Origin of the sequence: Streptomyces sp. NPDC090445 (assembly GCF_044769385.1) — a bacterium.
Classification (GTDB): Bacteria; Actinomycetota; Actinomycetes; order Streptomycetales; family Streptomycetaceae; genus Streptomyces.
The window spans coordinates 168,067-264,528 of record NZ_JBIVXV010000008.1; the positions used below are offsets into that span (position 1 = coordinate 168,067).

The window sequence follows — 96,462 nt, forward strand, 5'->3', positions numbered from 1 at the left end:
TGCCCGGTCGGCCGGGGTGGCGGGCCGGCTCGTGCCCGGCACCCAGGACCGGCCGTTCCAGTACCGGACGTAGCCGGGGATGGACGGATCGGGGTAGTAGCCCTCGCGGGCGTGCTCGCCGTCACCAGGGGAGGCCGTCATGTCCCCAACTCCGATCGTGGGTTTGAGGCTTGTGCAAGGGAGGACCATAGCCAAGAACCGCCCCCCGGGAGGTCCGGTAACGGGAGAATCCAAGCCTTCGGGCGAACATCCCTCCGTAGGGTTGTTTTCGGCCATCAAAAGATTCACGCCATAGTGCGATCCGGTGCGCGAAGTCGCGTCATACCCGGGCGCACCGGCGCTCTCTGCGGGTGTGGGGCGACAACCCGGCCCCGCGCACCGAACCGAAGCGAGGCCGCCATGCAGCAGCACCCCGTCGTCGAACGCGAGCTGGAAGTCAGGCTCGTCCTGTCCCCCGAGCGCAGCGTCCCGGTCCCCGCGCGGCTGGTCTACCTCGCGGACGACCCGTACGCCGTCCACATCACCTTCCACACCGGTTCCAGCACCCCGGTCAACTGGACTTTCGCCCGCGAGTTGCTGGTCGAGGGGGTGTTCCGCCCGTGCGGGCACGGGGACGTCCGGATCTGGCCGGCCAAGCCGGAGGACCGGGCGGTGATCTGCCTGGCGCTCACCTCGCCCGACGGCGACGCCCTGCTCCAGGCCCCGGCCGGCTCGGTGTCGGCGTGGCTGGAGCGCACGCTGCGGGTGGTCCCGCCCGGCACCGAGGCCGAGCTGCTGGGCCTGGACGCCGCGCTGGCCGAGCTGCTCGCCCCGACCCCGGCCGACGACCTGTGGATGCGCGATGCGTGGCCGTCGGACGAGGCTGCGGACGGTGACCTGTGATGCGGGACGGGCGGGACGGCCGGGGCGGCCGGGACGATCGGGGCGGCCGCGGACCGCACCGCCGCGGGCCGGGTCGGGGGAAGCGGTCAGAAGAGCTTGCCGGGGTTGAGCAGGCCCAGCGGGTCGAAGGCGTGCTTGACCGCCCGCTGCACCTCCAGCCCCACCGGTCCGAGTTCGCGGGCGAGCCATTCCTTCTTCAGGACGCCGACCCCGTGCTCCCCGGTGATGGTCCCGCCCAGGCTCAGCCCGAGGGCCATGATCTCGTCGAAGGAGGCGCGCGCCCGCCGCGTCTCTTCCTCGTCCGCGGGGTCGAAGCAGACGACGGGGTGGGTGTTGCCGTCGCCGGCGTGGGCGCAGACCCCGACGACGAGGCCGTGGGTCCGGGCGATGCGGGCGGTCCCGTCGATCATCTCGGCGAGGCGCGAGCGCGGTACGCAAACGTCGTCGATCATCGTGGCCGGGCGCAGGGTGTCCAGGGCGGTCAGCGCCATCCGGCGGGCCTTGAGCAGAAGTTCCGACTCCGCCTCATCGTCGGCGGGCACGACGGCGGTGGCGCCGGCGGCCGTGCACAGGGCGGCGACGGCCGCGAGGTCGTCGGGCGCGTGCGGGGTGTCGAACGCGGCGAGCAGCAGGGCCTCGGTGGTCTCGGGCAGCCCCATCCTCCCGAGCGCGTTGACGGCGCGCACGGTGGTACGGTCCATCAGCTCCAGCAGCGAAGGCGTCAGCCCGGCCTCCATGACGGCGCAGACGGCGGCGCAGGCGGCCGCGGCGGACGGGAACTCGGCGGCCAGCGCGAGCTGCCGGGGCGGGGCCGGGCGCAGGGCGAGGACGGCCTGGACGACGACGCCGAGGCTGCCCTCGGAGCCGACGAAGAGCCGGGTGAGGTCGTATCCGGCGACGCCCTTGGCGGTGCGCCGGCCGGTGCGCAGGAGTCGGCCGTCGGCGAGGACCACGTCGAGGCCGAGCACGTACTCGGCGGTGACCCCGTACTTGACGCAGCACAGGCCGCCGGAGCCGGTGCCGATGTTGCCGCCGATGGTGCACTGCTCCCAGCTGGAGGGGTCGGGCGGGTAGTACAGGCCCTGTTCGGCGACGGCCCGCGAGAGCACGGCGTTGACGACGCCCGGTTCGACGACGGCGGTCCGGTCGACGGTGTTGATCTCCAGGATGCGGTCCATCCTGACGAGGGAGAGCAGGATGCAGCCGTCCGTGGCGTTGGCCGCGCCGGACAGTCCGGTGCGGGCGCCCTGCGGGACGACGGGGACCCGTAGGGCGTGGGCGGTGCGCAGCACGTGCCGGACCTGCTCCACGGTGCGGGGCAGGACCACGGCCGCGGGGCTGCCGGCGGGGCAGAAGTTCGCCATGTCGGTGGCGTAGGAGGCGGTCACCTGGGGGTCGGTGAGGAGGGCCTCGGCGGGGAGCCCTTCGAGGAGGCGCGTGCGCAGCCGTGCGGTGAGCTCGTCGTCCTTGAGTTCCATGGGCCCAGCGTGGCACCGGGGGCCATCGGTGTGAACACGGCCGCGGCGGGCTTCGGACACTGCTGCGGCCCATTCATATTGACGCACAGTGATCGCATGGACCGTATCGACAAGGAAGCGCAGGACGCTGCGCCGCCCGTGACGTTCACCGGCCGCAAGACGCTCGTGGCGGCCGCGGTCGCGGTGGTCCTGATCGCCGGGGCGCTGGTGATCCGGCCGGCCCGCGCGGGCGACGACGCCCGGCCCCCGGGGCCGACGGAGCGGGCCGCGACGGCGGTCGGGATGGGGGCGCCGGCGTCGGTGGTGGACCTGTCGGCGCTGATCGCGGACCGGGAGAAGTGGGTGGCGGCCCATCCGCGGGACGAGGCGGCGTGGGCGGTGCTGGGGTCGGCGTACCTGGAGCAGGCGCGGCGCCGCGCGGACCCGGTCTGGTACCCGAAGGCGGAGAAGGCGCTGAAGCGGTCGCTGGAGCTCCGCCCGGCGGAGAAGGGCAACCTCGACGCGATGACGGGGATGGGCGCGCTCGCCAACGCCCGCGGGGACTACGGGACCGGGCGGAAGTGGGGCGAGCTCGTACGGGCGCAGGCGCCGCGGCAGTGGACGGCGTACCCGGTGCTGGTGGACGCGTACTCCGGGCTGGGGGACTATCCGGCGGCCGAGAAGGCGGTGGAGCGGCTGGCCCGGGTCCGGCCCGGGCTGACGGCGTACCTGAAGACCTCGCAGGTGTACCGGGACCGCGGCTGGCGCGAGGACGCCGCGGTGGCGCTGGAGCACGCGGCGGCCGCGGCGAAGTCCCCGGCGGAGAAGGCGTACGTGCTGTACCGGCGCGGGGAGCTGCTGTGGGAGCGGGGCGAGTCCGGGGAGGCGCTGCGCCAGTACGAGGGGGCGCTGCGGGCGGACCCGGCGCAGGCGGAGGCCCTGGGCGGCCGGGCGCGGGCGCTGGCGGGGCTGGGGCGGGGCGGGGAGGCGGTACGGGACTACCGGCTGGCGCTGGGGCGGGCGCAGTCGCCGGGGCTGGCGCTGGAGCTGGGCGAGCTGCTGGAGTCTCTGGGGCGGGGGGACGAGGCGAAGGCGCCGCTCGACCTGCTGCGGGCGGCGGCCGCGCACGGGCGGGGCGGGGTGAACGAGTCGGTGGTGCTGGGCCTGTTCGAGGCGGACCACGGGGATCCGGGGGCGGCGGTGCGGCGGCTGACGGAGGAGTGGGCGCGGCACAAGAACGTGCAGGTGGCCGATGCGCTGGGGTGGGCGCTGCACCGGCTGGGCGATGACGCGGCGGCGCTGGAGTACGCGCGGAAGGCGGCGGACCGGGGGCTGCGGAGCGCGGACTTCGCCTACCACCGCGGGGTGATCGAGTGGGCGCTGGGCGACCACGCGTCGGCGCGGCGGCACCTTCAGGAGGCGGTGCGGACGAACCCGCGGTTCTCGCCGGTGCGGGGCCCGCTGGCCGCGCAGGCGCTGGAGGCGATCGGCCAGCCGCCGCCGGGCGGGCCGGAGAACGTGCAGCCGGCCGTGCCGTGGGTGCCGCCGGAGCTGCCGAAGCCGTCGCCATCGCCATCGCCGAAGCCGAAGCCGAAACCGAAGCCGGCGCCGAAGCGGGAGCCCGCCAAGCCGGCGGAGCCGGGCAAGACTGCGGAACCGCGGGAACCTGCGGAGCCCCGCGAGCCCGCGGAACCCCGGGAGCCCGCGGAGCCCCGGGAGCCCGCGGAGCCCGGCAAGCCCGGGCCGGCGAAGCCCGAGCCCGAGCCGGCCCCCGAGCCCGCGCGGCCGAAGCCGACCGCCCTGGCGGCGGGCTGACCCGGCCCCGGATGCGGGACGGGCCCCCCGCCCGAGGGCGGGGGGCCTGCCGTGTGCGGAACCGGGTCGGGACCGCGCCCCGCAGGGGTGTGGGGAACCGCGCGACCAGCCCCCACCGGCCCGCGGTGTCACAACCGGACCACCGGCGGAGCCTAGAGGTTGCCGCGCTTCTCCTGCTCGCGCTCGATCGCCTCGAACAGGGCCTTGAAGTTGCCCTTGCCGAAGCCCATCGAGCCGTGGCGCTCGATGATCTCGAAGAAGACGGTCGGGCGGTCCTGCACCGGCTTGGTGAAGATCTGGAGCAGGTAGCCGTCCTCGTCGCGGTCGGCGAGGATCTTCAGCTCGCGCAGGGTGTCGATCGGCACGCGGGTCTCGCCGACCCACTCGCCGAGGGTGTCGTAGTACGAGTCCGGGGTGTCGAGGAACTGCACGCCCGCGGCCCGCATCGAGCGGACGGTCGCGACGATGTCGTTCGAGGCGAGCGCGATGTGCTGGACGCCGGCGCCGCCGTAGAACTCCAGGTACTCGTCGATCTGCGACTTCTTCTTCGCGATCGCCGGCTCGTTGATCGGGAACTTCACCTTGAGGGTGCCGTCCGCGACGACCTTCGACATCAGCGCCGAGTACTCGGTCGCGATGTCGTCGCCCACGAACTCCTTCATGTTCGTGAAGCCCATGACCTTGTTGTAGAAGCCGACCCACTCGTCCATCCGGCCGAGCTCGACGTTGCCGACGCAGTGGTCGATGGCCTGGAAGGTGCGCTTGGCCGGCGGCTCGACCATCGGGGCGACGGCGACGAAGCCGGGCAGGTAGGGGCCGGTGTAGTTCTTGCGCTCGACCAGGGTGTGGCGGGTCTGGCCGTAGGTGGCGATGGCGGCGAGGACGACCGTGCCGTGCTCGTCGGACACCTCGTACGGCTCGTCGAGGCCGCGGGCGCCCTGCTCGACGGCGTACGCGTACGCGGCGCGGACGTCCGGGACCTCGATGGCGAGGTCGATGACGCCGTCGCCGTGCGCGGCGACGTGCTCGGCGAGGAAGCGGCCGTGGTCCGTGCTCGCCTTGATGACCGAGGTCATGACGAAGCGGGCGGAGCCGTTGGTCAGGACGTAGCTCGCCGTCTCGCGGACGCCGTTCTCCGGGCCGGAGTAGGCCACCAGCTTCATGCCGAACGCGGTCGAGTAGTAGTGCGCGGCCTGCTTGGCGTTGCCGACGGCGAAGACGACCGCGTCCATGCCCTTCACCGGGAAGGGGTCGGCCTCACGCGCGGTGTGGGGGATGGTTTCGAGGTTCGTCAAAGACTCAGTCATGAGCGCAGAGTCCCGCCGATCCACAAGCTGCGCAATAGTTTCCTGTTCTGCTGTACATACTGCCCAGGACGGCGGCAGCATTGCTGAAACATCTGTGCAGTATGACCACCCGTGAGCAGCCTGGAGCCACAGCTATGGGAATCGACGAACTCGACGGTCGCCTCATCGTCCTGCTCGCCCGCGAACCGCGGATAGGGGTCCTGGAGGCCTCGCGCCGGCTCGGGGTGGCCCGCGGCACCGTGCAGGCGCGGCTGGACCGGCTGCAGTCGAACGGGGTGATCCGCGGTTTCGGGCCGCAGGTGGACCCGGCCGCGCTCGGGTATCCGGTGACCGCGTTCGCCACGCTGGAGATCAAGCAGGGCCAGGGCGCGGACGTACGGGCGCACCTGAGCGGGGTGCCGGAGGTGCTGGAGCTGCACACGACGACCGGGCACGGCGACATGCTGTGCCGGCTGGTGGCGCGCTCCAACGCCGATCTGCAGCGGGTGATCGACCGGGTCGTCGGGTTCGACGGGATCGTGCGGGCCTCGACGGCGATCGTGATGGAGAACCCGGTGCCGCTGCGGGTCATCCCGCTCGTGGAGCAGGCGGCGCAGGAGGGCTGAGCCACTGAGCCGGCGGCCGGATCCGGAGGCAGGAGTTCCAAAGAAGGCGTTGCAAAGAAACCCTTGCACAGGTTTCTTTGCACGCCTACGGTTGAGGCATGCCCGAGAAGCCGGAAGCCCCGGAATCCCCGGAATCCCCGGAACGCAAGAACCGCACCCTCGACGCCCGCTCCCTGCGGGGCCTCGCCCACCCCCTGCGCATCCGCCTGCTGGGCGCCCTGCGCCAGGACGGCCCGGCCACCGCGTCGCAGCTCGCGGAGCGGTTCGGCGAGTCCAGCGGCGCCACCAGCTACCACCTGCGCCAGCTCGCCGCGCACGGGTTCGTCGAGGACGCGCCGGGGCACGGCAAGGGCCGCGAGCGCTGGTGGAAGGCCGCGCACGACGGCACGGTCTTCGACGAGCAGCTCATGTACGACGAGGACCCCACCACCCGCGACGCGGCCGACCTCTTCCTGCACGAGATCGCGACGATCCACACGCAGGAGCTGAACACCTGGCTCGGCAACGCCCACGCCTGGTCCCAGGAGTGGCGGCGCGGCTCGGACATCAGCGACTTCAGCCTGAGCCTGACCCCCGAGCAGAGCCTCGACCTCATCCGCCGGGTCCACGACCTGATCAACAGCTACTGCGACGCGCCGCAGGACGAGACGTCCGAGACGGTCCGCTTCCACGTCCACGCCTTCCCGCGCCGCAACGGCGGCGGCAGCAGCAGCGCGTAGCCGCCACCGAGCACCCCCGCACAACAGCACAGCACGCAGCACTCCCCGAACCGCGCACCGCTCACCGCGCACCTGTAAACGGCAGGTCGCGCGCCGGTCAGCCATGCCTTCCACCGCCTCCCTCACGCAGAAGGAGAGTCCTGCCATGCACGCCTTCACCCCTGCCGACATACAGGCCGGGACCGCCCTGCCGGCCCATGCCGCCCGTACCGCCGAGCTGGCCGCCGAGGCCTCCGCCGAGCACCTGGCCCGCGAGGCCGCCCCCTCCCCCGCCCCGGTCCGCGCCCTGCGCAACCTGCTGGGCGAGGCCCTGGTCCACGCCGGGAACCGGCTGCTGCAGCCCGGCCCCGCCCACGGCCACGTCCGGGCCGCCGGATGAGCCGCCGCCCCTTCGCCGCCGTCCTCGCCGCCAACACCATCTCCACGGCGGGCAGTGCCCTCACCCTCATCGCTGTCCCGTGGTTCGTGCTCCAGACCACCGGCAGCGCCGGCCGGGCCGGGGTCGTCGCCTTCTGCGCCACCCTGCCCGTCATCGTCGCGGCCCTCGTCGGCGGCCCGGTCATCGACCGGATCGGCCGGCGCCGGGTCTCCGCGGCCTCCGACGCCGTCTGTGCGCTCGCCGTCGGCGCGATCCCGCTGCTGCACTACGCGGGCCTGCTGGAGTTCTGGATGCTGTGCGCGCTGATGGCCGTCAGCGGCCTCGTGCACACCCCGGGCCTGACCGCCCGCCACGTCCTGCTGCCCGACCTCGCCGCGCACGCCGGCACCACCGTGGCCCGGGCCGCGAGCCTGTACGACGCGGTCCACCGCGGGGCCAGGATGATCGGGGCCGCGGTGGCCGGCGTCCTCATCGCGGTGGTCGGCGCCGAGGCCGCCCTGCTGGTGGACGCGGCCAGCTTCGCGGCCTCCGCCCTGCTGGTCGCCGTGTTTCTCCGGGGCATCCCGGCGGCCGAGCCGCAGCCGCGCCCGGAGAAGGCCTCGTTCGCCCGCTACCGGGCCGAACTGGCCGAAGGCTGGGCCTTCCTGGCCGGTTCGCGGTTGCTGCTGGGCGTCACCGTGATGGTGATGATGACCAACGGCCTGGACCAGGGCTGGTCCGCAGTGCTGCTGCCCGTCCACGGCCGCGACGCCCTCGGCGGGGCCACCGCGATCGGCCTGCTGGTCTCCCTCTTCGGCGGCTTCGCACTGCTCGGCGCCCTGCTGTACGGGGCGTGGGGCGAGCGGTTCCCGCGCCGGGCGGTGTTCGCGGCCGCCTTCCTGCTCTGCGGGGCGCCCCGCTACGTCGTCGCCGCCTTCACCGACACCACCCTGCCGCTCGCGGTGACGATGGCCCTGTCCGGACTGGGCGCGGGCGTGCTCAACCCGATCCTGACCACCATGATCTACGAGAAGGTCCCCGACGCGCTGCGCAGCCGGGTCGCGGGCGTGACCACCGCCGGCTGCGAGCTGACGATGCCGCTGGGCGGGCTCGCCGCGGGCCTGCTCGTCGACGGTTTCGGGGCGGTCCCGGCGCTGCTGGTGTTCGGCGGGACCTACCTGCTGACGACGCTCTCCCCGCTGGTCTTCCCGTCCTGGCGGTCGATGGAGCGGGAGCCGGTCAGCAGGACGGAGCCGGCTCCCCCCGGTTCAGCGCGCGCAGCGCGTTCACCGCGTCCGACAAAGAGCTGACCGGGATCAGCTGCAGCCCCTCGGGCAGCTCGGACGCCGCGTCCGAGCACTCCGCCGACGGGACGAGGAACACGCTCGCCCCGTCGCGGTGGGCGGCCTGCGTCTTCAGGGCCACCCCGCCGACCGCGCCGACCTTGCCGTCCTCGGTGATGGTGCCGGTGCCGGCGACGGTGCGGCCGCCGGTGAGGTCGCCGCCGCTGCCGTCGCCGTCGAGCTTGTCGACGATGCCGAGGGAGAACAGCAGGCCGGCGCTGGGGCCGCCGACGTCGGCGAGGTTGAGGTCGACCTTGACGTCCTTCGGGTCCTTCTTCAGGAAGCCGAGGGCGGCCCGGGTGGCGTCCTCCTGCGATGCGGCCATCTGCTTCAGGTTGTGCTTCTCGATCTCCTCGTCGCTGCCGCCGGAGGGGTAGACGGCCTCCTTGGGCATGACCGAGCGGCTGCTGTCGAACCAGTCGTCGAGGAGCTGCGGCAGGCGCACGGTCGTCGACGGCCCGGTGGCCTCGATCGTGGTCATGCGCAGCTGGCCCTTGGTCGGCAGGGTCGGGGCGCCGCTGATGACGATGACCGGCTTGCCCTCGTGGGCGCCGAGCACATCCGCGGTGAGCCCCGGCTGGGCGATCACGAAGGGCAGCGGTGCGAAGGCCGCCACGGCGAACAGGCCGAGCACGGGCACGGCGCAGACGGCCAGGGCGGCGGGACGCGACAGACGTGAGAGGCGAGAGAGCACACGGCCAATCTATCGGGCTGCCCGGCCGCGGCCGCGCCCCGGCAGCCGGGACGCGGCCGCCCGGGGCACCGTACGCGGCCTGCGGCAGGCTTCGTACGGGGCCTGCGGCGCGGGTCAGCGCAGGGCGTCGGCGACCTCGCGGGCGGCGTCCACGACCCGCGGCCCGACCCGCTCGGGCACGGCGTCGGACAGCATGACCACGCCGACGCTGCCCTCCAGCCCGCTGATCCCGACGAGCGGGGCGGCGGCGCCGCTGGCACCGGCTTCGAGTTCGCCGTGGGTCAGCGTGTACCCGGGCTCGATCAGGGTGCCCTGGCGGGAGGCGAGGATGGCCCGGCCGGCGGCCCCGCGGTCCAGCGGGTGGCGGAACCCGGCCCGGTAGGCCACGTGGTAGTCGGTCCAGGTGGGCTCCACGACGGCCACGGCGAGCGCCTCCGTCCCGTCGACGAGCGTCAGGTGCGCGGTGGCTCCTATGTCCTCGGCGAGGGCGCGCAGCGCGGGCAGCGCCGCCTCGCGCACCAGCGGGTGCACCTGCCGGCCCAGCCGCAGGACGCCGAGCCCGACGCGGGCCCGGCCGCCGAGGTCGCGGCGGACCAGGGCGTGCTGCTCCAGGGTGGCCAACAGGCGGTAGACCACGGTGCGGTTGACGCCGAGACGGTTGGAGAGCTCGGTGACGGTCAGACCGTGGTCGGTGTCGGCGAGCAGCTTGAGGACTCTGAGACCTCGGTCGAGAGTCTGTGAGGTTTCCGCGGTCACGAAGCCTCTCCCTCGTGGTGAGCGGCGGTGACTCTCGGGGTGGAGCGGCGCCGGTCCCACGGCGACACGCACGGAGAGGCCGCCGGTAGCGGCCATGGCACCGGCTGCGCTCCCGCGGCGGCGCTGCCACGGGGCGTTCGATGCGGGGACAGTAGCGAGCAGGTCCGCTCAGCGGAAGTCCTCGTCCAGAATCCGGGCGCGGACGGGCCTTTTATGCCGTTTCATGAGCGCGGAACGCGCCGTTTCGCGCTCCCGTGCGCCCCAATACGCCTGTGCCGTCACACGAGGAGCGCGGGGGCGGCGGCGGTCGCCCCCGCCCAGCGGAACCGTCAATTCCGAAGCAGGGCGGGCCCGTACGATGCTCCACACCGCGGACCCGCCCTGCACATCACCCCGACACGTCACCCACACGGCGCCTGCACCGCACCTGCACCGCGCCTGCACGTCGCCTGCACCGTGCCTGCACCGCGCCTGCACGTCGTCGTCGCCGTCAGCGCATGCGGGTGGCCCACTCCTGGACCTTCTTGATCCGCTCCTGCAGCTGCCCCGCCGTCGCCTCCGCGCTCGGCGGCCCGCCGCACACCCGGCGCAGCTCGGTGTGGATCACCCCGTGCGGCTTGCCGCTCTGGTGGACGTACGCGCCCACCATCGTGTTCAGCGACCGGCGCAGCTCCAGCAGTTCCTTGTGCGAGACCACCGGGCGGCGCTCGGCCGGGAGCTCCAGCAGGTCGGCCTCCGTGTCCGGCTTGCGCCGGCTGTGCGCGATCTGCCGCGACTGCCGCTTCTGCAGCAGCAGCTGCACCTGGTCCGGCTCCAGCAGGCCCGGGATGCCGAGGTAGTCCTGCTCCTCCTCGCTGCCGGGGTGCGCCTGCATGCCGAACTCGGCGCCGTCGTACAGCACCCGGTCGAAGACGGCGTCGGACTCCAGCGCCTCGAAGGACATCTGCTCGTCCTCGCCGGTGTCCTCGTCCTCCTGCCGGTTCGCCTCCTCCATCTCCTTCTCGGACTGGGCGTACGGGTCGTCGTCCTCGCCCGCCTTCTTCGGCCGGTCCAGGACGTGGTCGCGCTCGACCTCCATCTCGTTGGCGAAGCCGAGCAGGTACGGGATCGTCGGAAGGAACACGGAGGCGGTCTCGCCGCGCCTGCGCGAACGCACGAAACGGCCGACGGCCTGCGCGAAGAACAGCGGCGTCGAGATCGTCGTCGCGTACACGCCCACCGCGAGGCGGGGCACGTCGACGCCCTCCGACACCATGCGGACCGCGACCATCCACCGGTCGGTGTTCCCGCTGAAGGTGTCGATGTGCTTCGAGGCGCCCGCGTCGTCGGAGAGCACGACGGTGGCCTTGGTGCCGGTGATCTCGCGGATCAGCTTGGCGTACGCCCGGGCCGAGTCCTGGTCGGCGGCGATGACGAGGCCGCCCGCGTCCGGGATGCCCTTGCGGACCTCGGTCAGCCGCTGGTCGGCGGCGCGCAGCACGTTCGGCATCCAGTCGCCGCGCGGGTCGAGCGCGGTCCGCCAGGCCTGGCTGATCGCGTCCTTGGTCATCGGCTCGCCGAGCCTGGCGGCGATCTCGTCGCCGGCCTTGGTGCGCCAGCGCATGTTGCCGCTGTAGGAGAGGAAGATGACCGGCCGGACGACGCCGTCGCCGAGCGCGTTGCCGTAGCCGTACGTGTAGTCCGCGGACGAGCGGCGGATCCCGTCGTTGCCCTCCTCGTACGTGACGAAGGGGATCGGGTTGGTGTCGGACCGGAACGGGGTGCCGGTCAGGGCCAGGCGGCGGGTCGCCGGGTCGAAGGCCTCCAGGCAGGCGTCGCCCCAGGACCGGGAGTCGCCGGCGTGGTGGATCTCGTCGAGGATGACGAGGGTCTTGCGCTGCTCGCAGCGGTTGCGGTGCAGCATCGGGCGGACGCCGACACCGGCATAGGTGACGGCGACCCCGTGGTACTCGCGGCTCAGCGGGCCCGCCGAATACTCGGGGTCCAGCCGGATGCCTATGCGGGCGGCGGCCTCCGCCCACTGCTTCTTCAGGTGCTCGGTCGGCGCGACCACGGTCACCTGCTGCACCACGTGGTGGTGCAGCAGCCAGGAGGCGAGGGTCAGCGCGAAGGTGGTCTTGCCGGCGCCGGGGGTGGCGACGGCGAGGAAGTCACGCGGCTGGGTCTGGATGTACTTGTCCAGCGCGCCCTGCTGCCAGGCACGCAGTTTGCTGGCGGTACCCCACGGCGCACGGCCGGGGAAGGCGGGTGAGAGGTGGTGGGAGGCGGTAGTAGTCACGGTCTCCGGTTCGGGCTCTCGGCGGCGGTCGTTCGAAAGACAACCGGGCCACCCTACCGGGGCCGGCCCGCCCCTCGCGGAGGGACAGGCCTGTGACCTCGGGCGGTGCGGCGAGTGTCACACCGGCAGCAACTCCCGCAGCCGGGAAGCGATCACCGCCACCTCGGCCTCTGCCCCGGACGCCACGTCGACGACCAGGCCGTACGCGGCGTCCTGGTCGGCGGCCGCCGGGTCGATGCCGTTCACGGCGAGGAACGTCGCGGCCGCGAGCCAGGCGGTGCGCTTGTTCCCGTCGACCAGGGGATGGTTCGTCGCGATGCCGTGGAGCAGCGCGGCGGCCTGCTCGTACGGGTCCGTGTACGCCGACGCCCCAAGCATGCGGGCCCGCGGCCGGTGCACGGCGGACTCCAGCAGGCCGGGGGCGCGCAGCTCGACGGGCTGGTCCTGGGCCAGGCAGGCGTGCCGGGCCAGGTCGAGCACCTCGGCGAGGGTGAGGTGCCGCACGGGGGCGGTGGTGGTGTGGGCCGCGGTCATGCGCCGAGCCGCTTCAGGAGCGGGGCGTGCTGCCGGGCCAGCCGGGCCGCCGCAGCGCCGACCTGCTCGCGCTCCCGGCGCAGGTGCTCCCGTACGGCCGCGGCGGCGTGCTCCTCGGGCGTGGAGCCGGTGGCGTCGGCGAGGTCGGCGAGCTCCGCGCACTCGGCGGCGGAGAGCCGGATGATCAGCTCGTTCATGCACGCAGCGTAGCGACGCGGCGTCGGCCGATCAGCCGATTTCCGTGGCCGGGCGCTCGTACAGGCGGGTGGCGACCCAGGCGCCGACCAGCGCGACCGCGGCCATCGGCAGGAAGACGACGACGAAGGCCGCGGGATGCGAGGCGGCGGCGCCGGCCGTCTCCCCGGCCGCGTGGACGGCGGCCCCCACCGCGCCCCCGCCCAGCGCGGCGAACGCGGCCCCGCCCGCGGCCAGCAACACCACGTTCGCCAGGGCGTCGGAGATCTGCAGCGCGGCGGAGTTCGCCCCCGCCTCCTCCGGTGCCGACAGCTTCAGCAGCAGCACGCTCGTCGAACCGATCACCAGCCCCATGCCGAGACAGCCGATGCCCCAGGTCACGGCCAGCGACCACACCGGCACCCACGGCAGCAGCACCGCCGGAGCCGCCGCGATCGCAAAGGCCACCAGCACCATCCCGAACACCATCAGCCGCTCCCGGTACGGCGCCACCCGGCCCGTGGACTGGATCCACGAGCCGCCCGCCCAGGTCAGCCCGCCCAGCGCCAGCGAGAACCCGGCCAGCGTCGGGCTCAGCCCCCGCTGCGTGACCAGCATCAGCGGCACGAAGCTCTCGGCCGCGATGAACGAGCCCGCCGCGACCCCGCGCAGCAGGACCACCGACGGCAGCCCGCGCCGCGCCAGGTACGTCCCGCGCGGCAGCAGCCCCAGCACGGCGGGCACCAGCAGGCCCGCCCCCACGGCCCCCGGCAGCAGCGACCACCACCGCAGGTCCTGGGCGGCGTACTGGAGCAGCCCCGCCCCGAGGGAGATCCCGAACGCCAGCCGGATCCTGCGCCGGTCGAACGCGACGGGCGGCGCATCCGGATCGACCGGCCCGGACGCGGTCCGCCGTATCGCGGGCAGCGCGACCGCGAGCGGCACCACCACCAGCACCGGAATCCCGAGGAACACCCACCGCCAGCCGAGGTGCTCGGTCACCGTCCCCGCAGCCAGCGGCCCGACGATCGACGGGACCACCCAGCTCGCGGCGAAAGCAGCCATGATCGCGGGCCGCAGCCGCTCCTCGTAGGCCCGGCTCACCACCACGTACAGGGCGACGATGACGAGCCCGCCGCCGAAGCCCTGCACCGCCCGGCCCAGCACGAACACCCACATGGCCGTCGCGGTCCCGGCCAGGACCAGCCCGGCGGCGAACGCCCCGATCCCCGCCGTCAGCGCCCGCAGCGGCCCGCGCCGGTCACACCACTGCCCGGACAGCACCATCCCGAACAGACTGGTGGTGAAGTAAGCAGAAAACGCAAAGGCATAGACCCCGATCCCATCGAGCTCGCGAGCGGCGACGGGCATGGCGGTGCCGACGGCGGTGGCCTCGAAGGCGATCAGGAAGATGCAGGAGATCATCCCGATGCTGAGCGTCCGGTACGCAGACCCGAGAATCCCGCCCTGTTCAGGAGGCGGGACGGGGGTCGCACTGGTCTGCGAGAGACGGGGCTCAAGGGCGCTCATCGCTTCAGCGTAAGCGGCACACCCCGGTTTCGCCCCTGTCCGTTCGACGGAACCTCCCTCAGCCGCAAGACCTAGGCCGGGGGTGCGGAATCCGCGGCCTGTGAACACAGCATGGCGGCCTCATTGCACACCCCGGGAATCCCTTCCCGGGGCGAGCCCGACCCCCATACGGTCGTATCCGAAGCCAACAAGGCCGTGTGCCCGAGTGGTTGAGGGACTCGACTGCAAATCGAGTAACGCCGGTTCGATTCCGGTCACGGCTTCTGAAGCTGGTCCGACCAGCAGATCCCTCTGACACGGCCGGACCGGCCGGTCAGTACCGGAACAGCACTCCGCGCCAGGTCCATCCCGACTTGAGGACCATGGTGCGCAGGGGATCTCTCACGTCCCGCGTGTCGAAGCGCAACGTCTCGACCTTGCGCCGACGGCCGTCGGCACCACGCTGGAACTCCCACTGCCGGTACACCTTGTGGCCCCCACGGCCGTACTGCTGACCGGATTCGTGCGACGGCTCCCACCGCTCCTCCAGGACGAGCACCTCGTGCTTCGCCGGCACCAGGCGCATGCGGGTCTTGAGCGTCAGCTTCGCCTTCGGGATCTTGCACTCCGCCACCAGGTCGGCCTTCTCCTTGGGAAGGGCATGGCGCACGGTGAACGGTACGTTTCGGCCGTTGAGCGCGAGCAGCGCTTCCCGGAGCTCCATGGCGGGCAGAGGGCTGACACCGATGTCAGGGTGCTTAGTGCCGGTCCACTTGTCCCAGAGGCGCCCCATCGTCAGACCCCCGCCCCGGTGTCGGTCAGAGCCAGTCGGATCATCACTCGCCTGTGCGGGTCCTCTGCACGCTCCACATCTCCCCCTGTCGGCTGCTGATCATATGCATGGCAACCGCACCCGGATCAACCGTTTTGGGCGCAATCCGAGGTCTCTCGTGCGCGAGGCTGCGGACGGGCGAGGTGCTTTTGAGCTTGAGCCCCTGGCGCGCTTGCCGGGGGCTCTTCGCCTGATCCCTCGGGTGCGGAGAGCAGCCGTTCACAGGCTCATCCCGGACAGGCGAGTCAGCCGGGTGAGCTTGTCGTTACTCCGGCGGTGCAGGGACGCCAGCACCCGCAGGACTTCCCGCCCCATGGGGTGAATGCGTGCCATCTGAGGGGCGGCGCCGAACGCAAGCGTGAGGTTGTCCAGGGCTGCATCCCAGTTCCCTACGTCCAGCTGCGCACGGGCCGCGTTGATGTAGGTGGGCGCCACCCGGGTGGGGGGAAGCCCAGCCAGGGCACCCGCGAGATCGTCTGTGAGGGCAAGCGCGTCATGGGGTCTGCCGAGATCCACGTTCGTTGCCAGGACGTGCGTGAACGTGTTCTGCGGGCCCACTGTCAGCCCGTGCACCTTCAGCTCGCCGGGCAGGCCGTCCGAGATCGCCATCGCCGATCGGATGTGCCGCTGGGCTTCTCGCTTGGCTTCCCGTTTATCGCGGAGCCGGCCGGCCAGCGTCATTCCCCGCAGGTTCAGGATGCAGACGGCGATGTCCCTCTCTTCGCCGGACAGGCTTGCTTGTGCCTGCCCGACGGCCCGGTCGACGAGGGTGAGGCCGCGCTCCACGTCCCCGAAGTTCAGGTAGGTGCCCGCCCTGTCCCGAGCGGCCACGGCCACCCCGAGAGGGTTGGCCTTCTGTTCCACCGCCCACCGCTGGCGCGTCACGGCCAGTTCCGCCATGTCCATCCAACGATGCCGTGCCGCGAGCCAGTAGACAGAGCTGTAGACGTCGGCCAGCCGCATCCAAGCCTGGGGGGTGTTGGTCGCGTGCGCGTGCTCCGTGGCGTCCCTGAGCAGCCCGGGGAGCGCCGTGAGCAGCTTGTCGACCTTGACCTCTTCGCGGAGTCTCTGCGCAGCATCCATGGCGGCCGTGAACGCGCCCTCCACGATCCGTCGGCCTTCTGGCAGGTCGTAGTCCCTGATCGCGTCCCGTAGCTCGGACAGGCTCGCCTCGGTCGCCCGCCCAGCAGGCGCCTCCCCGAACACCTGCGCCATGGTCAGGCCCATGGCCCTGCCCAGCTCTGCCGCAACGGCCGGACTGAGAGCTCGATCACCCACTTCGATCTTCGACAGCAGCGAGACAGAGATGTTCGCTTGGCGTGCCAACTGCGCTTGAGACAGACCGCGCGCCTTCCGCAGCATGGCCAGGTGTGCGCCGGGGGGAAGCTCAGTCGCGCCCATGGGCCCATCTTCCCGAGAACGGCCCTGGCCGTTCCCTCTGTTCGCAACGTCCACGCTCATGGTCACACGCCCTGCACGCGACCGCACACACAGTGTGCAAGTTCGTTCGCCTGCCGAGGAGTTGTCTAGTAGCAGAACAACGGCGCTTCGAGAGACGGTGAGCATCGATGGCACCACCGCAGAAGGACACCTTCGAGTACGTGACGTACACGAAGAAGCGGGAGACGTGCCCCGCATGCCTGAAGCCCATCCGGCTTGACCGCCCGGCCCGCCGGGAGATGCTCGGGCGGGCGGACGGGGACCCGATCGTCGCCTACTGGCACATGGCCTGTGCCCCTGAGGGGGCACGACGGTGATCGGCGCTGCCGACGTGGGCCAGAGGGTGGTCGACTCCTGGGGCCGGTCGGGCGTCCTGGCCGCCTACGACCCCGTATGGGAGAACCCTGCCGACAAGCCGGCCAACCGGCGGCCCGTCGCCGTGGCGTTCATCCGCCCCGACACCGGAAGCCGCGAACTCATCGTCCATGCCGGTGAGGTGAGGCAGGAGTGAACAACCACATGGGTTTGGTCAGCTGGCTTGCCTTCGCCGCATGGGTGGCCCTGGTGGCCGCTCTCGCAGCCCGAGGCAAGAGAGCTGCGCAGCTTGATTGAACGGCGGCCCGGCAACGTTGATCCGGCAACGTGCAACCAGTGCGCTTCCCTCCGGGACAAAGGGCAGGCGGCAATCGCTCGACCAGCGCAGCCGCGCCGATCTGTTGGCAGTGGCTGAGGACATGCTGATCCACAAGCGGTACGGGCACCCCGAGGACTTGACGCGGCTGCCCGACGAGCCCCTGTAGAGGGCCACGGACCCCCGCCCCTCACGGGACGTGTTGTACGACGGTACGGGGACCGCTTCCCCGGAATCACGTCGAAGGGATCAAGCATCATGAGCAAAGTCCTCGGAACCGAGTTCGAGTTCCGTACGTCCAGCGCCTGCCAGTACGAGAACAACAACCCCCGCTGTGTCGAGGTGGCCACCAACATCCCGGGCGTGGTCGCCGTCCGGAACAGCGTCACTGGCGGGGCCGTCGATTTCACCGCGGACGAGTGGACCGCGTTCCTCGCCGGTGCCAAGCTGGGCGAGTTCGACCTGTCGGCCTAGGAGGCGCCTTGCAGGAGTGCCCACGCTGTGGCGGTGACCCAACACCCGACCCGGAACACTCACGGGTGAGATGGTGCCTGTCCTGCTGGCACTCCTGGGCCGTCCCGCAGCAGCACCCCTGTCCGGGCTACCTGCCCCGCTTCATGCCCGCCCTGCGGGCCCTGGGGAACCACCGTCCCTAGCCCCTCGGGCCCTCGGCCCCGCCTGTCTGCCGTTCCCCCTGGCGGATGGGCGGGGCTTCCCCATGCGGTCTCGGAAACGGCGAACGCCCCGCGCCCAAAGGACACGGGGGGGGGGATCGCCTGCAAAGCGAGTCACGCCGGTTCGATTCCGGTCACGGCTTCCCCCGAAGGCCGTCCAGGGCAGGCGCACCCCGGACGGCCTTCGGCATCAGCTGCTCCGGCGCCGCACCACCACGGCCACGACGGCGCCGCCGACGAGCACGCACGCGCCGAGCCCGAGCGCGATCCAGGTCATGTTGCTGCCGCCGCTTCCCTTGGCCTCGGCCTGCGGCGCGGACGCACCGGACTGCGGCTTCTTGCCGTCACCACCGGCCGACGGGGCAGGCGAGTTCTTCGCATCCGCGGCAGCCAGGTCCGGCAGCGGGAAGACATCCGCGGGGCCAGGATCGCCGGGGGTAGGCAGCGCGATCTTCGGGCGGACGATGCCGTAGCCCAGGTAGTCGTTGCGCTCCTTGCCGTCATCACCCTTGCCGGCGGTGTTCAGGAGGACACGAAGCACCTGGTTGTTGGTCCACTCCGGATGGGCAGACCAAAGCAGCGCCGCCGAGGCGGAGGTCAGAGCAGTGGCGTCACTGGTGCCATGGTTCTTGCACAGTCCGGTCTTGCCGGCGCACGCCGTCAGGATGTCTATGCCGGGGGCAGACATGTCGACCTGTGGACCGTGCTGCGACTCCTTGGTCGCGACGCCGTCCGGCCCCACAGCGCCGACACCCACCACACCAGGGGTCGCCGCGGGGTACATGACCGTGTTCAAAGTGTCGCCGTCGTTACCCACGGAGGCAAAGATCAGCTTCCCCCTGGACAGAGCGTACTTCACTGCATCAAGCCGCCCAGGATCATCTTGTTCCGCACCCATGGAGATGTTGATGATCTTGGCTTCAGAGTCCGCCGCGAACCGGATCGCCTCAGTCCAGATCGGGCTCGTCTTGTTGAACTCGTGCGGCACACGAATCGGCAGAATCTTGGCACCCGGAGCAAGACCGAATGCCCCATCGCCGCTCGGATGCTTCCCAGAGCCGGCAATCAGCGCAGCCATGGTGGTGCCGTGCTTGTCGTAGTCCGAGCGCTCGTCCCCCGAGTATTCCGTCGCAAAGTCCTTACCTGGAAGGACTTGGCCCTCAAGCTCAGGGATGCGGTCGACGCCACTGTCGATGACAGCAACGGTGACACCCTTGCCCGTGCTGATTTTCCAAATGTCGTCGGCCTTCATGGCGTCGAGATGCCATTGCCTGGACCGGATGGTCTCCGCATGAGCCGGGGTCGCGGCGACCCCGGCCAGCAGGAGACCCACCAGGGCCGCGGTCGCCTTACGCGTGTGCATCCCGTACAACATCCGTTCTGCTCAGTCGATCACCGGCGGGACAACACGGCCGTTGCTCCGCCAGGTCTCTTCGTCCTCGGCCAGGTAGTCCGGGCGCTCGCCGGCCTGCTGGTCACGCCGGTTACCCGGAGCGTGCGCACCCGCACCAGGGTGACCCACCGCGCCGCGAGCCGAACCAGCCCCAGCCTCGTTGCGGACAAGACCCGCACCGCCCTGCGTGAACGGCTGTCCTCCGGTCTGGGTTCGGCCGATCATGCCAGGCTGGCGCCCACCGACAACACCGCCCGGCTCCATGGCCAGTCGGCGCCCCATCGCGGAACCGCCCGGTGTACCGACGTGAGGGCCACCCACGCCGGGGGGCATGCCGCCGGCGCGGCCGCCGCCCATCGGGCCTTCCGTGCCGATGACCGTTCCGCGCGGGATACCCGGCGTGGGGCCGCCCGCGGTTACCTGACGGCCGCCGACGATGCCGGTGTCACGCGGCAGCAGCGGAGGAAGCCCCCCGAGCTTGCCACCAGAAGTCGGCGGAGAGGGGATGGACGGGACCTTGCTGATGGGGCCACCGCCACCGGGCAGATTCGGCCCCCCGCCAAGGGGCGGGAGTCCGACCGGCGGCATGGGCACGACCGGGTTGGGACCGTTGGGGCCGGGAGCCGGGAGATTGGGCAGGCTGGTGACCGGCGGGACAGTCTTGTCCGGTAGGACTGCGACATGGTCGAGGTCCACGTCCACGTCCTTGTCCGGCAGCGGCACCGGCGCAGGCCCGGTCGTCGGCGGCAGACTGACATCCGGTCGACTCGGGCCTCCGTCGAAGTCGCCGGACGGGCCACTGCCACGCGGCGACGACGGCGTGAACGCGGCACCAGCCGAACCTGAGGCACCCCCGTATCCACCTCCAGAGCGGTCGGCATCCTGCCTTCCGTCCAGGCCCTTCGGCTGGAAATCAGCCGGCGGTGGCGGGAACGTCGGGATCTCGGTGTTGCCGATCTGCGTCGACGACTGCTCGTACGCCCCGGCCAGCTTCGTCAGCTGGTCGACGGCCTTCTTGTGGTCGCCGCTCAGCTTGGACCAGGCCTCCTGGCCCATCTTCTGGGCGTCCGGGTCGTTGCGGTATTCCTTGGAAGTCTTAAGGTTCTCGGCCGCCGACGCGTCGTACGCCGGCATGTTGACCTTGACCTCGTGCATGATCTGGGCGGCCTCGCTCATCCACCTGCCGCCTGCGGCGCTGAGCTCGCCCAGTCGCAGCGTGGCGCTGCCGGCCTGGCTCGCCCAGTCCGCGAAGTGAGTGGCGGCCTCGCCCTCCCAACCCGTGACCTTGGTGTTCTTGAGGGCGTTGCCGATCTCCTTGATCGTGTCGGCCGCCCCGGTCAGCAGTGTGGCACGGGACTCCACCGTCGTGTGGTCAAGGGAGGCAACCATCGCGAGCAGCTGCTGGTGGGTGAAACCCTCGAAGTTCGTCGCCATCAGATCTTGCCCTTCGGCTTGTTCGCCTCGCCAGCCGCGCCGTGCTGGGCGTCCTGCTGCTTCACGAGCGGGTCTCGCTCCCGAACGTAGTCCTCCTTCGCCTGGACGACGATGGAGTGCATACGGCGCTTCGTCTCCTCGTCGACGCCGGCAAAGCCCTTGCCGGACGTGAGGATCGCGATGCCCAGTCCCTCGATCTGCGCGGCCAGGCCCTTGGAGAGGTTCTCGAGCTGCGTCTGGACCGTGTTGTACGTCTTGAAGAGCGCTTCCGCCTCGGCAAAGCCCTTGCCGAGGGTGCCCTCGGGGAGGGTGCCGTCCGCCAGCTTCTTGTCGTACGCCTCCGAGCCCTTCAGCTTCGCCAGAAGCTCGTCGACCTTCTTCTTGTAGCCGGACAGCGTCTCGTAGTCGACCGCAAGGGCTTGGGCCTGTGCGCGAAGCGCCGCCGCTGTCTCGTTGGCTGCACCGCCCCCGAGCACCCAGTCCAACGCGTTCTCTGCCACGGCGGCCTCCCCGTTTCCCCGTTTTCCCCGTTCGGTTCGCGGCCGGCACCGCCGCTCCCCGTTCCCCGTTCGCTTGCGTTCACGCGCGCGCGGGATCAGTCCTACTCGATCACTCTAGCGATCGGCAAGGACAGTCCCAACCTCGGGGTTGCACGTGCAATGCGCGTCACACGGCTACGAGTTGGCGGCCGCCACCGCCGCGGAGGGCCTGATCGGGAGTCGGTTCACGGGGCGGCCGGTGGCCGCCCTGACCGCCGAGGCCACGGCTGCCGGGGCCGTGACGACCGGGACCGCGCTGGCCGCCTTCGCGCCGAACGGGGCCACGACGTCGCGTTCTTCGACCAGCTTGACGATGCGGACCGACGGGGCGTCCAGCGACGTCGGCAGGGCATAGCCCGTCAGGTCGGGGTGGCGGACCAGGCCGGACACCGTGCGGAGGTTCTCCGTCAGGGCCGCGCCCACGCCCTGCGTGACGCCCGCCTCGATACGGGCCGCCAGCTGGGCCGGGTTGAGGATCCGGCCGACGTCCTGGGCGACCGCCAGCTCGACCACGCGGACCGTGCCGAGCTCGATGTCCACGTCCACCACCGCGCGGATCGCACAGAAGGCGAGGCCGACGAACGCGTCGCCCTGGCCGTCGGCGTTCAGCGGCTCCGTGGGGTGGGGGCGGCACTGGGCCGTGGCCCAGAGTTCCTTGCCCATCATCGCCTCGACCACCGGCATCGAGAAGGCGCCGTCGTAGGACGTGATCCGGCCGTCCTGGATCTGGAGCAGTTCCGTGGACATGCCGAGGTTGTGGGCCATCGGCTGGAGGAGCTGGGTGCGGACCATCTTCGCCGCGCGCTCCACCGCGCCGCCCGACACCCACGTGTGCCGGCCGTGTGCCGACGGGCCCGCCGGCGGCTGGTCCGTGTCGACCGGGGCGGTGATCACCTCGTCCACGCCCAGGACTTCCTGGACGATCTGGCGGGCGAGCGTGGCGAAGCCCTGGCCGGTGTCGACGGCCGCGCAGATCACCGTCGCCACGCCGTTGACGACCTTCACCGTGGCCGTGGAGACCTCGTCGGCGCCTTCCGCGCCGAGCATGTGGACCATGCCGATGCCGTACCCGACGCCGCGCCGCACCGCGCCCGGCTCGCCCGCGCCGTCCGGGCCGCCCGGCAGCAGCCACTCCTCCTCCGGGGTGTCCTTCGGGAGGGAGGGGAGTTCGAAGTCGCGGACCGCACGGAGGAGTTCCGCGACGGGAGCCGGGCAGGTCACCGTCTGGCCGGTGGGCAGCAGGTCGCCGGTGGCCAGGACGTTGCGCATGCGCAGTTCCGCGCCGTCGATGCCGAGGGCCGCGGCCAGCTTGTCCATCTGGCCCTCGTACGCGGCGCAGACCTGCATGGCGCCCTCGCCGCGCACGTGGCCCGACGGGGGGTTGTTCGTGCGGACCGCCCAGCCCTCCACGAAGGCGTGCGGGACCACGTACGGGCCGCAGGCGAACGCCACGGCCGCCGCGAGGGACTCGGCGGAGGCGTCCGCGTACGCGCCGGCGTCCATCAGGATCTGGGCCTCGACCTTGACGAGGCGGCCCTCCGCGTCGGCGTGGTGCCGGTAGCGGAGCAGCGTCGGGTGGCGGTGGGTGTGGCCGAGGAAGGACTCCTCGCGGGTGGCGGCCAGCTTGACCGGGCAGCCCGTGCGCAGGGCCAGCAGGCCGAGGGGGAGCTGGAAGGCGGCGTCCTCGCGGTCGGCGGTCGCGCCGGGCACGCCGGTGACGACGACGCGGACGCGGTCCGGTTCGAGGCCGAAGCAGGCGGCGGCCAGGTCGCGGTCGAGGTGCGGGTCGGTGGAGGCGGTGTACAGCTCCACGCCGCCGTCGGGGCGGGGGACGGCGAGTCCGGCCTCGGCGCCGATGGGCGCCGGGTCCTGCCGGCCGATCCGGTAGAGGCCCTCGACGACGACGTCGCCCGTGGCTTCCGGGTCGCCGTAGCGGAGCGGGATGTGCCGGATCAGGTTGCCGTCGGGGTGCAGGGGCGGGGCGCCGAAGGCCTGCTCGGGGTCGGTGACCGCGTCGAGGAGCTCGTACTCGACGGTGATGGCGGCGGCCGCGAGGCGCGCCGTGTCGGGGTGGTCGGCGGCGACGGCGGCGATCGGCTCGCCGTGGTGCCGTACGACGTCGTGCGCGAACACGGGCCGGTCGGCGATCCGGCGGCCGTGTGTGGTCGCGCCGGGGACGTCGGCGTGCGTGACGACGGCGCGGACGCCGGGCATCTCGCGGGCGGCCGAGGTGTCGATGGACAGGATGCGGGCGTGCGCGTGCGGGGACCGGAGCACGGCGGCCCACAGCAACCCCTCGGCCCACAGGTCGGCGGCGTACGGGAAGGTGCCCTCGGTCTTGGCGCGCGCGTCGGCGGCGGGCACGGAGGCCCCGATACCGCGCGGAACTGCTGGTTCCGTCGGCTCGGCCGGGCCGCCGGCCGAGCCCGCGGCGCCGGCCGCAACGCTCGTGGTGAACGTCACGGTCGTCGTCGTCGTGGCCGTGGCCGCGTCCTGCCCGCTCACGCCATGCCTCCGTTCTGGTGGAACCCGCCCTCGCCGGGCAGTGCCTGGTGCGGGATGCGCGGAGCTTCGGCCGCGCCGCCGCCGTCGGCCACGCCCGACGCGCCTGACGCGCCTGCCCCTGTCGCTTCGGCCTCCGCGCGCTCGGCGACGACCTCGCGGACCGCCTCCAGGACGCCCTTGTAGCCGGAGCAGCGGCACAGGTTCCCGCACAGCGCCTGGCGGGTCTCCAGGTCGCTGGGGGCGTGGTTGCCCTCCAGCAGGTCGTGGATGGTCATGGCCATCCCCGGCACGCAGAACCCGCACTGCACCGCACCCGACCTGCACAACGCCTGCTGCACGTCGGAGAGTTCCCCGCCGGTCGCGAGCCCCTCGACCGTCCGGACCTCGCTGCCCGCGGCCGTCGCGGCCGGGACCAGGCAGGACGCCACGAGCCGCCCGTCGACCTGCACCGCGCAGGCCCCGCACTCGCCCTGCGAGCAGCCGTCCTTGGCGCCGGCCAGGCCGAGGCGCTCACGCAGCACGTACAGCAGGGACTCGCCGATCCACGCACCGGTGACCGGCCGGTCGGCGCCGTTGACGCGCAGCACGTACGAAGCCAGCGGGTGCTCGTGATGGGCGACGGCCGCGGCGGCCGCCTGCCCTTCCTCGTACGAGGGCCCCGCCAGGGGGATCCCTTCCCCGATGCTCGCGTCCGGCGGTGACACGGCACGGTCCGCGGCGTCCGCACCCGGCACCACCCCGCCCGCGGCTCCGCCCGGGGCCCCGGCGGCGGCTTCGGCGAAGCCGTGCCCGTCCGCCGACCCGGTCGGCGCCTGGCCGGGCTCCTGCCCGGGCTCGTGTCCGGCCTCCGCCGGCGTGCCGTGGCCGTGGCCGTGTTCGTGGCCCATCGCCGGGCCCGAATCCGGAGCGGGCTGCGGCCGCGACTGCGGCTCCGGAGCGGGCTGGGGCTCCGGGGCGGCGCCGTGGGCGGATGCCGGGAAGCCGTGGCCGCTCGCCTCCGCCTGCTCGGCCGGGCCGGCAGGACCGCCGGCGAGGGCGTACTCCACCGGCGTGCCGGCCGGCTGCGCCCCGGACGGCTGTGCTTCCGCCGGGGCCTCGGCCGGCGCCGCGTGGTGGATCCCGTGCTCGGCGCCCGCGTGCCGCCCGGGGGCCTCGGCGGGCATGCCGGCAGGCGCGTCGGGGTGCACGGCGGCGTGCTGCGCCTGCTCGTGCTGTGCCTGCTCGTACTGGCCGAGGCCGTGCCCGTCCGCGAGGGCGATGCCGCGCCCGTGCGTGTGCCCGGGACCGTCCCCGAGCGCGATCCCGTGGCCGTGCGTGTGGCCGTGGCCGTGCCCGTGCCCGTGCTCGGTCTCGGTCTCGGTCTCGTAGCCGACGTGGCCGTACTGGCCTTGCCCGTGCTGCCCGTGCTGGCCGTGCTGGCCGTGCTGGCCGTGCTCCTGCTGCCGGCCGTGGTCGTGCTGCTCGTACTCGTGCGCGCGCGCGTAGGCGTCCGGGGGCGTGTGCAGGCCGGCCGCGGCCGCCGCGGGGCCGTGCGCGGCCTCGATGTCGTACGGGGCGGCGTGCGCGGGCTCGCCCTCCGGCAGCGGGGTGCCCACACCGGGCCCGCCCAGCACGCGCGGGGGCCGGCCGGGGGCGCCGACGCCGGGGCCGCCGAGGGGCCGCTGGCCGGCGCCGGACGTGCCCGGGCCGCCGCTGCCCGACTGCGCGTCGGGCAGGACGCCCGAGCTCAGCGGGGCGTCCGGGCCCAGCGGTGCGTCCCCGTGCTGGGTCTCGAAGCCCGGGTGCGTCGCCCACGGGGCGGGGGCGCCGCCCGGCAGGGTCGCCGGGGGCTGGCTCCAGTCGCCGGCCGGCCCGCTGCCGGTCCGGAACTCGCCGCTCTGGTCGTGGAGTTCCGGCAGGGTCCACTGGCCGGTGGTCACCGGCTCGTCCGCCCGCAGCGCGTCGGGGAAGTGCCACTCCGCCGTCTCGCCGGGGTCCTCGCCGTCCTGGGGGCCGGCCTGCTCCTGCCCCGGCACGGCGTCGGCGAACTCCGCCGCGACCGCCGCCGGGATCGGGATCGACGCCGGGATCGGCCCGCCGACCGGGGCCGCCGGGGCCCCGCCGACCGCACCGGCCGCCGCACCCGCAGCCGCCGGGCCCGCCTCGGCCGGGTGGCCGCCCGCGTCCGGCCACTGCTCCGGGATCGCCCACGTCCCCGTGGCCGACGGATCCGTACCGGCGGACCCCAGCGGAACGATCATCGGCGGCGGGACGTACCCGTGCCCGGGCGCCGCCAGCGGCTCCCCCTTCGCGAGGGCGTCCAGCATGCCCGGGGGCAGGCTCACGAACGCCGTCGCGTCGGCGGCGTCGTTGAACTCGCCGCTCTGCGGCACCGGCTGCCAGCCCCATGCCGGGGCGGTCTGGCCGCCCGTGTCCCCCGTCGTTCCGCTCACGTTCTCGTTCTCACTCATGAGGTCAGCGCCCTCCCCAGGGCCCTCCGTGCCAGTACGGCCACCGTCCGCCGCAGATGCAGTACACCGGGAGCAACCGGTTCCCCCTGGTCGGGGACGCAGGCGGCCGCGACGTAGTCGCCGAAGGCCTCCAGCGCCTCGGGGGCCAGGCTCCGCTCCCCGTCCCAGTCGATCAGTGAGGCCACCCACTGCTCGGCCTCCAGCGGCCGCAGCGGCATCGGGGCGACCGCGCCGATCGCACAGCGCACACCCCGGCGCGCCGGGTCCAGTACGAGCCCCACGGACGCCACGGCGCGGCCCGGGCCCGTACGCCCGGTGGCCTTCAGGAACACCTGCGGGGCGTGCAGCAGCGGCACCCGCACGAAGCCGATCAGCTCGCCGGGCCGCAGCATTTCGCGGCCGGCGAGCAGGTACGACACCGGGATCTCGCGCTGCCCGATCGGGCCGACGATGACGAGGGTGGCCTCCAGCGCGGCCAGTACGGGCAGTGCGTCGCCCGTCGGCGCGGCGCTGGCGATGTTCCCGCCGAGGGTGCCGGCGTTGCGGATCTGCGGCGGCCCGGCGGCCCGCGCGGCGGCGGCCAGCCCCGGCATCAGCGCGGCGAAGTCGGGGCGGCCCATCCGGGCGTGGGTGAGGCCCGCGCCGAGCAGGGCGTGGCCGTCCTCCTGGTACTGCCAGCCGCGGATCTCGTTGATCCGGCCGAGGCTCACCAGGCCGGCCGGCCGCAGCAGCCCGGCATTGACGGCCGCCATGAGGTCGGTGCCGCCGGCCACGGGCACGGCTGCGGGCATGGCGGCGAGTGCCGCCACGGCCTCCTCGAGCGAGGCCGGCAGCATCACGGACTGCGCCGCCTGCGGTGTGTGCGGTGCGTGCGTGGTCAACCCAGCTGCCCCTTCCCGATGTCCCGGTAACAGCGCTCACGCCTGTCCGCCGTACGGTACGTGCTCACTGCCGGGACGTGGCAACTCTGGCACATCTTCCCCACCGCCCGGCGCGAGGGTCCGCCGGGCGCCCCTTCGAGCTCCCGACCGTCCGGTATCCCCCGTATCCCCCGTATCGACCGACTCGCCCGCATCAGGCGAATCAACCGAATCCAGTCCCGCACGGCGTTTCGTACCGGTGCGCATCGCTTCACACCGGTGCGCACCCCATAAGCCTGGATCGAGCAAGAGTTCCCGACAACCCCCAAGCACGTAGGACGCCCCGGAATCCCCAGGAGTTCCAGAGATCGCCGGAGAATTCCCAAGGGTCCGGAGACGCCCCGGGGCGCACTGGGGTGCTCCGGAACGCCCCGGGGAACCCGCTCCGGACCGGCCCCGTACGGCCCCGCGCGCGCCCCGCGCACCCCGCGGGCACAGGGGCGCGCGGCGGGCGGCAGCCGGGCCCGTGCGCCCCGTCCGCCGCCCCGGGTCACACGTTCGGCGGCTCCCCTTCGATCGGACGTCCGAGCACCCCCGGGCGCCGCTGCCACGGCAACGGCCCGCCGGGCGGCCGGTGCTCGACGCCCAGCACGTCAAGGCGGCGCCGGTGTCCGGCCATCCGGGCCTCGAAGCCGGCGTGGTCCCGTTCGCCCGGTTCGGGCAGGTCCGACCACACCACCTCCGCGAACGCCGCGAGCCGCGGGAACACCTGGTAGTCGATGCGGCCCTGGTCCTCCGTCACCTCGGTCCACATGTTGGCCTGCGCGCCGAGGACCCGCTGCGCGGCCGCCCCCGACAGCTTCGGCGGCACCGGCTCGAACCGGTACACGTCCTCCGATGTGCGGACGTACCCGATCGGTACCGGCTCGTCGGGGCCCGCGGCCTGACGGTGGTCCAGGTACACGTGCTGCTCGGGGCACATCACGACGTCGTGTCCGGCCTCGGCGGCGGCGATCCCGCCCGCGTAGCCGCGCCACGAGGAGACCGCCGCCCCGGGTGCGAGCCCGCCGTCCAGGATCTCGTCCCAGCCGATCAGCCGGCGCCCGCGCCGGGCCAGCCAGCCGTCGAAGTGCCGGATGAACCAGGACTGCAGCCCGTCCTCGCCGTCCACGCCCAGCTCGCGGATCCGCTGCTGCGCGGCCGGCGAGGCCCGCCACTGCGCCTTGGGGCACTCGTCGCCGCCCACGTGCACGAACGGGGAGACCTCCGCGGGGAACAGCTCCAGCAGCTCCTCGAACACGCCCTCGTAGAAGCGCAGCACGGCCTCGGTCGGCGCGAGGACGTTCTCGCTGATCCCCCAGTCGTCCCACACGCCCAGCGCGGCGGTGTCGACGACGTCGGTGTTCCCCAGTTCGGGGTAGGCGGCGATGGCGGCCTGCGAATGGCCCGGCACGTCGATCTCCGGGACCACCCGGATGTGCCGTTCGGCGGCGTAGGCGACGATCTCGCGGATGTCGTCCTGCGTGTAGAAGCCGCCGTGGGGAGTGTCGTTCCACAGCGGCGAGGCACGGTGGCCCCGACGGCTGCGCGGGCGCCAGGCGCCGGTCCCGGTGAGGCGCGGGTGGCGCTTGATCTCGATGCGCCAGCCCTGGTCGTCCGTCAGGTGCAGGTGCAGCACGTTGAGCTTGTGGGCGGCCAGCAGGTCCAGCCAGCGCAGGACGCCGCTCTTCGGCGTGAAGTGCCGGGCCACGTCCAGCAGCATGCCGCGCCACCCGAAGCGGGGGCCGTCCTCGACGGTCCCCCGGGGCAGGCTCCACACCCGCCCGGCGCCGGCGGGCGGCGCGGCCCGCCGGTACGCGTCCGGGCCGAGCAGCTGGCGCAGGGTCTGGGCGGCCCAGAAGACGCCGGCCGGGGAGGCGCCGGCGAGGTCCGCGCCCGCGGCGCCGACGGTGAGGAAGTAGCCCTCGGGCCCCAGGTGCGCGGCGAGCCCCTCGTCGAGGCGCAGCCGGATGCCGTCCGCCCCGCCGCCCGGGGCCGCCTCGCCGCCCGGGCCCGTCCCGACGCCGGGGCCTCCTCCGCCCCCGTCCGGGGCCGCCGGCGGCAGGTCCCAGCCGGTGGCGGCGCCCAGTTCGCGGCGCAGCCAGCGGGCCGTGCCCTCGGTGCCGGTTCCGGCGTCCAGGACGGGCCGGGGCCCGAACACGTACGGGGGCGCGTCCTCGCGCAGGTCGGCGGTACGGGGTGCGGGGATCAGGTCCATGCGGCGGCCCTTCGCGGCGGCGCGGCGGGGCGCCCTGCGCGGCACACGGGGCGCGGGGCGCTCGTGACGCAGCCGACCCTAGTACGCGCGAAGGCCCCCGGGATACGCATGCGCGCGCATCCCGGGGGCCCCGGTTCCGCGGAGCGCTCCGGGCCCGTCCCGGCCCCTCGGGGCCAGGCGGGCGGCCGGGCGGCAGCGGCAGCGGCAGCGGCAGCGGCAGCGGCAGCGGCCGACGGTGCCGGCCGGCGGCGGCTACTTGTCCTTGCCGCCCTTGTCCTTGTCCCCGCCGGAGCCCATGGAGTCGTAGATTTCCTTGCACATGGGGCAGACCGGGTACTTCTTCGGGTCCCGGCCCGGCACCCACACCTTGCCGCAGAGCGCCACGACGGGGGTCCCGTCGAGGGCGCTCGCCATGATCTTGTCCTTCTGGACGTAGTGGGCGAAGCGCTCGTGGTCGCCGTCGCCGTGGGACACCTGCGGCGTCGGCTCTACGAGGGTCCCCGTACCAGTCCCGCGCTCGGGCTCAAGAGTGCTCATGCAAGCCAGGGTACCGATCCCGGCGCGGGTCAGTTCAGCGACGGGTCGTCGGGGTACGTGGCGACCATCGCGAGCTCGCTGCGCTGCCGGCGCAGCACCGCCCGCCACAGCCGGGCCGGGTCGGGGAAGGAGATGTCGCCCGGCTCCGACTCCACGACGTACCAGGCGCCCTCGCCGAGCTCCTCCTCCAGCTGGCCGGGGCCCCAGCCGGAGTAGCCGGCGAAGATCCGCAGCGATCCGAGCGCGGAGGCCAGCAGCTCCGGCGGCGCCTCCAGGTCGACCAGGCCGATCGCCCCGTGCACCCGGCGCCACCCGAGCGGCCCCTCGTCGCCCGGGATGACCGCCACGCCGAGCGCCGAGTCCAGGCCGACCGGGCCGCCCTGGAAGACGACCCCGGGATCGCCGGCCAGGGCCGCCCAGGGCAGGAGGATGTCGCCGACCACCACGGGGGTGGGCCGGTTGAGGACCACGCCGAGCGAGCCCTGCTCGTCGTGGTCGAGCAGCAGCACCACCGCGCGGTCGAAGTTCGGATCCGCGAGGGCGGGGGTGGCCACGAGCAGCCGCCCTGTGAGGGAGGACACCTCGGTCATGCCGACATGATCCCTCACATTCGCCCTTCGGGGGGAGCCGGAGCCGCAATCGGGTCCCGGCAGCCCGGGCGCACGGCAGCAGGAAGGAGCGCGCACCGGACCCCGGCCCCGGGCCGGGTTCCGGAAGCCAGCGGAATGCGACGCTCCGCCAGCGGGCGGGCACGGAGGGTGTTGTGGCCGTTTCATGACGCTTTTCCGGCCGCGTCGGCCTTACGAAGCGGGGGGCAGTGCCCCTTACCCTTTTCCCTGGCCCCTGCCCACCTCCCCCCGGCCCTGCCGGGCGGACACCTTCCGGAACGCGAGATTCATGACCGGCACAGACGATGTCCTGCTTGTCCACGGCGGTACCCCGCTCGAGGGCGAGATCCGTGTCCGCGGTGCGAAGAACCTCGTGCCCAAGGCCATGGTCGCCGCTCTGCTCGGCAGCGAGCCCAGCCGGCTCCGCAACGTTCCCGACATCCGCGACGTGCGGGTCGTCCGCGGCCTGCTCCAGCTCCACGGGGTGACCGTTCGCCCCGGCGAGGAGCCCGGCGAGCTGGTGCTCGACCCGACGCATGTCGAGAGCGCGAACGTCGCCGACATCGACGCCCACGCGGGCTCGTCCCGCATCCCGATCCTCTTCTGCGGCCCGCTGCTGCACCGCCTCGGCCACGCCTTCATCCCGGGCCTGGGCGGCTGCGACATCGGCGGCCGGCCGATCGACTTCCACTTCGACGTGCTCCGCCAGTTCGGCGCGACCATCGAGAAGCGCGAGGGCGGCCAGTACCTGGAGGCCCCGCAGCGGCTGCGCGGCTGCAAGATCCGCCTGCCGTACCCCTCGGTCGGCTCGACCGAGCAGGTGCTGCTGACGGCCGTCCTGGCCGAGGGTGTCACCGAGCTGGCCAACGCCGCGGTCGAGCCCGAGATCGAGGACCTCATCTGCGTCCTGCAGAAGATGGGCGCGATCATCTCCGTCGACACCGACCGGACCATCCGGATCACCGGTGTCGACCGCCTCGGCGGCTACAACCACAAGGCGCTCCCGGACCGCCTGGAGGCCGCCTCGTGGGCCTCCGCGGCCCTGGCGACCGGCGGCAACATCTACGTGCGCGGCGCCCAGCAGCGCTCGATGATGACCTTCCTGAACACGTACCGGAAGGTCGGCGGCGCCTTCGAGATCGACGACGAGGGCATCCGCTTCTGGCACCCGGGCGGCCCGCTCAAGGCGATCGCCCTGGAGACGGACGTGCACCCCGGCTTCCAGACCGACTGGCAGCAGCCGCTGGTGGTGGCCCTGACCCAGGCCACGGGCCTGTCGATCGTCCACGAGACGGTCTACGAGTCCCGCCTCGGGTTCACCTCGGCCCTCAACCAGATGGGCGCGCACATCCAGCTGTACCGCGAGTGCCTGGGCGGCTCCGCCTGCCGCTTCGGCCAGCGCAACTTCCTGCACTCGGCGGTCGTCTCCGGCCCCACCAAGCTGCAGGGCGCCGACCTGGTCATCCCCGACCTGCGCGGCGGGTTCTCGTACCTGATCGCGGCGCTGGCGGCCGAGGGCACCTCGCGGGTCCACGGCATCGACCTCATCAACCGCGGCTACGAGAACTTCATGGAGAAGCTCGTCGAGCTGGGGGCCAAGGTCGAGCTCCCCGGCGGCGACCTCGTCTGAGTCCGACCTCTCCCGCCGGGGCCCGTGTGGCCCCTGGGGCCCCTGAGGGGCCCTCAGGGGCCCCGTACGGGGCGCGGACAAGCCGAAGGGCGGCCACCCACCGGGTGGCCGCCCTCCTGCTTTTGTACGTGCTGCGTACTCCTGCCGTCCCGGGGGCCTGTGCGGCCCTCGGCACAAGGGCGGGACTTACTTGCCCTTGGCGGCTTCCTTGAGCTTGGAGCCCGCGGAGACCTTCACGCTGTAGCCGGCCGGGATCTGGATCGGGTCGCCGGTCTGCGGGTTGCGAGCGGTGCGAGCGGCACGGTGGGTGCGCTCGAAGGTCAGGAAGCCGGGGATGGTGACCTTCTCGTCGCCCTTGGCGACGACCTCGCCGATGGTCTCGGCGAGGGCGGCCAGAACGGCGTCGGCGTCCTTGCGGGTCACCTCGGCGCGCTCGGACAGAGCGGCCACCAGCTCACTGCGGTTCATGTTGTACTCCCGTGTTCAACTTGCCTTGGAGGCGTGAGATCGAAGCCGATGCTGCCAGGGCCCTCGGACAGTGCCCGGACCCGGGTCTGAAGCGTCAGACCCTCGCGCCCGGTTACGCATCCTGCCCCCACCAGCGGCGGGAAAGCCAATCCGGCACCCGCCAGGGTCACACGAAAAGCGCCACAGTCACGCCTCGGTGACGCTCCGTCCGCACCGGCGGGAAGGGCGTCCCGGTCCTCGTGGGCATTCCCCGCAACACTAGAGGCGGGCCGCCCGGCCCGCATCCCGCGACGCGCCGGGATCCGGCTCAGGCGGACGTGGGCGTCGTCACAGCGACGGCGGTGGCGGCCTTGCGGACGGCGCCGGCGACCGCGCCCGCGACCTTGTCGTTGAAGACGGACGGAATGATGTAGTTCGCGTTCAGCTCGTCCGCGCCGACGACGTCCGCCAGGGCGGTCGCGGCGGCCAGCATCATGTCGGTGTTCACCGTGCGGGACTGGGCGTCCAGCAGGCCGCGGAAGACGCCCGGGAAGACCAGCACGTTGTTGATCTGGTTCGGGAAGTCGGAGCGGCCGGTGGCGACGACGGCCGCGGTCTGGCGGGCGATCGCCGGGTCCACCTCGGGGTCCGGGTTCGCGAGCGCGAACACGATCGCGCCCTCCGCCATGGCGGCGACGTCCTCGCCGGACAGCACGTTCGGGGCCGAGACGCCGATGAACACGTCGGCGCCGACGACGGCCTCCTTCAACGTGCCCGTGTAGCCCTCGGGGTTGGTGTTGTCGGCGATCCAGCGCAGCGGCGAGTCCTCGGCGGCGTCGACCAGGTCGGGCCGGCCGGCGTGCACGACGCCGTGGATGTCGGCGCTCACGACGTTCTTCACGCCGGCCGCGAGGAGCAGCTTGAGGATGGCCGTGCCGGCCGCGCCGGCGCCCGACATGACAACCTTGACGTCGCCAACTGCCTTGCCCACGACGCGAAGTGCGTTGGTGAGGGCGGCGAGTACGACGATCGCGGTGCCGTGCTGGTCGTCGTGGAAGACGGGGATGTCGAGGGCCTCGCGCAGCCGGGCCTCGATCTCGAAGCAGCGCGGCGCGGAGATGTCCTCCAGGTTGATGCCGGCGAAGCCGGGGGCGATCGCCTTGACGATCTCGACGATGGCGTCGGTGTCCTGGGTGTCCAGGCAGATGGGCCACGCGTCGATGCCGGCGAACCGCTTGAAGAGGGCGGCCTTGCCCTCCATGACGGGCAGGGCGGCCTTCGGGCCGATGTTGCCGAGGCCCAGCACGGCGGAGCCGTCCGTCACGACTGCGACGGAGTTGCGCTTGATGGTGAGGCGGCGGGCGTCCTCGGGGTTCTCGGCGATCGCCATGCACACGCGGGCCACGCCCGGGGTGTAGATCATCGAGAGGTCGTCGCGGTTGCGGATGGGGTGCTTGGACGCCATCTCGATCTTGCCGCCGAGGTGCATGAGGAACGTGCGGTCGGAGACCTTGCCGAGGCTGACGCCCTCGATGCCGCGGAGCTTGTCGACGATCTCGTCCGCGTGCGCGGTCGAGGTCGCGGCGATGGTGACGTCGATCCGGAGCTTCTCGTGGCCGGATGCGGTCACATCGAGGCCGGTGACCGAGCCACCGGAGGACTCCACGGCGGTGGTGAGCTGGGAGACCGCGGTTCCGCTCGCGGGCACTTCCAGGCGGACCGTCATCGAGTACGAGACGCTGGGCGCCGTTGCCATGGCCGTGTTTCCTCTTCTGTCCCTGTTTTTCGTGTACGTACAGGGCCCCGCAGCACGTCGGTGCAGCAGGACCTGTTGTCCGATCGTCCCACCTACCGGCCGGTAGCAGGTAACCAGCTCCGAATTTCGGAAAGACTCTTCCACCATGCGAGATGAACAGGGGTGGCGGGGAAGCAGGTGCGGGCACGCAAAAGGTCCGCGCCCCTCGGCTTCGAGAGGCGCGGACCTGGTGCAACCTGTGACAAACCCATGACACCGACCCGCCATGCTCGCCTCGCGGCAAGTGGTCGCTCTAGGCGACGAAGGTTGGGCCCGGGGGCTTGGATCGAGCCGGTGTCGTACCCAGGCTAACAAAGGATCCGGGCGACCGGTCCCCCGCGCGGGACTCCGCCCCGCCCCACCACGCGTCCGGCCGCGGGCCATCCGTGACGGCGGCCCGCGGCGGAGCCGCCGTCACGGCCGCAGCAGGGACGGCAGGCCGTCCGCGTCCGGTTCGTCCCGCTCGGTGGAGATCACCGTCAGCTGCTGCGTCGCACGCGTCAGCGCCACGTACAGCACGCGCAGGCCCGCCGGGAACTCGCCCGCCTCGACCTCCTCGCGGGTGGTGCCGCCGGCGATCTCCGCCGGGGAGACGACCACCGTGGCGTCGTACTCCAGGCCCTTGGCCTCCAGGCTGCCCAGCGCGACCGCCCGCTCGCCGAGGTCGGCCAGCCAGCCGGCGGCCTCCTCACGCCGCTCCATGGAGACGACCACGCCGACCGTGCCGTCGACCTGCTCCAGCAGCCGCCGGGTCTCCTCCCGCACCGCGGCCCCCAGATCGCCGTCGGCGGCCGCGAACCGCGGCTCCAGGCCGGTGGAGCGGACCGCGGTCGGCGGCTCCATCCCCGGCATCGCCAGCTTCAGCACCCGCGCGGCGATCTCGGCGACCTCGGCCGGGTTGCGGTAGTTCACCGTCAGGGTGAACCGCCGGCGCGGCCGGCTGCCCAGGGCCTCGTCGCGGGCGGCGGCCGCCTCCTCCAGGTCGATCCACGAGGACTGCGCCGGGTCGCCGACCACCGTCCACGTGCCGTGCCGGCCGCGGCGCCCGACCATCCGCCACTGCATGGGCGTCAGGTCCTGCGCCTCGTCCACGATCACGTGCGCGTACTCGGTGCGCTCCGCCGCGATCCGCTCCGCGCGCTCCCACTGGCTCTCCTCGCGGACCGGCATCAGCTCCTGCAGCCCGGTCAGCTGGTCCAGCGGGTCCGCCTCCCGCTTCCGCTTCGGCCGCGCCGGGGCGCCGAGCAGCTGCTGGAGCTCGTCCAGCAGCGCCACGTCGTGCACCGACAGCGGGCCGCTGCCGTCCGGTCCGACGCGGCGCAGCGAGCGGGCCGCCCGGCGGACCTCGCGCGGGGTCAGCACCCGCCGCGACCAGCGGCCGAGACGCCGCTCGTCGCCGAGCGCGCCGAGCACGCCGCGCGGGGTCAGCTCGGGCCACCAGGCGTTCAGGAACTCGATGAACGAGTCCTCGGTGGCGACGTCCTCGTCGAAGGCCGAGCGGAGCTCCGCCGCGAGCTCCGGGTCGCTGTGCCGGCCGGCCGCGCCCGTCTTCGCGTACAGGGCGTCGAGGAGCAGCTTGCGGGCGCGCGGGCGCAGCAGGTTGACCGGGGCGGTGCCGCCGAGGACGTTCTGCCGGATCCGGTTCAGCTCGTCGGCCTCCAGCTCCACGCGGCGGGAGAAGGCCACCACGCGCAGCCGCTCCGGGGCGTCGCCGAGTTCGAGCGCGCCGCGGACGGCCTTGCGCAGGACCTTCAGCATCCGGGAGGAGCCCTTGATCCGGGCGACGGCCGCCTCGTCGTACGCGGTGGCCTCGGCGCCGTCGACCAGCGAGCCCAGTGCCCGGATGGCGACCTGGCCCTCCTCGCCGAGCGAGGGCAGCACGCCCTCGGTGTACGCGACGAGCAGCGGGGTCGGGGAGACGATCAGGATGCCGCCGGCGTAGCGGCGCCGGTCCTGGTACAGCAGGTAGGCGGCGCGGTGCAGGGCGACGGCGGTCTTGCCGGTGCCCGGGCCGCCCGCGACCTCGGCGACGGACGCGGCGGGGGCGCGGATCACCAGGTCCTGCTCGGCCTGGATGGACGAGACGATGTCGCGCATGGAGTGCGTACGGGCCCGGCCGAGGGCGGCCATGAGGGCGCCGTCGCCGATGGCGGGCAGTTCGCGGCCGTCGAGGAAGGCGGTGACCTCGGGGCGCATCAGGTCGTCCTCGACGCCGAGGACCTTGCGGCCCTTGGAGCGGATCACACGCCGCCGCACGACCCGGCCGGGGTCCTTGGGCGTGGACCGGTAGAACGGCGCGGCGGCCGGCGCCCGCCAGTCGATGACCAGCGGGGAGTAGTCGGCGTCGAGGACGCCGATCCGGCCGATGTGGAGGGTCTCGGCGATGTCGGCGACCGGGCCGGCCCCGCCGGCCCCGCGGATCGCGTCGTCGGCGGGCTCGACGGAGGTGTACGCGCCGTCCGGACCGCGCGCGCCGTCCTTGCCGAGCACCAGGTCGATGCGGCCGAAGAGGAAGTCCTCGAACTCGTTGTTCAACCGGTTGAGGTGGATCCCCGCCCGGAAGACCTGCGCGTCGCGCTCGGCCAGCGCGCCGGGCGTGCCGACTTGGCCGCGCTTGGCCGCGTCGTTCATCAGGAACTCGGCCTCGTCGATCTTCTCCTCGAGGCGGCGGTACACCTGGTCCAGATGATTCTGCTCGATCGCGATCTCCCGATCGCGGACGGAATCCGCCGTGCTGTCGACAGCGGCATCCTGCGCGGCCACCAATGGCCCCCTTCTGACGTGCATGGGCGACCGTCAACCGTACGCGAAGCCGTGCCCGGTCCGCACGCCCGTTCCGGCGGCGGCCGCCCGGATCACCTGGCCGGGCGGGCGGCGAGGGCGCGGCGGCGGTGGCGGGCGACGCGCTCGCGGTTGCCGCACACCTCGCTGGAGCACCAGCGGCGCCGGTGGCCGCGGGAGGTGTCCAGGTAGACGCGGGTGCAGCCGTCCGCCGCGCAGGAGCGCAGCAGGGCCCGGTCGCCGGGGTCGGTGAGGAGTTCCACGGCGTCCCGGGCGACGGCGGCGAGCAGCGCGCCGCACTCCACCCCGCCGCACAGCTCCCGTACGAGGTGCCCTTCCTGGTCCCGGACGGCGCACAGGCCGGGGGGTGGTCCGGCGGCCAGCGCGTTGACCCGGGCGAGCGCGCCCTCGTCGGGGCCGGCGCCGGCGAGCTCGGCGCGGACGAGGCTGCCGACGTCGGCGCGCAGGGTCCGGAAGGCCGCGACCCAGTCGGGGCCGACGCGGGTGAGGGGGGTCCGGTCGGGGACGAGCCCGGCGCCGGCGAGCCACAGCCGCAGCCCGTCGCCGTCGCGGAGCTCCTCGGTCCGCCCGTCGGCCGCGCCGCCGGATCCTGTGGCGGGCCCGGCGGCGGCGCCGGTGGATCCTGCGGCGCCGGTGGTTCCTGCGGCGGGCCCGGCGGACCGTGCGGCGGCGGGGGCCGCGGAGGTGGCCAGCAGGTCCAGGCACACCCGCCCGGAGTCGAACCACATGCCCGTCACCGCCTCTTGTCCAGGGACGCGCTTTCAGAGTGCCGCGCCCCGGGGCGATGCGGAACCCCCCGTACGGGCGGGCGGGGGAGGTTCGCGGACCCGGTCCTACGGCGGCGGGTCGTCGTGCAGCAGCCGCTGGAAGAGGACGTGGTCGCGCCAGGCGCCGTTGATGTGCAGGTAGCCGGGGGCGAGGCCGATCCGGGCGAAGCCGGCCTTGGCCAGGACCCGCTGGGAGGCAGTGTTGTCGACGAGGGTCGACGCCTCCACCCGGTGCAGCCCGAGTTCGTCGCGGGCGATCCGGCACACCTCCTCCAGGGCGGCGGTGGCCACGCCCCGGCCCGCCCAGGCCAGGTCGACCCAGTAGCCGACGCCGCCGCTGCGGAACGGGCCGAGCGCGACGGAGCCGAGGTTGATCCCCCCGATGGGCGTGTCCGTGGCCGTCTCGACGAGCACGTACGGGAAGAGGCGCCCGCCGTCGTGTTCGGCGAGCAGGCCCGCGATCCGGGCCCGCTGGCCGGCCTCGGTGTAGAACACCTCGGACCGCCACGGCTCGAAGGGCGCCATGTACGCCCGGTTGCGCGCCAGTACGTCGGCCAGCCCGGCGGCGTCGCCGGGCTCGACACACCGCATCCCCACCCCGTCGATGATCACCCGGGCACGTTAGCCGACCCCACCCGCCGCATCCAGGGGTTGCGGCCGATGGGCGCCGGGCTGCTGGCCGAGGCGATGCGGCTCTCGGGAGCCCGCACCAAGAAGGAGACCGTCAACCGCGCCTTGCGTGAATACGTCGAGCGCCGGCGTCGCACGGAGGCCCGGCTGCGCCACTTCCAGGCCGCGCAGGACGGGGGCGAGGAGGGGTTTCCCCGTCAGCACCGAGCCGAGAAGGGGCTCGGTGCTGACGTGCTTCGCTGGTGATCGAGTCGAGTGGACGGCGGTTCGGCAGTGCCCCGAAGGGGCGCGGGGAACTGCGCGATCAGCCACAACCGGGCCGCGGACGACCGCCGGACCATGGCCGGACCGTCGCGGCACCTCCCGCGGAGCGCTCAGGCGTCGGCGTACTTGGCGTCGACCCCCGCGTCCAGCGCCAGCCGGTAGCCCCGCTTGACCACGGTCTGGATGAGGTTCGGCACCCCCAGTGCCCCGCGCAGCCGGGCCATGGCCGTCTCCACGGCGTGTTCGTCGCGGCCCGACCCCGGCAGTGCCCGCAGCAGGTCCGCGCGGGCCACGACCCAGCCGGGCCGCCGGGCCAGCGCCCGCAGCAGGGCCATCCCGGCCGGCGGTACGGGCCGCAGCCCGTCGTCCACGAGCGCGGCCTGGCCGCGGATCTCCAGCCGGTGTCCGGCGACCGGCAGCACCTTGGCCCGGCCGGGCAGTTCCCGGCACAGCAGCTGCACCAGCGGGCCCAGGCGGAACCGCTCCGGCTGCACGGTGTCCACGCCGTGCGCCTGCAGCGGGACCGCCGTCACCGGGCCCACGCACGCCGCGAGGACGCTGCCGCGCAGGGCGGCCAGCACCGGTTCCGCGAGCCCCCGCTCCTCGGCGCGGGACAGCAGCGAGGCGGCCGCCGGGGCGGAGGTGAAGCTCACCGCGTCGACCCCGCCGCAGACGACGGCGTCCAGCAGCCGGTCCAGCGGTCCGAGGTCCTCGGGGGCCATCCACCGGTACACCGGTACGCCGATGACGTCGGCCCCGCCGGCCCGCAGGGCCTCGACGAACCCGGGCAGCGGTTCGCCGTGCAGCTGGATCGCGATGCGCCGCCCGGCGACCCCGCCGGCGAGCAGCCGGTCGAGGACCTCGGCGAGGGATTCCGACTCCGGGGACCAGTCCTCGACGAGCCCGGCGGCGCGGACGGCGCCCTTCACCTTCGGCCCGCGGGCGAGGAGTTCGGCGGCGCGCAGCCGTCCGAGGAGTTCCTCGCCGATGCCCCAGCCGTCGGCGGCCTCGATCCAGCCGCGGAAGCCGATGGCGGTGGTGGCGACGACCGCGTCGGGCGGGCTGGCGAGGAGTTCCCGTGTGGCGGCGAGGAGTTCGCTGTCGTCGGCCAGCGGCACGATCCGCAGTGCGGGGGCGTGCAGGACGGTGGCCCCGCGCCGGCGCAGCAGGGCGATCAGCTCGTCCGCCCGCCGGGCGGCGGTGACCCCCACGGTGAATCCGGCCAGCGGGGCGACCGCTGTCGCTGTAGCTGTCGCTGTGACTGCCGCCGCAACGCCGGCGGCGGGAGCGGTGGCGGTTGCGGTTGCGGTGGCGGTGCGCGTCGGGGTGTCGTCGTCCATGGTGACCTGCCTTGCCCAGTGGGTCGGTATCACGTTCGCGACCACGTGTCGCGCGACGGGCACCGAGCCTGTCAAGTCTGCGTGTCAGGCCCGGTTCCGTCGTATTTCGTGGCCGTAAATCGCTGTTACACCGACGTGAGCTGCGGCTTCGCCTCGACCCCGGCGTCCGGCCGGGCCGGGTCGGCGGGCCGGCGAAGGTATACCGCCCAGGTGACCGTGCAGCAGACGGCGTAGCAGGCGAGGAAGGCGACGAAGGCGGCGGTCCCGGATCCCGAGGTCCGGAAGGCCTCCCGGAAGGCCAGGTTGATGCCGAGTCCGCCGAGCGCGCCCACGGCCCCGATGAGGCCCATGGAGGCGCCGGAGAGGCGCCGCCCGTAGGCGGCTGCGGCCTCGCCGCTCATGCCGCGGGCGAGGGCCTGGGCCTGGAAGATGCCGGGGATCATCTTGTACGTGGATCCGTTGCCGATCCCGGTGAGCACGAACAGCCCGACGAATCCGACGAGGAAGAGGGCCAGCGACTCCTGCAGCGAGGCGTAGACGACCACGCCGGTCGCGGCGGCCATCGCCGCGAAGGCGCCGAGGGTGATGCGGGCCCCGCCGAACCGGTCCGCGAGAGCACCGCCCACGGGACGGATCAGTGATCCGAGCAGCGGTCCGACGAAGGTGAACGAGGCGGCCTGCAGCGGGGTCCGGCCGAACTGCGTCTGCAGCACCAGCCCGAAGGCGAAGCTGTAGCCGATGAAGGAGCCGAAGCTGCCGACGTACAGCAGCGCCATGATCCAGGTGTGCCGTTCGCGGACCGCCTCGCGGACGGCGCCCCCGTCGTTGCGTACGGGCGCCAGGTTGTCCATCCGCAGCAGCGCCATCACGGCCGCGGCCACGATCAGCGGCAGGTAGGCGGCCAGGAGCAGCCTCGGCTGCCCGGCTCCGGCGGTGGCGATGACGAGCAGGGCGGCCAACTGCACCACCGGGACGCCGATGTTGCCGCCGCCCGCGTTCAGGCCGAGCGCCCAGCCCTTCTTGCGCAGCGGGAAGAAGGCGTTGATGTTCGTCATCGAGGAGGCGAAGTTCCCGCCGCCGACGCCGGTGAGGGCCGCCACCGCGAGAAAGGTCCCGTACGGGGTGCCGGGCTCCATGACGAACAGCGCGGCCACGGTCGGCGCGAGCAGCAGCAGGGCGCTGACGACGGTCCAGTTCCGGCCGCCGAACCGGGCGACGGCGAAGGTGTAGGGGATGCGGACGAGGGCGCCCACGGTGGTGGCCGTCGCGATGAGGAAGAACTTGCCGGCCGGGTCGATCCCGTACTCGGGGCCCATGAAGAGCACCATCACCGACCACAGGGACCAGATGGAGAAGCCGATGTGCTCGCTGACCACGGACCACAGCAGGTTGCGGCGGGCGATCCGCTCCCCGGACTCCTTCCAGAAGGCCTCGTCCTCCGGGTCCCACCGCTCGATCCAGCGGCCTCCCCTGCGCGGTGCGGTCGTACCGGTCATCACACGCCTCCACGTTCCTCGGTCCGTGGTTCGACGGTAGGAACGGCGCGTTTCGGCCCCGGTCCCCGCCGGATGACCGGCGGGAAACCTTGCACTCACCCGCCGCCGGGCAGGCCTGTGAGCGCGGCGTCCGGCAGCCAGCTGCCGGCGGGGACGTCCAGCCAGCCGCGGCCGGCGGCGAGGTGCGCCGCGGCCCGGCGCAGCGCGTCGAGGCCGGGGTGCCGGAAGCCCTTGCGCCACACCATCGACAGCGGCGACAGCGGCACGGGGTCGGTCAGCGGGCGCTTCACGCACCCGGGCATGTCGACGAAGTCCACGGTGGCCAGGACCGGGTTGCGGGTCTTCGCCATCACCCGGCGGAACTCGTCCTTGCCCACGGCCACGGGCGCGGGCGGCGCCAGCGCGATCCCGCGGCCCTCGAACAGCTCGCGCGCCAGCCGCGTCCACTCCAGCGTCCGCGGATTCCCGTCCCCGGCGTACACCCGCTCCCCGGCGAGCGCGCCGACGGGCAGCGGCAGGCCGCCCGGATCGCAGGACCCGGCTGCCAGCGGGTGCCCGTCGGGCAGCAGCACGGCGAGCGGCTCGTACCGTACGGGCATGTGGTCGAGGCGGGCCCGCAGCGCCGGCTCCAGCCCTCCCACGTACCCGAACGCCACGTCCAGCCGCCCGGCGGCGACCTCGGCCGCGGCGTGCGTCAGCCCGCTCTCGAAGCGGGCCATCAGCTCGCAGTCCGGGGCGAGTTCGCGGGCCCGCTCCAGCACGGTGCGGGCGGTGCTCGGCCCGTCGGTGTTCAGGTCGACCAGCAGCGGGCGGGGGCCGGTGAAGGCGGCGGACAGCTCCTCGTACGCGGCCAGCACCCGCCGGGCCGGCGCCAGCAGCCGCTCCCCGTCGGCGGTGAGTTCGACGGTACGGGTGGTCCGGACGAACAGGGCTGCGCCCAAGGCCTCTTCCAGGCGGCGCACGTCGCGGCTGAGGGCCTGCTGGGCGATGTACAGCCGGGCGGCGGCACGGGTGAAGTGCAGTTCCTCGGCCACCGCGAGGAAGGCGCGCAGCAGCCGGGGTTCCAGGTCACGGGCATTCACCCGCCGAGACTAACAACCAGAACCGGTGAATCGGCAGGGGACAGGTGTTGGACGCCGCGGCCCCCGGCCCGGATCTTGGATGTCATGCCGCACACCGCCACCCGCCCCCCGACCCGCATGACCGTGACCGGCGCCACCCTGGTGATCGCCCCGCCCCCGGCCGCCTCGACCCCGGCCGCCTCGAACCCCCACCGGAAGCCGGCCCCTCCCCGCCGCGCCCCGGGCCCGTACCGGCGCCTGTTCGCCCTCCCCGGCACCCGCGCCTTCACCGCCGGGAACCTGCTGGCCCGGCTCCCCATGGGCATGTTCGGCATCAGCGCGGTCATGATGATCGCCGGCCAGCGCGGCTCGTACGCCCTCGCCGGCGCGGTCACGGCCACCGGCCTCGCGGCCACCGCCGTGGTCGCACCCTGGACCGCCCGCCTGGTCGACCGGTACGGGCAGGCGCGGATCGCCGTCCCGGCCACGCTGATCGCGGTCCTCGGCTCGCTCTCCCTCATCCTGTGCATCCGCTCCGGCGCCCCCGCCTGGACCCTCTTCGCCAGCTACGCGGCCACGGCCACCACACCCAACATCGGCGGCATGTCCCGGGCCCGCTGGACCCACCTGCTGCGCGACTCCCGCTCCGCGCACCACACGGCCATGGCCTTCGAGCAGGCCGCCGACGAGCTGTGCTTCATGCTCGGCCCGGTGGTCGCCGCCGCCCTGTGCTCGGCCGTGTTCCCGGAGGCGGGCACCCTCACCGGAGCCGTCCTCCTCCTCACCGGCATGCTGATCTTCACCTCGCAGCGCTCCACGGAACCGCCGCCGTCCCGGGCCGCCCGCGGCGGGGCCCCGCTCCGCTCCCTCCGCCCCCTCCTCGCGCTCTTCCTCCCCCTCGGCGTGATGTTCGGCGCGATGGAGGTCACCTCCATCGCGTACCTCGACGCCCACGGCCTCGGCGCCGCCTCCGGCCCGGTCCTGGCCCTCCAGGCAGCCGGCTCCTGCGCGGCGGGCCTCCTCTACGGCACGCTCCGCCCCCGCACCCTCCCCGCCTGCCTCGCCGCCCTCACCGCCGCCATGGCCCTCCCCTGGGCCGCCGCCGCAACCGGCTCGCTGCTCCTCCTGGGCGGCGCCCTCCTCCTGGCGGGCATGGCCACCGCCCCGACCATGGTCACCGCGATGTCCCGCGTCCACGCCGCGACCCCGCCGGCCCGCCTCAACGAGGGCATGACCCTGGCCGTCACCGCGATCCTCGCGGGCATCGCCGCCGGCTCGGCCACCGCAGGCTGGCTGGTCGACCACTGGGGCACGACCGCGCCCTACGCCCTCCCGACCGCAGCCGCCCTCCTGGCCCTGACCCTCGGGGCAACCGCCATACGCCGCCATCCTGTACCGTGATGCGGTACAAGGTCAGTACCATTTCCGGGTACCACTCCTGCGGTACCCGGCACGATTGGGGTGCGGAAAATGCCCATAAGCGCCAGCGAAGCCCGCAAGACCCTGTTTCCGCTCATCGAGCGCGTCAACAACGACCACACCCCGGTGCGCATCAGCTCCAAGAGCGGGGATGCGGTTCTCATGTCCGCCGAGGACTACGACTCCTGGCAGGAGACCGTCTACCTCCTGCGCTCGCCGGCGAACGCCCGTCGACTCATGGAAGCCGTCGCCCGCGACCGGGAAGGCGCGGCGGCAGTCACCAAGACCATGGAGGAACTCCAGGCATTGGCCGGTGACGAGTGAGGAGCGTCCACTTCGACCCGGCCGCCTGGGAGGATTTCCTGTTCTGGCTCGGCGCGGACAGGAAGATGGCCAGGCGGATCACCCGCCTCATCGGCGAGATCCAGCGATCTCCCTTCGCGGGCATCGGCAAGCCCGAACCACTCAAGGGTGACCTGACGGGATACTGGTCGCGCAGGATCGACGACGAGCACCGCCTCGTCTACCGCGCCGACGACAAGGAAGTGAAGATCGTCAAGGCGCGCTACCACTACTCCGACTGACCCCACCGCAGCATGACGAAGGCCCCGCGACCGATCGGCTGCGGGATCTTCGCCCACAGGGATGCACACATCAGGCGGCCTTGCGCTGGGCGACGTCCGCGGCGCGGGCGAGGAGGTCCGCGACACCGGGCACGCGCCGGTAGCCGGCCATCCCCTTCCGCAGGGTCTTCAGGTGCTCGTCCCCCCGGGTGGACGACAAGGTGGTGTGGAGGTCCAGGAACTCCGTCCACGTCTGCGCGGCGGCCTCGGTGTGTCGCATCTGCATCTGGCGGTCCGCGATCACCCCCAGGGCGTGCAGCCGCCCCTGCCGCTCCTGGGGGGAGCGGGCGTGGTTGGAGCGGCGCAGGGCGTGGACCGAGCCTTCGCGGTCCCCGAGCCACCACATGACGTGGGCCTCGTGGAAGTGGAAGGCCGCCTGGTCGTAGCCCCCGACCGCGTCTCGGCGGTCGTCCGCCCGGGACAGGGCGGTCTCGGTCTCCCGAAGCCGGGCCAGCGCCGTCCGCCGGTCGCCGGTCATGGACGCTGCCGCGGCCTGCTGCCCGCGCAGGAACGCCACCAGGCGCAGACGAGAGGCAGGTACGCAGCCATGACCAGCAGGACCGACCAGTCCGTCCCCCACCCGCCCGTCCCCGCCGACGCCCTCTCGGCCGCCACTCTCGCCCGAGCCGAGAAGGGCCTGAACCCGTTTCGTCCGACAGTGGCAGGCCCGCGGGCAGGCGATCCGGCACGACCGCACCGGCGACGCACAGGAAGGACGGTGACCATGGCGTCGTCCCGCCGCGCCCCCTACTCCGTCGGCGACCTCGTCACCGGCGTGACCCATGTACCGCCCGAGCGGCGCGGCCGGGAGCTGCCGATGCAGGTCAGCGGCCGGATCGTCCAGGTCGGCTCCGGCTGGGCCGGCGTGGACGCCGACAAGGCGTACGTCTGGATCCGGCTCGCCTCGGGCCGCGAGGCACTCGCACTCGCCAAGGACATCCGAAAGCTGCCGGAACGGGACGCGAGGTACCGCAGACTGCAGAATGACTGCGTTGACGATAAAATGCAGTCATGACGGCATTCACGATCCGAGAAGTCCCCGACGACGTCGCCCGCCGCATAAAGGTTCGCGCCGCCGAGGCCGGGCAGTCCCTTCAGACGTACCTGCTCGGCCTCGTCACCCGCGATGCCGCCCAGCCCACGCTCGCCGAGATGGCCGACCGCGCCGAGCGCTACGCCACCGAGGACATCGACATCCAGGACGTCCTCGGCGCCATCGACGCGGGCAGGGCCGGCCGTTGATCGTTGTGGACTCGTCCGCCCTGGTCCTGTTCCTCACCGACGGGGGCTCCCGGGGCGCCGCCGCCCGCCGGCGTATCGGTGAGGAAGACACTCTCGCCGCTCCCTACCTGCTGGACACCGAGATCGCTTCCGCCCTTCTGGGCCTGGCACGCGGCGCCAAGATCGACCCCAAGAGCCTCGACGAGCACTTCAAGACCTACCAGGGGCTGCGCATGCAGCGGCACGAGACAGGCGTTCTGCTCCCCCGGATCCGAAAGCTGTACGCCAATCTCTCCGCTCACGACGCCACCTACGTCGCTCTCGCCGAGGCGCTGGGCATCCCCCTGCTGACCGCAGACGCACGCATCGAACGAGGTGTTCAGAAGCCTCGCTGCCGAATCGAGGTCATCACGGCCGACAGCCATCAGCCATGACAAAGGCCCCGCAGTCCGGAGACGGCGGGGCCTTCGCCCACATGGGATGAGTGGAGATGGCGGGAATCGAACCCGCGTCCAACGGTGCAGAAGGAGGGCTTCTCCGAGCGCAGTCCGCTGCGCGTTTCTCAGCCCCGGAGATCACACGGACAAGTCTCCGACGGGCTCAGTCACTGTTTGATTTCCCTCAGGCCCCCGTGACCGGGGCTAGAGGTTTAGATCCCTAGTCGACGCCAGGATCCGGACCGGGACCACTTCCGGGCTGACGCTCCTCACAGAGGCTTCAGCTCACTGCTATCAGGCAGCGAGGGCGAAGCGGGAGTTATCGCTCTTGGAGTTGGCGATTATTTTTTTGCGACATGTGGTTAGCGAGATCATTGCCGCTTCCTCGGCTCGCTTCCCCTACATCGACATCCGCTGTCGAAACCGATCATCCCCATGTTGATTTTTCAAACAGCAACCGCCCCTTGGGGTGGTGCTGAGTCCATGGTACGCGACGTGGACCGTCGGGTGCCAGGAGATTAACGCTCGCCGCGCTGGCGGCGGCGGGCCGCCGCGATGGCGCGGCTCGTCTCGCGCGTGTCCTGCTTCTCGCGGAGCGTCTGCCGCTTGTCGTACTCCTTCTTGCCCTTCGCCAGGGCGATCTCGACCTTGGCCCGGCCGTCCTTGAAGTACAGGGACAGGGGCACGACCGTGTGGCCGGTCTCCTGCGCCTTCGACTCCAGCTTGTCGATCTCCTCGCGGTGCATGAGGAGCTTCCGCTTGCGCCGGGCGCTGTGGTTGGTCCAGGTGCCCTGGCTGTACTCCGGCACGTGCACGTTGTACATCCAGGCCTCGCGGCCCTCCACCGACACGAAGCCGTCGACGAGCGAGGCCCGGCCCTGGCGCAGCGACTTGACCTCGGTGCCCGTGAGCACGATGCCGCACTCGTAGGTGTCGAGGATCGTGTAGTCGTGCCGCGCCTTCTTGTTCTGGGCGATCAGCTTGCGCCCTTTTTCCTTTGCCATAGTGCGGTCATTTTCGCACTACGACCCCGCCCCGAGGCCACCCAATACCGCGCGGGCCCGCTCCTCGACGGCTGTGCCCGCCGCCAGGTCCGGGGTGATGCCCTTGCCGTCGAGACTGCGCCCCGCCGGGGTGCGGTACGTGCCCACGGTCAGCTCGGCGACCGAGCCGCCGGGGAGCTGCGTCGGCATCTGCACCGAGCCCTTGCCAAAGGTCCGGGTGCCGACGGCGACGGCCCGGCCGCGGTCCTGGAGGGCGCCCGTGACGAGTTCCGCCGCGCTCATGGTGCCGCCGTCGACGAGGGCGACCAGGGGCCGGGCGGTGTCCCCGCCGGGGGCGGCGTACAGGGCGCGCTCGTCACCGCGGACGTCGTACGTGGCGACGAGGCCCCCGTCGAGGAACGCGGAGGCGGCGGTGACGGCCTCGGTGACGAGCCCGCCCGGGTTGCCGCGCAGGTCGAGCATGACGCCGGCGCCGGGCGGGGCGGCGCGGACGGCGGCCTTGACGCGGTCGCCGGAGCCGCGGCTGAAGGAGGCGACCTTGATGACGGTGATCCCGCCGGGCAGTTCCCGTACGGTCACGGGCTCGGTGCGCAGCTGCTCGCGGCGGAGGGTCTCGGTGAGGTCCGGGGCGCCGTCGCGGCCGTAGCGGACGACCACGGGGCTGCCGGCCTCGCCGCGCAGGAGGGCGACGACCTCGGAGACGCGCAGGCCGGTGACGATGCGGCCGTCGACGTCGAGCAGCCGGTCCCCGGCGCGCAGGCCGGCGCGGGCGGCGGGGCTGCCGGGCTGGACCTTGTCGATCTCGATGCGGCCGTCGGCGCGGCGCTCGGGCCACAGGCCGACGCCGGTCCAGCGGCCGTCGAGGTCGTCGGCGAGGGCGGCGTACTCGCCCTGGTCGTAGACGACGCCCCAGCGGTCGCCGCTGCGGCTGACCACTTCCTGGGCGGCCTTCTTGCCGGACTTGCCCTCGGCGACGGCCTCGGCGGCGGCGCGGGCGACGGCCTCCCGGTCGGCGGTGCCGGCGGGCGGGCCGGACGGTCCGGGGGCGGGAGGGGCGGTGTCGGCGGCCGTTAACCCGGCGTCGGCACGGCTCGCGGCGCCGGCGCCGTCCCAGCAGCCCAGGCCCGCGGCGGCGGTAACGGCCGCGGCGAAGGCCAGCGTCAAAGCGGCCCCGCGACGGTGGTCGCGGGGCCGAAGACAGAAGGCGGGCAGACCCTGCATGGCGCCGAGTCTAGGACAAGGTCCGTACGGGCACTCCGGGTTGGGCGGAGCTCACACGGGGCGCTTGTCACACCTTCAGGTACTTGCGCAAAGCCAGGAAGGCCGCCAGGGAGGGCATCAACACGCCGATGGCGAGCACCAGCGGCAGCTTCGTCAGGACGGAGTCCCAGCCGATGAAGTTGATCAGCTCCATCTTGGCGCGCAGCGCGGCCCCGTGGTCGATGACGAAGTACTGGCCGGCGCCGAGCATGAGGCAGGCGAACACGGCGCCGATGAGGCCGGCGAACGCGGCCTCCATGATGAACGGCACCTGGATGTAGAAGCTGGAGGCGCCGACCAGCCGCATGATCCCGGTCTCCCGCCGACGGCTGAAGGCCGAGACGCGCACCGTGTTGACGATCAGCAGCAGGGCCACGATCAGCATGATCAGCATGATGCCGAGGGCGGCCCAGTTGAGGTAGTTGAGCATCTGGAAGAGGTTGTCCAGCTCGCGGTGCTGGTCCTCCACCGACTGCACACCGTCGCGGCCGGCGAACGCGGTGGTGATGACCTGGTACTTCTCCGGCTGTTCCAGCTTCACGCGGAAGGACTCGGGCATCTGGTCGGGGGTGACCACCGAGGCGAGCGCGGTGTGCCCGAAGCGCTCCTTGTAGTGCTTGTAGGCCTCGTCGGCGGACTCGTAGTGGACCGTCTGGACGAGGTCCATCTTCTTCAGATCGGTCTCGATCTGCTGCTTCTGCTCGGGGGTGACCGCGCCCTTGGCGCAGGCCTTGCTCCCGGTCTCGCTGTTCTCCGCGTCGCTCTTGTTGCACAGGTAGATCGAGACGTTGACCTTGTCGTACCAGTAGCCCTTCATCTGGCTGACCTGGTCGCGCATGAGCAGGGAGCCGCCGAAGAGGGCCAGCGACAAGGCCACGGAGATGATGACCGCGAAGGTCATGGTGAGATTGCGGCGGAGACCGACGCCGATCTCCGACATGACGAACTGGGCGCGCATGACGTCTGGGTGGGCCCTTTCAGTGCTGGTAGCCGTAGACGCCGCGCGACTGGTCGCGTACGAGACGGCCCTGTTCGAGTTCGATGACGCGCTTGCGCATCTGGTCCACGATCTGCTGGTCGTGCGTGGCCATGATGACGGTGGTGCCGGTGCGGTTGATCCGGTCGAGCAGCTTCATGATCCCGACGGAGGTCTGCGGGTCGAGGTTGCCGGTGGGCTCGTCCGCGATCAGCAGGGAGGGGCGGTTGACGAAGGCGCGGGCGATGGCCACGCGCTGCTGCTCACCGCCGGAGAGCTCGCCGGGCATGCGGCCCTCCTTGCCGCCGAGGCCCACCAGCTCCAGGACCTGTGGGACGGCCTTGCGGATCTCGCCGCGCGGCTTGCCGATGACCTCCTGCGCGAAGGCGACGTTCTCCGCCACCGTCTTGTTGGGCAGCAGGCGGAAGTCCTGGAAGACGGTCCCCAGCTGGCGCCGCATCTGCGGGACCTTCCAGTTGGAGAGCTTGGCGAGGTCCTTGCCCAGGACGTGGACCTGGCCGTGGCTGGCCCGCTCCTCGCGGAGGATCAGCCGCAGGAAAGTGGACTTGCCGGAGCCGGAGGAGCCGACCAGGAAGACGAACTCGCCCTTCGCGATCTCCAGGGAGACATCTCTGAGTGCGGGGCGGTTCTGCTTCGGGTAGGACTTGGAGACGTTGTCGAATCGGATCACGGGTGCACCACGGTCGCCGGGAGTAGGTGTGCGAGACCATACGCGAACGGGCACCGGGTGGGGACCCGCCGCTCATAGTTGCCCGATATATCCCCTGGTCGGGGAGGGCAGCGTTCGCGATTGCCCGGACGGGCCGCGCCGAATGTCGCCGGAGCTGGCACAGTGGTAGGGGGAACGGCAGCGTTCCCGCACGCGTTGTTCAAGGGGACGAGAGGAGGAGAGCGCATGACATTTGACCGGCTCGTGTGCGCGAACTGCGCCGCGCCCGTCAGTCAGGGCCGCTGCCCGGTGTGCCGGGCGAACCGGGAGCGCCTCCGGCAGGAGGGCCCCTTCGCAGGCCTGAACCCCATGGCGCTCATCGCGCTCCTGGTGGTCCTGGTCGCGGCAGCCTTGGCCCTGGTGGCCCAGCAGACGGCCTAGGCGCTCCGCCTGATCCGGTCATGACGGTCATGACACCGCGGGCCGGTGGGGGCCGGTCGCGCAGTTCCCCGCGCCTCCCTCTTACGGGGCGCGGTACCGCATCGGAAGCCGAACGCGGCGGGGCCCGGACACCCGAAGGTGTCCGGGCCCCGCCCGCGTCGCGTCACGTACCGATCTTCAGGCCGATCAGGCGTCCTGACCCTGCTCCTGCTGCTTGCGCCAGCGGATGCCGGCCTCCAGGAAGCCGTCGATCTCACCGTCCAGCACCGACTGCGGGTTGCCGACCTCGAACTCCGTCCGCAGGTCCTTGACCATCTGGTACGGGTGCAGGACGTAGGAGCGCATCTGGTTGCCCCAGGAGCTGCCGCCGTCGCCCTTGAGGGCGTCCATCTTGGCGCGCTCCTCCTGGCGCTGGCGCTCCAGGAGCTTCGCCTGGAGGACGTTCATCGCGCTCGCCTTGTTCTGGATCTGCGACCGCTCGTTCTGGCAGGACACCACGATGCCGGTCGGGATGTGCGTGATGCGCACCGCCGAGTCGGTCGTGTTGACGCCCTGGCCGCCGGGGCCGGAGGCGCGGTAGACGTCCACGCGCAGCTCGGACTCGTCGATCTCCACGTGGTCGGACTGCTCGACGACCGGCAGCACCTCGACGCCCGCGAAGGAGGTCTGGCGGCGGCCCTGGTTGTCGAAGGGCGAGATGCGCACCAGGCGGTGCGTGCCCTGCTCGACGGAGAGGGTGCCGTAGGCGTACGGGGACTTGACGACGAAGGTGGTCGACTTGATGCCGGCCTCTTCCGCGTACGAGGTCTCGTAGATCTCCGTGGAGTAGCCGTGGCGCTCGGCCCAGCGCAGGTACATGCGCTGCAGGCGCTCGGCGAAGTCGGAGGCGTCCACGCCGCCGGCCTCGGCCCGGATGTTGACCAGCGCCTCGCGCTCGTCGTACTCACCGGACAGGAGGGTGCGGACCTCCATCTCCTCCAGCGCCTTGCGGACGGCGGTCAGCTCGACCTCCGCCTCGGCGCGGGTGTCCGCGTCGTCCATCTCCTCGGCCAGCTCGAAGAGAACGGCGAGGTCGTCGATGCGGCCCCGCAGCGTCTCGGCCTTGCGGACCTCGGCCTGGAGGTGGGAGAGCCGGCTCGTGATCTTCTGGGCAGCCTCCGGGTCGTCCCACAGGGACGGGGCCGCTGCCTGCTCCTCGAGCACGGCAATGTCTGCCCTCAGCTTGTCGAGGTCCAGGACGGCCTCGATCGACCCCATGGTCGAGGAGAGGGACTTCAGCTCTTCGGATACATCGACGACTGCCACGGGTCCAGCGTAGCCGGTCCGCGGGCGGCACAGGCCGGGCAGTCCGGTTCACCCGTTCTGATGATGGGCAATACGGGCGTACGCTCACGGTATGACTCTCCTCCTCGTCAAGCGCCGCCATGTGGACCACATGCGTGTCACGACGACGAGCTGTCAGCCGCCGGACCGTTCTCAAGCCTGATCAATCCCGATCCGACTTGGTCCTGTACGCGGCTCACGCGGCCCCGGCGCCACCCCTGCCGGAGGTCCTCCCCCTCCGCTGCCCCGACACCTCTGGGGAACAGGACCCCGTGACATCCGAAATGGAGCCGTCATGCCGTCCGCGCACTCCCTCCCCGTCATCGATCTCTCCCAGGCCGACGATCCCGCCCAGCGGGCCGACTTCCTGAAGGCACTGCACGCCGCAGCCCGCGACACGGGCTTCCTGCACCTCACCGGGCACGGCATCACCGAAGCGGAGAGCGCTCGCATACTCGACGTGACCAGGGCATTCTTCGCCCTGCCGGAGGCCGACAGGCTCGCCGTCAGCAACCTGAACTCGCCGCACTTCCGCGGCTACACCCGGATCGGCCACGAGCTGACCGGCGGGGCCTCCGACTGGCGGGACCAGCTGGACGTCGGCGCGGAGCGCCCGGCACCGGTCCTGGAGCCGGGCGACCCGGCGTACCTGTGGCTGGAGGGCCCGAACCAGTGGCCGGCCGCCCTGCCGGAACTGCGCACGGTCGTACTGGACTGGCAGAGCCGGCTGGCCGCGGTCGCCCACCGGCTCCTGCAGGAGCTGCTGACCTCGATCGGCGCACCGCACGGCTTCTTCGACGAAGCCTTCGCCGACCGGCCGCACCTGCACACGAAGCTGATCCGCTACCCCGGATCCGCGCCGTCCGGCGCCGATCAGGGCGTCGGAGCCCACAAGGACTACGGGTTCCTGACCCTGCTGCTCCAGGACTCCGTGGGCGGCCTGCAGGTCGTCAAGGACGGCGGGTACGTCAACGTGCCGCCGATGCCGGGCGCATTCGTGGTCAACCTGGGCGAGCTGCTGGAGATCGCCACGGAGGGCTACCTGACCGCCACCGACCACCGGGTGGTCAGCCCGCCGGGCGCGGTGGAACGGTTCTCGGTGCCGTTCTTCTACAACCCGAGGCTGGACGCCGTCATCGACACGGTGCCGGGCGAATACCTGAGGCACGCCCCGGGTGTGCTGCACGACGCGTCGAACCCGCTGCACGCGGAGTACGGGCGCAACGAGCTGAAGGGATGGGTCCGGGCCCACCCCGCCGTGGCCCGCCGCTGGCACCCGGAACTCGTCGCGGCGTAGCACTGCTGCTTCCGCTACGCGGAGCCGTTTCCCCACCCCACCCCACCCCACCCCACCCCTTCCCGAAACTGTGGGCTCCGCCCCCAGACCCCCAGCGCCTCAAACGCCGGCGAGGCTGGATAATCCAGCCCGCGCGGCGTTTGAGCGCAACGGGTCCGGGCGGAGCCCGGTTTCGGGAAGGGGCGGGGCTGGGGAAAGGCTCCGCGCAGCGGTGTGCCGCGGCCGCGGGTGGCGGTCAGCGCTTCGGGGGGGCCGAGTGCTTCGTCGGGGGGCGGGGCGGCTCGTCGCCGGAGGCGGCCAGCCAGCCGCCGATCCCGAGCGCGGCCACCAGCCCCACCGCGGCGGCCGACAGCGCCAGGCGGCGCCTGCGGATCGCGCCCGCCCGGTGCCGGGCCGAGCCGGGCCGGTGGCCTCCGGCCGGGCGGGGCACGCGGGCGGTGCCCAGTGCGCCCCCGGCCAGCTCGTCCGGCGCCGGCACCCGCATCGAGGTGTGGGTGTCCCGGTTGGAGTCGGTCGCGGTGCCCGGCACGAGCGGGACCGCCCCGCGGCGCCGGACCGGCTCGGGCTGCCCGGGGGCCTCCCGGGCCTCGGGCTGCTCCGGCTCCGCGTCGTCGGGCTCGTCCACGTCCAGCGGCGGCATGCCCGCCAGCAGGGGCAGCAGGTCCCGCAGCCGGGCCGACAGCTCCGAGGCGCGCAGCCGTGAGGCCGGGGCCTTGGCCAGGCACTGCACGACCAGCTGCCACAGCTCGTCGGGGATCCCGGGCAGCGGGACGACGGTCTCCGTCACGTGGCGGCGCAGCACCGCGCCAGGATGGCCGCCGCCGAACGGGGTGAACCCGGCCAGCAGCTCGTACAGCACGGTGGCCAGGGCGTATATGTCCACGGCCGCCCGTGGCGGGAGGCCCTCCACGATCTCCGGGGCCAGGTAGTCGGGTGTGCCGATGATCCGGGTCGCCGGGGCCGACGTGCGCCCCCCGGCGGCCCCCGATGCGGCCCGCTTCGGCGAGTCGATCAGCTTGGCCACGCCGAAGTCGGTCAGCAGCGCGGGGTGCGAGCCGCCCGGCCCGAGCGGGCCCTGCATGTCGAGCAGCACGTTCTCGGGCTTGACGTCGCGGTGCACGACGCCGGCGGCGTGGGCCGCGGCGAGCGCGTCCGCGACGTCGGCGACGATCGCGACGGCCGCCTCGGGGGCGAGCCGCCGCTCCCGGTCCAGGCGCGTGCGCAGGTCCGTACCGCGCACCAGGTCCATGACCAGGGCCAGGTCGTTGCCGTCGACGACGAGGTCGCGGACGGAGACGATGTGCGGGTGGTCCAGGCCGAGCAGTGCGCTGCGCTCCTGGACGAAGCGTCCGACCAGTTCCTGGTCGGACGCGAGGTCCTCGCGCAGGAGTTTGACGGCGACGGGCCCGTCCGGCCCCTCGCCGAGCCACACCGTGCCCGCGCTGCCGCGCCCCAGGATCTGGTGTGCGGTGTACCGGCTGCCGATTTTCCGTGCCACGACTGCTCCCTCAGCGGCTGGCGTACGCCCCAAAGCTACGCGGCCGCAAGGGTGAAGGTCGCCCCGGAACGCGGCGACCTTCACTTCTACGGGCAAAATCACGTCCCGGATGTCGACAAATCTACGAAGTCGGCACCGTGCGGGCCTCGTTCAGGCCGTGCGGTCCCCGTTCAGGGCGTGGTGCCGCTGCCGCCGCCGGAGCCCGTGGCCTCGCCGAGGGCCGAGACCCAGTCGACGATTCCGGTGCCCCAGCTCCACACCTGGTCCCACCAGCCCTTGCCGGTGCCGATCCACTCCTGGAGCGGGGTGAGCTCCCAGACCAGCCAGCCCGCCACGAAGAACACCAGGATCATGACCAGGCAGCCCTTGAGGCAGCCGAGGCCCGGGATCTTGATGGGGTTGGCGCTGCGCCGGCGCGGCTCGCGGGGCTCCCGCGGGGCGCGCGGCTGCGGCGGGGCCTGCGGGGGCGCCTGCCGGGCCGGGGCCGGCGGGGGCTGCGGCGGCTGGTACGCGGGCTGCTGCTGGGGCTGCCGGTACTGCTGGGGCGGCGGCGGCGCCTGCTGCGGCTGCGGGTAGTACGGCTGCTGCGGGGCCTGCTGGTACTGGGGCGGCTGCGGGCGCTGCGGCTGCGGCGGGTACTGCTGCTGCGGCGGCGGCGGTCCCTGGCGGTACTGCGGGGGCTGCTGCGGCTGCGGGGGCTGCTGGGGGCGCTGCTGCGGCGGCGGGGGTGCCTGCCGCTGGGGGCGGCGGCGCAGCGGGTCCTCGCTCGGGTCGAGGTAGTGCATCTGCGTCTGCTCGTTGCGCTCGCGCGCGGCCCGCATCTGCATCTGCCACGGGTGCGGCTGGTCCGGGCGCTCCACGGGCGGCATGACGGAGGTCGCGGCGGCGTCCGGGATCCCGGGGGCGCCGGCGGCCGGCAGGACGGAGGTGGCGTCGTCGGCGCCGACCGGCGGGAGCACGCTGGTCATGGCGTTCGGGTCGTACGCACCGGCCGGCGCGGCGGCCGGGCGGGCGGGCAGCACCTGCGTGGGGTCCGCGCCGCCCGCGGCGCCCGGGGTCTCGGGGACGGGCGCGGGCGAGGGGTCCGGGGCGAGCAGGGCGCCGACGCCGAGCGCGGCCTCGACCTCGTTCGGGGCGCTGTGCACGCCGATGCCGGCGGCGACCACGCGCAGGCCGCGGGCCAGGTTCTCGGCGCTGGGGCGCTCGGTCGGCTCCTTGCGCAGGCAGCGCTCGATGACGATCCAGAGCGGCTCGGGCAGGGTCGGCGGGCGCTGCGGGTCCTCGTTGAGGTGCCGCTGGAGCACTTCGAGGGCGGTGGAGCCGGCGAACGGCGGGCGTCCGGTGACGAGTTCGTAGAGCAGGATGCCGGCGCCGTAGATGTCGACGGCGGAGGTCTGCGGGCGGCCCTCGGCGGATTCGGGGGCGACGTAGGCGGGGGTGCCGACGAACTCGTGGGTGCGGGTCAGGCCCGGGGAGTCGGCGAGGCGGGCGATGCCGAAGTCGGTGAGCATCGGCCGCATCCGGCCGTCGCTCTCGTCGAGGAGCACGTTGGCCGGCTTCAGGTCGCGGTGGACGATGCCGTCGGCGTGGCTGGCGGCGAGCGCGTCCGCGATCTGCGCGGTGAGCAGGGCGGCGGCGACCGGGGTGAAGGGGCCGTTCTCGCGGATGTACCGGTGCAGGTCCGGGCCGTTGATCAGGTCCATGACGAGCGCGAGGAGGTCGCCCTCGACGACGAGGTCGCGGGTGCGGACGATGTTGGGGTGGGTCAGGCGCAGCAGGACCGAGCGCTCCCGCAGGAAGCGCATGACGATGTCCGGGTCCTGGGCCAGTTCCTCCTTGAGGACCTTGATGGCCACGGTCTCGCCGGGCTGGCCGGCGACGGCCGCCTCCGCCCCTGCGGCCTCACGCTGGCGGGCACGCCAGACGGTGCCCGTGGCGCCGCGCCCGAGCGGCTCCTCGAGCAGGTACTTGCTGCCGACTGGCCGCACGTCTCGCGCTCCCTGTGTCGTCCTGCGGTGGGTCCCGCCGGTGGTTCGTGTTCCGGGGTCGATTTCCGGGTTCGGTTTCCGGCCCAACTCTAGGGGGTGTCCTCACGGAAGACGCGGGGTACCGGAGGTTGGTTGCCGTACATATGTGCGAAGGGTGACGTTTGAGGGGTATGCCTGAGGCGTTTTTCCCCGGCTTTCCCCACGGCGTCCCCGGGGGTGCGATCATTCAAGATCATTTCTTGATGAGAACCGGGCGTGTTGTCCGCGACAGGTGCGAGGATGCACCCGTACGGAACGGCGGGGACGGGAGCCCCCGCCGGGTGGGGGTTTCGGGGCAGCCGCGGGGCTGCCGTCGTCCCCTGCCGGGCGCACGAACCGCGCACCGCGCAGAAGGGATCGCTGACGGCGATGCAGATCCGGCTGACCGTCCTCGGGTCGCGCAGCGGCCACCAGACCGTGCCCGCCGGGTGTGACGTGCTCGTCACCGCGCCCGCCGGGACCGCGCTGGCCGCGGTGGCCTCCGGGCTGGCGGCGACCGTCGGCGGGCCCGACACTCCCCCGGCCGCCGCCGGGGGCACCACCGCCCGCACGGTCGTGCTGTACGCCGGTACGGAGCGCCTCGACCCGCAGCGGCAGGTGCTCGGGGAGCCGCCGCTCGTCGACGGGGCGGTGCTGGGACTGCACGCCCCCGTGCCGGACGCGGTACCGGACGCGGCCGAGGGCGCCCAGCTGCACGTGGTCGCGGGCCCCGACGCGGGCGGCGTGCACCTGCTGCACCCGGGCGCGGTCCGGATCGGCCGCTCGGCCGACGCGGACGTCCCGCTGGACGACCCGGACGTGTCCCGGCTGCACTGCGCAGTGACCGTGGCCGCGGACGGGCGGGTGGCCGTCGCCGACCTGAACTCGACGAACGGCACGACCGTGGACGGCGCGGAGGTGGGCGCCCGGCCCGTGCCGCTGGCGCCGGGCGCGCTGCTCCGGATAGGCGAGTCCGTCCTCCGCCTGGCCGTCTCGTCCCCGGCACCCCTCCCGGTCATCCCGGACCGCGAGGGCCACCTCTGCCTCCCGGCCCCGGCCGCTGACACCCCGTCCGGCCCTCCTGCACCCGCGCCCCGCACGCACGCCCCGTCCGGCCCTGCGGGTTCCGGCCCGGCGCGGCCCGCCGGCGCCCCCGCGGGCGCGGGCCCGGCGCACCCCGGCCGCCCGGCCGGCACCGCCGCCCACCCCGGCTCCCCCGGACCCGCACGGCCCGCGGCCACCGGAGCCCGCCCCGGCCCGGGAGACCCGCCGCCGACCGGCCCTGCCGGAGCCACGGGCCCGGCGGAGCCCGGCGCCACCGCCCCGGCCGGCTCCGGCCCGGCACACCCCGGCGCCGCCACCCCGCCGCGGCCCGCCGGCGCCCCACCGCGCCCCACCACCGCACCGTCCTTCAGCGCCCCCGCAGGTGCCGCCCCGGCGGGCTCCGGCGGCGCACGCTCCGGCGCCTCCGCCCCCGCCCCCGCGTCTCCCGGCACGGCGGCCCCGGCCGGCTCCGGTCCGGCGCGGTCCGCCGGCGACCCGTACGCCACCGGCCCCGCGGACCGCCCCGGGAGCGGTCCGGCGGGCTCCGGCCCGGTGTGGTCCGGGACTCCCGCTCCGGTCGGCGGGTGGCGGGGCGGGTTCGGGGCGTGGGCGCGGCGGTGGATGCGGGGCGGGGAGGATCCCGCCGAGTCCGCAACGGCTCCGGCGGCCGCGGCTGCCGTGCCGGACGCCGACGACCCCGCCGCCCTGCTGCTGGCGGCCCTCGCGCCCGCCCCGCGGCTGTGGTCCCGGCCGCGCGGCCGCCTCGACGTCGGCCTGGGGGCCGGGAGCCGGGTCGCGTTCCAGGACGTCGGCGCGCTCGGCCTCGCCGGCCCGCGCGCCCGGCTGTCCGGGGTGGCCCGGTCGGTTGTGGCCCAGCTCGCCGCGCTGCACGCGCCCGCGCAGCTGGAGATCGTGCTCATCAGCAGCGACCGGGCCCGTCCCGTGGCGCAGCGGCGCGAGGAGTGGGGCTGGCTCGGCTGGCTGCCGCACGTACGGCCCGCGCACGGCCAGGACTGCCGGCTGCTCCTCGCGTACGACCGCGACCAGGCGGCGGCCCGCACCGCCGAGCTGACGCGCCGCCTCGACGAGGGCCCCCTCGGCGTGAACTGGGCGACCGCCGACGCCCGTGCCGTCCGCGAGACGGCGGCCGCGTACGAGGGGCCGTACACCCTGCTCGTCGTGGACGGGGACCCCGGCACCTCCGCGGTCCGGGACCTGACCGGCCGGCTCGCCTCGCACGGGGCGGCCGCCGGGATCCACGTCCTGGTGCTGGCCGAGACGCCGGCCGCGACCCCGGCCTCCCCGCTCTCCGACACCTACGAGGCCGCCTGCGCGGCCGCCGCCGCCTTCCGGGACTGCGGCGCCGCCGCCGTGCTCAGCGGCGACGTGGCCACCACCGTACGGACCTTCGCCGTCGCCGGCGGCACACCCTGCCCGCCCGGCACCACCGCCACCGCCGACGCCGTCTCCGCGGCCTGGGCGGAGCGGTTCGCGCGGGCGCTGGCCCCGCTGCGCGCCGGAACCGCCGGAGCCCCGCCGCAGCAGTCGGCGGCCGCCGCGCTCCCGCAGTCCGCGCGGCTCCTGGACGAGCTGGGCCTGGCCCGGGCCACCCCGGCGTCGCTGATGGCCCGCTGGGCCGAGGCGACCGAGCAGGGCCAGGGCGTCGGCGGGCTCGTCGCGTTCGTGCTCGGCGGCGGCCGCGGCGGCCCGGTCGGGGCCGAACTGGTCCAGGACGGGCCGCACCTGCTGGTCGAGGGCCCGGCCGGGAGCGGCCGTACCGAGCTGCTCCGCTCGGTCGCGGCGTCGCTGTCCGCCGGGGCGCGGCCCGACCGGCTGGCCCTGGTCCTGCTCGACGGGGCGGGCGGGGAGCGCGGTGACGGGCTGCTGCCCGCGGCCGACCTGCCGCACGTCTCCGCGCACCTGGTCGCCGCCGACCCGGTGCGGATGCGGGAGTTCGCGCAGGCCCTGGGCGCGGAGCTGAAGCGGCGTGCCGAGCTGCTGGACGGGGTCCCGTTCGCGGAGTGGCACGCCCGCCGGGAGCTGTCCGACCGGGTGGTGTCGCCGCGCCGGCCGTCCGCGGCCGAGCAGGTCGGCGCCGAGCAGGGGGGCGGCGGCGACGTGGATCCGTCGCGTACGGGGACGCTGCGGCTGCGCGCCGCCGCCGTGCGCACGGACCCGGCGGCCGGGCCGAGCCCGCTGCCCCGCCTGGTGGTGCTGGTGGACGACTTCGACGCGCTGGTCGCGCCGGGCCTGGGCAGTGCGGGCCGGCCCGCCGCCGGGTCGGTGGTCCGCGTCCTGGAGGCGGTGGCCCGGGACGGGGAGCGGCTCGGCGTGCACCTGGTGGCCGCGACCGCCCGCCCGGACCGTACGGCCGATACCGAGCTCGTCCGGAGCAATCCGCTGCGGGTGGAGCTCGACGCGCCGGACCGGCCGGTCCCGGGCCGCGGCCTGCTCCGCTTCGCCGACGGGCGGACGGTCCCGTTCCAGGGCGGCCGGGTGACCGGCCGGATACCCCGGACGGCCACCCAGCGGCCGACGGTGGTCCCGGTGGAGTGGGAGCGGATGGGTGATCCTCCGGCCCGCCGCCCGGTGCGCGAGCTCGGCAACGGCCCGACCGACCTGGCCCTGCTGGCCAGTGCCCTGGACCGGGCGTCGCACCTGGTCTCGGCGGTGCCGGTGCTGTTCCCGGCCGCCCCCTGACCCCGCCCGCGGCGCCCCGGCGGGTCCGCGTCGAGGCCGCGTCGAGGTCCCCGCGGGGCTCCCGTGCGGCTCCCGCGGGGCTCCCGCGGGGCTCCCGCGGGGCTCCCGCGGGGGCGTGACGCGGTATTGCGGGGGTGCCCGGCTCGGCGTAGACCTGTGGAACAGGTCACACCACGGGAATCGGGGGCGAACCATGCTCAGGCAGGGAACGAGCCGCACGAAGAACCGTAGAAGCAGCAGCCGTGCCTGGGCGGTCCTGGCCGCCGCGGGCGCCCTCGTCCTGAGCGGGTGCGGGGGCGGCGGGGGCTCGAAGGCGGATCCGCCGCCGGGGGCGACGGCCTCGGCCGCGCCGCGGGTGCAGTTACCGCGGCTGGACGGGGAGAAGCTGCAGGTCTCGGCGGTGTGGACGGGCCCGGAGCAGGCGAACTTCGAGAAGGTGCTGAAGGAGTTCGAGAAGCGGACGGGCGCCGCGGTCACCTTCGTGCCGGCCCAGGACCCGATCGTCACCTTCCTCGGCACGAAGATCGCGGGCGGGCAGCCGCCGGACGTGGCGCTGCTGCCGCAGGTCGGGGCGCTGGCCGCGGCGGTGAAGAACAAGTGGGTGCAGCCGGTCGGCCCGGAGGCGAAGGCCCAGCTCGACGCGAACTACTCGGACGGCTGGAAGAAGCTGGGCGCGGTCGACGGCACCCAGTACGGGGTGTACTACAAGGCCGCCAACAAGTCGCTGATCTGGTACGACGCGAAGGCCTTCGAGGCGGCCGGGGTGCAGCCCGCGAAGACGTGGAAGGAGCTGCTGACCGTCGCGGACACGCTGTCGGCGTCCGGTACCCCGGCGCTGTCGGTGGCCGGCGCGGACGGCTGGACGCTGACGGACTGGTTCGAGAACGTCTACCTGTCGCAGGCGGGCCCGGAGAAGTACGACCGGCTCGCCCGGCACGAGATCAAGTGGACGGACCCGAGCGTCGGGCAGGCGCTGACCACCCTCGCCGAGCTGTGGGGCCGCAAGGACTTCCTGGCGGGCGGGCCGAGCGGGGCGCTGGCCACCGAGTTCCCGAAGTCGGTGACGCAGGTGTTCTCCGGCGGGGACCGGCCGGCGGCCGCGATGGTCTTCGAGGGCGACTTCGTGGCGGTGAACATCGCCCAGACCGACGCGAAGATCGGCAAGGACGCCCTGGTGTTCCCGTTCCCGGCGGTCGGCGGCAAGCCGCCGGTGGTGTCGGGCGGTGACGTGGCGGTCGCGCTGAAGCCGTCGAAGGGCGCGCAGGCGCTGCTGACGTTCCTGGCCTCCCCGGACGCGGCGGAGATCCAGGCCCGCGAGGGCGGCTTCCTGTCCCCGAACAAGGCGGTGAGCCTGTCCGCGTACCCGAACGACATCCAGCGGGGCATCGCCGACGCGCTGATCGCGGCGGGCGACGACTTCCGCTTCGACATGTCGGACCAGGCCCCGGCGGCCTTCGGCGGGACCCCGGGCGCGGGCGAGTGGAAGGCCCTGCAGGACTTCCTGGCGAACCCGTCGGACGTGGCGGGCACGCAGAACAGACTGGAGGCGGAGGCGGCCAAGGCGTACGGGAACTGATCCCCGTGACGCCCTCGGCCGGTACGGGGGCGGCCGCGCGCACAGCCGCGCGCCGGGCCGCCCCGTCCTCGCGGTCCGGGCAGGCCCGGCACCGCCGCCTCGTCGCGGCGGCGTTCCTCCTCCCGGCGCTGGTGCTGCTCGGGGCGCTCGTCGTGCACCCGATCGGCTACTCCGTCTACCGCAGCCTCTTCGACCGCTCCGGCGACCGCTTCGTCGGCGGGGACAACTACGCGGAGATCCTGCGCGACGACGCCATCCGCACGGCCGTGGAGAACACGGCGGTGTGGGTCGTGGTCGCGCCGGCCGCCGCGACGGCCCTCGGCCTGGTCTTCGCGGTGCTGACCGAGCGGGTGCGCTGGGGCACCGCGTTCAAGCTGCTGGTCTTCATGCCGATGGCGATCTCGATGCTGGCGGCCGGGATCATCTTCCGGCTGGTCTACGACCACGACCCCGACCGGGGCGCCGCCAACGCGGTGCTGGTCGCGGTGCACGACACCTTCGCGCCGGCCTCGGCGTTCCCGAAGGCCCGCCCGGGCCGGGACTCGCCGCTCGCCCCCGGGCAGGGCGCCGACGCGGGCGGCTACGTCACCCGCGAGCCGGTCCGGGCTGGCACGCCGGTGCTGCTCCCGCTGGTCGGCGTCGCCCCCGGGGCGCTGCCCGAGGGGACCCGTACGGCCCGTCCCGCCGGGGCGGAGCCGGGCCGGGTCACGGGGACGGCCTGGCAGGACTTCACCCGGGGCGGCGGCGGCCGGACCAACGCGGTCGACCCGGCGGAGTCCGGCTTCGCCGGGATGCGGATCGAGGCGGTCAAGGACGGCCGGGTGGTGGAGTCGGCGACGACCCGCGCGGACGGCACGTTCGGCATGTCCGCGAAGGCCGACGGGGCGCTGCTGCGGCTGCCCGCGTCGAACTTCCGGGAGGCGTACGCGGGGGTGGACTGGCTGGGCCCGTCGCTGGTCACCCCGGCGATCATCGGGGCGTACGTGTGGATGTGGGCCGGGTTCGCGATGGTGCTGATCGCGGCGGGGCTGGCCTCCGTGCCGCGGGAGCTGCTGGAGGCGGCGCGGGTGGACGGGGCGAACGAGTGGCAGGTGTTCCGCCGGATCACCGTCCCGCTGCTGGCGCCGGTGCTGGCGGTGGTCCTGGTCACCCTCGTGATCAACGTGATGAAGATCTTCGACCTGGTGTTCGTGATCGCGCCGGGCTCGGTCCAGGACGACGCCAACGTCCTGGCCCTGCAGCTGTACCGGACCTCCTTCGGCACGGACGCCGACGCGGGGCTGGGCAGCGCCATCGCGGTGCTGCTGCTGGTGCTGGTGGTGCCGGTCATGCTCTACAACATCCGCCGCATGCGCCGGGAGGCCCGCCGATGAGCTTCGCGCACACCGCAGCCTCCCGCCTGGCCGGCGGGGCCGTCCGCGTCTTCCTCGTCTGCGCGGCCCTGTTCTGGCTGCTGCCCGCCATCGGCCTGCTGGTCTCCTCCTTCCTCGACCCGGGCGACCTGAACCGCGGCGGCTGGTGGCAGGCCCTGACCGCGCCGGCCCGGCTGACGACCGGGAACTACGAGCGGCTGCTCGCCAATGACGCGATCACCGGCTCGCTGCTGAGCACGGTGGCCATCACCGTGCCCGCGACCCTGCTGGTGCTGGTGCTGGGCTCGTTCGCCGGATACGCCTTCGCCTGGCTGGAGTTCCCGGGCCGGGACTGGCTGTTCCTCGTCGTCGTCGCCCTGCTCGTCGTCCCCGTGCAGGTGGCCCTGATCCCGGTCTCCGAACTCTTCGGGGCCGTCGGCCTGTTCGAGACGACCGCGGGGGTGGTGCTGTTCCACACGGCGTTCGGGCTGCCGTTCGCGGTGTTCCTGCTGCGCAACTTCTTCGCGCAGATCCCGCGGGAGCTGCTGGAGGCGGCCCGGCTGGACGGGGCCGGCGAACTGCGGCTGTTCGCCCGGGTGGTGCTGCCGCTGGCCGGGCCGGCGATCGCCTCGCTGGGCATCTTCCAGTTCCTGTGGGTGTGGAACGACATGCTGATCGCGCTGGTCTTCGCGGACTCCTCGCACCCGCCGATCACGGTCGCCCTCCAGCAGCAGGTACGGCAGTTCGGCAACAACATCGACATCCTCGCGCCCGGCGCGTTCCTGTCGATGGTGGTGCCGCTGATCGTGTTCTTCGCGTTCCAGCGGCAGTTCACGACGGGGGTGATGGCCGGCGCCGTCAAGTAGCCCCCGACGGCGATCGCCCGGCGCGGCGGCAGCGGTGGCGGCAGCGGTGGCGGCAGCCGTGGCCGCCGCCTGCGGTCAGGGCCGACCGGGTGCCGTGGCGCCCAGGCCCGCCACCACCGAGGCGGCCAGCTCGTCGAGGTAGCCGGCCGGGACCTCGTCGCGGATGACCACCTGCCGCCAGTACAGCGGCCCGATCGCGAGGTCCAGCGCCCGGCCGGGATCCGTGCCCGGCGCCAGCTCGCCGCGCGCGACGGCCTCGGACACGATGCCCTCGGCCATCCGCCGCTCCCCGTCGAGCAGGGCGCCGCGCACCGCGTCGGCGATCTCCGGGTTGCGGGCCGCCTCGACGAGCAGGTCGGGGATCACCGCGGAGGCCACCGGGTGGCGCAGCACGTGTGACATGACCTCCAGCAGGGCGCGTACGTCGCCGTAGAGCGAGCCCGTGGCGGGGACGGGCAGGCCGTCCACCGCGAAGGCCTGCACCAGGTCCAGGACCAGGTGGAGCTTGGACTTCCAGCGCCGGTAGACCGCCGTCTTGCCGACTCCGGCGCGCCGCGCGATGCCCTCGATCGACATGCGCGAGAACCCGACCGCGGCCAGCTCCTCCAGCACCGCGGCGCGGATCGCCCTGGTCACGTCCTCGCGCAGGACGGCGGCCCCGGCGGGGGCGCGGCGGGCGGGGGCCGGGGCGGGCGGGGCGGCGGCGGGGTCCGTGGTCATGGACAGAGCATAGCCGGGCAGGCTGGCACCACCCCGTCACGACGATACGGTTGCGTTCCGTCGGAGCGCGCCCTAACCTCGCCGTAGCGACGATACGGATCCGTCCCGTTGTCTCTCACGTTCTGGCCCCGTCGAAAGCGACCCCCGTGACCGTGACCTCACCCGCCCCGGCCGCCCAGGCCGCCGCGAGCCCCGCGGAGCTGGCCGCCGCCCACGGCCTGACGGTCAGCGGCGCCCGCCCCCCGCTGCCGGAGTACGTGCGCCGGCTCTGGGGCCGCCGCCACTTCGTCACCGCGTACGCCACCGCCCGGATGCAGGCCACGTACAGCACCGCGAAGCTGGGCCAGGTCTGGCACCTGGCCACCCCCGTGCTCAACGCGGCCGTCTACTACTTCGTCTTCGGCATCGTCATGAACGCCGGTCACGGCGTGCCCGACTACCTGCCGTTCCTGCTGACCGGCGTCTTCGTCTGGGACTTCATCGGCAGCTCGATCAACACCGGCACCCGCGCCGTCCACGCCAACCTGGGCCTGGTCCGCGCCCTGCACTTCCCCCGCGCCAGCCTGCCGCTGGCCTCCGTCCTCCAGCTGTTCCAGCAGCTGCTGGTGACCATGGGCGCGCTCGTCGTCCTGCTGCTCGCCTTCGGCCAGACGCCCCGCCCGGCCTGGCTGCTGGCCGTGCCCGTCCTGGCGCTGACGGCCGTCTTCTGCGCCGGCTGCGCCCTGGTGATGGCCCGGATCGGCGCCAGGACCCCGGACGTCAGCCAGCTGATGCCGTTCGTGCTGCGCACCTGGATGTACGCCTCGGGCGTCATGTGGTCCATCGAGCAGATGCTCCAGCAGGGCAACCTGTCGCACTGGGCCGCCCTCGTCCTGAAGCTCAACCCGGCGGCCGTCTACATCGACCTGATGCGCTACGCCCTCATCGACAGCTTCGACGCGCTCCCGCCCCACGCGTGGGCCATCGCCGTCGGCTGGGCCCTGCTCGCCGGCGTCGGCGGGTTCGTCTGGTTCTGGAAGTCAGAAGAGGAGTACGGCCGTGGCTGACCGCGTCCCCACCGTCATCGCCGACGACGTCCACGTCGTGTACAAGGTGAACGGCGGAGCCCGCAAGGGCGGCGCCACCGCCGCCCTCAGCCGGCTGCTCTCCCGCCGGGCCGACCCGGGCGTCCGCGAGGTGCACGCCGTGAAGGGCGTCAGCTTCACCTCGTACCGGGGCGAGGCCATCGGCCTGATCGGCTCCAACGGCTCGGGCAAGTCCACCCTGCTCAAGGCGATCGCCGGACTCCAGCCCGTCGCCCGCGGCACCGTCTACTCCCACGGCCAGCCGTCGCTGCTCGGCGTCAACGCCGCCCTGATGAACGACCTCACCGGCGAGCGGAACGTCATCCTCGGCGGCCTGGCCATGGGCATGTCGCGGCAGCAGGTCCACGAGCGCTACCAGGACATCGTCGACTTCTCCGGCATCAACGAGAAGGGCGACTTCATCTCCCTGCCCATGCGGACGTACTCCTCCGGCATGGGCGCCCGGCTGCGCTTCTCCATCGCCGCGGCCAAGGACCACGAGGTCCTGATGATCGACGAGGCCCTGGCCACCGGCGACGCCGCCTTCCAGCGGCGCAGCCAGAAGCGCATCGAGGAGTTGCGCGCCCGGGCCGGCACCGTCTTCCTCGTCAGCCACAGCATCGGCACGGTCCGCGAGACCTGCGACCGCGCCATCTGGCTGGAGGCGGGCGTCCTGCGGATGGACGGCCCCGCCGAGGAGGTCTGCGCCGCGTACGAGGCCCACAGCGGCCGCTGACGGCCGCGTACGAGGCCCACAGCGGCCGCTGACGCCGCTGACGCCGGCCGGCCCCGCCCGGGCTTCGCTGCCGGGCGGGGCCGGCACGGCCTACAGCGGCGCGGCCGCCTGCAGGAGGCGCGGCGGCAGGTACGGGGAGGCGACCCGGATGTCCCAGCCGCGCCGGCGGGCGTGGCAGGCGAGGGCCAGCGCGCCGAGGTCGAGCGCGGCGTCGCAGTCCTCGGCCCGGTCGGCGACCGCGCAGTGGTCACGGTGGGCCTCCAGGGCGTCGAGGAGCGCGAGGTTGAAGCTCTCCTCGTCACCCTCCACCAACTGCGACAGCAGCACGACCGGGGGCGGCAGGAAAGCGCCCGCCGCGGTGTTCTGCCGGGCCGCGACGGCCTGCTCCACGGCTTCCTCGACGCCCTCGCCGCGCAGGTAGGCGTGCAGGGCCCGGCAGTACGCCGAGTAGGCGGGGGCGCCCTCCCCGAGCCGGGACGGCCCGGCCAGCACGAGCGGGGCGAGGTCCTCGCGCACCCCCGTGATCAGGGCGAGGTGCGTCGCCGTGAGCCACTCGGTGAGCCCGGCCCGGTGGCCGCTGTAAGAGGGGTAGGCCAGGGTGCGTCCCTCGATGGTGACCGCGGCTTCCGTGCCCGGCTCCGCCAGCGTGGTCCGAAAGAGCGCGGCGCCCAGTGCCGAGGCCAGGTGCAGCCCCCGCAGCTGGGTGTCGGTGACGTCGGGGCCGTGCGTGGCGCGGGTCTTGAAGAGGATCTCCTGGTACCGCAGGGCGCTGGCCAGGCGCCAGGAGGACAGCTCCGGTCCGTCCTGCGGTGTGAAGGCCTTGCGGGTGCTCTCCTCGAAGCCCGCCTCGCCCTCCGGGGTCAGCGGCTGCGGGGCGAGGGGCCGCTCGAACTCCACGGTCCGCCCGCCCGCCAGCTCCGCGACCGCGTCGGGGCGCCGGTCGCGGCCGAAAGCGCCGGCCCGCGGCCCGGGCTTCGCGAAGCCGGTGAGCAGCGCGTACGGCAGGTAGTCGGAGTCGGCCGGCGGCCACCAGCCGTGGTCGCGGTGGCCGAGGGCGGCCAGCGCGATGGGGACGAGCGGCAGCAGGGTGCGCGGCTGGCTCCGGACCCAGGCCCCGGGCTGCTCGGCGTGACGGCGCAGCAGCCGGACGAGCTCTGTCCCGTACGCCTCCCGGTCGCCGGCGGTCAGGGCGCGCAGGACCCGCAGGCCGGTGGTGTCCGGCTGGTCGAGCAGCGGGTCGCCGGTCTCCAGGGCGCGGGCGGCGATCCGGGCGAGCCCGGCGTCGATGGCGGCGAGCTTCTGCTCCTGCGACGGCGGGAAGTCCTGGTCGTCGTCGTTCAGGTCGCCGCAGACGTACGCCATGAAGCCGCCGACCAGTTCGGTCGCGGGCCGGCCCGGGTACTGCGCCTGGTCTTCCTGGCGGGCGAAGTGGAAGGCCTCGCCGTGCCGCCCGGTGTCGCCGCCGATGACGGCCAGGCAGAAGGCGTCGAGCCACTCGTGCAGGCTGATGGACTCCCGGTCGGCCGGGTCACCGTCCCGGTCGTAGCTCATGCCGAAGTTCACGTAGTCGAGGAAGACGTGGAAGGAGTCGTACGCGTAGTAGGCGGCGTACGAGACGGCGCCCGCGGCGGCTTCCGCGGCGTCCTTCAGGACCGCCTGTGCCTCGGGGGTGTCCAGACGCGGCCTTTCCACGGAGAGCGCGCCGAGGTAGTCGAGCAACTCCTCGGAGATCGTCTGCCATTCGTACGTGGCCATGCGGTCGGCGCGGGACATGGACCGGACCATGGAGCCGATCCGGTTGACGAAGTCCTCGCGGGCCGCGGCGATCGCGGCCTCGCCCACCTGGTGTCGTTCGATGTGCACTGCTGTCCTGCTCCCCGTGTCGTGATGATCGCGGCCCGACCTCGCGGCCGGTGCCGGAATACACGACGAGCGGCCCGGAACTCGTGGTTCCGGGCCGCTCGTTCACTCACGGCCCCGAAGGGTCGTCAGCTTCCGGTCTCAGCTGTGCGCGCGCAGCAGCGACCGCATCGTCCGCATCGCGACCGACAGGTTCGCGAGGTCGAAGTCGTCCGAGCCGCGGATCTCGTCCAGGGTGGTCCGGGCGCGGGCGATGATCGCCGCGTTCTTGTCCTCCCAGGCCTTGAACCGCTCCTCGGGCGTCGCACCGGTCTCGCCGGCCGCCAGCACGTCGGCGGTCAGCGCCGCGTGCGCCGCGAACAGGTCCTCGCGGATGGAGGCGCGGGCCATGGACTGCCAGCGGTCGGCCCGCGGCAGGTCGATGATCCGGTCCATCAGCTGGGTGATGTCCAGGCGGTCGGCCAGGTCGTAGTACACCTCGGCGACGCCCAGCGGGTCCACGCCGGTGCGGTCCGAGATCGCGACGATGTCGAGCGTCGGGAAGGCCGAGGAGAACCCGGCGACCTTCGCCGCCAGCTCCTCCGGCACGCCCTCGCCGGTCAGCTCGTCCATGACCAGCGTGTACCACTCCAGGTCCGCGCCGCGCACCAGCTTCGGCAGCTCGGCCCAGACCTGGGCGACCCGCTCGGCGAACAGCTCGATGGTCTCGGTGATCTGGAGCGGCTGCGGCCGGTTGTTCAGCAGCCAGCGGGTACCGCGCTCGACCAGGCGCCGGGAGTGCAGGCGCACCCGGGTCTGGACGTCGGCCGCGACCTTGTTGTCGAGGGCCTCGACCGCGTCCCACACCTCACTCAGGCCGAAGATCTCGCGGGCCGAGAGCTGCGCCCGCACGATCTCCTCGGTGGAGGCGCCGGTCTCCTCGCGGAGCCGGTGCAGGAAGGTCGAACCGCCGCTGTTGACGGTGTCGTTGACCAGCAGCGTCGTGATGATCTCGCGGCGCAGGGCGTGGGAGGCGATCTGCTCCGGGAACTTCGCGCGCAGCGCGGCCGGGAAGTACGCGTCCAGCAGGCGGCGCAGGTACGGGTCGTCCGGCAGCTCGGTGGCGATGAGCTCGTCCGCCACCGTGATCTTCGTGTAGGCCAGCAGGACGGCCAGCTCCGGCTGGGTCAGGCCGGTGCCGCCGCCGAGCAGCTCGCGGATCTGCCGGTCGCTGGGCAGGAACTCCAGGTCGCGGTTGAGCTGTCCGGCCTGCTCCAGGCGGCGCACGAAGCGCTGCTGGGCGTGGAGCAGGCTGTGGGCCTGGGCGACGCCGTTGGCCAGGGCGGTGTTCTGCGCGTAGTTGTTGCGCAGGACGAGCCGGCCGACCTCGTCGGTCATCTCCGCCAGCAGGGCGTTGCGCTGCTTGACGGTCATGTCGCCGTCGGCGACGACCGCGTTCAGCAGGATCTTGATGTTCACCTCGTGGTCGGAGGTGTCCACGCCCGCGCTGTTGTCGATGGCGTCGGTGTTGACCTTGCCGCCCTCGCCGCCGGCGCCGGTCCGGGCGAACTCGATGCGGCCGAGCTGGGTCAGGCCCAGGTTGCCGCCCTCGCCGATGACCTTGGCCCGGACGTCCGCGCCGTTGACGCGGATGGCGTCGTTGGCCTTGTCGCCGACCTCGGAATGCGTCTCGGCGGTGGCCTTGACGTACGTGCCGATGCCGCCGTTCCACAGCAGGTCCACGGGGGCGTGCAGGACGGCCTGCATCAGCTCGGCCGGGGTCATCTTGGTGACGCCGGCCTCGATGCCGAGGGCCTCGCGGATGTGGGCGTTGACCGGGATGGACTTCGCGCTGCGCGGGTGGATGCCGCCGCCCGCGGACAGCAGCTCCGTGTTGTAGTCCGCCCACGAGGAGCGCGGCAGCTCGAACAGGCGCCGGCGCTCGGCGTACGAGACGGCCGCGTCCGGGGTCGGGTCGATGAAGATGTGCCGGTGGTCGAAGGCGGCGACCAGGCGGATGTGCTCGGAGAGCAGCATGCCGTTGCCGAAGACGTCGCCGGACATGTCGCCGACGCCGACGACGGTGAAGTCCTCGGTCTGGGTGTCGTGGCCGAGCTCGCGGAAGTGCCGCTTGACGGACTCCCAGGCGCCGCGGGCGGTGATGCCCATGCCCTTGTGGTCGTAGCCGGCCGAGCCGCCCGAGGCGAAGGCGTCGCCCAGCCAGAAGCCGTACGACTCCGCAACGCCGTTGGCGATGTCGGAGAAGGTCGCGGTGCCCTTGTCGGCGGCGACGACGAGGTAGGTGTCGTCCTCGTCGTGGCGGACCACGCCCTTGGGCGGCACGACCTCGCCGCCGACCATGTTGTCGGTGATGTCGAGCAGCGCCGAGATGAAGATCTTGTACGCGGCGACGCCCTCGGCGAGCCAGGCGTCGCGGTCCACCGACGGGTCCGGCAGGTTCTTGGCGACGAAGCCGCCCTTGGCGCCGACCGGCACGATGACGGTGTTCTTGACCATCTGCGCCTTGACCAGGCCGAGGATCTCCGTGCGGAAGTCCTCGCGGCGGTCGGACCAGCGCAGGCCGCCTCGGGCGACCTTGCCGAAGCGCAGGTGGACGCCCTCGACGCGCGGCGAGTACACCCAGATCTCGAAGGCCGGGCGGGGCGCCGGCAGCTCCGGGATGGCCTGCGGGTCGAACTTCATCGACACGTAGGAGTGCTGCTCGCCCTGGGGGTTGAGCTGGAAGAAGTTGGTCCGCAGGGTCGCCTTGATCAGCGTGAGGAAGGACCGCAGGATCCGGTCCTCGTCGAGCGAGGCGACCTGGTCCAGGGCACCGTCCAGCTCCTCCAGCATCGCGTCGATCAGCTCGGTGCCGGCGGACTGGCGGCCGGGCGACATCCGCGCCTCGAACAGCGAGATCAGCAGCCGGGTGATGTGGACGTTGTTGCGGAGGGTGTCCTCCATGTAGTCCTGGCTGAAGGTGGAGCCGGCCTGGCGCAGGTACTTGGCGTACGCGCGCAGGATGACGGCCTGCCGCCAGGTGAGCTTGGCGCTCAGGACCAGGGTGTTGAAGTTGTCGTTCTCGGCGTCGCCCCGCCACACGGCGGCGAAGGCCTCCTGGAAGCGCTCGCGGGCGTCGTCGCCGAGGTAGTTGTCGCCGTTGCCGGCGACGGGCATGCGCAGGCCGAAGTCGTAGATCCAGGCGCTGGTGCGGTCGCTGCGGCGCAGCTCGTACGGGCGCTCGTCGGTGACCTCGACGCCGAGGCGCTGCAGCACCGGCAGGACCGCGGACAGGGAGACCTGCTCACCGGCGCGGTAGATCTTGAACCGGCGCTCGCCGGGGCCGGCGCCGACCGGCTCGTACAGGGACAGCGCGAACTCGCTGTCGCTGGCGGAGAGCCGCTCCAGGTGGATCAGGTCGGAGACCGCCATGCGCGGGGTGTGGTCGGCCTTGTAGCCCTCGGGGAAGGAGCTGCTGTACTTGCGCAGCAGTTCGGCGGCGTGCTCCTCGCCGAGCTCGGCGACCAGTGCCTCGCCGAAGCCGTCGGACCAGGAGCGGGCGGCCTCGACCAGGCGGCCCTCGACCCGCTCGACGTCGGCGTCGGTCAGCGCGGGCAGCTCGGTGCCCTGCGGGACGCGGACGACGAAGTGGATGCGGGAGAGGATCGACTCGGTGTTCCAGGCGGTGAAGTCGACGCTGGTGCCGCCGAGCTCCTCCTTGAGGATGTCCATCAGGCGCAGCCGGACGCCGGTGGTGAACCGGTCGCGCGGCAGGTAGACGAGGGCCGAGTAGTAGCGGCCGTACTCGTCCTGGCGCAGGTACAGCCGCAGCCGGCGGCGCTCCTGCAGGTACAGGACGGAGGTGGCGATCTCGCAGAGCTTGTCGACGGGGGTCTGGAACAGCTCGTCGCGCGGGTAGGTCTCCAGGATCTGGAGCAGGTCGCGGCCGTCGTGGCTGCTCGGCGAGAAGCCGGCGGCCTCCAGCACCTCGGCGACCTTGCGGCGGATGACCGGGACGCGGCGCACGGACTCGGTGTACGCGGCGGAGGAGAACAGGCCGAGGAAGCGGCGCTCGCCGATGACGTTGCCGTCGGCGTCGAACTTCTTCACGCCGATGTAGTCGAGGTACGAGGGCCGGTGGACGGTGGCGCGGCTGTTGGCCTTGGTCAGCACCAGCAGGCGGTGCTCGCGGGCCTTGGCGCGGGCGTCGGCCGGCAGCCGGTTGAAGGACGGGGAGACGGCGTGGGCGTCGTCCTTGCCGCTGTGGTGCGGGTCGGAGCGCAGGATGCCGAGGCCGGTGCCGGGCACGGCGGCGAGGGCGTCGCCGTCGACGAGGTTGTACTCGCGGTAGCCGAGGAAGGTGAAGTGGTCGTCGGAGAGCCAGCGCAGCAGCTCGCGGGCCTCTTCGAGCTCGTACTCGTGGAGGTCGGCGGCGGTCGGCTCGTCGGCGAGCCCGTCGGCGATGCGCAGCGCGGCGTCGCGCATCTTCTCCCAGTCCTCGACGGCCTCGCGGACGTCGGACAGGACGCGCAGCAGGTCGGCGGTGATCTGCTTGAGGTCGGCGCGGTCGGTCTCGCGGTCGATCTCGACGTGGATCCAGGACTCGACGAGGGAGTCGTGGGGGCGCGCGGTCTTCGGGCCGTGCGCGTCGCAGTCGGGGCCGAGGATCTCGATCAGCTTGCCGGCGACGTCGCGGCGGACGACGACCTGCGGGTGGATCACGACGTGGATGCCGCGGCCCTGGCGGGACAGCTCGTTGGTCACGGAGTCCACGAGGAAGGGCATGTCGTCGGTGACGACCTCGACGACGGAGTGGCTGGAGGTCCAGCCGTTCTCCTCGACGGTCGGGGTGTGCACGCGGACGTTCGCGGTGCCCTGCGGCCGGTTCTCGGCGAGCCGGTAGTGCGACAGCGCCGCCCCGAACACGTCGACGGGGTCCCGGTCGACGATGTCCTCGGGGGCGGTGTGCAGGTAGTAGCGCTGGAGATAGGCGAGCGTCGTGTCCCGGTCGGGCCGCTCTTTCTGCTCGGCACCGGTCGGAAGGAGTCCCCCGGCCGGGCTGTGCTCAGCTACCCGGGCCGCCCGCGCGAGCAGCTCGGCCTTTGCTTCGTCCAGCTTGGTCTGCATGTCCTCTGGCTCCTGTCGCGCGCCATTGCGTGACGTAGGTGAAGGAAGGTATGACGTAGCGCCGCGCAGCGGGTAGTCCGTCCGGAACCGACGCTATGTCGTCGTGAGAGCCGACCGGGAGGGATACGGCCAGAATCGGCCAGGCGTCCCGGCAGCGGGGACCAGCGAAGGCCCGGGCACGGTCGTGCGCCGGGCGCAGGCCGGGGGCGTCAGTGCCCCCGCGGACTATCGCGCTGATCACGGGTACCAGGCTATCTCGCCCTCCCCCCACCGCGTCACGGTCCGAATCTGTACAAAAGCAAGTCCGGAAGTTTGACGATGTGCGCAGTGACGTGGACCACCGCGCGTGCCAGTGCCTATTCGGCCAGCTCGCGAGCAGTGGCTACGGCCTCTGCCAGGCTGTCCACGACCGGCACACCGGCCGATTCCAGACTGCGGCGGCTGTGCGAACCTCCCGTGTAGAGGACGGCCCGCGCGCCCACGTGTGCGGCGGCCGCGGCGTCGTCGACCGCGTCCCCGATGAGGACCGTGCGCCCGGCGGTCACCCCGCCGGCCTCCAGGGCCGCCATGTGCCGGACCAGGTGGCCCGCCTTGGAGCTGTGCGAGGGGCCGGTGCGGCCGTCGACGCGCAGGAAGTGCCGCTCGATCCCGTACGTCTGCACCAGCGGCACGAGCCGGTCGTGGGGCGCCAGCGACAGCAGGGACTGGGTGGACCCGTCGGCCTGCCAGTCGCGGAGCAGATCCCGGGCCCCTTCGGTGAGCCCGGCGTCCTCGGCGGCGGCCCAGTAGTGGCGGTGGAACGCCTCGTCCATGACGGCCCACTCGGCGTCGGTGGGCAGCCGGCCCATGAGCCGCTCGTAGAACCTGGGCACCGGTACGACGTAGAGCTCACGGTAGCGCTCCAGCGTGATCGGCGCGAAGCCGAGCTCGGCGAAGGAGGCGTTCGTCGCCGTGATCACGGCGTCGATGTCGTGGAGCAGCGTGCCGTTCCAGTCCCAGACGATGTGGCGGGCCCCCGAAGTCGTGCTCATGCCAGCAGCCCGGGGATCTCCTGCACGCCGAACCACAGCAGCTCGTGGTCGTCGGCGCCGTCGACGGTGAACCGGGCGTCGCCGTCCCCCGCGTCGGCGGCCCCGACGGCCGCAGCGGCCGCCTCGACGTCCTTGACCGCGTCGTCGGCGTCCACGTGCACGGCGCCGGCCGCGGCCAGCCGGACCGGGCCGGCGACGGCGACCTGCCCGAGGGAGGCCTCGTCGATGCCGGGGACGGCGGTGACGGCCTTGTCGGCCACATCGAAGGCGACGACGACGCGCTTGCGGGGGGCGCCGGGGTCCTCGGCGAGCATCCGCAGGGAGGCGGTCGCGGCCCGGCCGAGGGCGGCGTACTCCAGCTCCTCGATGTCGTCCGACACGTACCACTCGCGCAGGCCCGGCGTGACGGCGTACGCGCGCAGGGGAGCACCGCCCAGCTCACCCGCCTGGTGCACCTCGGCGAGCCCGGGGAGGGTCAGGGGGACGTACACGCGCATGGCCGGCTGCTTTCGGTAGTCGGGAACGCCCTCAGGATACGACGGTGGCACAGCGGCGGCGGAAGACTGCGCGCGGTGACAGCCCCGGTCCCCCTTCGAGCTGCGCGGGCCGCGCCGGAGCGCGTCCACGGCGGCGCACCCCGCAGTCCCCGCACGGCGGCCGTACGGGGCGCGGGCCACCCGGATAGGTGAAGCGGCACGAGTCCGGCCGGACCGCCCCGGCTCCGTTGCGGAGCGTGTCGGTCGGCCGTAGAAGATCCCCAACGAAGTTACCGCCCGGTACCGCCGGGGCCGCACGTGGGGGACGACCGCATGACCACCAGGACCAGCAGGACCACGAGGACCACGACCGGGACCACCCGACCGACGAAGACCACCGGCCCCACCAGGACCACGGGACCGACAAGGCCGACCGGCCCGACGAGGACCACCGACACACCGAGGCCCCCCAGGACGGCCGGGACGACCGTGCCGGCCGGGCCCGCAGGAACGACGAGCCCGACCTCGGCGACAAGGCCCACCGAGCCGACGAGGGCCTCCAGGACGGCCGGGGCGACCGGGGCCACAGGGACGACGAGCCCGGCCGGGACGATGAGGACCACCGAGCCGGCGAGGGCCACCGGGCAGGCGGGGCCGGCCGGGACGGCGGGGCCCGACGCGGCGGCGAAGACGGCCAGGACGGTCGGGGCAGCCAGGACGGTCGGGGTAGCCGGGGCGGCCGGGAGCAGCGCCCGGCCGCCGGGGCGGCGCGACCAGCGCCGGCCCGGACCGCGGGAGGCCCGCCCGCGGAGCTCCCGCGGGCCCCACGACTGGTTCGCCGAGCGCCTGCTGGCGGTGATCAGCGGCCAGCGCCCCGTCCACTGCCTGCTCGGCCTCACCGTCGGCCCTGCCTACGAGCAGTTGGTGGGCCTGGCCCCGGTCGGCCCGCTGCGCAGCCGCCTGCGCCCCGTACTGCGCCGCTGCGGGCGCTTCCACCCGGGTCCGGGCGTGATCGAGGCGTTCGCCCGCATCGCCACGGGCGACCGCATCTCGGCGATGGCCTTCCGCCTGGAGCAGGGCCCCGACCTGCGCTGGCGCTGCGCAGCCGTCGAGATCCAAGGCCCGCTCCCCTGACCCCGCCCCCGCCGAAGCGGGACGGGCAGGACGGGCAGGACGGGCAGGGCGGGCCGGGCGGGCAGGACGCGCAGGGCGGGGCAGGGCCGGCCGGGCGGCCTAGAGGCCGGTCCACCAGGCAGCCCCGGTACCGGTGGCCGTGGCCACCAGCGCGACCAGCCAGACGGGGACGCGTTCGATCACGATGTGCAGCCCGCCGCAGCGCAGCTCGAACTGGGGCCGCTCCCGGCGGCGCTCAACTCGCTTTTCCATGACGGCAGTTAAGCACCACAAACGCCCCGTCCCTCAACGACTGTTTGTGTACAAAACCGCGGGGCGAAGTTCGACACTCCGCACAGGACGGGCGCCGGAAACGCCGCCGGGGGCCGGACACCCAGTCGGTGTCCGGCCCCCGGCGGGGTGCCTCTGCTGCTGCGGCGGCTTACTTCTTGCGGCGGCGGCCGCCGGCGGCCTTCTGCGCCTTGCGGCGCTCGGCGCGGGTCATCCCGTCGCCCTCCTCGGCCTCGAAGTCGCCCTCGACCACGCCGCCCTCGCCGTCCACCGTGGGGGCGGAGAAGTGCAGCCGGTCCGGGCGCTGCGGGGCGTCCAGGCCCTTGGCGCGGATCTCCGGGCGCGGGCCGGGGGCCACCGCCGGGGCGGCCTCCTGCACCGGGACCTCCTCGACCTGCTGCTCGACCTGGACCTCCAGGTTGAACAGGTAGCCGACGGACTCCTCCTTGATGCCCTCCATCATGGCGTTGAACATGTCGAAGCCCTCGCGCTGGTACTCGACCAGCGGGTCCTTCTGGGCCATCGCGCGCAGGCCGATGCCCTCCTGGAGGTAGTCCATCTCGTACAGGTGCTCGCGCCACTTGCGGTCCAGCACCGACAGCACCACGCGCCGCTCCAGCTCGCGCATGATGTCGGAGCCGAGCGCCTTCTCGCGGTCCTGGTACTGCTCGTAGATGTCGTCCTTGACCGACTCCGCGATGAACTCGGAGGTGATGCCGGCGCGGTCGCCCGCCGCGTCCTCCAGCTCGTCGACCGTGACCTTGAGCGGGTAGAGCTGCTTGAACGCGCCCCACAGCCGGTCCAGGTCCCACTCCTCGGCGAAGCCCTCGACCGTCTCGGCCGCGATGTACGCGTCGATGGTGTCGTCCATGAAGTAGCGCACCTGCTCGTGCAGGTCCTCGCCCTCCAGGACGCGGCGGCGCTCGCCGTAGATGACCTCGCGCTGGCTGTTGAGGACCTCGTCGTACTTCAGGACGTTCTTGCGCGTCTCGAAGTTCTGGGTCTCGACCTGCGACTGGGCGGACGCGATCGCGCGCGTCACCATCTTGTTCTCGATCGGCACGTCGTCCGGCACGTTCGCCATCGACATCACGCGCTCGACCATCTGCGCCTTGAACAGGCGCATCAGGTCGTCGCCCAGCGACAGGTAGAAGCGGGACTCGCCCGGGTCGCCCTGACGGCCGGAGCGGCCGCGCAGCTGGTTGTCGATACGGCGCGACTCGTGCCGCTCGGTGCCCAGCACGTACAGCCCGCCGAGCGCCTTGACCTCCTCGAACTCGGCCTTCACGGCCGCCTCCGCGCGCTGCATCGCGGAGGGCAGGGCGTGCGCCCACTCCTCGATGTGCTCTTCGGGGTCCAGGCCCTGCTGGCGCAGCTCGGCCTCGGCGAGGTCGTCCGGGTTGCCGCCGAGCTTGATGTCGGTACCGCGGCCGGCCATGTTCGTGGCGACCGTCACGGCGCCGCGACGGCCCGCCTGGGCGACGATCACGGCCTCGCGCTCGTGGTGCTTGGCGTTGAGGACCTCGTGCGGGATGCCGCGCTTGGACAGCTGGCGCGAGAGGTACTCGGACTTCTCGACCGAGGTGGTGCCGACGAGGATCGGCTGGCCCTTCTCGTGCTTCTCCGCGATGTCGTCGACCACGGCCGCGAACTTGGCGACCTCGGTGCGGTAGATCAGGTCCGCCTGGTCCTTGCGCTGCATGGGACGGTTCGTCGGGATGGGGACGACGCCCAGCTTGTAGATCTGGTGGAACTCGGCGGCCTCGGTCATGGCCGTACCGGTCATGCCGGAGAGCTTGCTGTAGAGGCGGAAGAAGTTCTGCAGGGTGATCGTGGCGAGGGTCTGGTTCTCGTCCTTGATGTCCACCCCTTCCTTCGCCTCGATCGCCTGGTGCATGCCCTCGTTGTAGCGGCGGCCGGCGAGGATACGGCCGGTGTGCTCGTCGACGATCATGACTTCGCCGTCGATGACGACGTAGTCCTTGTCCTTCTTGAACAGTTCCTTCGCCTTGATGGCGTTGTTCAGGTAGCCGACGAGCGGCGTGTTCACCGACTCGTAGAGGTTGTCGATGCCGAGCCAGTCCTCGACCTTGGAGACACCGGCCTCGTGGATGCCGACGGTGCGCTTCTTCTCGTCGACCTCGTAGTCGCCGGTCTCCTCGATGCCCTTCAGCGGGTTGCCCGGCTCGCCCCTGGTCAGGCGGGTGACCAGCTTGGCGAAGTCGCCGTACCACTTCGTGGCCTGGTCGGCCGGGCCGGAGATGATCAGCGGGGTACGGGCCTCGTCGATCAGGATGGAGTCGACCTCGTCGACCACGGCGAAGTTGTGCCCGCGCTGCACCAGCTCGTCCTGCGACCACGCCATGTTGTCGCGCAGGTAGTCGAAGCCGAACTCGTTGTTCGTGCCGTAGGTGATGTCGCAGCCGTACTGCTCGCGGCGCTGCGCCGGCGTCATGTTGGCCAGGATGCAGCCGACGTTCAGGCCCAGGAACTTGTGGACGCGGCCCATCATCTCGGAGTCGCGCTCGGCCAGGTAGTCGTTCACCGTGATCAGGTGCACGCCCTTGCCGGACAGCGCGTTCAGGTACGCCGGGAGCGTGCCGACGAGGGTCTTGCCCTCACCGGTCTTCATCTCCGCCACGTACCCCAGGTGCAGCGCGGCGCCGCCCATCAGCTGGACGTCGTAGTGCCGCTGGCCCAGGACGCGCTTGGCGGCCTCGCGGACGGTCGCGAAGGCCTCCGGCAGCATGTCGTCGAGGCTCTCGCCGTCCTGGTACCGCTGCTTGTACTCGTCCGTGAGCGCCCGCAACTCGGCGTCGGAGAGGTTGACGAAGTCCTCTTCGATGGAGTTGACCTGGTCCGCAATGCGGTGCAGTTTGCGCAGGATCTTGCCTTCGCCTGCACGCATGAGCTTGTTGAAGACGGACACCGAGGTTTGTCTCCTTGCCGGTCGGGCCTGGCACTGGTTCGTACGCGGGCACGGAGGGTGGGCCCCACCGCACCGGCCATCGTAAGCGAGGACACGGTCACGTCGGGAGGTCCGCCATGGCCGCGGGGCGGCATGCGCCCGGAATGAGAACGTACGGGGGGCGGCGAAAGTGCCGCCCTGCGCGAAAACTGGTCGCCCTGCCCGGGCCCCGCCAGCAGAATTCGGTCATGGAACCCACCGCCCTGGCCACCGAACGACTGATCCTGCGCCCCCACCGCCCCGAGGACGTCGACGAGGTGCTGGCCGCCTGCCAGGACCCGGAGATCCAGCGCTGGATCCCCGTTCCCGTCCCCTACCGGCGGGCCGACGCGGAGGCCTTCGTCCTGCAGACCACGGTGAACGGCTGGCGCGACGACACCGAGTTCAACTTCGCGGTACGGCTCGCCGGGCCGGACGGCACCGAGGGCCCCCTCGTGGCCTGCACGGCCGTGGTCCCCCGCGGCAGCCACGCGCACGAGATCGGCTTCTGGGCCGCCCCCGGCCACCGCGGCCGCGGCCACACCACCGAGGCGGTGCGGGCGCTGGCCCGCTGGGCCTTCACCGAGGCCGGCTGCGTCCGGCTGATCTGGCGGGCCGGCGTCGGCAACACCGCCTCCCGGGCCGTCGCCGAGAAGGCCGGCTTCACCGTCGAGGGCGTACAGCGGGCGGGCATGGAGCACCGCGGCACCCTGCGCGACTGCTGGGTCGGCGCCCTTCTCCCCTCCGACCTGGGGCTGCCGTCCCGGCTGCCGTACCTCCCTGCACCGGAGCAGGGACCCGCTGTCAGTGCCGGGGCCTGAGCGGGCTCAGTGAAGCCCGGTGCCGTACCGCGCCCCGCAGGGGCGCGGGGAACTGCGCGACCAGCCCCCACCGGCCCGCGGGTTCCTGAGCCGTGCACGGGCGGGCTGACGCGGGCGGGCGGGCCGACGCCCGGCCCCGTCCACCCCGCCCCGTGGCCACCACGGGCGCATCGGGATCGCCGGTTCCGTTGTCAGTGGCGTCCTCTAGGGTGCGGTCATGACGACCATGGTCCGGCTGTCCGCCGACGAAGCACGCCGCATCGCGCTGCGCGCGCAGGGGTTCCTCGGGGCCCCGGACCGGCGCGGAGGGGTGCGCGGGGTGCTGCGCCACCTGGGCGCCGTCCAGCTGGACACCATCTCCGTCCTGGCCCGCTCGCACGAGCTGATCCCGTACGCGCGCCTCGGCGCGGTGGGCCGCGGGGCGGTCGAGGAGGCGTACTGGTCGGACGGTCACGCCTTCGAGTACTGGTCGCACGCGGCCTGCATCCTGCCGATCGAGGAGTGGCCGCACTTCGCCTTCCGGCGCCGCGCCCGGCGGGAGCACGGCTACCGCTGGCACCGGATGAAGGACCGCGAGGGGTCCTGCGCGCTGGTCCTGGACCGGCTGCGGGCCGACGGCCCGCTCACCTCCACCGAGCTGGGCGGCGCCAAGAACGGCGGCCCGTGGTGGGACTGGTCCGAGACCAAGATCGCGGTGGAGTGGCTGCTCGACGCCGGTGACGTGGTCTGCACCGAGCGGCGCGGCTGGAAGCGGGTCTACGACCTGGCCGAGCGGGCGGTGCCGGACGAACTGCTGCACGACGACCTGGACGACGCCGAGTGCCTGCGCCGCCTGGTCGGCCTGGCCGGGAAGTCCCTGGGGGTGGGCACCCGCGCGGACATCGCGGACTACCACCGGATCAAGGGCGAGCAGTTCGACGCGGTGATCGCCGACTCCGGCCTGGTGCCGGTGGCGGTCGAGGGCTGGACCAAGCCCGCCTGGGCCGCCCCGGAGGCACTGGCTGCTCCCCCGCGCGGCCGGCACCGCACGACCCTGCTCTCCCCCTTCGACTCCCTGGTCTGGGACCGCCCGCGGACCGAGCGGATCTTCGGCTTCAGCCACAAGCTGGAGGCGTACGTACCCAAGCCGCAGCGCGTGCACGGCTACTTCGCGATGCCGCTGCTGGCCGGCGGCCGGCTCCAGGGGCGGGTGGACCCGGCCCGCGAGGGCCGCACCCTGGTGGCCCGGCAGCTGTCCCTGACCTCGCCGAAGGCGGCCCCGGCGATGGCCGCGGCGCTGCGCGAGGCGGCCGAGTGGGTCGGCTGCGACGACGTACGGGTGGAGCGCGCGCAGACCCCGCAGGAGGCGGCGGCGGTCACCGCCGAGCTGGCGGCCCTCTGAACACCGGAGCTCCTGGCGCCGGAGCTCCTGGCGCCGGAGGTCCTGGCACCGGAGGTCCTGGGCTCCGGCCTGAAAAGGCCTGCCGGCCGGAGCCCTAGCGGATCTCCAGGATCTTCTCCCGCATCGCGTAGACCACGGCCTCCATCCTGGAGTGCAGCTGCAGCTTCTCCAGGATGTTGCGGACGTGGTTCTTCACCGTGTTCTCGGAAATGAACAGCTCCTTGGCGATGTCCCGGTTGTTCATCCCGGTCGCGACGAGCTTGAGCACTTCCACCTCGCGGTCGGTGAGCCGGGGCGCGGGCACCAGCCGGCGCTCGTCCGTCCGCTGGATCATGGATTTGAACTCGGTGAGGAGTTTCGACGCCATCGAGGGGCTGATCTGCGACTGCCCGTCGGCCACTGCGCGGATGGCCGTGGCCACCTCGTCGGTGGAGATCTCCTTCAGCAGGTATCCGGTGGCGCCCGCCTTGATCGCGTCGTAGAGGTCCGCCTCCTCATCGCTGATCGTCAGCATGATGATTTTCGCGGAGGGGGCCACCTCCTTGATCGACGTGCACGCCTCGATCCCGCCGCGCCGGGGCATCCGCACGTCCATCAGCACGATGTCCGGCAGCAGGTCGGCCGCCTTGTCCACCGCCTCCGCGCCGTCCCCGGCCTCGCCGACGACCTGGATGTCCTCCTCCTGCGCGAGGACGATCTCCAGCCCGCGCCGGAACAGGGCGTGGTCGTCGACGACGAGCACCCGGATCGGCTCGCCACCGCCCTCGTCCTCGCGCACCGGCTCGAAACCGTCCGCCATCGTTCCTCCCCCTGCATGTGCCGAGCTGCCCCGGCCAACCCGGCGGACGCACCCGCCGGTTGACTGCCCGCCATGATTCCATGCCCGCGCCGCCCGCCGGGGGCCTCCGGGCGGACGCCTGGCGCATATCCGGTCACAGGGATGCCCCTGCCGGACACGTCGCGTCCGGCAGGGGCACCGCACGGAAACCCGACGCGGCGTCAGCCGCCCAGCGCTCCGCCCGCACCTCCCGGACCGGCTTCATCGGTGCTGGACGCCTGGTCGGAGTTGAGGTGGATCACGCCGTAGTCGTAGCCGTGACGCCGGTAGACGACGCTCGGCATCTTCGTCTCGGAATCGACGAACAGATAGAAGTCGTGGCCGACCAGCTCCATCTCGTACAGAGCCTGGTCGAGCGACATGGGGGACGCCGAGTGCGTCTTCTCGCGGACGAGGAGCGGTCCTTCGCCCTGTACCTCCAGAGACCCGATCCGGGTCGTGGGAATCGCGTCCGCTTCCTCGGCGGAGACCGGCATGCCGTGCCCGTTGAGGGTCGCGGCGTCCGGCACCGCGTCGGCGACCTCGGCCGCCGAAAGCCTGCCGCTGCCGCGGCGGGTGGCGCGCTTGTCGTGCTGCCTGCGCAGTCGGGCCTCAAGCTTTTCCTGCGCCAGATCCAGCGCCGCGTACGGGTCGGCCGCTGCGGCCTCGGCTCGGATCACCGGCCCGCGCGAACGCAGGGTGATCTCGACACGGTCGGAACGGTCGGCCTGCCGCGGGTTGTGCTCCTTGGACACCTCGACATCCATGCTGATGACCTTGCCGTCATACTTCTGGATCTTGTCCATGTTGAGCTTCTCCGCAACGTGCTTGCGGAACCGCTCGGGCACCTCGGTCTTGCGGCCCTTGACGACGATGTCCACGCAGAACTCCGTTCCCGGATAGCCCCGCCTCCACAAGGCGAAGCGTCTCCCTTTCGCACCAGGCTCCGGTGTTCACCGGAGCCTCGGACTTGGCGACTTTCACCTCCTCCTCCCCCATCGGCAAGATCTACACCCCACCGACTTCGGAGTCGAGAGACAGTCTCTGACACGAAGATTCAGCAACTGCGAAACGTGCGATCCGATGCGAGCCCCAGGGTCGCCAGTTCCTTACAACCGAACATATCTCTCCATGCCGGTTGTCGGCACCCGCTACCGGAACGTACCTCCGTTCAGGTGTTCAGTCCCTCTTGTTACCTGCAACGATGCGCCTTCCCCATCAGTTCCAAATCTATTCACAGGAATGTTGCTCTGTCCGGGTAGACGACCGGATTCGTACGAAAGAACCGGGCGGAGCCGCCACCACGGCCGCCCCCGCCACCGGCCCGGCCCCGGCCGCCCCCAGCGCCCGCGCCGCCTCCGCGAGCGTGGCCCCGGTCGTGATCACGTCGTCCACCAGCACGATCCGGGCCCCGGCCGCCGACCGCGCCCCGCCCCGGTACACCGCCAGCGCCCCGGCGAGGTTCGCCCGCCGCTCCCGCGCCCCCAGACCCGCCTGGTCGGCCACCGGCCGCACCTGGCGCAATACGGACGCCACCCGCGCGGGAACACCGGCCCTCCGCAGCCGCCCCGCGGCCGCCAGCGCGATCCTGCGCACCGGATCGTGCCCGCGCGCCCGTACCTGCCGGGGCGCCGAGGGCACGGGCACCAGAACCACCGCCGCCCCGGGCCCCACCGCTCCCGGTCCGGCCTCCCCCGGCCCGGCCGCCCCGCCGCCTGCCGCGCCCGCCGCGGCCGCGGCCGCGGCCACCGCCGCCGCCAGGGCCGCCCCGAGCGGCCCGGCCAGCGCCAGCGCCCCGCGTTCCTTGTGCGCGAGCACGACCGCCCGTACGGCGCCCTCGTACACCGCGGCCCCGTAGACCGGGGGCAGCCCCCGCGGCCCCCTGGAGGGCCGCACCGGGCCCGCAGCGCCCCCGTCCAGGGCCCGCCCGCAGGCAGCGCACAGCACCGCGCGCGGCTCCCCGCAGCCGGCGCAGGCCCCCGGCAGCACCAGGCCGGCGAGCTCCTGCCACCACCCCCGCATCCCCTTACTCTGCCCGGCCGCCCCGACGGCCCGCCACGCCTGTGGAAAAGGGGAACCCCGGCCGGGCCGAGGCCCAGCCGGGGTTCCTGCCGTTCGCTGCGGTCAGCCGCCGCTGCAGCGCGGTCAGCCCGGGTACACCGGCACGCGGCCGCCCGCCGCCACCGTGCGCCACTGCGCCCCCGGCGGCAGCCACACGATGCCGTCCTCGTCCGAGGCGGCCACGACGGGCTTGCGCTCGTCCTCCGTCGCCGCGACCGCGACCAGCCCCGCCGCCCCGGGCAGGCTCGCCGCGACCATCGACCCGTCCGCGAGCATGTACCGGGCCTGCACGACCCCGCCGTTCTCCCGGCCCACCACCAGCAGCCGGCCCCGCGGCGCCCAGCTCATCGCCGTCACGTCCGCCATCTGCGGCGCGGCCGGGCGCAGCTCGCGCACCGACACCGCGCCCGGCTGGTCGGCGCGGCCGCCCTCGGGCCGCTCGATCCGCCCGATGTACAGGCGCTTGCGGTTGTCCTTCTGCACCAGCAGCGCGATCCGCACCCCGTCCGGGGACGCCTTCAGCGCGGTGATCCGTCCGTCGCCCAGCCCCGCCACGTCTATCTTCTGCGCGGCGGTGGCGCCCGCGGGCACCCGGTACAGCGCCGCGTTCTGCGGGTCCTGGTCGGCGACCCACAGGTCGCCCGCCGCGTCCCAGCTCGGCGTGGACAGCCCGTTCGGCTTGGCGCTCTTGCCGGTGAACACCGGCTGCGGCATCGGGCCGGCCGTCGTCAGGCTCACCAGGTGCAGCCCGCGCCCGTCCTCCGAGACCACCGCCGCGCGCTTCTCGTCGTAGCTGACGGCCGCGGAGCCGACCTTGAAGGCGGGGGCGCCGGGCGGGTTCAGCGGCCCCGGCACCGGCTCCGGCCGGTACAGCTGGTCCTCGCTGTTCGCGTCGAGCTTCATCCGCACGAGCCGGTGGTCGGCGTCGACGTAGTACTGGTGGTCGGGGCTCGGCACCCGGTGCGCGATGCCCGCCGCGCCCGCCTCGGTGACCGAGCACAGCGAGGAGCCGTCCACACGCAGCACCTCGACCCGGTCCAGCCGGGACGCCGTCAGGTCCCTGACGGTGAACAGCAGTTGAGTGGCCATCTTCTGGCACTGCGGCTGCGCCACGTCGTTGGCCGCCTTGTTCAGCGGCACCTTCAGGGTGTTCTGCCCGTCGTACGCGAGGGACTTGGTGCCCTCCCGCAGTTCCGTGCCGGGCGGGAAGCTCGAAGTGGCCACCGGGCCCAGCCACTTGGACGGGCCGGCCAGCAGCGACTGCACCGTCTGCGTCGTGGGGTCCATCCGCGAGTCGGGGTCGTTGCGCTGGCGTACGTACACCGGGTCGGCGACGAGCGTGCCGCCGGCGAAGTAGTACTTGTTGACGGGCATGTAGATGCGCTGGAAGTCGGACTCGCTGAGCACCAGGCTCTTCGGCGGCGTCGCGATCCGCCACTGCTTGTTCTCCTGCACCAGCTGCAGGAACTCCTCGTAGCGGCCGCCCGTCGGGGCCGGCTGGTACGCGCTGCGCTCGTCCACCGTGGCGAGCATCGTGCCGGTCGTCTTGAAGCGGGGGCCGGCCGGGTCCTTCTCGCCCTGGACGGAGAACCGGTCGATGCCCCCGGAGAGGACGGTGACGGCCGCGCCGGGCTTCCAGCTCTTCGCCGCCTCCTCGGTGAGGTACTTGCGGGCGGTCTGCAGCTGCGGGTCGTCGCTGGTCATGGCCTCCAGGAAGCCGTCGACGATGTCCGTCGGGCTCGCCTTGTCGGCCGGCGGCACGCCGAACACCCGCACCTGCGAGTCGACGCCCTGCGAGGCCCGCACCTCGCGGATCTCGCCACTGTCGGGCATCGAGGCGCAGCCGGCGAGCAGCAGCGCGGCCGCGCCGGCGGCGCAGCCCGCGGCCGCGCGTGCCCGCGCCCGGGCGGCCGCCCGTGGCGCCGCCCCGCGGCCGACCCTGGCTGCGCGTACGGGCTCAGCGTCCACCTGCTCCATCCTCCTGTGCTGCCTGGTCGGCCGGCCGGGCCACGACACGGGCCCCGTTCCCCGGCAGGGCGGTCGGGTCGGCGGGCACCGGCACGGCCCCGGCGACCGCGGAGCGCGGCGGGATCGCCGCGATGTCGGGCCGGGCCGGGGCCTGGGCCCGGTTGCCTGCGGAGCCCTGCGGCCCGGAGCCGGACGGGCCCGTGCCGGAACCGGACTGCGGCCCGCCGCCGGCGGTGCCGGAGGCGGCGGCTGCCGCGTCGGCGGCGGCCTTGGCCCGGTTGGCCCGCGAGTCCTCGGGCTCCAGCGGGATCGGGGAGCCCCGCAGCGGCTCGTCGGCGGTCCGCGGCAGGGTCAGCCGGAACTGGGAGCCGCCGCCCGGCTCGCCCCAGGCCTGGAGCCAGCCGCCGTGCAGCCGGGCGTCCTCGACGGCGATGGACAGGCCGAGGCCGGTGCCGCCGGTGGTGCGGGCCCGCGCCGGGTCCGCCCGCCAGAAGCGGTTGAAGACCCGGGTGGCCTCGCCGGGCTTGAGGCCGACGCCGTAGTCGCGTACGGCGATGGCGACGGCTCCGCCCGCGGACGCGAGCCGGACCACCACGTCACGGCCCTCGCCGTGCTCCACGGCGTTGACGACGAGGTTGCGCAGCACCCGCTCGACGCGCCGGGCGTCGGCCTCGGCGATCACCGGCTGGGTGTCGCCGAGGACCCGGATCCGGGTGCCCTTGTGCTCGGCGAGCGGCTCGGCGCCCTCGACGACCCGGTGGACCACGTCGCGCAGGTCGACGGGCTCGGCCTCCAGGGCCGCGGCGCCCGCGTCGAACCGGCTGATCTCCAGGAGGTCGGCCAGCAGCGACTCGAAGCGGTCCAGCTGCCCGGCGAGCAGCTCGGCGGAGCGGGCGGTCACCGGGTCGAAATCGACCCGGGCGTCGTGGATGACATCGGCGGCCATGCGGACGGTCGTCAGCGGGGTGCGCAGCTCGTGCGACACGTCGGAGACGAACCGGCGCTGCATCCGCGACAGGTCCTCCATCTGCTGGATCTTGACCTGGAGGTTTTGCGCCATCTTGTTGAACGCCTCGCCGAGGCGCGCGATGTCGTCCTCGCCGGTGACCTTCATCCGCTCCTGCAGCCGTCCGGCCGACAGCCGCTCGGCGATGCCCGCGGCCATCCGCACCGGGGTCACGATCTGCCGTACGACGAGCCAGGCGATGGCGCTGAGCAGCACGACGACGAACAGCCCGGCGGTGGCGATCGTCGACTTGACCAGGTTGAGGGACTCCTCCTCCTGCGTCAGCGGGAAGAGGTAGTACAGGTCGTACGGGTCCCCGTTGATGTCGGTGAGCCGCTTGCCCACGACGAGCGCGGGCTCGGGTGATTTGTCCCCCGCCCCGTCCGTGTACTTGATCTGCGAGAACGTCTTGAACGTGCCGGTGGCCTGATTGACGGCCTTGCGCAGCCGCGGCGGGATGCTCGCGGTCGGGTCGACGTTGCCGGAGGCGCGGGCCCCCTTGACGCCGGACGCGCCGGACCCGCCCGGCTGCGTGCCCGTGCCCGCGGCCGGACCCGTCCCGGTCCCCGAGCCGTTGCCCGTGCCGGCGCCGAGGGCGACCACCTCGAACGCGGTCTGGCCGCCACTGGCGAGCTGTTTGACCAGCGAGTTCATCCAGGTGCTGGCGTCCCGGCCCACCTTGTTGTCGGTGACGTCGGGCCCGTCCACGGTCGCGGGCGTGTTGGCCTTCTCCTGCGCGACCGCGAAACCGCCCGCGGCCTGGCTCTGCGCGGCCTCCTCCTTGGCCTTGAGGAGGCCCTCGCTCACCTGCGCGATCACGACGAAGCCGAGCGCCAGCACCACGGCCAGCGACATCAGCATCGTCGCGGCGACCACCCTCAGCTGGATGTTGCGCCGCCACAGCCGGACAGCCGGCAGCAGCGGCCGGCGCACCAGTCGTACGAACAACCGCAGCACGGGCCCGCCGGGCGCTCCGTCCTGGAGCAGCCGGCCGGCCCGCAGGGCCCCCCAGCGGGAGCCGCCCCGCGGCCTGCCGGGCTTCACGTCAGCTCGGTCCTGCCTTGTAGCCGACACCACGCACCGTCACGACGATCTCGGGGCGCTCCGGGTCCTTCTCGACCTTGGAGCGCAGTCGCTGCACATGCACGTTGACCAGGCGGGTGTCCGCGGCGTGCCGGTAGCCCCACACCTGCTCCAGCAGCACCTCGCGGGTGAAGACCTGCCAGGGCTTGCGGGCGAGGGCGACCAGCAGGTCGAACTCCAGCGGGGTCAGCGCGATGGAGGTGCCGTCCCGCTTGACGGAGTGCCCGGCCACGTCGATGACCAGGTCGCCGATGGTGAGCTGCTCGGGGGCGGGCTCCTCCGACCGGCGCAGGCGGGCCCGGATGCGGGCCACCAGCTCCTTCGGCTTGAACGGCTTGACGATGTAGTCGTCGGCCCCGGATTCCAGGCCCACGACCACGTCCACCGTGTCGCTCTTCGCGGTGAGCATGACGATCGGCACACCGGACTCGGCCCGGATCAGCCGGCATACCTCTATGCCGTCCCTCCCGGGCAGCATGAGGTCCAGCAGCACCAGGTCCGGCTTCGCCTCCCGGAAGGCAGCCAGTGCCTTGTCACCGTCCGCTACGAACGACGGCTCAAAACCTTCTCCACGCAGCACGATGCCGAGCATCTCGGCCAGTGCGGTGTCGTCGTCGACGACAAGGACGCGTCCCTTCATGCTTGACATCATCCCATTAGCCAATCGTTACCCGGCGGTGAGCTGTCCCACAGCCAAAAAGGCTGGAAATCGACCCTCGAACCTGCGTGGGGAGCACACCGACCAGTCTGCCCCGGACTGGGGCGACAATTGAAGGCGGACCGGCGCAGATCGGGGGGACGGCCGGTCCGCACGCCGTTCCCACGTGGCACGATGGCAGCCGACCAGCGCCCCCGCCCCACCAGGTGCACGTGAAGGAGCGACGATGAACGACTCTCCGGGCCGGGCTGTGCCCGGACCCTCCCCGTCCGACGGTGAGCGGCCTGGCGCACCCGGCGGTCACCAGCAGGGCGAGGGCCCGCAGCACGGCGACACCGCGGCCCGGCCCCCTGCGGGCGGCCAGAAGTGGTCCGCCGAGCAGCCGCCGCCCGGCGAGTGGCAGAGCCCCGGCGCACCCCAGCCGACCCAGCCCGCCCCCGCCCCGGTCCCCCGGCAGCCCGCCCCGCCGCGCAGCTGGGCCTCGTCCGCGGACCCCGCGGGCTCCGCGGGCCCCGCCGGCGCCGGTCAGGCCCCGTACGGCGGCCAGTACGGCTATCCCGGCGGCCCCGGCCACTGGGGCAAGCCCCCGGCCGCCAAGCCGGGCACCATCCCGCTGCGCCCCCTCGACATGGGCGAGATCCTCGACGGCGCCGTCGCCACCATGCGCGGCCAGTGGCGCTCGGTCCTGTCGGTCTCCCTCGTCGTGGCGACGATCGTGCAGGTCGTCGACCTGCTGCTGAAGAAGTACGCGCTGGCCGACCTGCCCACCCCGGACCCCGAGGCCGGACCGGCCGCGTTCCTCGACGCCATGGGCGCCAGCCTGCTGTCCAGCAGCGCCAGCCTCTTCGTCCAGTTCATCGGCGGCATCCTGGCCACCGCCCTGCTCACGATGATCGTCAGCCGGGCCGTGCTCGGCCGCAGCTCCACCGTCGCCGAGGCCTGGCGCGACGCCCGCCCGCGGCTGCCGCACCTGGTCGGGCTGACCCTGCTGCTGGGCATCGGCGCGGCCGTCGTGGTCGCCGTGCTGCTCCTGCCCGCCGTCCTCGCCCGCAGCGTCGGCCTCGCCCTCCTCGGCGTCCTGGTCGCCTTCCCGCTGCTGATCTGGCTGGCGATCAAGTTCAGCCTGGCCTCGCCCGCGCTGATGCTGGAGAAGAGCAGCATCCCCACCGCCCTGCGGCGCTCCTCCAAGCTGGTCCGCGGCTCCTGGTGGCGCATCTTCGGCATCACAGCCCTCACCGCGCTGATCACCGGCTTCGTCTCCGCCGTGATCATCTACCCGATGCTCTTCCTGGGCGCCGCCCTCTCCGGCAGCGGGTTCAGCGGCTTCGCGGACGGCACCCTCCTCGACGACTGGACCTTCCTCGTCATCCTCGGCGTCGCCTCGGTCATCGCCCAGACCGTCACGCTGCCCATGCAGTCCGGCGTGACCGTCCTGCTCTACGTCGACCAGCGCATCCGCCGCGAGGCCCTCGACCTGGAGCTCGCCCGGGCCGCCGGCCTGGAGCACTACGGCACGGAACCGACGGCCCCGCTCACCGGAGGCTGACCGGACGATGACGGCCAGGGGGGACCTCATCACACGCACCACGGCGCTCCTGTCGGGGCAGCCGACACCACCGGTGACGACACCGCGCGAGCCCGCCCGCGAGGCGGCCGAACGCGAGCTGTCCAGGCAGCTCTACCACCAGGACGACCCGGGGCTGCTCCAGCGCGCCCTGGACCGCTTCTGGGAGTGGGTCGGCGACCTCTTCGACCGGGCCGGGAGCGCCACCCCGGGCGGCACCCTCGGCCTGGTCGCCATCGCCGTCTTCGCCGTCCTCGCCCTCGCCGCCCTGTGGTGGCGGCTCGGCACCCCCCGCCGCACCGCCACCGGCGGGGCCGCCCTCTTCGACGACGGCCCCGCGAGCGCCGAGGACCACCGCACCGCCGCCGACGCCCACGCCGCCGCGGGCCGCTGGAACGACGCCGTCCGGGAACGCATGCGCGCCATCGTCCGCTCCCTCGAAGAACGCACCCTCCTCGACCCCCGCCCCGGCCGCACCGCCGACGAGGCCGCCGCCGAGGCCGCCCGCGCCCTCCCCGGCCACGCCGCCGACCTGCACGCCGCCGCCCGCACCTTCGACGACGTCACCTACGGCGGCCGCACCGCCGACGCCGGCACCTACGCCCGCCTGCGCACCCTCGACCTCACCCTGGCCCGTACGAAGCCGCTCCTGACGGGATCCCCGGCATGACCGCCCCCTCCCCGACCCCGTCAGCGGCCCCGCCCGGCACTCCCGCCGCAAACACCCCCGGCATACCCGGCATACCCGGCACACCCGGCGCACCCGGCGCAGGCACCCCTGACACACCCGCCGCCCCCGGCACCCCCGCGCCCCGGCCCACCACCGCCTCCGGCGCCACCCCCGCGGCCGTGTGGCGCCGCGCCCGCGGCTACCTGATCGCCCTGGCCGTCCTCCTCACCGCGGCCATCACCCTCGCCGCCCTCTCCTCCGGCACCCACCACGGCCGCCTCGACCCCCGCTCCCCCGACCGCGAGGGCAGCCGGGCCGTCGCCGAACTCCTCCGTGCCCGCGGCGTCACCACCCGCGTCGTCACCACCGCCGACGAGGCCGCCGAAGCCGCCGGCCCCGGCACCACCCTCCTGGTCACCGACCCGGACCTGCTGGGCGGCCACCAGCGCCGCACCGTCCGCTCCGCCATCGACCTCTCCGGCGGCCGCACCGTCCTCCTCACCCCCGGCGCGACCGCCCTGGCCGACCTGGCCCCCGCCGTCCACACCGCCGGGAAGGCCCACGAGCGCACCCTCGCCCCCGGCTGCGCCCTCACCGCCGCGGCCACCGCCGGCCCGGCCGACACCGGCGACGGCCGCCGCTACAGCACCACCGCACCCGGGGCCACCGCCTGCTACCCCAGCGGCGGCCACCCCACCGTCCTCGTCCTGCCCGCCGGCACCACCGGCGGCGACACCGTCGTCCTCGGCTCCGAGCGCGTCCTGCTCAACGAGGACCTCGCCCGCGAGGGCAACGCCTCCCTCGCCCTGCAGCTCCTCGGCACCCGCCCCGACCTGGTCTGGTACCTGCCGTCCCTGGCCGAGCTCCAGGACGGCGACACCGAGGAGAAGTCCTTCCTCGAACTGATCCCGGCCGGCTGGAACTGGGCCCTGCTGCAGCTCTTCATCGCCGCCGCCGTCGCCGCCCTCTGGCGCGCCCGCCGCCTCGGCCCGCTCGTCACCGAGCGGCTGCCCGTCGCCATCCGCGCCTCCGAGGCCACCGAGGGCCGTGCCCGCCTCTACCGCAAGACCGCCGCCCGCGACCGCGCCGCCGTCGTGCTGCGCGCCGCCACCCGCGAACGCCTCGCCGCGCTGGTCGGCGTACCGTCCGCCCACACCCACGATCCCGCGGTCCTCGTCCCCGCCGTCGCCGCCCGCGTCGCGGAGCCTGCCGGCCGGGACCTGACCGCCCTCCTCTTCGGCACCGCCCCTGCCGGCGACGCGGCCCTCGTCGCGCTCGCCGACCACCTCGACGCCCTCGAAAGAGAGGTCCGCACCTCATGACGGCCACCACGGACAGCGCCCGCTCCTCCCTGGAAGCGATCCGCACCGAGATCGGGAAGGCCGTCGTCGGCCAGGACTCGGCCGTCACCGGTCTCGTCGTGGCCCTGCTGTGCCGCGGCCACGTCCTCCTCGAAGGCGTCCCCGGCGTCGCCAAGACCCTCCTGGTACGGGCCCTGGCCGCCTCCCTGGACCTGGACACCAAGCGCGTCCAGTTCACCCCGGACCTGATGCCCAGCGACGTCACCGGCTCGCTCGTCTACGACACCCGGACCGCCGCGTTCTCGTTCCAGAACGGCCCGGTCTTCACGAACCTCCTCCTCGCCGACGAGATCAACCGCACCCCGCCCAAGACCCAGTCCGCCCTCCTGGAGGCCATGGAGGAGCGCCAGGTCACCGTCGACGGGACCCCGCGCCGCCTGCCCGACCCGTTCCTGGTCGCCGCCACCATGAACCCGGTCGAGTACGAGGGCACGTACCCCCTCCCGGAAGCCCAGCTGGACCGCTTCCTGCTCAAGCTGAACGTCCCCCTCCCCTCCCGCGAGGAGGAGATCGGCGTCCTGACCCGGCACGCCGCCGGCTTCAACCCGCGCGACCTGCAGGCCGCCGGCATCCGCCCGGTCGCCGGAGCCGCCCAGCTGGAGGCCGCCCGCGACGCGGTCGCCGCCGTCGCCGTCTCCCCCGAGATCGCCGGGTACGTCGTCGACATCTGCCGCGCCACCCGCGAGTCGCCCTCCCTCAGCCTCGGCGTCTCCCCGCGCGGCGCGACCGCCCTGCTGGCCACCGCCCGCGCCTGGGCCTGGCTGACGGGCCGCGACTACGTCACCCCCGACGACGTCAAGGCCCTGGCCCTGCCGACGCTGCGCCACCGCGTCCAGCTGCGCCCGGAGGCCGAGATGGAGGGCGTCACCGCCGATGCCGTCCTCACCGCGATCCTGTCCCACGTCCCCGTTCCCCGCTGATGGCCGCCCTCACCGGACGCGCCGCCCTGCTCGCGGCACTCGGCAGCGTCCCCGTCGGCATCCTCGAACCGAGCTGGGCGGGCATCCTCGCGGTCAACGCGCCCCTCGCCGTGGCCTGTGCGGTCGACTACGCCCTCGCGGCCCCGGTCCGCCGCCTGGCCCTCGCCCGCTCCGGCGACACCTCGGTCCGCCTCGGCGACCCGGCGGAGGTCCACCTCACCGTCACCAACCCCGGTACGCGCACCCTGCGCGCCCGCATCCGCGACGCCTGGCCCCCCAGCAGCTGGCTGCCGGGCACGGAACAGCAGGCGTCCCGGCACACCGTGCGCATCCCGCCCGGCGAACGCCGCCGTCTGACGACCCGCCTGCTGCCGACCCGCCGCGGCGACCGGCGCGCGGACCGCGTCACGATCCGCTCGTACGGCCCGCTCGGCCTGCTCGCCCGCCAGGGCACCCACACGGTCCCCTGGACGGTCCGGGTCCTGCCGCCCTTCACCAGCCGCAAGCACCTGCCGTCCCGGCTGGCCCGCCTGCGCGAGATGGACGGCCGTACGAGCCTGCTGACCCGCGGCGAGGGCACCGAGTTCGACAGCCTGCGCGACTACGTCCCCGGCGACGACACCCGCTCCATCGACTGGCGGGCCACCGCCCGCCAGGACAAGGTCGCCATCCGCACCTGGCGTCCGGAACGCGACCGGCACATCCTGATCTGCCTCGACACCGGCCGCACCTCCGCCGGCCGGGTCGGTGACGCCCCCCGCCTGGACTCCGCCATGGACGCGGCCCTGCTGCTCGCGGCGCTGGCCTCCCGGGCCGGGGACCGCGTGGACCTGCTGGCCCACGACCGCCGCGCCCGCGCCCAGGTCCAGGGCCGTTCGGCCGGCGACGTCCTGCCGGCCTTCGTCAACGCCATGGCCACCCTGGAACCGGAGCTCGTCGAAACCGACGCCCGCACCCTCGTCTCGACCGTCCTGCGCAACGCCCCGCGCCGCTCCCTGGTCGTCCTCCTGACGAGCCTGGACGCCGCCCCGGTGGAAGAGGGCCTCCTGCCGCTCCTCCCCCGCCTCACGCAGCGCCACACGGTCCTGCTGGCCTCGGTAGCCGACCCGCACATCGCGCACATGGCCCGCTCCCGCGGCACGTTGGACGCGGTCTACGAGGCCGCGGCCGCCGCCCAGGCCCAGGCCCAGCGCCGCCGCACCGCGGACCAGCTGGCCCGCCACGGCGTCCACGTCGTCGACGCCACCCCGGACACCCTGGCCCCGTCCCTGGCCGACGCCTACCTGTCGCTGAAGGCCTCCGGCCGCCTCTGACATCCCCCTGTCACCCGTCCGGAGGACGGGTGACCCGCACACCCCCGTTCCCGGCCTCCCTGGTCCTGGCCTGCCCGTGTGACCGAACGCTGGACGCTGGAACTTGAGCCGGAGGTCCGCGCCTGGCTGGAGTCACTATCCACGAGTCACTTCAGGGCCGTGGAACGGCACGCGGACCGCTTGGCAGAGTCCCCCACCACCCTCGGCGAGCCGTACTCACGCCACCTGGACGGAGCCGTGCGCGAGCTCAGGTTCATCCTGGGGTCGGACTCGGTGCGCATCTCGTACTGGCTCGCCCCCGCTCGCCGTATCGTGTTGCTGACCGTCTTCAACAAGTCCCGCATGCGGGAAGAGTCACAGGTTCAGCGCGCGCTCTGGAAACAGAAGGAGTGCGAGTCCGAACACGCGCCGGCCGTCGACATGTTCCACCGTGCTTTCGAGGAGCAGTTGTGAGCAAGGGCTACCACACCCGGTGGGTCATCCCGGACGAGCATCGTGCATCCGCTGCTTACGTCGAAGCGGGCGCCGCCATTGCACTGGGCCAGGCGGTCTACGACCGGCGCACGTTCCTCGGGCTGACTCAGCACCAGCTCGCAGAGCAGGCCGGCCTCTCCGACGCGGAGATCGAACGCATCGAGGGAGGAGCCGTCACACCTGAGCTCGGCCTCCTTCACGCCTTGGCCCGCGCCCTCGATTCCAAGCTCGACCTCTCCATCGAGTCGGACGAGACCCATGTCGCCTTCAGCGAGCGCGCCGCCTGACCGACTGCCTGCCCAACTGATACAAAAACCTCTATAGCGGCTGGTAAACGCAGAAAAGCCCCGCACCGAACCCCCCGAGAGGGGTTTGGTGCGGGGCTTCCCGCAATGATTGTTCGGCGGCGTCCTACTCTCCCACAGGGTCCCCCCTGCAGTACCATCGGCGCTGAAAGGCTTAGCTTCCGGGTTCGGAATGTAACC

The 96,462-nt window shown here is 73.2% G+C and carries 85 protein-coding genes, 1 tRNA gene, 1 rRNA gene and 1 other RNA gene (1 of these 88 only partly in view); 36 read left to right on the top strand and 52 right to left on the bottom strand.

Annotation, left to right across the window (positions count from 1 at the left end; genetic code table 11):
* Positions 1-141 carry the 5' portion of an RDD family protein gene (locus ACIQUT_RS19340; protein ID WP_403564125.1) on the bottom strand. It extends 1,524 nt beyond the left edge of the window, so only the first 141 of its 1,665 coding nucleotides appear in the window; its start codon is at positions 139-141; the stop codon falls past the left edge of the window.
* A gap of 258 nt (positions 142-399) precedes the next feature.
* Between ACIQUT_RS19340 and ACIQUT_RS19345 the strand changes: the two genes are divergently transcribed.
* Complete coding sequence (locus tag ACIQUT_RS19345) at positions 400-882, top strand: SsgA family sporulation/cell division regulator (RefSeq protein ID WP_403564126.1); 483 nt, start codon at positions 400-402, stop codon at positions 880-882.
* Between the two features lie 86 nt (positions 883-968).
* Here the strand turns inward: ACIQUT_RS19345 and ACIQUT_RS19350 are convergent, their stop codons facing one another.
* Positions 969-2,360 carry an FAD-binding oxidoreductase gene (locus tag ACIQUT_RS19350; protein ID WP_403564127.1) on the bottom strand — a complete coding sequence of 464 codons (1,392 nt, stop codon included), beginning with the start codon at positions 2,358-2,360 and terminating at the stop codon, positions 969-971.
* 96 nt (positions 2,361-2,456) lie between these two features.
* Between ACIQUT_RS19350 and ACIQUT_RS19355 the strand changes: the two genes are divergently transcribed.
* Entirely contained in the window at positions 2,457-4,154 is a 1,698-nt protein-coding gene (locus ACIQUT_RS19355; RefSeq protein WP_403564128.1) for a tetratricopeptide repeat protein, read from the top strand.
* A 152-nt stretch (positions 4,155-4,306) separates the two neighbouring features.
* Here the strand turns inward: ACIQUT_RS19355 and hppD are convergent, their stop codons facing one another.
* Entirely contained in the window at positions 4,307-5,461 is a 1,155-nt protein-coding gene (hppD, locus tag ACIQUT_RS19360) for a 4-hydroxyphenylpyruvate dioxygenase (protein ID WP_403564129.1), read from the bottom strand.
* A gap of 134 nt (positions 5,462-5,595) precedes the next feature.
* Here hppD and ACIQUT_RS19365 point away from each other — a divergent pair, with 134 nt between their 5' ends.
* From ACIQUT_RS19365 to ACIQUT_RS19380, 4 genes are all read left to right on the top strand, one after another.
* A complete protein-coding gene (locus ACIQUT_RS19365) occupies positions 5,596-6,066 on the top strand; it encodes an Lrp/AsnC family transcriptional regulator (RefSeq protein WP_179174011.1) in 471 nt (156 codons plus the stop codon).
* 98 nt (positions 6,067-6,164) lie between these two features.
* Complete coding sequence (locus ACIQUT_RS19370) at positions 6,165-6,785, top strand: ArsR/SmtB family transcription factor (RefSeq protein WP_403564130.1); 621 nt, start codon at positions 6,165-6,167, stop codon at positions 6,783-6,785.
* Between the two features lie 145 nt (positions 6,786-6,930).
* Complete coding sequence (locus ACIQUT_RS19375) at positions 6,931-7,164, top strand: hypothetical protein (protein WP_403564131.1); 234 nt, start codon at positions 6,931-6,933, stop codon at positions 7,162-7,164.
* Positions 7,161-8,453 (top strand): MFS transporter, encoded by a 1,293-nt coding sequence (locus ACIQUT_RS19380; protein WP_403564132.1) that lies wholly within the window; start codon positions 7,161-7,163, stop codon positions 8,451-8,453. The genes ACIQUT_RS19375 and ACIQUT_RS19380 overlap by 4 nt, the downstream gene beginning before the upstream one ends.
* On the opposite strand, the gene ACIQUT_RS19385 is transcribed toward ACIQUT_RS19380, so the two are convergent.
* The 6 genes from ACIQUT_RS19385 to ACIQUT_RS19410 all read right to left on the bottom strand — a co-directional run bounded on the left by ACIQUT_RS19385 (position 8,383) and on the right by ACIQUT_RS19410 (position 14,452).
* On the bottom strand, positions 8,383-9,180 hold the full coding sequence (locus tag ACIQUT_RS19385; protein WP_403564133.1) for a PDZ domain-containing protein: 798 nt from the start codon (positions 9,178-9,180) through the stop codon (positions 8,383-8,385). The two genes, ACIQUT_RS19380 and ACIQUT_RS19385, sit on opposite strands and share 71 nt — an antisense overlap.
* Before the next feature lie 114 nt (positions 9,181-9,294).
* The gene (locus tag ACIQUT_RS19390; RefSeq protein ID WP_403564134.1) at positions 9,295-9,936 is read right to left on the bottom strand and encodes an IclR family transcriptional regulator; all 642 of its coding nucleotides are present in this window, start codon (positions 9,934-9,936) and stop codon (positions 9,295-9,297) included.
* Positions 9,937-10,426: 490 nt separating this feature from the next.
* Entirely contained in the window at positions 10,427-12,214 is a 1,788-nt protein-coding gene (locus tag ACIQUT_RS19395; RefSeq protein ID WP_403564135.1) for a DEAD/DEAH box helicase, read from the bottom strand.
* 117 nt (positions 12,215-12,331) lie between these two features.
* Complete coding sequence (locus ACIQUT_RS19400) at positions 12,332-12,748, bottom strand: type II toxin-antitoxin system death-on-curing family toxin (protein WP_403564136.1); 417 nt, start codon at positions 12,746-12,748, stop codon at positions 12,332-12,334.
* Positions 12,745-12,945 (bottom strand): hypothetical protein, encoded by a 201-nt coding sequence (locus ACIQUT_RS19405; RefSeq protein WP_403564137.1) that lies wholly within the window; start codon positions 12,943-12,945, stop codon positions 12,745-12,747. Before ACIQUT_RS19405 ends, ACIQUT_RS19400 begins: the two co-directional genes overlap by 4 nt.
* A 31-nt stretch (positions 12,946-12,976) precedes the next feature.
* Positions 12,977-14,452 carry an MFS transporter gene (locus ACIQUT_RS19410; RefSeq protein ID WP_403564138.1) on the bottom strand — a complete coding sequence of 492 codons (1,476 nt, stop codon included), beginning with the start codon at positions 14,450-14,452 and terminating at the stop codon, positions 12,977-12,979.
* Positions 14,453-14,643: 191 nt separating this feature from the next.
* Here ACIQUT_RS19410 and ACIQUT_RS19415 point away from each other — a divergent pair.
* Positions 14,644-14,715, top strand: a tRNA-Cys gene (locus tag ACIQUT_RS19415).
* A 50-nt stretch (positions 14,716-14,765) separates the two neighbouring features.
* Here ACIQUT_RS19415 and ACIQUT_RS19420 read toward each other — a convergent pair.
* On the bottom strand, positions 14,766-15,155 hold the full coding sequence (locus ACIQUT_RS19420) for a hypothetical protein (RefSeq protein WP_403564139.1): 390 nt from the start codon (positions 15,153-15,155) through the stop codon (positions 14,766-14,768).
* Positions 15,156-15,482: 327 nt separating this feature from the next.
* A complete protein-coding gene (locus ACIQUT_RS19425; protein ID WP_403564140.1) occupies positions 15,483-16,664 on the bottom strand; it encodes a helix-turn-helix domain-containing protein in 1,182 nt (393 codons plus the stop codon).
* Positions 16,665-16,831: 167 nt separating this feature from the next.
* Between ACIQUT_RS19425 and ACIQUT_RS19430 the strand changes: the two genes are divergently transcribed.
* From ACIQUT_RS19430 to ACIQUT_RS19440, 3 genes are all read left to right on the top strand, one after another.
* On the top strand, positions 16,832-17,020 hold the full coding sequence (locus tag ACIQUT_RS19430; protein ID WP_403564141.1) for a hypothetical protein: 189 nt from the start codon (positions 16,832-16,834) through the stop codon (positions 17,018-17,020).
* On the top strand, positions 17,017-17,214 hold the full coding sequence (locus ACIQUT_RS19435) for a hypothetical protein (protein WP_403564142.1): 198 nt from the start codon (positions 17,017-17,019) through the stop codon (positions 17,212-17,214). The genes ACIQUT_RS19430 and ACIQUT_RS19435 overlap by 4 nt, the downstream gene beginning before the upstream one ends.
* 378 nt (positions 17,215-17,592) lie before the next feature.
* A complete protein-coding gene (locus ACIQUT_RS19440; RefSeq protein ID WP_403564143.1) occupies positions 17,593-17,808 on the top strand; it encodes a DUF397 domain-containing protein in 216 nt (71 codons plus the stop codon).
* A gap of 390 nt (positions 17,809-18,198) precedes the next feature.
* On the opposite strand, the gene mycP is transcribed toward ACIQUT_RS19440, so the two are convergent.
* From mycP to ACIQUT_RS19485, 9 genes are all read right to left on the bottom strand, one after another.
* Positions 18,199-19,371, bottom strand: a complete 1,173-nt coding sequence (mycP, locus tag ACIQUT_RS19445; protein WP_403564144.1) for a type VII secretion-associated serine protease mycosin — start codon at positions 19,369-19,371, stop codon at positions 18,199-18,201.
* Between the two features lie 21 nt (positions 19,372-19,392).
* Positions 19,393-20,835: a WXG100 family type VII secretion target gene (locus tag ACIQUT_RS19450; RefSeq protein WP_403564145.1), complete on the bottom strand. Its 1,443-nt coding sequence runs from the start codon at positions 20,833-20,835 to the stop codon at positions 19,393-19,395.
* Positions 20,835-21,335, bottom strand: coding sequence for a hypothetical protein (locus ACIQUT_RS19455; protein WP_403564146.1), 501 nt, complete (start codon positions 21,333-21,335; stop codon positions 20,835-20,837). The genes ACIQUT_RS19450 and ACIQUT_RS19455 overlap by 1 nt, the downstream gene beginning before the upstream one ends.
* Before the next feature lie 174 nt (positions 21,336-21,509).
* Complete coding sequence (locus ACIQUT_RS19460) at positions 21,510-23,879, bottom strand: xanthine dehydrogenase family protein molybdopterin-binding subunit (RefSeq protein ID WP_403564147.1); 2,370 nt, start codon at positions 23,877-23,879, stop codon at positions 21,510-21,512.
* Entirely contained in the window at positions 23,876-26,329 is a 2,454-nt protein-coding gene (locus ACIQUT_RS19465; RefSeq protein WP_403564148.1) for a 2Fe-2S iron-sulfur cluster-binding protein, read from the bottom strand. The genes ACIQUT_RS19460 and ACIQUT_RS19465 overlap by 4 nt, the downstream gene beginning before the upstream one ends.
* Positions 26,326-27,210, bottom strand: coding sequence for an FAD binding domain-containing protein (locus ACIQUT_RS19470; protein ID WP_403564149.1), 885 nt, complete (start codon positions 27,208-27,210; stop codon positions 26,326-26,328). Before ACIQUT_RS19470 ends, ACIQUT_RS19465 begins: the two co-directional genes overlap by 4 nt.
* 529 nt (positions 27,211-27,739) lie before the next feature.
* Complete coding sequence (locus ACIQUT_RS19475) at positions 27,740-29,446, bottom strand: beta-N-acetylhexosaminidase (RefSeq protein ID WP_403564150.1); 1,707 nt, start codon at positions 29,444-29,446, stop codon at positions 27,740-27,742.
* A gap of 252 nt (positions 29,447-29,698) precedes the next feature.
* A complete protein-coding gene (locus ACIQUT_RS19480; protein WP_179173989.1) occupies positions 29,699-29,983 on the bottom strand; it encodes a DUF3039 domain-containing protein in 285 nt (94 codons plus the stop codon).
* Between the two features lie 29 nt (positions 29,984-30,012).
* The gene (locus tag ACIQUT_RS19485) at positions 30,013-30,573 is read right to left on the bottom strand and encodes a YqgE/AlgH family protein (protein WP_403564151.1); all 561 of its coding nucleotides are present in this window, start codon (positions 30,571-30,573) and stop codon (positions 30,013-30,015) included.
* A gap of 307 nt (positions 30,574-30,880) precedes the next feature.
* On the opposite strand from ACIQUT_RS19485, the gene murA reads away from it, so the two are divergent.
* Complete coding sequence (gene murA, locus ACIQUT_RS19490) at positions 30,881-32,221, top strand: UDP-N-acetylglucosamine 1-carboxyvinyltransferase (RefSeq protein WP_403564152.1); 1,341 nt, start codon at positions 30,881-30,883, stop codon at positions 32,219-32,221.
* Between the two features lie 186 nt (positions 32,222-32,407).
* On the opposite strand, the gene ACIQUT_RS19495 is transcribed toward murA, so the two are convergent.
* The 5 genes from ACIQUT_RS19495 to ACIQUT_RS19515 form a co-directional block, all read right to left on the bottom strand.
* Positions 32,408-32,689, bottom strand: a complete 282-nt coding sequence (locus ACIQUT_RS19495) for an HU family DNA-binding protein (protein WP_030875040.1) — start codon at positions 32,687-32,689, stop codon at positions 32,408-32,410.
* 307 nt (positions 32,690-32,996) lie between these two features.
* Positions 32,997-34,424, bottom strand: coding sequence for an NAD-dependent malic enzyme (locus ACIQUT_RS19500; RefSeq protein WP_403564153.1), 1,428 nt, complete (start codon positions 34,422-34,424; stop codon positions 32,997-32,999).
* Between the two features lie 453 nt (positions 34,425-34,877).
* A complete protein-coding gene (locus tag ACIQUT_RS19505; RefSeq protein ID WP_403564154.1) occupies positions 34,878-37,226 on the bottom strand; it encodes a HelD family protein in 2,349 nt (782 codons plus the stop codon).
* A gap of 92 nt (positions 37,227-37,318) precedes the next feature.
* Positions 37,319-37,993, bottom strand: coding sequence for a CGNR zinc finger domain-containing protein (locus ACIQUT_RS19510; RefSeq protein WP_403564155.1), 675 nt, complete (start codon positions 37,991-37,993; stop codon positions 37,319-37,321).
* Between the two features lie 105 nt (positions 37,994-38,098).
* Positions 38,099-38,623 carry a GNAT family N-acetyltransferase gene (locus ACIQUT_RS19515; RefSeq protein ID WP_403564209.1) on the bottom strand — a complete coding sequence of 175 codons (525 nt, stop codon included), beginning with the start codon at positions 38,621-38,623 and terminating at the stop codon, positions 38,099-38,101.
* Positions 38,624-38,692: 69 nt separating this feature from the next.
* On the opposite strand from ACIQUT_RS19515, the gene ACIQUT_RS19520 reads away from it, so the two are divergent.
* Positions 38,693-38,908 carry a type II toxin-antitoxin system VapB family antitoxin gene (locus ACIQUT_RS19520; protein WP_403564156.1) on the top strand — a complete coding sequence of 72 codons (216 nt, stop codon included), beginning with the start codon at positions 38,693-38,695 and terminating at the stop codon, positions 38,906-38,908.
* A gap of 128 nt (positions 38,909-39,036) precedes the next feature.
* Here the strand turns inward: ACIQUT_RS19520 and ACIQUT_RS19525 are convergent, their stop codons facing one another.
* From ACIQUT_RS19525 to ACIQUT_RS19535, 3 genes are all read right to left on the bottom strand, one after another.
* A complete protein-coding gene (locus ACIQUT_RS19525; RefSeq protein ID WP_403564157.1) occupies positions 39,037-40,266 on the bottom strand; it encodes a uroporphyrinogen-III synthase in 1,230 nt (409 codons plus the stop codon).
* Between the two features lie 125 nt (positions 40,267-40,391).
* Positions 40,392-41,762 carry a nitrate/nitrite transporter gene (locus ACIQUT_RS19530; protein ID WP_403564158.1) on the bottom strand — a complete coding sequence of 457 codons (1,371 nt, stop codon included), beginning with the start codon at positions 41,760-41,762 and terminating at the stop codon, positions 40,392-40,394.
* A gap of 95 nt (positions 41,763-41,857) precedes the next feature.
* Entirely contained in the window at positions 41,858-42,844 is a 987-nt protein-coding gene (locus ACIQUT_RS19535) for a LysR family transcriptional regulator (RefSeq protein ID WP_403564159.1), read from the bottom strand.
* 84 nt (positions 42,845-42,928) lie between these two features.
* Between ACIQUT_RS19535 and ACIQUT_RS19540 the strand changes: the two genes are divergently transcribed.
* The 3 genes from ACIQUT_RS19540 (at position 42,929) to ACIQUT_RS19550 (ending at position 44,826) form a co-directional block, all read left to right on the top strand.
* The gene (locus ACIQUT_RS19540; RefSeq protein ID WP_403564160.1) at positions 42,929-44,224 is read left to right on the top strand and encodes an MFS transporter; all 1,296 of its coding nucleotides are present in this window, start codon (positions 42,929-42,931) and stop codon (positions 44,222-44,224) included.
* Between the two features lie 69 nt (positions 44,225-44,293).
* Positions 44,294-44,566, top strand: coding sequence for a type II toxin-antitoxin system Phd/YefM family antitoxin (locus tag ACIQUT_RS19545; protein ID WP_403564161.1), 273 nt, complete (start codon positions 44,294-44,296; stop codon positions 44,564-44,566).
* Complete coding sequence (locus tag ACIQUT_RS19550) at positions 44,563-44,826, top strand: Txe/YoeB family addiction module toxin (protein ID WP_403564162.1); 264 nt, start codon at positions 44,563-44,565, stop codon at positions 44,824-44,826. The genes ACIQUT_RS19545 and ACIQUT_RS19550 overlap by 4 nt, the downstream gene beginning before the upstream one ends.
* Positions 44,827-44,896: 70 nt before the next feature.
* Here the strand turns inward: ACIQUT_RS19550 and ACIQUT_RS19555 are convergent, their stop codons facing one another.
* Complete coding sequence (locus ACIQUT_RS19555) at positions 44,897-45,382, bottom strand: hypothetical protein (protein ID WP_403564163.1); 486 nt, start codon at positions 45,380-45,382, stop codon at positions 44,897-44,899.
* A 207-nt stretch (positions 45,383-45,589) separates the two neighbouring features.
* Here ACIQUT_RS19555 and ACIQUT_RS19560 point away from each other — a divergent pair, with 207 nt between their 5' ends.
* From ACIQUT_RS19560 to ACIQUT_RS19570, 3 genes are read left to right on the top strand one after another with little or no spacing between them, the layout of a single operon-like run.
* Positions 45,590-45,880 carry a hypothetical protein gene (locus ACIQUT_RS19560; protein WP_403564164.1) on the top strand — a complete coding sequence of 97 codons (291 nt, stop codon included), beginning with the start codon at positions 45,590-45,592 and terminating at the stop codon, positions 45,878-45,880.
* Complete coding sequence (locus ACIQUT_RS19565; protein WP_403564165.1) at positions 45,877-46,107, top strand: FitA-like ribbon-helix-helix domain-containing protein; 231 nt, start codon at positions 45,877-45,879, stop codon at positions 46,105-46,107. Before ACIQUT_RS19560 ends, ACIQUT_RS19565 begins: the two co-directional genes overlap by 4 nt.
* A gap of 5 nt (positions 46,108-46,112) precedes the next feature.
* Complete coding sequence (locus ACIQUT_RS19570) at positions 46,113-46,520, top strand: type II toxin-antitoxin system VapC family toxin (protein ID WP_403564210.1); 408 nt, start codon at positions 46,113-46,115, stop codon at positions 46,518-46,520.
* 48 nt (positions 46,521-46,568) lie between these two features.
* On the opposite strand, the gene ssrA is transcribed toward ACIQUT_RS19570, so the two are convergent.
* The 5 genes from ssrA to ftsE all read right to left on the bottom strand — a co-directional run bounded on the left by ssrA (position 46,569) and on the right by ftsE (position 50,454).
* Positions 46,569-46,958: a transfer-messenger RNA gene (ssrA, locus tag ACIQUT_RS19575) on the bottom strand.
* 83 nt (positions 46,959-47,041) lie between these two features.
* Positions 47,042-47,527 (bottom strand): SsrA-binding protein SmpB, encoded by a 486-nt coding sequence (gene smpB / locus ACIQUT_RS19580; protein ID WP_403564166.1) that lies wholly within the window; start codon positions 47,525-47,527, stop codon positions 47,042-47,044.
* Between the two features lie 18 nt (positions 47,528-47,545).
* Positions 47,546-48,748: a S41 family peptidase gene (locus ACIQUT_RS19585; protein ID WP_403564167.1), complete on the bottom strand. Its 1,203-nt coding sequence runs from the start codon at positions 48,746-48,748 to the stop codon at positions 47,546-47,548.
* 67 nt (positions 48,749-48,815) lie between these two features.
* Positions 48,816-49,745: a permease-like cell division protein FtsX gene (ftsX, locus tag ACIQUT_RS19590; protein WP_403564168.1), complete on the bottom strand. Its 930-nt coding sequence runs from the start codon at positions 49,743-49,745 to the stop codon at positions 48,816-48,818.
* 19 nt (positions 49,746-49,764) lie between these two features.
* Complete coding sequence (gene ftsE, locus ACIQUT_RS19595; protein WP_403564169.1) at positions 49,765-50,454, bottom strand: cell division ATP-binding protein FtsE; 690 nt, start codon at positions 50,452-50,454, stop codon at positions 49,765-49,767.
* A gap of 225 nt (positions 50,455-50,679) precedes the next feature.
* On the opposite strand from ftsE, the gene ACIQUT_RS19600 reads away from it, so the two are divergent.
* Positions 50,680-50,874 carry a hypothetical protein gene (locus ACIQUT_RS19600; RefSeq protein ID WP_403564170.1) on the top strand — a complete coding sequence of 65 codons (195 nt, stop codon included), beginning with the start codon at positions 50,680-50,682 and terminating at the stop codon, positions 50,872-50,874.
* A gap of 186 nt (positions 50,875-51,060) precedes the next feature.
* On the opposite strand, the gene prfB is transcribed toward ACIQUT_RS19600, so the two are convergent.
* Positions 51,061-52,179, bottom strand: a complete 1,119-nt coding sequence (gene prfB, locus ACIQUT_RS19605) for a peptide chain release factor 2 (RefSeq protein WP_403564171.1) — start codon at positions 52,177-52,179, stop codon at positions 51,061-51,063.
* A 313-nt stretch (positions 52,180-52,492) separates the two neighbouring features.
* On the opposite strand from prfB, the gene ACIQUT_RS19610 reads away from it, so the two are divergent.
* Positions 52,493-53,494, top strand: a complete 1,002-nt coding sequence (locus ACIQUT_RS19610; RefSeq protein WP_403564172.1) for an isopenicillin N synthase family dioxygenase — start codon at positions 52,493-52,495, stop codon at positions 53,492-53,494.
* 235 nt (positions 53,495-53,729) lie between these two features.
* Here the strand turns inward: ACIQUT_RS19610 and ACIQUT_RS19615 are convergent, their stop codons facing one another.
* Both ACIQUT_RS19615 and ACIQUT_RS19620 read right to left on the bottom strand, forming a co-directional pair.
* Positions 53,730-54,992, bottom strand: coding sequence for a serine/threonine-protein kinase (locus ACIQUT_RS19615; protein ID WP_403564173.1), 1,263 nt, complete (start codon positions 54,990-54,992; stop codon positions 53,730-53,732).
* Between the two features lie 170 nt (positions 54,993-55,162).
* On the bottom strand, positions 55,163-56,980 hold the full coding sequence (locus ACIQUT_RS19620) for a serine/threonine-protein kinase (protein WP_403564174.1): 1,818 nt from the start codon (positions 56,978-56,980) through the stop codon (positions 55,163-55,165).
* A gap of 408 nt (positions 56,981-57,388) precedes the next feature.
* Here ACIQUT_RS19620 and ACIQUT_RS19625 point away from each other — a divergent pair, with 408 nt between their 5' ends.
* The 4 genes from ACIQUT_RS19625 (at position 57,389) to ACIQUT_RS19640 (ending at position 64,536) form a co-directional block, all read left to right on the top strand.
* Positions 57,389-60,742: an FtsK/SpoIIIE domain-containing protein gene (locus tag ACIQUT_RS19625; protein WP_403564175.1), complete on the top strand. Its 3,354-nt coding sequence runs from the start codon at positions 57,389-57,391 to the stop codon at positions 60,740-60,742.
* 193 nt (positions 60,743-60,935) lie between these two features.
* Positions 60,936-62,318, top strand: a complete 1,383-nt coding sequence (locus ACIQUT_RS19630) for an ABC transporter substrate-binding protein (RefSeq protein WP_403564176.1) — start codon at positions 60,936-60,938, stop codon at positions 62,316-62,318.
* Positions 62,319-62,323: 5 nt separating this feature from the next.
* Complete coding sequence (locus ACIQUT_RS19635) at positions 62,324-63,691, top strand: carbohydrate ABC transporter permease (RefSeq protein WP_403564177.1); 1,368 nt, start codon at positions 62,324-62,326, stop codon at positions 63,689-63,691.
* On the top strand, positions 63,688-64,536 hold the full coding sequence (locus ACIQUT_RS19640) for a carbohydrate ABC transporter permease (protein ID WP_403564178.1): 849 nt from the start codon (positions 63,688-63,690) through the stop codon (positions 64,534-64,536). Before ACIQUT_RS19635 ends, ACIQUT_RS19640 begins: the two co-directional genes overlap by 4 nt.
* A 75-nt stretch (positions 64,537-64,611) precedes the next feature.
* Here ACIQUT_RS19640 and ACIQUT_RS19645 read toward each other — a convergent pair whose 3' ends face one another.
* A complete protein-coding gene (locus tag ACIQUT_RS19645; RefSeq protein ID WP_403564179.1) occupies positions 64,612-65,256 on the bottom strand; it encodes a TetR/AcrR family transcriptional regulator in 645 nt (214 codons plus the stop codon).
* A 152-nt stretch (positions 65,257-65,408) separates the two neighbouring features.
* On the opposite strand from ACIQUT_RS19645, the gene ACIQUT_RS19650 reads away from it, so the two are divergent.
* Positions 65,409-66,302 (top strand): ABC transporter permease, encoded by an 894-nt coding sequence (locus ACIQUT_RS19650; protein ID WP_403564180.1) that lies wholly within the window; start codon positions 65,409-65,411, stop codon positions 66,300-66,302.
* Entirely contained in the window at positions 66,295-67,056 is a 762-nt protein-coding gene (locus ACIQUT_RS19655; RefSeq protein ID WP_403564181.1) for an ABC transporter ATP-binding protein, read from the top strand. Before ACIQUT_RS19650 ends, ACIQUT_RS19655 begins: the two co-directional genes overlap by 8 nt.
* 90 nt (positions 67,057-67,146) lie before the next feature.
* Here ACIQUT_RS19655 and ACIQUT_RS19660 read toward each other — a convergent pair whose 3' ends face one another.
* From ACIQUT_RS19660 to ACIQUT_RS19680, 5 genes are all read right to left on the bottom strand, one after another.
* Positions 67,147-68,919 carry an immunity 49 family protein gene (locus tag ACIQUT_RS19660; RefSeq protein ID WP_403564182.1) on the bottom strand — a complete coding sequence of 591 codons (1,773 nt, stop codon included), beginning with the start codon at positions 68,917-68,919 and terminating at the stop codon, positions 67,147-67,149.
* Positions 68,920-69,057: 138 nt separating this feature from the next.
* Positions 69,058-74,022 carry an NAD-glutamate dehydrogenase gene (locus ACIQUT_RS19665; RefSeq protein ID WP_403564183.1) on the bottom strand — a complete coding sequence of 1,655 codons (4,965 nt, stop codon included), beginning with the start codon at positions 74,020-74,022 and terminating at the stop codon, positions 69,058-69,060.
* A 356-nt stretch (positions 74,023-74,378) separates the two neighbouring features.
* Entirely contained in the window at positions 74,379-75,053 is a 675-nt protein-coding gene (locus ACIQUT_RS19670) for an HAD family hydrolase (protein ID WP_403564184.1), read from the bottom strand.
* On the bottom strand, positions 75,050-75,550 hold the full coding sequence (locus ACIQUT_RS19675; RefSeq protein ID WP_403564185.1) for a DUF6912 family protein: 501 nt from the start codon (positions 75,548-75,550) through the stop codon (positions 75,050-75,052). Before ACIQUT_RS19675 ends, ACIQUT_RS19670 begins: the two co-directional genes overlap by 4 nt.
* Positions 75,551-75,819: 269 nt before the next feature.
* Positions 75,820-76,428, bottom strand: a complete 609-nt coding sequence (locus ACIQUT_RS19680) for a hypothetical protein (RefSeq protein ID WP_403564186.1) — start codon at positions 76,426-76,428, stop codon at positions 75,820-75,822.
* On the opposite strand from ACIQUT_RS19680, the gene ACIQUT_RS19685 reads away from it, so the two are divergent.
* Positions 76,385-76,663 carry an Rv3235 family protein gene (locus ACIQUT_RS19685; protein WP_403564187.1) on the top strand — a complete coding sequence of 93 codons (279 nt, stop codon included), beginning with the start codon at positions 76,385-76,387 and terminating at the stop codon, positions 76,661-76,663. The genes ACIQUT_RS19680 and ACIQUT_RS19685 overlap by 44 nt on opposite strands.
* A 99-nt stretch (positions 76,664-76,762) precedes the next feature.
* Here ACIQUT_RS19685 and ACIQUT_RS19690 read toward each other — a convergent pair whose 3' ends face one another.
* Positions 76,763-76,915 carry a hypothetical protein gene (locus ACIQUT_RS19690; RefSeq protein WP_403564188.1) on the bottom strand — a complete coding sequence of 51 codons (153 nt, stop codon included), beginning with the start codon at positions 76,913-76,915 and terminating at the stop codon, positions 76,763-76,765.
* A gap of 169 nt (positions 76,916-77,084) precedes the next feature.
* Entirely contained in the window at positions 77,085-79,862 is a 2,778-nt protein-coding gene (gene secA, locus ACIQUT_RS19695; RefSeq protein WP_403564189.1) for a preprotein translocase subunit SecA, read from the bottom strand.
* Positions 79,863-80,089: 227 nt separating this feature from the next.
* Between secA and ACIQUT_RS19700 the strand changes: the two genes are divergently transcribed.
* Positions 80,090-80,701, top strand: a complete 612-nt coding sequence (locus tag ACIQUT_RS19700) for a GNAT family N-acetyltransferase (RefSeq protein WP_403564190.1) — start codon at positions 80,090-80,092, stop codon at positions 80,699-80,701.
* Between the two features lie 226 nt (positions 80,702-80,927).
* A complete protein-coding gene (locus ACIQUT_RS19705) occupies positions 80,928-82,082 on the top strand; it encodes a winged helix-turn-helix domain-containing protein (RefSeq protein WP_403564211.1) in 1,155 nt (384 codons plus the stop codon).
* 94 nt (positions 82,083-82,176) lie between these two features.
* Here ACIQUT_RS19705 and ACIQUT_RS19710 read toward each other — a convergent pair whose 3' ends face one another.
* The 6 genes from ACIQUT_RS19710 to mtrA all read right to left on the bottom strand — a co-directional run bounded on the left by ACIQUT_RS19710 (position 82,177) and on the right by mtrA (position 89,669).
* Entirely contained in the window at positions 82,177-82,881 is a 705-nt protein-coding gene (locus tag ACIQUT_RS19710; protein WP_360637593.1) for a response regulator transcription factor, read from the bottom strand.
* 200 nt (positions 82,882-83,081) lie between these two features.
* A complete protein-coding gene (gene hpf, locus ACIQUT_RS19715) occupies positions 83,082-83,780 on the bottom strand; it encodes a ribosome hibernation-promoting factor, HPF/YfiA family (RefSeq protein WP_403564191.1) in 699 nt (232 codons plus the stop codon).
* Positions 83,781-84,129: 349 nt separating this feature from the next.
* A complete protein-coding gene (locus ACIQUT_RS19720; protein WP_403564192.1) occupies positions 84,130-84,921 on the bottom strand; it encodes a ComF family protein in 792 nt (263 codons plus the stop codon).
* Between the two features lie 123 nt (positions 84,922-85,044).
* Entirely contained in the window at positions 85,045-86,793 is a 1,749-nt protein-coding gene (locus tag ACIQUT_RS19725; protein ID WP_403564212.1) for an LpqB family beta-propeller domain-containing protein, read from the bottom strand.
* A 124-nt stretch (positions 86,794-86,917) separates the two neighbouring features.
* Entirely contained in the window at positions 86,918-88,978 is a 2,061-nt protein-coding gene (gene mtrB / locus ACIQUT_RS19730; RefSeq protein ID WP_403564193.1) for an MtrAB system histidine kinase MtrB, read from the bottom strand.
* A 1-nt stretch (position 88,979) separates the two neighbouring features.
* Positions 88,980-89,669 (bottom strand): two-component system response regulator MtrA, encoded by a 690-nt coding sequence (mtrA, locus tag ACIQUT_RS19735; RefSeq protein ID WP_385430457.1) that lies wholly within the window; start codon positions 89,667-89,669, stop codon positions 88,980-88,982.
* Between the two features lie 232 nt (positions 89,670-89,901).
* On the opposite strand from mtrA, the gene ACIQUT_RS19740 reads away from it, so the two are divergent.
* From ACIQUT_RS19740 to ACIQUT_RS19770, 7 genes are all read left to right on the top strand, one after another.
* Complete coding sequence (locus ACIQUT_RS19740; RefSeq protein ID WP_403564194.1) at positions 89,902-91,221, top strand: glycerophosphoryl diester phosphodiesterase membrane domain-containing protein; 1,320 nt, start codon at positions 89,902-89,904, stop codon at positions 91,219-91,221.
* Positions 91,222-91,228: 7 nt separating this feature from the next.
* Positions 91,229-91,909, top strand: coding sequence for a DUF4129 domain-containing protein (locus ACIQUT_RS19745; protein ID WP_403564195.1), 681 nt, complete (start codon positions 91,229-91,231; stop codon positions 91,907-91,909).
* A complete protein-coding gene (locus tag ACIQUT_RS19750; protein WP_403564196.1) occupies positions 91,906-93,231 on the top strand; it encodes a DUF4350 domain-containing protein in 1,326 nt (441 codons plus the stop codon). The genes ACIQUT_RS19745 and ACIQUT_RS19750 overlap by 4 nt, the downstream gene beginning before the upstream one ends.
* The gene (locus tag ACIQUT_RS19755; protein ID WP_403564197.1) at positions 93,228-94,190 is read left to right on the top strand and encodes an AAA family ATPase; all 963 of its coding nucleotides are present in this window, start codon (positions 93,228-93,230) and stop codon (positions 94,188-94,190) included. Before ACIQUT_RS19750 ends, ACIQUT_RS19755 begins: the two co-directional genes overlap by 4 nt.
* On the top strand, positions 94,190-95,503 hold the full coding sequence (locus tag ACIQUT_RS19760) for a DUF58 domain-containing protein (protein ID WP_403564198.1): 1,314 nt from the start codon (positions 94,190-94,192) through the stop codon (positions 95,501-95,503). Before ACIQUT_RS19755 ends, ACIQUT_RS19760 begins: the two co-directional genes overlap by 1 nt.
* 78 nt (positions 95,504-95,581) lie before the next feature.
* A complete protein-coding gene (locus tag ACIQUT_RS19765) occupies positions 95,582-95,956 on the top strand; it encodes a type II toxin-antitoxin system RelE/ParE family toxin (protein ID WP_403564199.1) in 375 nt (124 codons plus the stop codon).
* On the top strand, positions 95,953-96,264 hold the full coding sequence (locus ACIQUT_RS19770) for a helix-turn-helix domain-containing protein (RefSeq protein WP_403564200.1): 312 nt from the start codon (positions 95,953-95,955) through the stop codon (positions 96,262-96,264). The genes ACIQUT_RS19765 and ACIQUT_RS19770 overlap by 4 nt, the downstream gene beginning before the upstream one ends.
* Positions 96,265-96,375: 111 nt before the next feature.
* On the opposite strand, the gene rrf is transcribed toward ACIQUT_RS19770, so the two are convergent.
* Positions 96,376-96,462, bottom strand: a 5S ribosomal RNA gene (gene rrf, locus ACIQUT_RS19775); the annotation flags it as partial.

Bases quoted from the DNA above. Each gene is read 5' to 3' on its own strand.
- ACIQUT_RS19600 (WP_403564170.1), top strand. From the start codon at position 50,680: ATGACATTTGACCGGCTCGTGTGCGCGAACTGCGCCGCGCCCGTCAGT.
- murA (WP_403564152.1), top strand. From the start codon at position 30,881: ATGACCGGCACAGACGATGTCCTGCTTGTCCACGGCGGTACCCCGCTC.
- smpB (WP_403564166.1), bottom strand. From the start codon at position 47,527: ATGGCAAAGGAAAAAGGGCGCAAGCTGATCGCCCAGAACAAGAAGGCG.
- ACIQUT_RS19365 (WP_179174011.1), top strand. From the start codon at position 5,596: ATGGGAATCGACGAACTCGACGGTCGCCTCATCGTCCTGCTCGCCCGC.
- ACIQUT_RS19425 (WP_403564140.1), bottom strand. From the start codon at position 16,664: ATGGGCGCGACTGAGCTTCCCCCCGGCGCACACCTGGCCATGCTGCGG.
- ACIQUT_RS19700 (WP_403564190.1), top strand. From the start codon at position 80,090: ATGGAACCCACCGCCCTGGCCACCGAACGACTGATCCTGCGCCCCCAC.
- ACIQUT_RS19350 (WP_403564127.1), bottom strand. From the start codon at position 2,360: ATGGAACTCAAGGACGACGAGCTCACCGCACGGCTGCGCACGCGCCTC.
- mtrA (WP_385430457.1), bottom strand. From the start codon at position 89,669: ATGATGTCAAGCATGAAGGGACGCGTCCTTGTCGTCGACGACGACACC.
- ACIQUT_RS19675 (WP_403564185.1), bottom strand. From the start codon at position 75,550: ATGCGCGTGTACGTCCCCCTGACCCTCCCCGGGCTCGCCGAGGTGCAC.
- ACIQUT_RS19540 (WP_403564160.1), top strand. From the start codon at position 42,929: ATGCCGCACACCGCCACCCGCCCCCCGACCCGCATGACCGTGACCGGC.
- ACIQUT_RS19440 (WP_403564143.1), top strand. From the start codon at position 17,593: ATGAGCAAAGTCCTCGGAACCGAGTTCGAGTTCCGTACGTCCAGCGCC.
- ACIQUT_RS19355 (WP_403564128.1), top strand. From the start codon at position 2,457: ATGGACCGTATCGACAAGGAAGCGCAGGACGCTGCGCCGCCCGTGACG.
- ACIQUT_RS19610 (WP_403564172.1), top strand. From the start codon at position 52,493: ATGCCGTCCGCGCACTCCCTCCCCGTCATCGATCTCTCCCAGGCCGAC.
- ACIQUT_RS19465 (WP_403564148.1), bottom strand. From the start codon at position 26,329: ATGAGTGAGAACGAGAACGTGAGCGGAACGACGGGGGACACGGGCGGC.
- ACIQUT_RS19690 (WP_403564188.1), bottom strand. From the start codon at position 76,915: ATGGAAAAGCGAGTTGAGCGCCGCCGGGAGCGGCCCCAGTTCGAGCTG.
- ACIQUT_RS19560 (WP_403564164.1), top strand. From the start codon at position 45,590: ATGGCGTCGTCCCGCCGCGCCCCCTACTCCGTCGGCGACCTCGTCACC.
- ACIQUT_RS19625 (WP_403564175.1), top strand. From the start codon at position 57,389: ATGCAGATCCGGCTGACCGTCCTCGGGTCGCGCAGCGGCCACCAGACC.
- ACIQUT_RS19500 (WP_403564153.1), bottom strand. From the start codon at position 34,424: ATGGCAACGGCGCCCAGCGTCTCGTACTCGATGACGGTCCGCCTGGAA.
- ACIQUT_RS19370 (WP_403564130.1), top strand. From the start codon at position 6,165: ATGCCCGAGAAGCCGGAAGCCCCGGAATCCCCGGAATCCCCGGAACGC.
- ACIQUT_RS19530 (WP_403564158.1), bottom strand. From the start codon at position 41,762: ATGACCGGTACGACCGCACCGCGCAGGGGAGGCCGCTGGATCGAGCGG.
- ACIQUT_RS19405 (WP_403564137.1), bottom strand. From the start codon at position 12,945: ATGAACGAGCTGATCATCCGGCTCTCCGCCGCCGAGTGCGCGGAGCTC.
- ACIQUT_RS19725 (WP_403564212.1), bottom strand. From the start codon at position 86,793: ATGCCCGACAGTGGCGAGATCCGCGAGGTGCGGGCCTCGCAGGGCGTC.
- ACIQUT_RS19545 (WP_403564161.1), top strand. From the start codon at position 44,294: ATGCCCATAAGCGCCAGCGAAGCCCGCAAGACCCTGTTTCCGCTCATC.
- ACIQUT_RS19740 (WP_403564194.1), top strand. From the start codon at position 89,902: ATGAACGACTCTCCGGGCCGGGCTGTGCCCGGACCCTCCCCGTCCGAC.
- ACIQUT_RS19565 (WP_403564165.1), top strand. From the start codon at position 45,877: ATGACGGCATTCACGATCCGAGAAGTCCCCGACGACGTCGCCCGCCGC.
- ACIQUT_RS19485 (WP_403564151.1), bottom strand. From the start codon at position 30,573: ATGACCGAGGTGTCCTCCCTCACAGGGCGGCTGCTCGTGGCCACCCCC.
- ACIQUT_RS19480 (WP_179173989.1), bottom strand. From the start codon at position 29,983: ATGAGCACTCTTGAGCCCGAGCGCGGGACTGGTACGGGGACCCTCGTA.
- ACIQUT_RS19420 (WP_403564139.1), bottom strand. From the start codon at position 15,155: ATGGAGCTCCGGGAAGCGCTGCTCGCGCTCAACGGCCGAAACGTACCG.
- ACIQUT_RS19430 (WP_403564141.1), top strand. From the start codon at position 16,832: ATGGCACCACCGCAGAAGGACACCTTCGAGTACGTGACGTACACGAAG.
- ACIQUT_RS19495 (WP_030875040.1), bottom strand. From the start codon at position 32,689: ATGAACCGCAGTGAGCTGGTGGCCGCTCTGTCCGAGCGCGCCGAGGTG.
- ACIQUT_RS19705 (WP_403564211.1), top strand. From the start codon at position 80,928: ATGGTCCGGCTGTCCGCCGACGAAGCACGCCGCATCGCGCTGCGCGCG.
- ftsX (WP_403564168.1), bottom strand. From the start codon at position 49,745: ATGCGCGCCCAGTTCGTCATGTCGGAGATCGGCGTCGGTCTCCGCCGC.
- ACIQUT_RS19400 (WP_403564136.1), bottom strand. From the start codon at position 12,748: ATGACCGCGGCCCACACCACCACCGCCCCCGTGCGGCACCTCACCCTC.
- ACIQUT_RS19630 (WP_403564176.1), top strand. From the start codon at position 60,936: ATGCTCAGGCAGGGAACGAGCCGCACGAAGAACCGTAGAAGCAGCAGC.
- hppD (WP_403564129.1), bottom strand. From the start codon at position 5,461: ATGACTGAGTCTTTGACGAACCTCGAAACCATCCCCCACACCGCGCGT.
- ACIQUT_RS19710 (WP_360637593.1), bottom strand. From the start codon at position 82,881: ATGGCGGACGGTTTCGAGCCGGTGCGCGAGGACGAGGGCGGTGGCGAG.
- ACIQUT_RS19585 (WP_403564167.1), bottom strand. From the start codon at position 48,748: ATGCAGGGTCTGCCCGCCTTCTGTCTTCGGCCCCGCGACCACCGTCGC.
- ACIQUT_RS19475 (WP_403564150.1), bottom strand. From the start codon at position 29,446: ATGGACCTGATCCCCGCACCCCGTACCGCCGACCTGCGCGAGGACGCG.
- mycP (WP_403564144.1), bottom strand. From the start codon at position 19,371: ATGCACACGCGTAAGGCGACCGCGGCCCTGGTGGGTCTCCTGCTGGCC.
- ACIQUT_RS19670 (WP_403564184.1), bottom strand. From the start codon at position 75,053: ATGAGCACGACTTCGGGGGCCCGCCACATCGTCTGGGACTGGAACGGC.
- ACIQUT_RS19375 (WP_403564131.1), top strand. From the start codon at position 6,931: ATGCACGCCTTCACCCCTGCCGACATACAGGCCGGGACCGCCCTGCCG.
- ACIQUT_RS19720 (WP_403564192.1), bottom strand. From the start codon at position 84,921: ATGCGGGGGTGGTGGCAGGAGCTCGCCGGCCTGGTGCTGCCGGGGGCC.
- ACIQUT_RS19510 (WP_403564155.1), bottom strand. From the start codon at position 37,993: ATGTGGTTCGACTCCGGGCGGGTGTGCCTGGACCTGCTGGCCACCTCC.
- ACIQUT_RS19645 (WP_403564179.1), bottom strand. From the start codon at position 65,256: ATGACCACGGACCCCGCCGCCGCCCCGCCCGCCCCGGCCCCCGCCCGC.
- ACIQUT_RS19520 (WP_403564156.1), top strand. From the start codon at position 38,693: ATGGGCGCCGGGCTGCTGGCCGAGGCGATGCGGCTCTCGGGAGCCCGC.
- ACIQUT_RS19515 (WP_403564209.1), bottom strand. From the start codon at position 38,623: ATGCGGTGTGTCGAGCCCGGCGACGCCGCCGGGCTGGCCGACGTACTG.
- ACIQUT_RS19450 (WP_403564145.1), bottom strand. From the start codon at position 20,835: ATGGCGACGAACTTCGAGGGTTTCACCCACCAGCAGCTGCTCGCGATG.
- ACIQUT_RS19410 (WP_403564138.1), bottom strand. From the start codon at position 14,452: ATGAGCGCCCTTGAGCCCCGTCTCTCGCAGACCAGTGCGACCCCCGTC.
- ACIQUT_RS19345 (WP_403564126.1), top strand. From the start codon at position 400: ATGCAGCAGCACCCCGTCGTCGAACGCGAGCTGGAAGTCAGGCTCGTC.
- ACIQUT_RS19380 (WP_403564132.1), top strand. From the start codon at position 7,161: ATGAGCCGCCGCCCCTTCGCCGCCGTCCTCGCCGCCAACACCATCTCC.
- ACIQUT_RS19760 (WP_403564198.1), top strand. From the start codon at position 94,190: ATGGCCGCCCTCACCGGACGCGCCGCCCTGCTCGCGGCACTCGGCAGC.
- ACIQUT_RS19755 (WP_403564197.1), top strand. From the start codon at position 93,228: ATGACGGCCACCACGGACAGCGCCCGCTCCTCCCTGGAAGCGATCCGC.
- ACIQUT_RS19665 (WP_403564183.1), bottom strand. From the start codon at position 74,022: ATGCAGACCAAGCTGGACGAAGCAAAGGCCGAGCTGCTCGCGCGGGCG.
- ACIQUT_RS19750 (WP_403564196.1), top strand. From the start codon at position 91,906: ATGACCGCCCCCTCCCCGACCCCGTCAGCGGCCCCGCCCGGCACTCCC.
- ACIQUT_RS19525 (WP_403564157.1), bottom strand. From the start codon at position 40,266: ATGGACGACGACACCCCGACGCGCACCGCCACCGCAACCGCAACCGCC.
- ACIQUT_RS19745 (WP_403564195.1), top strand. From the start codon at position 91,229: ATGACGGCCAGGGGGGACCTCATCACACGCACCACGGCGCTCCTGTCG.
- ACIQUT_RS19640 (WP_403564178.1), top strand. From the start codon at position 63,688: ATGAGCTTCGCGCACACCGCAGCCTCCCGCCTGGCCGGCGGGGCCGTC.